This window comes from Massilia niastensis DSM 21313, assembly GCF_000382345.1.
Taxonomy (GTDB): Bacteria; Pseudomonadota; Gammaproteobacteria; order Burkholderiales; family Burkholderiaceae_D; genus Telluria; species Telluria niastensis.
Window position 1 is genome coordinate 1 of sequence record NZ_KB908081.1, and the last position, 113538, is coordinate 113538.

The 113538-nt window shown below is 66.9% G+C and carries 97 protein-coding genes, 3 tRNA genes and 1 pseudogene (1 of these 101 only partly in view); 60 read left to right on the forward strand and 41 right to left on the reverse strand.

All coding sequences use genetic code 11. From position 1 onward, the window contains the following. Window positions 1-292: transposase (locus H162_RS0104875; RefSeq protein WP_020652331.1), on the forward strand; the 292-nt coding region annotated here is incomplete at its 5' end. A gap of 4 nt (window positions 293-296) precedes the next feature. Here the strand turns inward: H162_RS0104875 and cphA are convergent. The 4 genes from cphA to H162_RS0104895 form a co-directional block, all read right to left on the reverse strand. Beyond that, window positions 297-2891, reverse strand: a complete 2595-nt coding sequence (gene cphA, locus H162_RS0104880; RefSeq protein ID WP_020652332.1) for a cyanophycin synthetase — start codon at window positions 2889-2891, stop codon at window positions 297-299. Continuing rightward, complete coding sequence (locus H162_RS0104885) at window positions 2888-3769, reverse strand: cyanophycinase (protein ID WP_020652333.1); 882 nt, start codon at window positions 3767-3769, stop codon at window positions 2888-2890. Before H162_RS0104885 ends, cphA begins: the two co-directional genes overlap by 4 nt. Further along, the gene (locus H162_RS0104890) at window positions 3766-4677 is read right to left on the reverse strand and encodes an isoaspartyl peptidase/L-asparaginase (RefSeq protein ID WP_040786485.1); all 912 of its coding nucleotides are present in this window, start codon (window positions 4675-4677) and stop codon (window positions 3766-3768) included. The genes H162_RS0104885 and H162_RS0104890 overlap by 4 nt, the downstream gene beginning before the upstream one ends. Window positions 4678-4839: 162 nt before the next feature. Beyond that, the gene (locus H162_RS0104895; protein ID WP_020652335.1) at window positions 4840-5385 is read right to left on the reverse strand and encodes a DUF2244 domain-containing protein; all 546 of its coding nucleotides are present in this window, start codon (window positions 5383-5385) and stop codon (window positions 4840-4842) included. 129 nt (window positions 5386-5514) lie between these two features. On the opposite strand from H162_RS0104895, the gene H162_RS0104900 reads away from it, so the two are divergent. Next, a complete protein-coding gene (locus tag H162_RS0104900; RefSeq protein WP_020652336.1) occupies window positions 5515-6780 on the forward strand; it encodes an Hsp70 family protein in 1266 nt (421 codons plus the stop codon). A gap of 9 nt (window positions 6781-6789) precedes the next feature. Further along, the gene (locus H162_RS0104905) at window positions 6790-7449 is read left to right on the forward strand and encodes a 3'-5' exonuclease (RefSeq protein ID WP_020652337.1); all 660 of its coding nucleotides are present in this window, start codon (window positions 6790-6792) and stop codon (window positions 7447-7449) included. Here H162_RS0104905 and H162_RS0104910 read toward each other — a convergent pair. After that, a complete protein-coding gene (locus tag H162_RS0104910; RefSeq protein ID WP_020652338.1) occupies window positions 7439-8416 on the reverse strand; it encodes a bestrophin family protein in 978 nt (325 codons plus the stop codon). The two genes, H162_RS0104905 and H162_RS0104910, sit on opposite strands and share 11 nt — an antisense overlap. A 224-nt stretch (window positions 8417-8640) precedes the next feature. Between H162_RS0104910 and H162_RS32535 the strand changes: the two genes are divergently transcribed. The 7 genes from H162_RS32535 to H162_RS0104945 all read left to right on the forward strand — a co-directional run bounded on the left by H162_RS32535 (window position 8641) and on the right by H162_RS0104945 (window position 17074). Then, window positions 8641-8988 (forward strand): hypothetical protein, encoded by a 348-nt coding sequence (locus H162_RS32535; protein WP_020652339.1) that lies wholly within the window; start codon window positions 8641-8643, stop codon window positions 8986-8988. A gap of 67 nt (window positions 8989-9055) precedes the next feature. Next, window positions 9056-10459 (forward strand): putative porin, encoded by a 1404-nt coding sequence (locus tag H162_RS0104920; RefSeq protein ID WP_020652340.1) that lies wholly within the window; start codon window positions 9056-9058, stop codon window positions 10457-10459. Window positions 10460-10469: 10 nt separating this feature from the next. Beyond that, window positions 10470-11390, forward strand: a complete 921-nt coding sequence (locus H162_RS0104925) for a metal ABC transporter substrate-binding protein (protein WP_020652341.1) — start codon at window positions 10470-10472, stop codon at window positions 11388-11390. Further along, window positions 11391-12161 carry a metal ABC transporter permease gene (locus H162_RS0104930; RefSeq protein WP_020652342.1) on the forward strand — a complete coding sequence of 257 codons (771 nt, stop codon included), beginning with the start codon at window positions 11391-11393 and terminating at the stop codon, window positions 12159-12161. Window positions 12162-12301: 140 nt separating this feature from the next. Further along, window positions 12302-13687, forward strand: a complete 1386-nt coding sequence (locus H162_RS0104935) for a tetratricopeptide repeat protein (RefSeq protein WP_020652343.1) — start codon at window positions 12302-12304, stop codon at window positions 13685-13687. Window positions 13688-13778: 91 nt separating this feature from the next. Beyond that, window positions 13779-15950 (forward strand): prolyl oligopeptidase family serine peptidase, encoded by a 2172-nt coding sequence (locus H162_RS0104940; protein WP_020652344.1) that lies wholly within the window; start codon window positions 13779-13781, stop codon window positions 15948-15950. Between the two features lie 164 nt (window positions 15951-16114). Continuing rightward, window positions 16115-17074, forward strand: a complete 960-nt coding sequence (locus H162_RS0104945) for a GlxA family transcriptional regulator (protein WP_020652345.1) — start codon at window positions 16115-16117, stop codon at window positions 17072-17074. A gap of 12 nt (window positions 17075-17086) precedes the next feature. Here the strand turns inward: H162_RS0104945 and H162_RS0104950 are convergent, their stop codons facing one another. After that, window positions 17087-17662 (reverse strand): helix-turn-helix domain-containing protein, encoded by a 576-nt coding sequence (locus H162_RS0104950; RefSeq protein ID WP_026354238.1) that lies wholly within the window; start codon window positions 17660-17662, stop codon window positions 17087-17089. 159 nt (window positions 17663-17821) lie between these two features. On the opposite strand from H162_RS0104950, the gene H162_RS0104955 reads away from it, so the two are divergent. The 6 genes from H162_RS0104955 (at window position 17822) to moaD (ending at window position 24673) form a co-directional block, all read left to right on the forward strand. Continuing rightward, window positions 17822-19027 carry a glycine C-acetyltransferase gene (locus H162_RS0104955; protein ID WP_020652347.1) on the forward strand — a complete coding sequence of 402 codons (1206 nt, stop codon included), beginning with the start codon at window positions 17822-17824 and terminating at the stop codon, window positions 19025-19027. Window positions 19028-19061: 34 nt separating this feature from the next. Continuing rightward, a complete protein-coding gene (locus tag H162_RS0104960) occupies window positions 19062-20024 on the forward strand; it encodes an NAD-dependent epimerase/dehydratase family protein (protein WP_020652348.1) in 963 nt (320 codons plus the stop codon). A 74-nt stretch (window positions 20025-20098) separates the two neighbouring features. Next, complete coding sequence (locus H162_RS0104965; protein ID WP_026354239.1) at window positions 20099-21484, forward strand: L-serine ammonia-lyase; 1386 nt, start codon at window positions 20099-20101, stop codon at window positions 21482-21484. Window positions 21485-21673: 189 nt separating this feature from the next. Further along, window positions 21674-23149, forward strand: a complete 1476-nt coding sequence (gene thrC / locus H162_RS0104970; RefSeq protein WP_020652350.1) for a threonine synthase — start codon at window positions 21674-21676, stop codon at window positions 23147-23149. 26 nt (window positions 23150-23175) lie between these two features. Beyond that, window positions 23176-24408 (forward strand): molybdopterin molybdotransferase MoeA, encoded by a 1233-nt coding sequence (locus H162_RS0104975; RefSeq protein WP_020652351.1) that lies wholly within the window; start codon window positions 23176-23178, stop codon window positions 24406-24408. 7 nt (window positions 24409-24415) lie between these two features. After that, window positions 24416-24673, forward strand: coding sequence for a molybdopterin converting factor subunit 1 (moaD, locus tag H162_RS0104980; RefSeq protein WP_020652352.1), 258 nt, complete (start codon window positions 24416-24418; stop codon window positions 24671-24673). Between the two features lie 42 nt (window positions 24674-24715). Here moaD and dctP read toward each other — a convergent pair whose 3' ends face one another. The 3 genes from dctP to H162_RS0104995 all read right to left on the reverse strand — a co-directional run bounded on the left by dctP (window position 24716) and on the right by H162_RS0104995 (window position 27156). Continuing rightward, window positions 24716-25717, reverse strand: coding sequence for a TRAP transporter substrate-binding protein DctP (gene dctP / locus H162_RS0104985; RefSeq protein WP_026354241.1), 1002 nt, complete (start codon window positions 25715-25717; stop codon window positions 24716-24718). Between the two features lie 258 nt (window positions 25718-25975). Further along, window positions 25976-26200, reverse strand: a complete 225-nt coding sequence (locus H162_RS0104990; protein ID WP_020652354.1) for a hypothetical protein — start codon at window positions 26198-26200, stop codon at window positions 25976-25978. A gap of 11 nt (window positions 26201-26211) precedes the next feature. After that, entirely contained in the window at window positions 26212-27156 is a 945-nt protein-coding gene (locus tag H162_RS0104995) for an alpha/beta fold hydrolase (protein WP_020652355.1), read from the reverse strand. A gap of 140 nt (window positions 27157-27296) precedes the next feature. Here H162_RS0104995 and H162_RS0105000 point away from each other — a divergent pair, with 140 nt between their 5' ends. Continuing rightward, on the forward strand, window positions 27297-28553 hold the full coding sequence (locus H162_RS0105000; protein ID WP_026354242.1) for a TIGR03862 family flavoprotein: 1257 nt from the start codon (window positions 27297-27299) through the stop codon (window positions 28551-28553). On the opposite strand, the gene H162_RS33085 is transcribed toward H162_RS0105000, so the two are convergent. Then, window positions 28466-29200, reverse strand: a complete 735-nt coding sequence (locus H162_RS33085) for a YiiX/YebB-like N1pC/P60 family cysteine hydrolase (RefSeq protein WP_084676936.1) — start codon at window positions 29198-29200, stop codon at window positions 28466-28468. The two genes, H162_RS0105000 and H162_RS33085, sit on opposite strands and share 88 nt — an antisense overlap. Further along, the gene (locus tag H162_RS0105010) at window positions 29169-29549 is read right to left on the reverse strand and encodes a DUF4878 domain-containing protein (RefSeq protein WP_020652358.1); all 381 of its coding nucleotides are present in this window, start codon (window positions 29547-29549) and stop codon (window positions 29169-29171) included. The genes H162_RS33085 and H162_RS0105010 overlap by 32 nt, the downstream gene beginning before the upstream one ends. Window positions 29550-29676: 127 nt before the next feature. Between H162_RS0105010 and H162_RS0105015 the strand changes: the two genes are divergently transcribed. Then, on the forward strand, window positions 29677-30570 hold the full coding sequence (locus H162_RS0105015; protein WP_084676937.1) for a DMT family transporter: 894 nt from the start codon (window positions 29677-29679) through the stop codon (window positions 30568-30570). 68 nt (window positions 30571-30638) lie between these two features. Here the strand turns inward: H162_RS0105015 and H162_RS0105020 are convergent, their stop codons facing one another. The 6 genes from H162_RS0105020 to hpnC all read right to left on the reverse strand — a co-directional run bounded on the left by H162_RS0105020 (window position 30639) and on the right by hpnC (window position 35583). Then, window positions 30639-31445 (reverse strand): head GIN domain-containing protein, encoded by an 807-nt coding sequence (locus tag H162_RS0105020; RefSeq protein ID WP_020652360.1) that lies wholly within the window; start codon window positions 31443-31445, stop codon window positions 30639-30641. Window positions 31446-31452: 7 nt separating this feature from the next. Further along, window positions 31453-32244 (reverse strand): DUF1700 domain-containing protein, encoded by a 792-nt coding sequence (locus H162_RS0105025; protein WP_020652361.1) that lies wholly within the window; start codon window positions 32242-32244, stop codon window positions 31453-31455. 20 nt (window positions 32245-32264) lie between these two features. Next, entirely contained in the window at window positions 32265-32414 is a 150-nt protein-coding gene (locus H162_RS34700) for a hypothetical protein (protein ID WP_169444444.1), read from the reverse strand. A gap of 31 nt (window positions 32415-32445) precedes the next feature. Further along, window positions 32446-33876: a hydroxysqualene dehydroxylase HpnE gene (gene hpnE, locus H162_RS0105035; RefSeq protein ID WP_020652363.1), complete on the reverse strand. Its 1431-nt coding sequence runs from the start codon at window positions 33874-33876 to the stop codon at window positions 32446-32448. Further along, entirely contained in the window at window positions 33863-34696 is an 834-nt protein-coding gene (gene hpnD, locus H162_RS0105040) for a presqualene diphosphate synthase HpnD (protein ID WP_020652364.1), read from the reverse strand. The genes hpnE and hpnD overlap by 14 nt, the downstream gene beginning before the upstream one ends. A 77-nt stretch (window positions 34697-34773) precedes the next feature. Next, window positions 34774-35583, reverse strand: a complete 810-nt coding sequence (hpnC, locus tag H162_RS0105045; protein WP_020652365.1) for a squalene synthase HpnC — start codon at window positions 35581-35583, stop codon at window positions 34774-34776. Window positions 35584-35714: 131 nt separating this feature from the next. Here hpnC and H162_RS0105050 point away from each other — a divergent pair, with 131 nt between their 5' ends. The 11 genes from H162_RS0105050 to H162_RS0105100 all read left to right on the forward strand — a co-directional run bounded on the left by H162_RS0105050 (window position 35715) and on the right by H162_RS0105100 (window position 49436). Continuing rightward, window positions 35715-36851, forward strand: a complete 1137-nt coding sequence (locus H162_RS0105050) for an efflux RND transporter periplasmic adaptor subunit (protein WP_026354243.1) — start codon at window positions 35715-35717, stop codon at window positions 36849-36851. After that, window positions 36848-39934, forward strand: coding sequence for an efflux RND transporter permease subunit (locus H162_RS0105055; RefSeq protein ID WP_020652367.1), 3087 nt, complete (start codon window positions 36848-36850; stop codon window positions 39932-39934). The genes H162_RS0105050 and H162_RS0105055 overlap by 4 nt, the downstream gene beginning before the upstream one ends. A gap of 203 nt (window positions 39935-40137) precedes the next feature. Continuing rightward, window positions 40138-40224, forward strand: a tRNA-Leu gene (locus tag H162_RS0105060). A gap of 31 nt (window positions 40225-40255) precedes the next feature. Next, complete coding sequence (gene tig / locus H162_RS0105065) at window positions 40256-41596, forward strand: trigger factor (RefSeq protein WP_026354244.1); 1341 nt, start codon at window positions 40256-40258, stop codon at window positions 41594-41596. Window positions 41597-41695: 99 nt separating this feature from the next. After that, window positions 41696-42313 carry an ATP-dependent Clp endopeptidase proteolytic subunit ClpP gene (gene clpP, locus H162_RS0105070; protein ID WP_026354245.1) on the forward strand — a complete coding sequence of 206 codons (618 nt, stop codon included), beginning with the start codon at window positions 41696-41698 and terminating at the stop codon, window positions 42311-42313. A gap of 198 nt (window positions 42314-42511) precedes the next feature. Then, the gene (gene clpX, locus H162_RS0105075; protein WP_020652370.1) at window positions 42512-43780 is read left to right on the forward strand and encodes an ATP-dependent Clp protease ATP-binding subunit ClpX; all 1269 of its coding nucleotides are present in this window, start codon (window positions 42512-42514) and stop codon (window positions 43778-43780) included. A gap of 261 nt (window positions 43781-44041) precedes the next feature. Continuing rightward, window positions 44042-46447 (forward strand): endopeptidase La, encoded by a 2406-nt coding sequence (gene lon / locus H162_RS0105080; protein ID WP_026354246.1) that lies wholly within the window; start codon window positions 44042-44044, stop codon window positions 46445-46447. 348 nt (window positions 46448-46795) lie between these two features. Further along, window positions 46796-47068: a non-specific DNA-binding protein Hbs gene (hbs, locus tag H162_RS0105085; RefSeq protein WP_005671138.1), complete on the forward strand. Its 273-nt coding sequence runs from the start codon at window positions 46796-46798 to the stop codon at window positions 47066-47068. A 154-nt stretch (window positions 47069-47222) separates the two neighbouring features. Continuing rightward, a tRNA-Asp gene (locus tag H162_RS0105090) sits at window positions 47223-47299 on the forward strand. A gap of 22 nt (window positions 47300-47321) precedes the next feature. Then, a tRNA-Asp gene (locus tag H162_RS0105095) sits at window positions 47322-47398 on the forward strand. A gap of 118 nt (window positions 47399-47516) precedes the next feature. Further along, window positions 47517-49436 carry a SurA N-terminal domain-containing protein gene (locus H162_RS0105100; protein ID WP_084676938.1) on the forward strand — a complete coding sequence of 640 codons (1920 nt, stop codon included), beginning with the start codon at window positions 47517-47519 and terminating at the stop codon, window positions 49434-49436. Between the two features lie 489 nt (window positions 49437-49925). Here H162_RS0105100 and mnmH read toward each other — a convergent pair whose 3' ends face one another. Both mnmH and H162_RS0105115 read right to left on the reverse strand, forming a co-directional pair. Then, a complete protein-coding gene (gene mnmH, locus H162_RS0105110) occupies window positions 49926-50981 on the reverse strand; it encodes a tRNA 2-selenouridine(34) synthase MnmH (protein WP_020652374.1) in 1056 nt (351 codons plus the stop codon). Then, entirely contained in the window at window positions 50978-51607 is a 630-nt protein-coding gene (locus H162_RS0105115; protein WP_026354248.1) for an arylesterase, read from the reverse strand. The genes mnmH and H162_RS0105115 overlap by 4 nt, the downstream gene beginning before the upstream one ends. On the opposite strand from H162_RS0105115, the gene H162_RS0105120 reads away from it, so the two are divergent. Further along, complete coding sequence (locus tag H162_RS0105120; RefSeq protein WP_020652376.1) at window positions 51606-52325, forward strand: ABC transporter ATP-binding protein; 720 nt, start codon at window positions 51606-51608, stop codon at window positions 52323-52325. The two genes, H162_RS0105115 and H162_RS0105120, sit on opposite strands and share 2 nt — an antisense overlap. 4 nt (window positions 52326-52329) lie before the next feature. On the opposite strand, the gene H162_RS0105125 is transcribed toward H162_RS0105120, so the two are convergent. Further along, window positions 52330-53829 (reverse strand): NAD(P)H-hydrate dehydratase, encoded by a 1500-nt coding sequence (locus H162_RS0105125; RefSeq protein ID WP_020652377.1) that lies wholly within the window; start codon window positions 53827-53829, stop codon window positions 52330-52332. Window positions 53830-53936: 107 nt separating this feature from the next. Between H162_RS0105125 and H162_RS0105130 the strand changes: the two genes are divergently transcribed. The 5 genes from H162_RS0105130 (at window position 53937) to H162_RS0105145 (ending at window position 61280) form a co-directional block, all read left to right on the forward strand. Beyond that, window positions 53937-57542, forward strand: a complete 3606-nt coding sequence (locus H162_RS0105130; protein ID WP_020652378.1) for a hydantoinase B/oxoprolinase family protein — start codon at window positions 53937-53939, stop codon at window positions 57540-57542. 192 nt (window positions 57543-57734) lie between these two features. Further along, window positions 57735-58151 carry a GtrA family protein gene (locus tag H162_RS30150; protein ID WP_084676939.1) on the forward strand — a complete coding sequence of 139 codons (417 nt, stop codon included), beginning with the start codon at window positions 57735-57737 and terminating at the stop codon, window positions 58149-58151. After that, window positions 58100-59122, forward strand: a complete 1023-nt coding sequence (locus H162_RS0105135) for a glycosyltransferase family 2 protein (protein WP_211223681.1) — start codon at window positions 58100-58102, stop codon at window positions 59120-59122. Before H162_RS30150 ends, H162_RS0105135 begins: the two co-directional genes overlap by 52 nt. After that, on the forward strand, window positions 59119-59331 hold the full coding sequence (locus H162_RS0105140) for a hypothetical protein (RefSeq protein WP_020652381.1): 213 nt from the start codon (window positions 59119-59121) through the stop codon (window positions 59329-59331). Before H162_RS0105135 ends, H162_RS0105140 begins: the two co-directional genes overlap by 4 nt. Then, window positions 59328-61280 (forward strand): hypothetical protein, encoded by a 1953-nt coding sequence (locus H162_RS0105145; protein ID WP_020652382.1) that lies wholly within the window; start codon window positions 59328-59330, stop codon window positions 61278-61280. Before H162_RS0105140 ends, H162_RS0105145 begins: the two co-directional genes overlap by 4 nt. A 38-nt stretch (window positions 61281-61318) precedes the next feature. Here H162_RS0105145 and H162_RS0105150 read toward each other — a convergent pair whose 3' ends face one another. From H162_RS0105150 to H162_RS0105165, 4 genes are all read right to left on the reverse strand, one after another. Further along, the gene (locus H162_RS0105150; protein WP_020652383.1) at window positions 61319-62197 is read right to left on the reverse strand and encodes an extracellular catalytic domain type 1 short-chain-length polyhydroxyalkanoate depolymerase; all 879 of its coding nucleotides are present in this window, start codon (window positions 62195-62197) and stop codon (window positions 61319-61321) included. An 87-nt stretch (window positions 62198-62284) separates the two neighbouring features. Next, a complete protein-coding gene (locus H162_RS0105155; protein WP_020652384.1) occupies window positions 62285-63505 on the reverse strand; it encodes a sensor histidine kinase in 1221 nt (406 codons plus the stop codon). After that, window positions 63498-64199: a response regulator transcription factor gene (locus tag H162_RS0105160; protein ID WP_020652385.1), complete on the reverse strand. Its 702-nt coding sequence runs from the start codon at window positions 64197-64199 to the stop codon at window positions 63498-63500. Before H162_RS0105160 ends, H162_RS0105155 begins: the two co-directional genes overlap by 8 nt. Before the next feature lie 10 nt (window positions 64200-64209). Further along, the gene (locus H162_RS0105165) at window positions 64210-65838 is read right to left on the reverse strand and encodes a tetratricopeptide repeat-containing response regulator (protein ID WP_020652386.1); all 1629 of its coding nucleotides are present in this window, start codon (window positions 65836-65838) and stop codon (window positions 64210-64212) included. 216 nt (window positions 65839-66054) lie between these two features. Between H162_RS0105165 and purL the strand changes: the two genes are divergently transcribed. Then, window positions 66055-70080 (forward strand): phosphoribosylformylglycinamidine synthase, encoded by a 4026-nt coding sequence (purL, locus tag H162_RS0105170; protein WP_026354250.1) that lies wholly within the window; start codon window positions 66055-66057, stop codon window positions 70078-70080. A gap of 73 nt (window positions 70081-70153) precedes the next feature. Here purL and H162_RS0105175 read toward each other — a convergent pair whose 3' ends face one another. The 8 genes from H162_RS0105175 to H162_RS0105210 form a co-directional block, all read right to left on the reverse strand. Beyond that, window positions 70154-70798, reverse strand: coding sequence for a hypothetical protein (locus H162_RS0105175; RefSeq protein ID WP_020652388.1), 645 nt, complete (start codon window positions 70796-70798; stop codon window positions 70154-70156). A gap of 80 nt (window positions 70799-70878) precedes the next feature. Beyond that, entirely contained in the window at window positions 70879-71742 is an 864-nt protein-coding gene (locus H162_RS0105180) for a hypothetical protein (protein ID WP_026354251.1), read from the reverse strand. A 459-nt stretch (window positions 71743-72201) separates the two neighbouring features. Next, window positions 72202-72978: a foldase protein PrsA gene (locus tag H162_RS0105185; protein ID WP_026354252.1), complete on the reverse strand. Its 777-nt coding sequence runs from the start codon at window positions 72976-72978 to the stop codon at window positions 72202-72204. A gap of 82 nt (window positions 72979-73060) precedes the next feature. After that, a complete protein-coding gene (locus H162_RS0105190; RefSeq protein WP_020652391.1) occupies window positions 73061-73840 on the reverse strand; it encodes a peptidylprolyl isomerase in 780 nt (259 codons plus the stop codon). A gap of 110 nt (window positions 73841-73950) precedes the next feature. Further along, window positions 73951-74232: a BolA family protein gene (locus tag H162_RS0105195; RefSeq protein WP_020652392.1), complete on the reverse strand. Its 282-nt coding sequence runs from the start codon at window positions 74230-74232 to the stop codon at window positions 73951-73953. After that, complete coding sequence (locus H162_RS0105200) at window positions 74229-74858, reverse strand: septation protein A (protein WP_020652393.1); 630 nt, start codon at window positions 74856-74858, stop codon at window positions 74229-74231. Before H162_RS0105200 ends, H162_RS0105195 begins: the two co-directional genes overlap by 4 nt. Before the next feature lie 13 nt (window positions 74859-74871). Next, complete coding sequence (msrB, locus tag H162_RS0105205; protein ID WP_020652394.1) at window positions 74872-75267, reverse strand: peptide-methionine (R)-S-oxide reductase MsrB; 396 nt, start codon at window positions 75265-75267, stop codon at window positions 74872-74874. Window positions 75268-75285: 18 nt separating this feature from the next. Further along, window positions 75286-76773 (reverse strand): protein adenylyltransferase SelO, encoded by a 1488-nt coding sequence (locus H162_RS0105210; protein ID WP_156885477.1) that lies wholly within the window; start codon window positions 76771-76773, stop codon window positions 75286-75288. 184 nt (window positions 76774-76957) lie between these two features. Between H162_RS0105210 and H162_RS0105215 the strand changes: the two genes are divergently transcribed. Further along, window positions 76958-78610 carry a 3-(methylthio)propionyl-CoA ligase gene (locus tag H162_RS0105215; RefSeq protein ID WP_020652396.1) on the forward strand — a complete coding sequence of 551 codons (1653 nt, stop codon included), beginning with the start codon at window positions 76958-76960 and terminating at the stop codon, window positions 78608-78610. A gap of 85 nt (window positions 78611-78695) precedes the next feature. Beyond that, a complete protein-coding gene (locus H162_RS0105220) occupies window positions 78696-79838 on the forward strand; it encodes a DUF3616 domain-containing protein (protein WP_020652397.1) in 1143 nt (380 codons plus the stop codon). A gap of 15 nt (window positions 79839-79853) precedes the next feature. Here the strand turns inward: H162_RS0105220 and H162_RS30155 are convergent, their stop codons facing one another. After that, window positions 79854-83210, reverse strand: coding sequence for a CheR family methyltransferase (locus tag H162_RS30155; RefSeq protein WP_020652398.1), 3357 nt, complete (start codon window positions 83208-83210; stop codon window positions 79854-79856). Between the two features lie 185 nt (window positions 83211-83395). On the opposite strand from H162_RS30155, the gene H162_RS0105230 reads away from it, so the two are divergent. Beyond that, window positions 83396-85486 (forward strand): 3-hydroxyacyl-CoA dehydrogenase NAD-binding domain-containing protein, encoded by a 2091-nt coding sequence (locus H162_RS0105230; protein WP_020652399.1) that lies wholly within the window; start codon window positions 83396-83398, stop codon window positions 85484-85486. Between the two features lie 51 nt (window positions 85487-85537). Here the strand turns inward: H162_RS0105230 and H162_RS30160 are convergent, their stop codons facing one another. From H162_RS30160 to H162_RS0105245, 3 genes and pseudogenes are all read right to left on the reverse strand, one after another. Then, window positions 85538-86035, reverse strand: a complete 498-nt coding sequence (locus H162_RS30160) for a hypothetical protein (protein WP_020652400.1) — start codon at window positions 86033-86035, stop codon at window positions 85538-85540. A gap of 110 nt (window positions 86036-86145) precedes the next feature. After that, window positions 86146-87107: pseudogene (locus H162_RS30165) on the reverse strand (IS1595 family transposase). Between the two features lie 136 nt (window positions 87108-87243). Then, window positions 87244-88944, reverse strand: a complete 1701-nt coding sequence (locus H162_RS0105245) for an MFS transporter (RefSeq protein ID WP_026354254.1) — start codon at window positions 88942-88944, stop codon at window positions 87244-87246. Window positions 88945-89242: 298 nt separating this feature from the next. Between H162_RS0105245 and H162_RS0105250 the strand changes: the two genes are divergently transcribed. From H162_RS0105250 to H162_RS0105260, 3 genes are read left to right on the forward strand one after another with little or no spacing between them, the layout of a single operon-like run. Beyond that, on the forward strand, window positions 89243-89545 hold the full coding sequence (locus H162_RS0105250) for a Dabb family protein (RefSeq protein ID WP_020652402.1): 303 nt from the start codon (window positions 89243-89245) through the stop codon (window positions 89543-89545). Window positions 89546-89574: 29 nt separating this feature from the next. Then, window positions 89575-90357, forward strand: a complete 783-nt coding sequence (locus H162_RS0105255; RefSeq protein ID WP_020652403.1) for an SDR family oxidoreductase — start codon at window positions 89575-89577, stop codon at window positions 90355-90357. Between the two features lie 28 nt (window positions 90358-90385). Continuing rightward, window positions 90386-91294, forward strand: coding sequence for an SDR family oxidoreductase (locus H162_RS0105260; RefSeq protein WP_020652404.1), 909 nt, complete (start codon window positions 90386-90388; stop codon window positions 91292-91294). A 36-nt stretch (window positions 91295-91330) separates the two neighbouring features. On the opposite strand, the gene H162_RS0105265 is transcribed toward H162_RS0105260, so the two are convergent. From H162_RS0105265 to ygfZ, 3 genes are read right to left on the reverse strand one after another with little or no spacing between them, the layout of a single operon-like run. Further along, on the reverse strand, window positions 91331-92092 hold the full coding sequence (locus H162_RS0105265; RefSeq protein WP_020652405.1) for an NRDE family protein: 762 nt from the start codon (window positions 92090-92092) through the stop codon (window positions 91331-91333). After that, entirely contained in the window at window positions 92083-92367 is a 285-nt protein-coding gene (locus tag H162_RS0105270; protein WP_020652406.1) for a DUF4936 family protein, read from the reverse strand. Before H162_RS0105270 ends, H162_RS0105265 begins: the two co-directional genes overlap by 10 nt. Before the next feature lie 3 nt (window positions 92368-92370). Beyond that, window positions 92371-93429: a CAF17-like 4Fe-4S cluster assembly/insertion protein YgfZ gene (gene ygfZ, locus H162_RS0105275; protein ID WP_020652407.1), complete on the reverse strand. Its 1059-nt coding sequence runs from the start codon at window positions 93427-93429 to the stop codon at window positions 92371-92373. A gap of 120 nt (window positions 93430-93549) precedes the next feature. On the opposite strand from ygfZ, the gene mltG reads away from it, so the two are divergent. The 14 genes from mltG to H162_RS0105345 all read left to right on the forward strand — a co-directional run bounded on the left by mltG (window position 93550) and on the right by H162_RS0105345 (window position 104355). Beyond that, entirely contained in the window at window positions 93550-94548 is a 999-nt protein-coding gene (gene mltG, locus H162_RS0105280; protein WP_026354255.1) for an endolytic transglycosylase MltG, read from the forward strand. After that, complete coding sequence (gene tmk, locus H162_RS0105285) at window positions 94545-95159, forward strand: dTMP kinase (RefSeq protein WP_020652409.1); 615 nt, start codon at window positions 94545-94547, stop codon at window positions 95157-95159. Before mltG ends, tmk begins: the two co-directional genes overlap by 4 nt. Window positions 95160-95161: 2 nt before the next feature. Then, window positions 95162-96175 carry a DNA polymerase III subunit delta' gene (locus H162_RS0105290; RefSeq protein ID WP_040786505.1) on the forward strand — a complete coding sequence of 338 codons (1014 nt, stop codon included), beginning with the start codon at window positions 95162-95164 and terminating at the stop codon, window positions 96173-96175. 10 nt (window positions 96176-96185) lie between these two features. Continuing rightward, window positions 96186-96563: a PilZ domain-containing protein gene (locus H162_RS0105295; RefSeq protein WP_020652411.1), complete on the forward strand. Its 378-nt coding sequence runs from the start codon at window positions 96186-96188 to the stop codon at window positions 96561-96563. Window positions 96564-96581: 18 nt separating this feature from the next. Continuing rightward, entirely contained in the window at window positions 96582-97100 is a 519-nt protein-coding gene (locus H162_RS0105300) for a GNAT family N-acetyltransferase (RefSeq protein WP_020652412.1), read from the forward strand. A 47-nt stretch (window positions 97101-97147) separates the two neighbouring features. After that, window positions 97148-97930 carry a TatD family hydrolase gene (locus H162_RS0105305; protein WP_020652413.1) on the forward strand — a complete coding sequence of 261 codons (783 nt, stop codon included), beginning with the start codon at window positions 97148-97150 and terminating at the stop codon, window positions 97928-97930. Window positions 97931-97933: 3 nt separating this feature from the next. After that, window positions 97934-98608, forward strand: a complete 675-nt coding sequence (locus H162_RS0105310) for an ankyrin repeat domain-containing protein (RefSeq protein WP_020652414.1) — start codon at window positions 97934-97936, stop codon at window positions 98606-98608. 115 nt (window positions 98609-98723) lie between these two features. Next, window positions 98724-99632 (forward strand): class I SAM-dependent methyltransferase, encoded by a 909-nt coding sequence (locus H162_RS0105315; RefSeq protein ID WP_020652415.1) that lies wholly within the window; start codon window positions 98724-98726, stop codon window positions 99630-99632. Window positions 99633-99838: 206 nt separating this feature from the next. Next, the gene (locus H162_RS0105320) at window positions 99839-100039 is read left to right on the forward strand and encodes a hypothetical protein (RefSeq protein WP_026354256.1); all 201 of its coding nucleotides are present in this window, start codon (window positions 99839-99841) and stop codon (window positions 100037-100039) included. A gap of 110 nt (window positions 100040-100149) precedes the next feature. Beyond that, on the forward strand, window positions 100150-100377 hold the full coding sequence (locus H162_RS0105325) for a DUF6139 family protein (RefSeq protein WP_020652417.1): 228 nt from the start codon (window positions 100150-100152) through the stop codon (window positions 100375-100377). Window positions 100378-100550: 173 nt separating this feature from the next. Beyond that, window positions 100551-101450, forward strand: a complete 900-nt coding sequence (lpxO, locus tag H162_RS0105330) for a lipid A hydroxylase LpxO (protein WP_020652418.1) — start codon at window positions 100551-100553, stop codon at window positions 101448-101450. A gap of 458 nt (window positions 101451-101908) precedes the next feature. Next, on the forward strand, window positions 101909-102748 hold the full coding sequence (locus H162_RS0105335; RefSeq protein ID WP_020652419.1) for a PEP-CTERM sorting domain-containing protein: 840 nt from the start codon (window positions 101909-101911) through the stop codon (window positions 102746-102748). Window positions 102749-102908: 160 nt separating this feature from the next. After that, complete coding sequence (gene wrbA, locus H162_RS0105340; protein ID WP_026354258.1) at window positions 102909-103508, forward strand: NAD(P)H:quinone oxidoreductase; 600 nt, start codon at window positions 102909-102911, stop codon at window positions 103506-103508. A gap of 148 nt (window positions 103509-103656) precedes the next feature. Then, window positions 103657-104355, forward strand: coding sequence for a glutathione S-transferase N-terminal domain-containing protein (locus tag H162_RS0105345; RefSeq protein ID WP_020652421.1), 699 nt, complete (start codon window positions 103657-103659; stop codon window positions 104353-104355). Between the two features lie 43 nt (window positions 104356-104398). Here H162_RS0105345 and H162_RS0105350 read toward each other — a convergent pair whose 3' ends face one another. Further along, complete coding sequence (locus tag H162_RS0105350; protein WP_020652422.1) at window positions 104399-106369, reverse strand: peptidase U32 family protein; 1971 nt, start codon at window positions 106367-106369, stop codon at window positions 104399-104401. A gap of 95 nt (window positions 106370-106464) precedes the next feature. Further along, window positions 106465-109245 carry an ATP-binding protein gene (locus tag H162_RS0105355; protein ID WP_020652423.1) on the reverse strand — a complete coding sequence of 927 codons (2781 nt, stop codon included), beginning with the start codon at window positions 109243-109245 and terminating at the stop codon, window positions 106465-106467. A 335-nt stretch (window positions 109246-109580) separates the two neighbouring features. On the opposite strand from H162_RS0105355, the gene H162_RS0105360 reads away from it, so the two are divergent. The 4 genes from H162_RS0105360 to H162_RS0105375 all read left to right on the forward strand — a co-directional run. Beyond that, window positions 109581-110693: a LacI family DNA-binding transcriptional regulator gene (locus H162_RS0105360; protein ID WP_020652424.1), complete on the forward strand. Its 1113-nt coding sequence runs from the start codon at window positions 109581-109583 to the stop codon at window positions 110691-110693. 318 nt (window positions 110694-111011) lie between these two features. After that, window positions 111012-112211, forward strand: a complete 1200-nt coding sequence (locus H162_RS0105365) for a fumarylacetoacetate hydrolase family protein (protein WP_020652425.1) — start codon at window positions 111012-111014, stop codon at window positions 112209-112211. Between the two features lie 31 nt (window positions 112212-112242). Next, window positions 112243-113046, forward strand: coding sequence for a D-xylose 1-dehydrogenase (xylB, locus tag H162_RS0105370; protein ID WP_020652426.1), 804 nt, complete (start codon window positions 112243-112245; stop codon window positions 113044-113046). Continuing rightward, on the forward strand, window positions 113043-113538 hold the 5' portion of the coding sequence (locus tag H162_RS0105375; RefSeq protein WP_020652427.1) for an SMP-30/gluconolactonase/LRE family protein. It continues 380 nt past the right edge of the window; only the first 496 of its 876 coding nucleotides appear in the window; its start codon is at window positions 113043-113045; its stop codon lies off the right edge, out of view. Before xylB ends, H162_RS0105375 begins: the two co-directional genes overlap by 4 nt.

Below are 113538 nucleotides of genomic sequence, written 5' to 3' on the forward strand. Positions count from 1 at the left end.
CGATCAGATCGCAGATCAGCCACATGCGGTGCCACGCATTGTCTTGCTCGACAACGCGGCAATCCACAAAGGTGAGGCGATGGAAAAGAGGCGGTGGCACTGGGCGCGCCAAGGCCTCCACCTCTATTATTTGCCGCCGTATAGCCCGGAACTCAATCGCATTGAGATCCTCTGGAAACACGCCAAGTACTTCTGGCGTCGTTTCGTCGCTATGAATGGCACGGCGCTGCTCGACGAAATCCGGTCCCTGATGCAAGGTTTCGGGACAGAATTCACAGTAAATTTCTCGTAACTACTTAGACGGCCGCGGCTGCCGCGGCGATGCGCCGCGCGATGTCCGGCCGGGTCGGGCGCAGGGCTTCGGTCAGTTCCGAGATCGACGTACCGCAGCCGAACACCAGCACGTCGCCCGGCCGGCAGCGCGCCAGGCCGAGGCGGATCGCGCCGTGCACGTCGGGCTCGACCTGCAGCTGGTCGCCGGCGATCCTGGCCAGGCGCGCGCCGCGCACCAGCAGGGCGGCCGTCTCGCCGTCGGGACGGCCGCGGTTCTCGCTCTCGTACACCACCAGCTCGTCGAAGCCGGCGGCGCAGGTGCGGCCGATGTCGACCAGGTCGGCGTCGCGCCGGTCGCCCGGGGCCGCGACCACGCCCACCAGCCGGCCCGGCGCCATCGAGCGCGCCATCTCGGCCAGCGCGGCATAGGCGGCGCAGTTGTGCGCGAAGTCGACGATCACCATCACGCCGTCGACGTCGAACACGTTGGAGCGCAGCGGATTATGCCTGCTGTCGGAGACGAAGCTGCGCAGGCCGTCCGCGATCTCGGCGTTGCCGAAGCCGCAGGCGGTGAGGGCGGCCGCCGCCGCCATGGCGTTGGCGATGTTGTAGCGCGCGCAGCCGCCCAGTGAAGCCGGCATGTCGTTCGCGTCCAGCAGCGCTTCGTGGCGCATGCCGTTGGCCAGCACCACGGTCGAATCCTGCAGGTAGACCGCGCGCCCGCCATGCTCGACGTGGCGCAGCAGCACCGGATCTTCGGCGTCCAGCGAGAAATAGATGACTTCGACCCCGTCGGCCAGGTCGGCGGCCATCGCCACGCAGTAGCTGTCCTCGGCGTTGAGCACCACGGCGCGCGAGGCGTGCCGGGCCACCACCGCCTTGACCCGGGCCAGGTCCGCGATGGTGTCGATGCCGTCCAGGCCCAGGTGGTCGGCCGAGACGTTCAGCACCACCGCCACGTCGCAGCGGTCGAAGCCCAGGCCGCGCTTGAGGATGCCGCCGCGCGCCGTCTCCAGCACCGCGAAGTCGACCTCGGGCGAGGCGAGCACGCTGCGCGCCGAATGGTAGCCGCTGCAGTCGCCCTGCACGACCGGCTGGCCGTCGATATGGACGCCGCTGGTGCTGCTCGAGCCGGGGCGCAGGCCCGCCATCCTCACCGCGTGGCCGATCATCAGGGTGGTGGTGGTCTTGCCGTTGGTGCCGGTGACCGCGACCACCGGGATGCGGCCGTCGCACTGCCCGAACATCGCCTCGACGATGGCGTCGCCGGCGTCGCGCGCCGTGCCGCGGCTCGGATACTGGTGCATGCGGATGCCGGGCGCGGCGTTGACTTCGATGATGCCGCCCCGTTGCCCGCGCAGCGGCAGGGCGATGTCCTCGCAGACGATGTCGATGCCGGCGATATCCAGTCCGATGGTGCGCGCGGCGCGCAGGCAGATCTCGCGCGTCTCCTCGGGCAGCAGGTCGGTCACGTCCTCGGCTGTGCCGCCGGTGGACAGGTTGGCGTTGCCGCGCAGTTCGGCCTGTACGCCCGCGTGCAGCACCGTGTCGAAGTCGTAGCCCTGTTTCGCCAGGGTCTGCGCCGCGAGGGCGTCGAGCGGGATCCTGGTCAGGATGTTGGCATGGCCCTCGCCGCGCGCCGGATTGCGGTTCTCGGTCTCGACCAGCTCGCGGATGCTGGCATGGCCGTCGCCGGTCACGCAGGGCGGACGGCGCCACGAGGCGGCGGCGATCCTGCCGCCGGTGACCAGCACGCGGTAGTCGCGGCCGCGCAGGTATTCCTCGACGATCACATGGCGGCTGTAGCGCCGCGCGTGCTCGAAGGCGCGCTCCACCGCGTCGGGCGTGGCGCAGTCGACAGTCACGCCCTTGCCCTGGTTGGCGTCGAGCGGCTTGACCGTGACCGGGCAGTCCAGGCGGCGCGCCTCGCGCAGCGCCTCGGGCAGGCTGGTGACGGTCGCGCCGGCCGGCACCGGCACGCCGGCCTGGTCGAGCAGGGCCTTGGTCAGCTGCTTGTCGCCGGCGATGCCGACCGCGATCGAACTGGTGGCGCCGGTGATGGTGGCCTGCAGGCGCTTCTGGCGGCTGCCCCAGCCGAGCTGGAACAGGTTGGCGTCGTCGGTCAGGCGCAGGACGGGAATGCCGCGCCGCCGGGCGGCGTCGACGACGGCGCCGGTGCTGGTGCCGATCGCGTGGTGCGCGGCCGTGTCGCGCAAGGCCGCGACGGCGGCCGCGAGATCGTACTCGCGCCCGGACGCCAGCGCGTCCAGCAGGTCGATGCCGGTGTGCAGCGCCTGTTCCGCGACCTGTTCGATGGCGTAGCCGCACACCACGCGGCGGCGCTGCGGGTGCGCCGGAAGCTGCACGGTGGTGCTGGTCGCGCCGGGCGCGCCGGCCAGGCGCTGCAACTCCATCACCACCGCTTCGAGCGCATCGACCGGCAGGACGTCGTCGGCCAGGCGCACCGCGGATGCGGGCGACAGGGCCGGCAGGAGCCCGAGCAGGCGCGCGGTCAATCCCGGGGCCTTCGCGCCGCCATGGTCGACCACCGCCATCAGGCAGGGGCTGGCGGCGTACAGGTTGGGACCGCGCAGCACGCGTTTTTCCTTGATCTTCATGACATCGGATTCCGTTTGGTGACGTTTTCCAGGAAGTCCAGCAGCGGGGCCGGGAGGCGCTTGCCGCCCTCCGGTCCGGCGCCGGGCAACCGGTAGCTGCTGCCCGCGGGCAGCAGGTGGAGTCGGACGTCGATCAGCTCCAGGGTATCCCGGTCCCTGACGTCGGCGACGTTGGTGATCATGGTGCGTCCGTCGACGACGGTGACGGCGCCTTCGCCCACCACCTCGATGCCGACCCCGCGCTCGATCACCAGCGCGGTGTCCTCGTCGATGCCGATGCCCTGCAAATAGGGGTTCTGCGCCACCACCGTCAGCAGCCGCGACAGGCGCTGGCGCTCCGAGAAGTGCTGGTCGATCACCACCCGCTGCAGCAGGCCCAGGCCCGCGGCCAGGCTGACCGCGCCTTTCTCCGGGTGCAGGTCGGTCCTGCCCTGGGCCAGCATGTGGCCGGACATGGCCGAGGCGCCGGCGCTGGTGCCGCCGATGACGGCGCCGCGCAGCTTGAGCGCGGCGTGCATCTCGGCGTCCAGCGCGGTGCCGCCGATCAGGGCCAGCAGGCGTTTCTGGTCGCCGCCCGTCATGAAGATGCCGTCGGCCTGCGCCACCTGGCGGACGTAGTCCTCGCTGTTGGCGTCCTGGCGGCTCTGCAGCTCCAGGTGGCTGTGCCTGGTCACGCCCAGCGCGCCGAAGGCGTCGTCATACATGCGCCACATCTCGTCGGCGACCTGGCTGGCCGCCGTGATCACCACGATCTTCGCAGCGGCGCCGCCGCACAGTTCGACGAAGCGCGACAGGATGGCCATGTCTTCCTTGCGGTCCTCGTGCCCGCCGATGATGACGAGGTGCCCGTTGCCTCCCGGTTGGCGTGGCTGCGTCATCGCTGCATCATCCGCGCCTGCGGCATGTCGCGGTTGCTGCAGGAAGCGGCCTCGCTGCGGCTGACCGCGATCAGGCCGACGTCGATGTCGGGCCCGAACAGGTCGACGCCGCGCTGCAGCGCCTGGGCCAGCGGCATGCCGTCCGCGATCCAGCCGTAGACCGTGCGCGCCAGCAGGTGGCGCACGATGTGTTCGCCGATGCCGGTGGCCGCCACCGCGCCGTCGGGGCCGGCGTAGAAGCCGCAGCCGACGATCGGGCTGTCGCCCACGCGGCCGAGCAGGGAAGGGGCCGAGCCGCCGGTCGAGCAGGCCACGGCGAAATGGCCGTCCGCGCCGCGCACCACGGCGCCCACCGTGTCGCAGGCGCTGCCCTGCGGCAGCTCGAGCGGCGTCTTGTAGTTCCAGGTGCGCGCGAACAGGCTGTTGTCGATCCCCGGCATGACCGGCACCGAACCCGCCATCCGGCCCAGCAGCTTGCGGTGGTTGGCGCGCTGGCGTTCCGACAGCGGCGGGCTGGCGGGCAGGCCGATGGCGCGCGCGAAGCGCTGCGCGCCTTCGCCGGCCAGCATCCAGTGCGGGGTGTCGGCAATGGCGCGCGCCAGCAGCACCGGGTTCTTCACGTCCTGCAGGCAGGCGACCGCCCCGAGGCGGCCGCGGGTGTCCATGATCGAAGCGTCCATCTCGACGGTGGCGCCGTCCAGGCACAGCACCGAGCCGCTGCCGGCATTGAAGCGGCCGTCGTCTTCCAGCGCCGTCACCGCGGCAATCGCCGCGTCGAGCGCATCGCCGTTCGCTTCCAGCTGGGCCAGGGCGCGGCGCGCGGCCAGCACGCAGCCGTCCTCGTGCTCGCGCGATGCGCCGGCGCCGCCGTGCACCACGACGGCGCCGGCTTGTTGTCTTGTACTCATGGGGTCGGTATTTCCTCTCGTCTTTTTTCTAATGCGGCGCGCCACACGGAGTTGGCACGCCGATAATGAAATTATGCAAAAGTAGCGGTGCGCGCCATATCGGTTGCGCCGCCGTGCTCCTGTAAGAAATTGCTTACAGGAGACTGTTTGCCCGGCCGGACGTCAGCCGAGCAGGGAGCCGGGACGCAGCGCGCGGCGCAGCTGGCGCGCCACTTCATGGCGCGCGTGCGGGGTGAGGAAGCGTCCGACCTCGATGCGCTGGCCGCGCGCTTCGAGCTGGATCAGGGTGCGCATGCCGAGGTCGGCCAGGGTGACGCGGGTGTAATGGGGATCGAGGCTGACATCGACGCGGCGCGCGCCGTCGGTCCATTCGACCCGCAGCCAGCCGTCGCCGAGCAGGATGCGCTCCTGGTCGAGCGCGTGGCGGGCGTAGTACAGCATGGCGACGCCGATCGCACCGGACTCGACGAGCGCGAAGGCCATGACCATCCAGGCGCCGCGCAGGGTGAACACGAGCGCGATGCCGAGCGTGGCGACGGACAGCAGCAGGTAGACCAGCATGGCCTGGCGCGGCGTCAGCGAGCAGTTGCGCCGCATCACCCATTCGTGGCGCACGGGGCGGACCGGCACGGCCGCGTCGACCAGGGACGCGTGCGCCGCGCTGCCGCCGGCGGCAGCGGATGGGACGGGGTGGCGCGCAGCGCTCATGCTCGCTCCTGTGGTCGAAGTGACAGGTTTAATGATACCGCCACTTCCGGATTGTGGCGCTCGCCAGACAGGGGATACAAGCCGCGGGGAATCTGTTACCATACCGCCCCTCCAAAGACAAAGGTTCATATGGCGCACGCTTGCGGCGTTGACTTCGGTACGTCCAACTCGACCGTCGGCTGGCTGCGGCCAGGCAAGACGCACTCCGCTTCCAGTTCCCTGCTGGCCCTCGAGGACGGCAAGCCTACCTTGCCGTCCGTGGTGTTCTTCAACGCCGACGACGAGCGGGTGGTGTACGGCCGCGCGGCCGTGGCCGACTACCTGGAGGGGTACGAGGGACGGCTGATGCGTTCGCTCAAGAGCCTGCTCGGCACCAGCCTGATCGACGGCCAGACCGAAGTCGGCGGCCGCGCCTTGCCGTTCCGCAGCCTGCTGTCGCAGTTCATCGGCGAGGTCAAGCGGCGCGCCGAGAGCGAGGCCGGAAGGCCGTTCGACAGCGTCGTGCTGGGCCGCCCCGTGTTCTTCATCGACGACGATCCGCAGGCCGACCAGCTGGCCCAGGACACCCTGGCCGAGGTGGCGCGCGCGGTCGGCTTTCGCGAGATCGGCTTCCAGTACGAGCCGATCGCGGCGGCCTTCGACTACGAATCCCAGATCGACCGCGAGGAGCTGGTCCTGATCGCCGACATCGGCGGCGGCACCTCGGACTTCTCGCTGGTGCGCCTGGGACCGCAGCGCGCCACGCGCCTGGAGCGGCGCGACGACATCCTGGCCACCGGCGGCGTGCACATCGGCGGCACCGATTTCGACAAGTACCTGAGCCTGGCCGCGGTGATGCCGCTGCTCGGCTACGGCAGCAGCCTGCGCTCGGGCGCCGCCATCCCGTCCAGCTACTACTTCAACCTGGCCACCTGGCACACCATCAACCAGGCCTACACCCGCAAGAGCGTGGCCCAGCTGGCCGACCTGGCGCGCGACGCCGCCGACCCGGCGAAGATCGCGCGCCTGCAGAACCTGATCGAGGACCGCGCCGGCCACTGGCTGGCGATCCAGGTCGAGGACGCGAAGATCGGCCTGTCCGGCGCCGCATCGGTCGCGCTCGAGCTCGACCGCCTGTCGCCGCCCGAGTCGCTGGCGGTGACGCGCGCGCAGTTCGAAGCGGCGATCGCCCAGCTGGTCGATTCGGTCGGCGCCACGGTGCGCAAGCTGTTCGCCGAGGCCGGCGTGGCGCCGGAGGCGGTCGATACGGTATTCTTCACGGGTGGTTCGAGCGGCGTCGGCCTGCTGCGCGAGCGCATCGGCGCCCTGGTGCCGGGCGCGCGCCGGGTCGAGGGCGACCTGTTCGGCAGCATCGGCGCCGGCCTGGCGCTCGACGCGCAGCGAAAATTTGGCTAAGGAACAGCAATGAGTGTCTATGAACGTCCGATCGTGATGCTGGACTTCGAAACCACCGGGCTCTCGCCCGAGATGGGCGACCGCATCACCGAGGTGGCGGCCCTGCGCATCGTCGGCGGCGAGATCGTCGAGCGCTATGTCTCGCTGGTGAACTGCGGCGTGCGCATTCCATCCTTCATCACCCAGCTGACCGGGATCACCCAGGCGATGGTCGACGGCGCGCCCCCGGCCAGCCGCGTGGTGCCGGAACTGCTCGACTTCATCGGCGGTGACGTGCTGTCGGCCCACAACGCCAGTTTCGACGAGAAGTTCCTGCGGGTCGAAGGCGGCCGCCTGGGCCGCAGCTGCGGCCACGCCGGCCTGGTGTGCTCGCTGAAGCTGGCGCGCCGCCTGTACCCGGGACTGCCGAGCTACAAGCTGGGCAACCTGTCCGGCCAGCTGGGCATCGTGTTCCGCGGCACCGCCCACCGGGCCGAGGCCGACGCCGAAGTGGCCGCCGAAGTGCTGCTGCATGCGGCGCGCCATCTGGGCCGCACCTGCGGCCTGGAGCAGGTCGCGCCCGACCTGCTGGTGTCGATCAACAAGGTCGCCGCCGCCAAGATTCCCGTCTTCCTCGACAAGTACGCCAGCACGATGCGCGAGCGCCGTGCGGCCGCCGTCACAGGATGATATGGTTGCGCGGCTCGGGCGGCGGCGGCAGGTCGCGCTCGCCGAGCAGTTCGCGCAGCTCGGTCTCGATGATGTGGCTCATGTAGCTGATCGGCACGTCGTTGAGGCCGCCCTCGAAGGGATTCTCGGTGCTTTCGCCCACCTGGTCGAGCGACACGTACATCCATGAAATCAGGACGCTGAACGGCACCGCCAGCCAGGCCGTCTGTCCGGCCATCAGTCCGCCCAGGTTCAGCTGGGCGAACTCCTTGACGAGCCCGTAGGGCAGCAGCAGCGCGAAGGCCCATACGAACACGGTGTCGATGATCGCGTACTGGCGCGGATAGGGGAAATTCTTCAGGCGCTCGGCGCGGCCCTGCTGGTCGACCAGGTCCTTCAGCGTCTTCTGCATTTCGGCGTGGTGCAGCACCGGGATCGTGCCGGCGGCGAACAGCGCCTTGATCTCGCGGCTCTGTTCGGCCAGCAGCATCAGCGCCAGGTTCGAGCAGCGCGCCTGGCGCAGCGGGTCGCCCTCGGGCAGGAAGCGCGACAGTTCCTGCTCCAGCGTCGTGCGCTGCTCGGGCAGCTGGTAGCCGCTGCCCAGGTATTCGAAACCGGGGCGGCGCGTCGCCCCTTCCCAGACGCGCTCGCGGCGCAGGTCGTAGCGCAGCGCGGTCAGCCAGGCCAGGTGTCGGTGCACGAGTTCGCGCGCCTTGTCGAGGTCGCCTGTGAAGTCGCGGCAGATCAGGCCCCAGTAGCGGCTGGCGCCGCCGATCGATCCCCATACCTGCAGGGCTTCCACGGTCCGGTTGTAGGTCTGGACATTCTTGAAGCCGACGATGAAGGACGCGGCGGTGCCGAGCATGGCGATCACCGGCCAGGGGATCGCGATCCAGTGCCAGTCGAGCAGCTGGTAGGCGAGCACCGGGATCGAGGCCAGCGCCAGCATCAGGTAGGCCTTGCGCCGGGTCCAGAACAGCAGATTCACCAGACTGTAGGACTTTCCAATGTGCATAGCGCACACCTCCATGAAAGCTTGAGCATGCCAGCAGAGCATACGCCTGATTGGTGCATCGGGGGCGGCAATCCCTCGACCATCCTGGCACTGGCGCCATCTTGTCCGCTTGCTTGGGTTCACGCCCGTGCCGTATTGCAGTAAAGACAGCAAAAACTTGGACGAGGATGACACAAGCGCATTACAATGCGGGCACCATGAGCCACCGTCCCGTGTTTCGCATCCTGCTGTCGCTGGTGCTGCTGCTGTCGCAGCACATGGCGATGGCGCATGCGCTGAGCCACTGGAACGGACAGCTGGCCCCCGCGGCCCAGCGCCAGGCGGACGACAGCGAACTGTCGAGCGCCTTCGCGCACGACCGCAGCTGCGCGCAATGCCTGGGCTTCGCCCAGCTCGGGGCGCCGCTGGCCTCCCCAGCGCGCCAGTGCCCGCCGCATGGCGCGGGCGCGGCGCTGGTTCGCGCCGCCGGCGATCTCCCGTGCCGCGCGCAGCGCCTGCGCGCCTTCGATTCGCGCGGGCCGCCTTCCTTCGAACAGACCCTCTAGCGCCGTACCCAGGGCTTCCCGCTTGCGGGCGGCCTCCCTTGCTATCTTCCGTTCGAACGGGATTCACATGAACAAGACCATCCTGATGGCGGCCATGGCCGCCGCCTTCGCCGCTCCGCATCCGGCCTTCGCAGCCGACGACAGGGAACTGGCCGCGATCCGCGCCGAGCTGCGCGAGATGAAGCAGAGCTACGAGGCGCGCCTGCAGGCCCTCGAGCAGCGCCTGCAGGAGGCGCAGGCCGCCGCGGCCCAGGCGCAGAACGCGGCCGCCCAGGCCCAGGCCGCGCCGGCGCCGGTTCCGGCGGCGCCGCAGCCGGCGGCGCCGGCCAGCCCGGCCGCCGCCGTCGCCAGCGGCTCGAACGCCTTCAATCCGGCCATGTCGCTGGTCCTCGGCGGCACCCTCAGCAACATCCAGCAGGATCCCGGCCAGTACCGCTTCCAGGGCTTCGTGCCGCCGGACGGCGAGATCGGCCCGGGCGCGCGCAGCTTCAACCTGGGCGAGTCGGAACTGACCCTGTCGGCCAACATCGATCCACGCTTCGCCGGCCAGGCCACCTTCGCCATCACGGGCGAGAACGAGGTCGAGGTCGAGGAAGCCTATATCCGCACCCGGGGCCTGGGCAATGGCCTGAACCTGAAGGCCGGCCGCTTCATGTCCGGCATCGGCTACCTGAACAGCCAGCACGCGCACGCCTGGGACTTCGTCGACACGCCGCTGGCCTACCAGGCCTTCTTCGGCGGCCAGTACAAGCCGGACGGCATCCAGGCGCGCTGGCTGGCGCCGACCGAGATCTTCCTGGAACTGGGCGCGGAACTGGCCAGCGGCCGCAACTTCCCCGGCAATGACCGCAACAGCAACGGCGCCGGCGCGCGCAGCGTGTTCGCCCGCGCCGGCGGCGACATCGGCGCATCGATGAGCTGGCAGGCCGGGCTGTCCTACCTGCGCACCCGCGCCCTTGATCGCGGCTACGAGGACCAAGGCGTGGCCACCGCCTTCAGCGGCCGCTCGAAGGTATGGGTCGCCGACGCCGTCTATAAATGGGCGCCGGACGGCAATCCGACCCAGCGCAACGTCAAGCTGCAGGGCGAATGGATGCAGCGCCGCGAAAGCGGCAGCCTGGCCGCGCTCGACGCCTCCGGCGACTACCGCAGCCGCCAGTCCGGCTGGTACCTGCAGGGCGTCTACCAGTTCATGCCGAACTGGCGCGCCGGCCTGCGCCACGACCGCCTGTCGTCGGGGACCACCCGCATCGGCCTGGTCGACACCGGCGTGCTGGAGGCGGCGCTGTTCCCGGCGCTGGCGGCCTACGACCCGCGCCGCAGCAGCGTCATGCTGGACTACAGCCCGTCCGAATTCTCGCGCCTGCGCCTGCAGTTCGCACGCGACAAGTCGCGGCCCGGCGCGAGCGACAGCCAGATCTACCTGCAATACATCATGAGCCTGGGCGCGCACGCCGCCCACTCGTTCTGAGGAGCACGCCATGCAAGCCTTATCCCCCAAGAAGATCGCCGCAGCCGCGCTGGCGCTGGCGGGCCTGTGCGCCGCGACGGCCGCGCAGGCGGCATTGAATGTACTGGCCTGCGAGCCCGAGTGGCAGGCGCTGACCCAGGAACTGGGCGGCGACAAGGTCAGCGTGTCCAGCGCCACCACCGCGCTGCAGGACCCGCACCGGGTCGAGGCCCGGCCGGGCCTGATCGCGCGCACGCGGCGCGCCGACCTGCTGGTGTGCACCGGCCTCGACCTGGAGGCGGGCTGGCTGCCGCTGCTGGTCCAGCAGTCGGGCAACGACAGGATCGAGCGCGGCCGCCCGGGCTACTTCGAGGCCGGCAGCTTCGTCCCGCGCCTCGACGTGCCGGCGCGCCTCGACCGCGCCGAGGGCGACGTGCATGCCTACGGCAATCCGCACGTGCACCTGAATCCGCACAACGTGGCCCTGGTCGGCGCGGCGCTCGCCAGGCGCCTGGCCGAGATCGATCCGGCCAACGCCGCCTTCTACCAGGCGCGCCAGGCCGACTTCTCGGCGCGCTGGGGCGCGGCGATGCGCAAGTGGGAGCAGCAGGGCGCTCCTCTGCGCGGCGTGGCCGTGGTCGAGCACCACAAGAACATGGCCTACCTGCTGAACTGGCTGGGCATGAAGTCGCTCGGCACGCTCGAGGCCAAGCCGGGCGTGGAGCCGAGCGGCGCCCACCTGGCGGGCCTGCTGTCCCAACTCAAGCAGCAGCCGGCGAAGATGGTGCTGCGCGCCGCCTACCAGGACGCGCGCGCGTCGCAGTGGCTGGCCGAGCGCGCGCGCATCCCGGCGGTGGTGATTCCGTACACGGTGGGCGCGGACGAGCAGTCGCGCGACCTGTTCGCGCTGTTCGACACCACCATCGCGCGCCTGGCCGGAGCGGCAAGATAGATGGACGGCTTCGACTTCCTGATCGTCATGCCGGCCTTCCTGGCCGGGCTGCTGGTGCTGGCCACGCATATCCCTCTCGGCGCCCAGGTGCTGAAGCGGGGGATCGTGTTCATCGACCTTGCGATCGCCCAGATCGCGGCGCTGGGCGTGATCGTGGCCGGAGCAATCGGGCTCGACCCGGCCGGCTGGACGGTGCAGGTGGCCGCCGGCGCGGCGGCCGTGCTGGGCGCCTTGCTGCTGACCTGGACCGAGCGCAGCTGGCCCGACGTCCAGGAAGCCCAGATCGGCGTGCTGTTCGTGCTGGCCGCCACCGCCGGCCTGCTGCTGGTGGCCCACAATCCCCATGGCGGCGAGCACATGCAGGACCTGCTGGCCGGGCAGATCCTGTGGGTGAACTACGCCCAGCTGGCCATGCCGGCCGTCGGCGCCGTGCTCATCGTCGCGCTGCTGGCCACCCTGGGCGAACGCATGGGGCGGCTCGGCTTCTACCTGCTGTTCGCGCTGGCCGTGACCGCCTCGGTGCAGCTGGTCGGCGTCTACCTGGTGTTCGCCAGCCTGATCGTGCCCAGCCTGGCGGTGCGCCACTACGCGACGCGGCTGCGGCTGCCGATCGCCTACCTGACCGGGGTCGGCGGCTACGGCGCCGGCCTGGTGCTGTCGGTGCTGTTCGACCTGCCGTCGGGGGCGCTGATCGTCTGGTGCCTGGCCGTGCTCGCCATCTGCGTGCATGCGGCGGGGCCGCGAGCCGCTGTCCGCGACACTGTCGCCTGAGCGCCCGCCCGGTCGGCACGATTGTGCCGACTCAAGGTCCCCGCGCCGCGCCCTACTTACAATTTTAGCAATGAGACGGCCTCGCTCCGGCGCGACCGTTCTCTTGCCCGCGCCCGTGGGGCGCCGCGAAGGGGACATGGATGCGCCGTGAAAATGCCGCCCGCGAGGGCTACGACATCTACCGCTGGTTTCGCCGCGCCGCCCAGCGCGGCGATCCCTACGCCCAGTTCAACCTGGCCCTGCTGTACCTGCGCGGCGAGGTGGTCGAGCGCGACGACGGGCACGGCGCCGCCTGGATGGGGCGGGCGGCCGAACAGGGGCTGGCCTTCGCCCAGAGCCACCTCGGCGCGCTGTACTACAACGGGCGCGGCGTCGACCGCTGCCACGTGCGGGCGGCGCGCTGGTTCCGTCGCGCGGCCGAGCAGGGCGACCGCTCGTCCCAGTACAACCTTGGGCTGTTGTACCGGCGCGGACGCGGGGTGCGCCAGTCGCACGAGCGCGCCCTCGAATGGTTCTACCGGGCGGCGGAGCAGGGCATGTCGCGCGCCCAGAGCCAGCTCGCCGAGTGCTACCTGCACGGGCGCGGGGCGGCGGTCAGCTATCCGCTCGCCATGGCCTGGTTCCGCAAGGCGGCGCTGCAGGACCAGGTGCACGCCCAGCTGCACCTGGCCCTGATGTACGCGCTCGGCCATGGCGTCGCGCCCAGCCCCGCCCAGGCGCTGTACTGGTTCCGCCACGCCGCCTCGGCCGGCAATCCGGTGGCGCAGCGCCATCTCGGCCTGGCCTATGCCCAGGGCAGCGGGGTGCGCGCCGATCCGCTGTGCGCCCAGCGCTGGCTGGAGCGGGCCGCGCAGCAGGGCGACCTCGAGGCCCAGTATGCGCTCGGCGACCTGCTCGCGGCCGGCGGCGGCCCGGTGCGCGACAGCGCCCGCGCGCTCGGCTGGTTCCGGCGCGCCGCCGACGGCGGCCATGCGCAGGCGCAGTACCGGGCCGGGCGCATGGTTGCGGGCGGCTGCGGGGTGCGGCGCGACCCGTCGCGCGCGCTGGTGTTCTACCTGCAGGCCGCCGAGCAGGGAGCGGCCAACGCCCAGTTCGCGCTGGGCCTGATGTACGCCAAGGGGCAGGGCGTGGCGCGCGACCTGTCGCGCGCCGCCGACTGGTACCGGCGCGCGGCCCAGCAGGGCGACGCCAGCGCCCAGAACAACCTGGGCGCCCTGTACGCCGCCGGCAACGGCGTCGCGCGCGACGATGCGCTGGCGGCCATCTGGTACGGGCATGCCGCGGAGCAGGGGCATGCGCTGGCCCAGTACAACCTGGCGGGGCTGTACGCGGCCGGGCGCGGCGTGGAGCGCGACCTGGTGCGGGCCTGCATGTGGCTGTGGCTGGCCGCGCGCGGCGGCGCCCCGGCCGGCGAACTGGGCGAGGTGCTGGCGGCCGCGCTCGACCCGGCGCAGCGCCTTCATGCGCGCGCGCTGGCCGGGCGCTGGCAGGCCAGGCGCGAGGCGGGCCGTGGCGACGGCGCCTAGCGGCGGGCGGGGCCGTAGGCATGCCCGGTATTTCGCGCTATGATGCCTGCGGCGCAAGCCTCCCTGATGACTTTCCTCGACCGAGAACAACATGCACATGAGACAAGCTACCCTCGTCGCCCTGCTGGCCGCGGCATTCGGCGCCCAGGCGGCGCCGGCACAAAGCTGCACCGCCAATGGTTCCTCCTTGACCTACCCGGTTTCCAAGAAGACGGACCAGACCGACACCTACCACGGCACCGCGGTGGCCGATCCCTATCGCTGGCTGGAAGACGCCAACAGCGCCGAGACCAAGTCCTGGGTCGAAGCCCAGAACAAGGTGACCCAGGCCTACCTGGCGCAGATCCCGCAGCGCGAGGCGATCCGCCAGCGCCTGACCCAGCTGTGGAACTACGAGCGCTACAGCGTCCCGTCGAAGGAAGGCGGCCGCTATTTCTATACGCGCAACGACGGCCTGCAGAACCAGGCGGTCCTGTACACGATGAAGAAGCTGGGCGACCAGCCGCGCGTGCTGCTCGACCCGAACACCCTGGCCGCCGACGGCACCGTGGCTCTGGCGGGCGCCGAAGTCAGCCCGGACGGCAAGCTGCTGGCCTACAGCACCGCCGCCTCGGGGTCGGACTGGAACGAGATCCGGGTGCGCGACATCGAGACCGGCAAGGACCTGGTCGACCACGTCAAGTGGGTCAAGTTCTCGCGCACCGCGTGGACCAAGGACGGCAAGGGCTTCTTCTACAGCCGCTACGACGAGCCGAAGGAAGCCACCAAGCTGGCCGACGTCAACTACTTCCAGAAGCTGTACTACCACCGCGTCGGCACCCCGCAAAGCGCCGACACCCTGGTCTACGACCGTCCGGACGAGAAGGAATGGGGCTTCGGCGCCGAGACCACGCACGACGGCCGCTACCTCCTGATCACCGCGACCAAGGGCACGGCGCACAAGTACCGCGTGTTCTACAAGGACCTGAGCAAGGCCGACGCGCCGGTGCTGCCGCTGATCGACAACTTCGAGGCGGCCTATGACTTCATCGACAACGTCGGCTCGGTGTTCTACTTCAGCACCGACAAGGACGCGCCGCGCAAGCGCATCGTCGCGATCGACGTCGCGAAGCCGCAGGCAGCCGACTGGAAGGTGATCGTGCCTGAATCGAGCGACACCCTGGTGGCCGCCCACATGATCAACAACCAGCTCGTGAGCGCCTACCTGAAGGATGCGCGCAGCGTGGTCAAGGTCGTCGACCTGAAGGGCAAGGCGGTGCGCCAGATCGCGCTGCCGGGCATCGGCTCGGTGGCCGGCTTCAACGGCAGGCGCGGCGACAGCGAGACCTTCTTCTCGTTCACCGGCTTCACCAACCCGACCACGATCTACCGCCTCGACCTGAAGACCGGCGCGAGCACCGTGTTCCGCCAGCCGAAGGTCGGCTTCAACCCGGCCGACTACGAGACCCGCCAGCAGTTCTACACCAGCCGCGACGGCACCAGGGTGCCGATGTTCATCGTGTCGAAGAAGGGCCTCAAGATGGACGGCTCGAACCCGACCTACCTGTACGGCTACGGCGGCTTCAACATCTCGCTGACCCCGAGCTTCTCGCCGGCCAACCTGGCCTGGATGGAGATGGGCGGCGTCTACGTGGTGGCCAACCTGCGCGGCGGCGGCGAATACGGCGAAGCCTGGCACGAGGCCGGCACCAGGCTGAAGAAGCAGAACGTGTTCGACGACTTCATCGGCGCGGCCGAATGGCTGGTCGCCAACAAGGTGACCTCGCCGCAGAAACTGGCGATCGGCGGCGGCAGCAACGGCGGCCTGCTGGTGGGCGCGGCCATGACCCAGCGTCCGGAACTGTTCGGCGCGGCGATCCCGGCCGTGGGCGTGATGGACATGCTGCGCTTCCACAAGTTCACGATCGGCTGGGCCTGGACCTCGGACTACGGTTCGTCGGAAAACCCGGACGAATTCAAGGCCCTGGTCAAGTACTCGCCGCTGCACAACCTGAAGCCGGGCTCCTGCTATCCGGCCACCATGGTCACCACCGCGGACCACGATGACCGCGTGGTGCCGGCGCACAGCTTCAAGTACGCCGCGGCGGCGCAGGCGGCGCAGGGCGGCGCGGCGCCGATCCTGATCCGCATCGATACCAAGGCGGGCCACGGCGCGGGCAAGCCGACCGGCAAGCAGATCGAGGAAGTGGCCGACCGCTGGGGCTTCCTGTCGCGCGAACTGAAGATGGTCGAAGCGGACAAGGCGACCGGCGGCGCGCAGTAAATTTCCGCCCCCGGCCCGGGCCGGGTTGGGGCGCATGACGGCTGCCGGAGCGATCCGGCAGCCGTGTTCATTGGTGCCGGCGGATGGCCGGAAACGAGGGATATCCGTCCGACTGGCCGTGGGCGGCCATGCGAACATGCCGCGTTGGACACTCACGACGCGCCATGACACGCCACCTTGTCTTCCTTGCATTCCCCGGCTTCCAGATCGTCGACCTCGGCGCCCTGGCGGTCTTCGAACTGGCCAACCTGCAGCCGGGCGGACCGTTCTACGAGATCCGCGTGCTGTCGGAGCAGGGCGGCCTGGTTCCCAGTTCGGTCGGCGTGCCGGTCCAGACCGAGGCGATCGCGTCGCGCCGGAGCCGCGCCATCGATACCCTGGTGGTGTTCGGCGGCACCGACGACCTGCCACCCGCGCCCGGCCTGGTGCGCTACCTGGAGGAGGCATCGTTGCACGCGCGCCGCACCGCCAGCATCTGCACCGGCGCGGTGCTGCTGGCCGCCGCCGGACTGCTGGATGGGCGGCGCGCGACGACCCACTGGCACCTGGCGGCCGAACTGCAGCGGCGCTATCCCGCGCTGCGCGTGGAGCAGGACCGGATCTACATCAACGACGGAAAATACTGGACCTCGGCCGGCATGACGGCCTGCATCGACCTGGCCCTGGCGCTGGTGGAGCAGGACCTCGGCGCGGACGCGGCGCGCACGGTGGCGCGCAAGATGGTGGTGTATCACCGGCGCAGCGGCGGCCAGTCGCAGTTCTCGGCCATGCTGGACCTCGATCCGACATCCGACCGCATCCGCAAGGCGCTCGATTACGCGCGCCGCAATTTGCGCAAGCCATTGAGCGTGGACGAGCTGGCCGACGTGGCGAACCTGAGCCGGCGCCAGTTCAGCCGCAGCTTCCGGCTGGAGACCGGGCAGACGCCGGCCAAGGCGGTGGAAACCCTGCGGGTCGAGGCGGCGCGCGCGATGCTGGAGAGCGCCGGCCATCCGGTCGAGGTGGTGGCGCGCGAGAGCGGCTTCGAGGATGCGGAGCGCATGCGCCGCGCCTTCATCCGCGCCTTCGGGCATCCGCCGCAGGCGCTCAGGCGGCAATCGCGCGAAAGGCGCGCGGCTGCCTGAATCGTCCTGGGGCTAGCGCTGCACCACGACCAGCAGCGCCTTGGCCTCGGTCTTGCCCGCATTGCGGATCGCATGGCTCTGGTCGGCCGGATAGCGCGCCGTGCCGCCATGGCGGATCTTCTTCTTTTCCTCGCCCACTTCCAGTTCGATGGTCCCGCTCAGGACCGTCAGGTGCTCGCTGGTGCCCGGATCGTGCGGCTGCGACACCAGTTCGCCGTTCGGGGCCAGGATCAGTTCGTACCATTCGTACTTGCCCGCCAGGTCCATCGGACCGAGGATGCGCAGCGAATAGCCGGCATGCGCGCCGGGCAGGGTGGGGATCTCGTGGGCGTCGACCAACCGGATCAGGTCGGCCGTGCGCACTTCGGACGATAGCAGTTCGCCAATCTGCACACCGAGGGCATTCGCCAGGCGCCAGGTGATGGCGATGGTCGGATTGGCCTTCTCGCGCTCGATCTGGGACAGCATCGACTTCGACACCCCCGCGATGCGCGACAGGTCCTCGAGCGTCAGGCCGCGCGCGAGACGCATGCGCTGTAGTGTGGCGCCAACTTCCGGCGGGGCGTTATTTGCTAGACTTTTGTTCATTGCTTATAGCTTGCCAAGTTCATTGGCCGGGGGTAAGATTCAATATATTGAATTTTTGTTCGACATATGAAACCAAGTTTTGTACATCGAACTAGTCCAACGGTACAACATCAGACAACCACCGGTCAAGCCGGACCTTCAAGGATAAGGAGCACTTACATGAGCGACCAAGCCTTTTACAGCACCCTCCAGCAGAAACTCGATACGCTCAGGACCGAGGGCCTGTTCAAGCCGGAGCGCGTGCTCGCCTCGCGCCAGGGCGCGGAGGTGATCGCGCAGGACGGCCGTACGCTCATCAATATGTGCGCCAACAACTACCTTGGCCTGTCCGGCGACCCGGAAACCCAGAAGGCGGCCGCCGCCGCGCTGGAAAAATATGGCTACGGCCTGTCGTCGGTGCGCTTCATCTGCGGCACCCAGACCGTGCACAAGGAACTCGAGCAGAAGCTGTCGGAATTCCTCGGCACCGAAGACACGATCCTGTACGCGGCCGCGTTCGACGCCAACGGCGGCGTGTTCGAGCCGCTGTTCGACGAGAACGACGCGATCATCTCGGACGCCCTGAACCACGCTTCGATCATCGACGGCGTCCGCCTGTGCAAGGCCGCGCGTTATCGCTATGCCAACAACGACATGGCCGACCTGGAACAGCAGCTGCAGGCCGCCACGGAAGCCGGCAAGCGCCACAAGATCATCGTCACCGACGGCGTGTTCTCGATGGACGGCACCATCGCCCAGCTCGACAGGATCGTCGAACTGGCCGAGCAATACGGCGCCCTGACCATGATCGACGAGTCGCACGCCTCGGGCTTCATGGGCAAGACCGGCCGCGGCACCCACGAGCACTGCGGCGTGATCGGCAAGATCGACATCATCACCGGCACCCTGGGCAAGGCCCTGGGCGGCGCGATGGGCGGCTTCACCTCGGGCCGCAAGGAAGTCATCGAGACCCTGCGCCAGAAGTCGCGTCCCTACCTGTTCTCGAACACCCTGGCGCCGATGATCGCCGGCGCCTCGCTGGCCGTGCTGGACCGCATCTCGAAGTCGACCGAGCTGCGCGACCGCCTGCACGAGAACACCGCCTACTTCCGCAAGGAGATCGAGCGCATCGGCTTCACGATCAAGCCGGGCACCCACCCGGTGGTGCCGGTGATGCTGTTCGACGCCCCGGTGGCGCAGAAATTCGCGGCCCGCATGTTCGAACTGGGCGTGCTGCTGTCGGGCTTCTTCTACCCGGTGGTCCCGATGGGCCAGGCGCGCGTGCGCGTCCAGCTGTCGGCGGCGCACACCCGCGAGCAGCTCGACAAGGTGCTGGCCGCCTTCGAGCAGGCCGGCCGCGAGCTGGGCATCATCAAGAACAACTAAGTACGGCAAGAACAACCAAGCAAGGAACGAAGTAATGGAACGCATCCTCATCATCGGCGCCAACGGCCAGATCGGCAGTGAACTCGTCAGCGCGCTGGCCGCGCAGCACGGCGCGAACAACGTGATCGCCTCGGACATCGGCGCCAGGAACGTGTACGGCGCCGCGCGCTACACCCAGCTCGACGTGCTGGACAAGGACAGTGTCGCGCAGCTGGTCGCCGACGAAGGCATCACCCAGGTGTACCAGCTGGCCGCGCTGCTGTCGGCCACCGGCGAGAAGGCGCCGCTCAAGGCCTGGAGCCTGAACATGGACGGCCTGCTCAACATCCTCGAGATCGCGCGCGAGCGCGGCGAGGCGGGCAAGCCGCTGAAGCTGTTCTGGCCCTCGTCGATCGCCGCCTTCGGCCCCAACACGCCGGGCGAGAACACGCCGCAGTACACCATCATGGACCCGACCACGATCTACGGCATCAGCAAGCTGGCCGGCGAGCGCCTGTGCGAGTACTACCAGAGCAAGTACGGCGTGGACGTGCGCAGCATCCGCTATCCGGGCATCATCAGCTACAAGTCGCCTCCGGGCGGCGGCACCACCGACTACGCGATCGCGATCTTCCATGCGGCGCTGCGCGGCGAGACCTACGAGTGCTTCCTGGGCCCGGAGACCACGCTGCCGATGATCTACATGCCGGACGCGATCCGCGCCACCATCGAGCTGATGGACGCGCCGGCCGACAAGGTCGTGATCCGCTCCTCGTACAACGTGGCCGGCGTGTCCTTCAACCCGCGCGAACTGGCCGCCGCGATCACCCGCGCGCGCCCGAACTTCAGGATCGAGTACCGGCCCGACAGCCGCCAGGCGATCGCCGATTCCTGGCCGAAGAGCCTGGACGACAGCCGCGCCCGCGACGACTGGGGCTGGCAGGCGCGCGTCGGCCTGGAAGAGATGGTCGCCGACATGCTGAAGAATATCGACGTCAGCCTGAGCGCAGCCGCCTGATTCCTTGCGGCCCGGGCAGCCGCACCCCATATATAAAACAAATAATCCCACCAACGGGAATAGTGAGACAACAGATGGACATGAGTGTTTTTGATTTGTTCAAGATCGGCATCGGGCCGTCGAGCTCCCACACGGTGGGGCCGATGGTCGCCGCGCGCCGCTTCCTGCTCGAATGCGGTCCGCTCGACGAGGCGGTCGGCGTCGAGGCGCACCTGTACGGCTCGCTCGCGCTGACCGGGGTCGGCCATGCGACCGACAAGGCGGTGATCCTGGGCCTGATGGGCGAGACCCCGCAGGGCGTGGATCCGGTGGCGGTCCCGGACAAGCTGGACGAGGCCGAACTGGAAGGCGCCCTCAAGCTGCTGGGCACGAAGATGGTGCCGTTCAGCGCCAGGACCGGCCTGGTCTGGCACAAGACCTCGACCCTGCCGGAACACCCGAACGGGATGCGCTTCGTGCTGCGGCTGGCGGACGGCAGCATCATCGAGCGCATCTACTACTCGGTCGGCGGCGGCTTCATCACCGCGGCCGGCGAATCCCAGGCGCACGCGGCGCCAGCCGGGACCCCGGTGCCATTCCCCTTCGATACGATGGTCCAGCTGCTGGAGCAGGGCAAGCGTCATGGCCTGAGCATTCCCCACATGTTGCGGGCGAACGAGTGCGCGCGCATGACGAACCAACAACTCGACGCGGGCCTGGACAAGATCTGGGCCGTGATGCGCGAATGTATCGGCCACGGCCTGGTGACCGAAGGCCAGCTCCCGGGCGGGCTGAACGTGCGCCGCCGCGCCGCCGGCCTGTGGAAGCAGGCCCAGCAATCCCAGCAGCAGCCGCGCAACGAGCTGCCGCATGATGCGGTGCAGCAGGTGAGCCTGTACGCGATGGCCGTGAACGAGGAAAATGCGGCCGGCGGGCGTGTCGTCACGGCGCCGACCAATGGCGCGGCGGGCATCATCCCGGCCGTGCTGCGCTACTACGCCGAGGACTGCCGCCCCAGCGATCCGGTGCGCGGGGTGCGCGATTTCCTGCTCACCTCGGCGGCCATCGGCATGCTGTGCAAGAAGAACGCATCGATCTCGGGCGCCGAGATCGGCTGCCAGGGCGAGGTCGGCGTGGCCTGCGCGATGGCGGCGGCCGGGCTGGTGGCGGCCCTCGGCGGCAGCAACGAGCAGATCGAGAACGCGGCCGAGATCGGCATCGAGCACCACCTGGGCATGACCTGCGACCCGATCGGCGGGCTGGTGCAGATTCCCTGCATCGAGCGCAACGGGATGGGGGCGATCAAGGCGATCACCGCGGCCTCGCTGGCGCTGAAGGGCGACGGTACCCACTTCGTCAGCCTGGACAACGTGATCGAAACGATGCGCCAGACCGGGGCCGACATGCAGGTGAAGTACAAGGAAACCTCGCTCGGCGGCCTGGCGGTGCACGTGGTGACGGTCAATCACGCGGCTTGCTAGAACGCTAACGCTTGGTCACGCGATCCTGGATCCCCATGCGGGATCCAGGTCCGCAGCGCACCACAAACGCATCCTTCCACCCCCAAATTTCATTCACCCAACTCCATTTTTTGCAGCACAGCATACTTTTTGATCCGCTCACACTATAATAAAGTTTCAACGTGAGCCCCCAACTGGATCTTCTACCGTATGCATTATGTGTCCACCCGCGCGACGAGCGCGTCCGCAGCACGCAATCCCCAACTGTTTTCCGACATCCTGCTGGGCGGCCTGGCCCCCGATGGCGGGCTGTATCTGCCGAGCGAGTACCCCCAGGTCACCGGCGCCGAGCTCGATGCATGGCGCAAGCTGCCGTATGCCGAACTGGCCTTTGAAATCCTGCGCAAGTTCGCCACCGACATTCCGGAAGCCGACCTGCGCGCCCTGACCGCGCGTACCTACACCCCCGAGGTCTACCGCAACGCCCGCGCCGACGAGTCGAGCGCCGACATCACGCCGCTGCGCGTGCTGGAAGACGGGGCGAACGGCAAGCTGGTCCTGCAGGCGCTGTCGAACGGCCCGACCCTGGCCTTCAAGGACATGGCGATGCAACTGCTCGGCAACCTGTTCGAGTATGCACTGGCCCGGAACAACGAGGAACTGAACATCTTCGGCGCCACTTCGGGCGACACCGGCAGCGCCGCCGAATACGCGATGCGCGGCAAGCGCGGCGTGCGCGTGTTCATGCTGTCCCCGCACCGCAAGATGAGCGCCTTCCAGACCGCCCAGATGTTCAGCCTGCAGGATCCGAACATCTTCAACATCGCCGTCGAAGGCGTGTTCGACGACTGCCAGGACCTGGTCAAGGCCGTCTCGAACGACCTGTCGTTCAAGGCGCGCCACAAGATCGGCACCGTCAACTCGATCAACTGGGCGCGCGTCGTGGCCCAGGTCGTGTACTACTTCCGCGGCTATCTTGCCGCCACCACCAGCAACGACCAGAAGGTCTCGTTCACGGTACCGTCTGGGAACTTCGGCAACATCTGCGCCGGCCATATCGCCCGCATGATGGGCCTGCCGATCGACAAGCTGGTCGCCGCCACCAACGAGAACGACGTGCTGGACGAGTTCTTCCGCACCGGCGTCTACCGCGTGCGCAAGTCGTCCGAGACCTTCCACACCAGCAGCCCGTCGATGGACATCTCGAAAGCCTCGAACTTCGAGCGTTTCGTCTACGAACTGGTGGGCCGCGACGCCGAACGCACCCACGCGCTGTTCCGCAAGGTCGACACCCACGGCGGCTTCGACCTGTCGGGCGCGCCGGGCAGCGATGGGGACGAGTTCAAGCTGGTGGCGAACTACGGCTTCCAGTCGGGCCGCTCGACCCATGCGGACCGCGTGGCGACCATCCGCGACGTGGCGGACGACTACGGCATCACGATCGACACCCACACCGCCGACGGCATCAAGGTCGCACGCGAGCGCATGCAGCCGGGCGTGCCGATGATCGTGCTCGAGACGGCGCTGGCCGCCAAGTTCAACGAGACGATCCTGGAGGCGCTCGGCGCCGATGCGGAGCGCCCGGCCGGCTTCGAGGACATCGAAACGCTGCCGCAGCGCTTCGTCGTCATGCCGGCCGACGTCGACCGCATGAAGGCCTACATCGCCGAGCACACGGGGCTGTGATGGGCGCGCCCGCACCGAAAGCACCGATGTTGTCGGTCCGCGAAGCGATCGACTACCTGCTCGACGCGGCGCGGCCGGTCGAGGATGTCGAGACCGTGGCGACCCTGGAAGCCAACGGGCGGGTGCTGGCCGACGACGTGGCCTCCACGATCGACGTGCCTTCGGCCGACAACACCCAGATGGACGGCTATGCGGTGCGGGCCGCGGACTGCGCCAGTGGCAGCGCCACCCTGCGGGTGGCCCAGCGCGTCCCGGCCGGCAGCGTCGGCCAGCCCCTGGAGCCCGGCACCGCGGCGCGCATCTTCACCGGCGCCCTGATTCCGCCGGGCGCGGACGCCGTCGTGATGCAGGAGCAGTGCGAAACGGCGGGCGACAGCGTCACCGTGCGCCACACGCCGCGCGAGGGCGAATGGATCCGCCGCAAGGGCGAGGACATCGTCGCCGGCTCCGTGATCCTGGCGGCGGGCGCCCGCCTGCGCAGCCAGGAACTGGGCCTGGCCGCCTCGGTCGGCCTGGCCAGCCTGCCGGTGCGCCGCCGCCTGCGGGTGGCGGTGTTCTTCACCGGCGACGAACTGACCATGCCGGGCGAAGCCCCCGCCGGCCATCTCGCGCCGGGCGCGATCTACAACTCGAACCGTTTCACCTTGCGCGGGCTGCTGGAGAACTTCGGCTGCGAGATCACCGACTACGGGATCGTGCCGGACTCCCTGGGAACCACCCGCGACACGCTGCGCGAAGCGGCGCGCGAGCATGACCTGATCATCACCTCGGGCGGCGTCTCGGTCGGCGAAGAGGACCACATCAAGCCGGCGGTGGAAGCGGAAGGGCGCCTGGACATGTGGCAGATCGCCGTCAAGCCGGGCAAGCCGCTGGCCTTCGGCGAAGTACGGCGCGAAGGCGGACCGGAAGGCGGCGCCGCCTTCTTCCTGGGACTGCCGGGCAATCCGGTGTCGAGCTTCGTCACCTTCCTGCTGTTCGTCCGTCCTTTCCTGCTGCGCCTGCAGGGCGTGAGCGGTCCGGTCGAGCCGTGCGGCTACATCGTGCGCTCCGACTTCAACTGGCCGAAGGCGGACCGGCGCAACGAATTCCTGCGCGTGCGCATGAATTCGGCGGGCGGCCTGGACCTGTTCCCGAACCAGGGTTCCGGGGTGCTGACCTCGACGGTCTGGGGCGATGGGCTGGTGGATAACCCGCCGGGAAATTCGATCGCCGAGGGCGACCTGGTGCGCTTCATCCCGTTCGCGGAACTACAGCATTGAGGCAGACATGAAGATCACCCTGCGTTATTTCGCCTCGGTGCGCGAGGCGGTCGGCCTCGGGGCCGAGCCTTTCGAAGTGCCGGCGGGCGTGACGACGGTCGGCGCGGTGCGCGAACGGCTCGCCGCGCGCGGCGGCGCCTGGGCCGAAGCCCTGACTCCCCAGCGCGCGGTGCGCATGGCCTGCAACCAGGTGATGTGCGGACCCGAGACCCTCATCGCCGAGGGTTCGGAAGTGGCATTCTTCCCGCCGGTGACGGGCGGCTGACGTATCAACCCGTGGGCGGGTCTCCCGCCCACGCGTCAACGATCAGATTGTGGCGATCGACTGCTCCGCCAGTTGCAGCAGACGCGCGCAGTTGTCGCTGCGCCCGGCGAACTCCTTCCACGCGGTGTTGCGCGCCACGTCCTGCCACTTGCGCAGCGATTCCGGGTTCATGTCGATCACCCTGGCGCCGACGCGCTGGTAGACCGCGGCCACCGCCGCGTCGTCGGCGCGCGCCGCCTGCAGCGCGAATCTTTCCAGGTCGGCGCCGACCGCCATCACCGCGGCCTGCTGCTCCTTGCTCAGGCGGTCGTACACGGTGCGCGACATCAGGAGCGGCTCGAACATGAACCAGTAGGAGCCGCCGCGCGCCGTGGTGAGCGAGCGCGCCGATTCCTGCAGCCGGAACGAGATCAGCGAGGTCGACGAGGTCAGGGCCGCGTCCAGCGCGCCGCTGCGCAGCGCCGCCTGGATCTCGTTGGACGGCAGGTTGACCACGGTCGCGCCGGCGTCCTGCAGCAGCAGGTCCATCTCGCGCGAGCCACCGCGCACCTTCAGGCCGCGCGCATCCTCCGGATCGACGATCGGCGCGCCGCGCGAAGCGACGCCGCCGGCCTGCCAGATCCAGCTCACGATCACCAGCCCCTGTTCGCCCAGGATGCGCGACAGCTCGCGCCCGACCGGCGCATTCTTCCAGCCATAACCCTGTTCGTACGAGGTGACCAGGGCCGGCATCAGGCCGATGTTGGCTTCCGGAGATTCGCCTCCCGCATACGACAGCGGCACCAGCGCCATGTCCAGCTTGCTGCTGCGCAGGGCGGAGAACTGGGTGTTCGCCGGCATCAGGGTCGAGTCCGGATAAATCGAGAACTTTATTCCCCCGCGGGTGCGCTTCTCGACTTCGGCCGCGAACATGCGGCACAGCCGGTCACGGAAGTCCCCTTCGGCGATGCTGCCGCGCGGGAACTGGTGGGAGATCTTGAGATTGGCCGGCTGCGCCCAGGCGGACTGCATCCAGAGTGGGCTGGACGCGATTGCGCCCAGCATTGTCCTGCGGGTCAATGCTGACCTTGTCATTACCGACATACACATCCTCCAAGATGTTTTAACGGACCGCCAGTCGGATCGTGGAATACCTCGTGCGAGCGGGTTCCCATCGTCCTTCCTGACGAGTACAAGAATATTCCTGCTACATCTATTGTCAAGCGGAATCTTATAGATATTGCAAAAGCATAGGCCGGGCGGGTCCGCGGCATGTCCCGGACCGGCGCGCGCCGTCTTGACGCAGCCGGGAGGATGGTCGGGTCAGCGGCGCGGCTTGAGCTTGTCGGGCGGCGGGCTGCAGTGGGCGCAGGACCGGCGGTAGCGCGAGAAGACGAAGATGCCGGCGGCCAGCGCCGACCAGCCCAGCGTGGCCGGCCAGGTCGCCGCCAGGCTGTCGCCGCGCAGCAGGTCGACGACGATCAGCAGGAGGAACATGGTGCCGGCGGCCAGCAGGTATTGGCCTATCCAGTAGGTCGGGTTGCGCATGGCGGGTCCTTTCAGCGGCGGTTGAGGAAACGGCGGAGGGTGTCGGCCAGCACCTGGGGCTGGTCGAACATCAGGAAGTGGCGGGCCGGGACCACGGGCACGGCCTCGAGCTGCCTGATGCCGGGCAGCAGGCTGCGGTAGTGCTCGACCTTGGCGTCGACGCCGAGGCCCTGCTGCATGGCGTCGGGCTCGAAGTAGGGCACCAGCACCAGCACCGGCGCCGCGATCCTGCCCAGTTCCGGGCGCAGGTCGAGCGCCAGCAGGTCGGCCATGTAGGCGCCGACCGCCGCGCGGTCGCTGCGCAGCAGCAGGGGCGTCAGGTCGTCGGCCTTGCCGATGTCGAGCACGCCCTGGCCGCGCAGGTACTGGCGCTGCTGCTCGGCCCAGGCTTCGGGACGCCCCGCCATCAGGCGCGCCTGCACGCCGGCGGCCATCTGCGGCCGCTGGGCCGGGGGCATGTCCTCGGTGCCGGGGAAGACCGGCAGGCCGTCGACCGAGACGATGCCGCCGATCCTGTCGCCCAGGTCCGCGCCCAGCGCCAGGGCCAGGGCGCCGCCCATGCTGTGGCCGACCAGCACCGGCCGCTCGAGGCGGCGCGAGCTGACGAGTTCCTTCAGCGCGGCGCGCGCGGCCTCGAACGGGTGGGCGCCCGGCGCCGGCGCCGGGCGGCCGTCGAAGCCGGGCAGGGTGACCACATACAGCGTGTGCTCGCCGGCGAACTGGCGAATCACCTCCTGCCAGACCCAGGGACCGCTGGCCAGGCCGGGAACCAGCACCAGCGGGCGGCCGCGCTGGCCATGCCGTTCGACCAGCATGCCCTCCACCTCGAAGCGCTCGGCGGGGGCGATCGTCGCGGCGTAGCGGTTGCCGGCCGGCGCGGGCGCCGCGTTCCGGGCATGGCTGTGGGCGGGAAGGGCGGCGGCGAGGGCCAGGGCGAGCAGGATGGACGCTTTCATGCAGTCTCCGGTGTCAGGTGTTGGCGAAGCGTAGGGTGGCGTTGCCCGGCTGTCAAGCCGGCCCCGGGAGCGGCCCCGGACGGTCGCCCGGCCGTGCAAACTCGACTACAATGCGGCTCCCGCATTCTTCGTCCTCCGTCATGAGCCAGCCGTCCCCTTCCGTTTTCCGTGTCGCCGTGATCGGCGGCGGGCCCGCCGGCCTGATGGCGGCCGAAGTGCTGGCGGCGGGCGGCGTGCAGGTCGACGTCTACGATGCGATGGCCAGCGTCGGCCGCAAGTTCCTGTTGGCCGGAAAGGGCGGCATGAACATCACCCACTCCGAGCCCCATGCCGATTTCGTCCGGCGCTACGGCGCGCGCCAGGAAGAAGTCGGGCGCTGGCTCGCCGGCTTCGATCCGGATGCGGTACGCGCCTGGATCCATGCGCTCGGCATCGACACCTTCGTCGGCAGCTCCGGCCGGGTGTTCCCGACCGATATGAAAGCCGCGCCCCTGCTGCGCGCCTGGCTGCACCGCCTGCGCGACTCCGGCGTGCGCTTCCACATGCGCCACCGCTGGACCGGCTGGGAAGAGGACGCACTGCGCATGGCCACGCTTGAGGGCGAGGTGCTGGTCGCGGCCGACGCCGTCGTGCTCGCGCTCGGCGGCGGCAGCTGGGCCAGGCTGGGTTCGGACGGCGCCTGGGTCCCCCTGCTGGCCGCGCGCGGCGTCGAGCTGGCGCCGCTGGCGCCGTCCAACTGCGGCTTCGATGCCGACTGGAGCGAGCATTTCAGCAGCCGCCATGCGGGCGCGCCCCTGACCACGGTGGCGATCGCCTACCGCGACGCCGAGGGGAAGCTGGTGCGCCGCAAGGGCCAGTTCGTGGTGACCGCGACCGGCATCGAGGGCAGCCTGGTGTATGCGGTGTCGGCGCCCCTGCGCGAGCAGATCGCGCGCGACGGCGTGGCCACGGCCTGGCTCGACCTGGCGCCCGACCACAGCGCGGAACGGGTGCTGGCCGAGGTGACGCACCCGCGCGGTTCGCGCTCGATGTCCAGCCACCTGCAGAGCCGTCTCGGCATCAAGGGCGTGAAGGCGGGACTGCTGCACGAGTGCCTGTCGAAACAGGCGTTCGCCGATCCGGCGCGGCTGGCGGCGGCGATCAAGGCGCTGCCGCTGCGGCTCGTGCGCGCGCGCCCGATCGACGAGGCGATCAGCAGCGCCGGCGGGGTGCGCTTCGGCGCGCTGGACGGCGGCACGGCGATGCTGCGCGCGCTGCCCGGGGTGTTCGTGGCGGGGGAGATGGTGGACTGGGAGGCGCCGACCGGCGGCTACCTGTTGACCGCCTGCTTTGCTAGCGGGCGCGCGGCTGGGCGCGACGCGCTGGACTGGTTGGAAACGCGTCGCCAGGGGACATAAGGTGAAGACGACGCGATCAGGGTGAGCGGCAAGGCGGGATAACGACGCAGGTGATCGGGTGGAACGACGGGCTCGGGAAGAAACGGAACCTCGATCCATGCGCGGGCATCGGCCAGCGCGAGTCCCGCGGCGGCGTAGGCACGCAATACGAGTCCGGTGCAATAGACCTTTTCCGTATTGCTTAGCTCGAAGCGCTCGTCGAAGGGGAGTCCACGTTGGGTGAGTGCCGCCTGTTTGACTGCAGCGCGCTGCGTGTCGGTGAGACCGGTGCTGCGGTAAATGGCGACCTCGGCGGCATCGGATGGCGACATGAATGCCGCGAGGGGTTCCAGGATCACCCCGCCTCGTCGATCGCCCTCCTGGGGCATGGCGTGCAGCACCTGAGGCACGCCCTGCTGGACGACGATCAATCCCACATGAGAGAAGCGCGCAGCATCGCCTTGTGTCAGCACCAGCCGGCTCATCATGTCCAGGCCGCGACGCAGGACGATGTCCCCGTCGCGTAGTGGCGGCGCGTAGACGTCGAGCCTGGGGAGGGACGGGTTGCCGCGCGCCGGAGGAATGCCGTTGAGCGGGAGGCATGCGCTCGCGGCGATCAGCGCAAGCAGGGCCGCTTTACTTATTCCCCGTAATCTTCCAGCTGCCATCTTCCTTGACGAGTTTGGTTTTCTCGACCTTGGTCTTGCAATCGCCCTTGTACTCGACCGTGGTCTTGCCAACCGCAGTCTCGCCCCTGGTTTCAAGTTCGGGCGTGATCGATTTGATGCCGCCACACTTGCCGATGCGATCCGTCTCCTCGGCCAGGGCGGCGGTGAGTTTTTGTTCGCCGAGGAAGTTGTACAGTTGCGGAGACAGGGATTTTTTCGCCTCGGTGATTTCACCTTTTTCGAGATTGGCGTAAAAATCTTTTACCGTCGAGTTAGGCGAGGTTCCGCAACCGGATAAGCTGGCGGCGATGGCGATGGTGCAAAATGCGCGGAAAATAATTCTGCTCATGTGCTGCGTTGTCCCTGCGTGAGTGCTGCAAATTATCAACAAATGTTTCTATCGGGAAATTATAATGTACATATGAGATGTTGTCGAGAAAATATGATCAGCAGCGACATGCCGCTCAGTCGAGACCATGAATAATGCGAATGCCGGCCACGGCGCCGGAGGAAAACCCGGTGCACGCGGGAGCGCGACCCCGATTGTCTTGCTGACCTGCCTCGCCATGCTGGCGTTTGCCTCCAATTCCCTGCTGACGCGCCTGGCATTTCAAACGACGGCGATCGACGCGGCCACATTCACCTGCATCCGGGTGGTGGCCGGCGCGCTCACGCTCATGATCATCCTGCGCATCCAGGGCAACAGGCTGGTGCACTCCAGGTCCTCGTCTTTGTCGGCCTTCCTGCTCTTTGCCTATGCCGCGGCTTTCTCTTTCGCCTACCGCAATATCAGCGTCGGGGCCGGCGCGCTCGTGCTGTTCGCTTCCGCCCAACTGCTGATGATTTCCTACGGTTTATATAAGGGCGAGCGGGCGAGTGCCTTGGGCGTGTTGACGGCAATTGGCGGCATGGCCGCTTTCCTCATGCCCTCTGCCTCTGCGCCTCCCCTGGGCGCGGCGGCCTTGATGGCCATCGCCGGCTTTGCATGGGGCGGTTTCTCCCTGCTGGGGCGTTCCACCGGCTCGCCGGTCGTGAACACGGCCGGGAGTTTCCTTCTGGCGGTTCCGTTCACGCTGATCCTGGCGTGGTTCCAGCGCGAACATCTGGTCCTGGACTGGGTGGGCGCAGCCCATGCCCTGCTGTCGGGTAGCCTTGCGTCGGCGATCGGTTATGTCATCTGGTACTGGGTGCGCAGCCGCATGAGCGCCATCAGCGCCGGTGCGGTGCAACTGTCCGTGCCGGTCCTGAGCGCACTCCTCGGTGTCCTGTTGCTCGGCGAGACGGTTTCTCCCAAGAGCGTCATCGCCGGATTGGTGACGCTGGGAGGCGTCGCCTGGGTCACCTGGTCGGCAAGGCCGGCCGGGCGTTAGCCGTCCTGCCGGGTTGTCGATTCCTCTGCCGGGCGCTGTCCGCACCGTCCGGCAGGCCGGGAACGCGCCTATTCGGAAAAACTGACGCTGCCGCTGCCCGTGCGGCTGACGCTGCGCTCATCGGGATTGCCATGCACCTCGATGTCGCCGCTGCCGCTGACCGCGGCGGCCACCGAGCTGCGCGCCTGCACCGTGCTGCTGCCGGAACCGGTCTGGGTCACCGACACGCGCTGGGCGCGCAGGTGGCGGGCATCGAGCTCGCCCGACCCGCTGGCCTCGGCATCGAGCTCGCGGGTGGTGCCGACCACGGTCATGCGGCCCGATCCCATCAGCTCGGCCTCGACCTCGTCCACGGCCGCGCCGGCGTTCACATCGAGGTCGCCGCTGCCGTTGAGCGAAGCCTTGAGCTTGCGGAAGCGCCCGTTGAACTTCAGGCTGCCGGAGCCGTCCAGGCGCACGTCGATGCGCTCGCCCGAGAAGCCGTTGACCTTGCTGTCGCCGCTGCCGTCGACCGTGATCCCGGTCAGCGCCGGCAGCACCAGCTCGACTTCGAGCGGCTTGCGGTGGCGCAGCACGATGCCGCGGATGCCGACATGCAGCACGCTGCCGTCCGCGCCGACCTCGACATTGCCGAGCAGGCGCTGCTCGCCGCGCACCCGCAGCGACGGCGTGGCGCCATAGCGCACGTTCAGGTCGATCGGGCCGTTGAGCTCGACCGCGTTGACGCCGGGCGGCAGTTCGCGCGTTTCGCTCGCCACCTGGCGGCCTTCGGCGGCCGCGCTGACGCCATTCGCGCGCAGCATGCTGTAGCTCAGCGCGATCAGCACGATGGCCAGCACCAGCAGGCTGAATCCGGTCTTGAGTAATCCTCGCATGGCTCCCTCAGCTTCCCTTGAGCAGCGACAGGTTCATCTTGACGTAGCGGCGCACGCCCACCATCGTGTACCTGGTGACCACGATCGAGAGCAGGAACAGCGCGATTCCGCCCAGCACCAGGCCGGAACCGAACAGGGTCTGGGTGGTGCGCGACTCGGGATCGAGGTCGGTGGTGATCTGGATCTTGCGCTCGGCCACGGCTTCGGCGCCGCGCATCACGCGCGAGGCGGCCGGTTCGCCGTCCTGGCCGTCCATGCTTTCGTCGTCGATGGGGTCGACCGACTTTTCCTCGTACACATGGATGCCGTTCTCGCCGATCGAGACCCGGGTCTGCACCTGCTTGCGCTCGCCGCGCTCGTCGCTGATCTCGATGCGGTGCAGCGGCCCGTTCAGGACCAGTTCGTTGGCGCCGGCCAGGCCGCTGGCCGTGATGGCGATGCCCGACACGTACAAGCCCAGTGCGCAGGCGTACAGCGAGATCAGCAGGGCGGCATACACGGCGGCCGGGATCGCCATGAAAATATTAAAGACCAGCAAGCCCGCACCGGAGGCGATCACCCGCAGCACATTGGTCGGGCTCTTCTTTTCCTTGAGCGCTTCCATGTGGGCGCTGGCGCGCAGGGTGACCGCGACCTTGCGCGGATCGCCCAGTTCTTCGGCCACTTCCTGCTCGCGCCGGCCGGCGGCGCTGCCGTCGACGAAGCGCTGCTCGTACCAGGCCAGGGTCTTGGCCTGGGTTTCGGGCGGCAGGCCCAGCATGGCCCGCTTCAGCGCGTCGAGGTATTCCAGTTTACCCATGTGCAGCGTTACTCCGTGATTCAATGGTGGCTGACGACCGGGATCGTGCTGAGCGTCAGGGCGGTGACAGGGGCCGAGCCGCCGATCAGCTCAGGATGGACCAGCACGGCGGTACTGGCCGCCACGAGCGCCAGCAATGCCAGGGTACGCAAGCCAAGTTGGATGTTCATTTCCATTCCCATAAGACCCGTTCCGATGGTACTACCTTACGGAAGTCGGGCCCTGGGTGCCATGGCTGTGCGACAGGCTGCGTTTTTCGCGGGGTAGGGCGCCGTAGGCGCGGATGGCCGTCGCAGCCGCCAGGCCGCTGCGCACCGCCGTCTCCAGGGTGGCCGGGTAATCGCTGGCCGTGTAGTCGCCCGCCAGCACCAGGCCGGGCAGGGGCGTGGTATTCCCCGGGCGTTCCAGCGACGGGGAGCAGGTGAAGGTGGCGCGCTTCTCGGTGATGACCTGGGTCCAGGCCGGCGCGCCGAGTTCGGGGCGGCGGAAGTCCTGCGCCAGCTGGGCGGCGATCGCGGCCGCCAGCGCGTCCTGGGGCAATGCGGCGGCGTCCAGGGCGGCGCTCACGACCACGGCCAGCAAGCCATCCTGGGCGGGGTCGAGCTGGGCCCGGTCGAAGGCGAACTGGCCCCAGCGGCCGCTGGCGGGATCGTCTTCCAGGGCGTAGAAGGGCAGGTCGAGCCGGGTGCCGGGCGCGTATTGCAGGTAGCAGGTGGCGATCGGCTCGTGGGTGAAAGCGGACAGCTGTTGCGCCAGTTCCCCGGCCTCGGGGTGCGGCGCCAGCAGCGCGGCCGTGACCGGCGCCGGCGTGGCCAGCACCACCGCATCGAAGGTCTCGACGGCTTCGCCGCCGGCCGCCTGGCCGTTCAGCGCCAGGCGCCAGCCATCCGGCCCCGCGGATGCGAGCGCGGCCACCTTGACGCCGCTGCGCACGGCGGCGCCGCGGCGCGCCAGGTGGGCGGCGGCGGCTTCCGGGAACAGGGCGCCCATCGGCAGGCGCGGCACCAGCATGTCGGAGGCGGCGCGCTTCTTCGCGCCCAGGCTGTCGCGCAGCACGGCCAGGAAGACCTGGGCCGAGGCGCGTTCGGGCGGCGTGTTCAGGGCCGCGATGCACAGCGGGCGCCACAGCAGGCGGCGGAGGCGTTCGGTCTGGTCGAAGCGCAGCAGCAGCTCCTCGACCGTGCAGTCCTTGTACAGCTGCCAGCCCATCCAGCGGGCGGCGGTGCTGAAGCGGCCCAGGGCCAGCTTGTCCTCGCGCGCCAGGCCCCGGGCGCGCAGCAGGGCGACGATCAGGTGCAGCGGCGCGGGCAGGCGCGGCGCGGCGAAGTCCATGCCGTCGCCGCCCGCGGGATAGCGCATCTGGACCGGCAGGCGCAGGAAGGCGCGCTCCGGGTCGACCCCGACCGCGCGCATCAGGCGCAGGGTGTCGCGGTAGGCGCCCAGCAGGATGTGCTGGCCGTTGTCGAGCATCGCGCCGCGCACCGCGACGCCGCGCGCCCGTCCACCCAGGCTGCGGGCGGCTTCGAACAGGGTCACCCGGGCGCCGCGGCGGTCCAGTTCCACCGCCGCCGCGCAGCCGGCCCAGCCGCCGCCGACGACGGCGACCCGCAGTCCGTTCTCAGGCACGGACATAGGTCTTCCAGGCCAGCCACAGCTTGCGCAGCGGCGTCAGCGACGTGCGCTGGGACAGCACCTGGAAGCCGTCGCGCTCGATCTCGTCGAGCAGGGTGCGGTAGATCGAGGACATCATCAGGCCGGGACGCTGGGCGCGCCGGTCTTCCTTCGGCAGCAGGGCCAGGGCCTCGTCGTAGATGCGCTGGGCGCGCTCGGTCTGGAAGCGCATCAGGGCTTCGAACTTGTCGCTGTGACGGGCGTTGAGGAGGTCGGCGGCCGTGACGCCGAACTGCTGCAGCTCATTCACCGGGATGTAGATCCGGCCCTTGCGCGCATCTTCGCCGACGTCGCGGATGATGTTGGTCAGCTGGAACGCCAGCCCCAGCTTTTCGGCATAGGCCAGGGTCTGCACATTGGTATAGCCGAAGATGCTGGCCGACAGGATGCCGACCACGCCGGCCACGTGCCAGCAGTAGCGCTGCAGGCCCGCATAGTCGAGGTAGCGGCTCTGGTCGAGGTCCATTTCCATGCCGTCGACGATGGCCAGCAGGTGCTGTTCCTGGAGCTGGTAGGGCGCGACGTGGGGTTGCAGCGCCTGGGTGACCGGATGGGTGGGGCTGCCCTTGTACATCGCCGAGACCTCGGTGCGCCACCACGCCAGCTTGATGCGCGCGACCGACTGGTCGGTCGCATCGTCGACAGTGTCGTCCACTTCGCGGCAGAATGCATACAGGGCCGTGATGGCGCGCCGCCGTTCCGGAGGCAGGAACAGGAAGCTGTAGTAGAAGCTGGAGCCGCTTTGTACGGTCTTTTGCTGGCAGTATTCGTCAGGTGACATGTAATTATTGCAATGGGGTGGCGATGCGAATCCGCTATCTTAGCCGATGCGGCGCTGGGCGGGAACGCGGCGGGTCTTCACATGCGCAGCGCGCGCCAGCCGATGACCAGCCAGTCGGGGCCGCCAAGCACGGGGCGCCGGCGGAAAACGTCGTAGCCGGCGCGCTCGATGGCTTCCAGGATCCGCAGTCCGCCCTGGACCACCATGCGCAGTTCCCAGCCGATCCGGCCCGGCAGCCGCTGCGCCAGCGGGGCGCCGGACAGCATCAGCGCGCGGGTGCGTTCGACCTCGAAACGCATCAGCGCGCGCCAGGCGCCGTCGACGGCGCCCGCCTGCAGGGCGGCCTCGGAGACGCCATGGCGTTCCAGGTCTTCCAGCGGCAGGTAGATCCTCCCTTTGGCCAGGTCGATGGCCACGTCCTGCCAGAAGTTGATTAGTTGCAAGGCGGTGCAGATGGCGTCCGAGTCGCGCAGGTTGCGCTCGTCGTCGGCCCCGTACAGCGCCAGCATCAGGCGGCCGACCGGGTCCGCCGAGCGCCGGCAGTAGTCGAGCAGGCCCGGATAATCGGCGTAGCGGTGGGTGACCACGTCCTGGCGGAAGGCCGACAGCAGGGCGCGCAGCGGGGCCAGCGGCAGGCGATACTCCCGGATGACGCCGGCCAGGCGGACGAACATCGGGTCGGCCGATGCCTGCCCGGCCTCGATCAGGTCCAGCTCGCGCTCATAGCGGCCGAGGGCCGCGAGCCGGTCGGCGGGCGCCGCGTCGCCCTCGTCGGCCAGGTCGTCGGCGCTGCGCGCGAAGGCATAGATGGCTTCGACGGCAGGCACCAGGCGGCGCGGCAGCAGGAAGGAAGCAACAGGGAAATTCTCGTAGTGATCGACAGCCATGGGTTTTCGATGAATGACTCTAAAGCCATATTCTTTTTCGGCAACTTGCACAATTATAATTGCTGAACTACAAAGTAGCCCTATTCCTGTCGGGCTGCGGATGGACGATCGATCAATCAAAAGGATGCAACGTGTTCGCCCGACTTCCCTTCCGCCCGTTGCGCGCCGCCGTCGCGGCCGCGCTGGCCGCGGCCGTGCTGGCCGCCTGTTCCAAGCCCGCCCCCAGGACCGAAGACATCCGCCCGGTGCGCGTCGTCACGCTCAGCCTCGATGCGGTCGGCGAGCGCGCCGAGTTCTCGGGCGAGGTCCGGCCGCGCTACGAGTCGCGCCTGGGCTTCCGGGTCGGCGGCAAGATCGTCGAGCGCAAGGTGGACGTCGGCGCCGCCGTGCGGCGTGGCCAGGTCCTGATGCGGCTCGACCCGCAGGACCTGCGCCTGGCCGAGAACCAGGCGCGCGCGAGCCTGCGCGCGGCCGAGACCGAGCGTGACCTGGCGCGGGCCGACTACCAGCGCCACGTCGACCTGCGCGCCCGGAATTTCGTCAGCCAGGCCGTGCTCGAGGCCCGGGAAAGCGCGCTGAAGGCGGCCGAGGCCAACGTCGACGCCGCGCGCGCGGCGTTCCGCGGCCAGGCCAACCAGGCCGGCTACGCGAGCCTGGTGGCGGACCTCGATGGCGTCGTCACCGCCATCGACGCCGAGGCCGGCCAGGTCGTCGCGGCCGGCGCGCCGGTGGTGCGGGTGGCGCGCACCGACGAGAAGGAAGTCGTGATCGGGATCCCCGAGGACAGGGTCGAGGCGCTGCGCCAGGCCGGCGATGTCAGCGTGCGCCTGTGGGCCGACCGCGGCCGGGCGATTCCCGGCAAGATCCGCGAGGTCTCGCCGATGGCCGATCCGGCCAGCCGCACCTACACGGTCAAGGTGTCGATCCCGGCGCGGCCCGAGATCCGCCTGGGCATGACCGCGACCGTGCAGATCGCCAGCGGCAATGGCGCAAGCAGCCTGCGCGTGCCGCTGTCCGCCCTGGTCCAGAACCAGGGGGCGACCCACGTCTGGGTGGTCGAGAACGGCGCGGTGCGCCTGGCGAAGGTGGCGGTCGCGGGCCAGGTCGATAACGACGTGCTGCTGGGCGGCGGCGTGCAGGCCGGCCAGAGCGTGGTCACCGCCGGCGTGCACCTGCTGAAGAACGGACAGAAGGTCCGCATCCTGACCGCCGACGTCGCGCGCCGCGCCGACACCGAGGCCGCGGTCTCGGGCGGGGGCGACCGATGAAGGGATTCAACCTGTCGCGCTGGGCGCTGGAACACATCCCGCTCACGCGCTACCTGATCGCGGCGCTCCTGATCTTCGGCGTGCTGAGCTACCAGCAGCTGGGCCAGGACGAGGACCCGCCGTTCACCTTCCGCGCCATGGTGGTCCGCGCCGTGTGGCCGGGCGCCACCGCCCTCCAGATGGCCGAGCAGGTCACCGATCCGCTCGAGCGCAAGCTGCAGGAAACGCCCTATATCGACAAGATCCGCAGCTTTTCCAAGCCGGGCGAGACCACCATCATCCTCGAGCTGCGCGAAGCGACCCCGCCGAAGGAAACCGGGCCGGCCTGGTACCAGGTGCGCAAGAAGATCGGCGACATGGCCGCCACCCTGCCGCAGGGGGTGGTCGGGCCCTTCTTCAACGACGAATTCGGCGACACCTACGGCTCGATCTTCGCGCTGTCGGCGGACGGCTTCACCTATGCCGAGATGCGCGACTACGCCGACTTCGTGCGCCAGCAGCTGCTGCGCGTGCCGCTGGTCGCGAAAGTGGAGCAGTTCGGGGTCCAGAACGAGAAGGTCTACATCGAGTTCTCGAGCAAGAAGTTCGCCCAGCTGGGCCTGCCCTTCGAGCAGATCGTCAACCAGATCGCGACCCAGAACGAGGTCGAGGCCAGCGGCGTGCTGGTCACGCCGAGCGACAACCTGCAGGTGCGCGTCACCGGGGCCCTGCGCCAGCTGGGAGAGATCGAGGACCTGCAGCTGCGCGCCGGCGGCGCCACCTTCCGCCTGGGCGACTTCGCCACCGTCAGGCGCGGCTACCAGGATCCGCCCACGGACAAGATGCGCTTCAACGGCAAGGAAGTGATCGGCCTGGGCGTGTCGATGGAGAAGGGCGGCAACATCATCCAGATGGGCAAGGGCCTGGACGAGACGGTGGCGCGCATCCGCTCCCAGCTGCCGGTCGGGATCGAGCTGGAACGGGTGGCCGACCAGCCGCGCGCGGTCACGGAATCGGTCAGCGAATTCGTCAAGGTGCTGGTCGAGGCGGTGGTCATCGTGCTGGTGGTGTCCTTCCTGTCGCTCGGCCTGCATACCAGGCCGAAGCTGCGGGTCGACATCTGGCCCGGCCTGGTGGTGGCGCTCACGATTCCGCTGGTGCTGGCGATCACCTTCCTGTGCATGCACATCCTCGACATATCGCTGCACAAGATCTCGCTCGGCGCCCTGATCATCGCGCTCGGCCTGCTGGTCGACGATGCGATCATCGCGGTCGAGATGATGGTGCGCAAGATGGAGGAGGGGCTGTCGCGCTTCGAGGCGGCCACCTTCGCCTACACCTCGACCGCCATGCCGATGCTGACCGGGACCCTGATCACGGCGGCCGGCTTCCTGCCGATCGGCCTGGCCAGGTCGGCGGCCGGCGAATACACGTTCACGATGTTCTCGGTGAATGCGATCGCGCTCATGATCTCCTGGGTGGTGGCGGTGCTGTTCACGCCCTACATCGGCTTCGTCCTGCTGAAGGTCAAGCCGCACGGCCACGGCGAGAGCGAGCACGACGTGTTCGACACGCCGATGTACCGGCGCTTCCGCGGCCTGGTGAACCGCTGCGTCGAGTGGCGCAAGACGACCATCGCCCTCAGCCTGGGCGTGTTCGCGCTGGGCGTGTTCGGCTTCAACTTCATCGAGAAGCAGTTCTTCCCCGATTCCAGCCGCCCCGAGCTGATGGTCGAGATGTGGTCGCCCGAGGGCACCAGCTTTGCCGCCAGCGAGGCGACTGTAAAGCGCTTCGAAGCCTTCCTCGCCAGGCAGGAGGGCGTGAAGAGCGTGACCAGCTATGTCGGCACCGGCAGCCCGCGTTTCTACCTGCCGCTGGACCAGATCTTCCCGCAGTCGAACGTGTCGCAGCTGGTCGTGCTGCCGGTCGACGCCAGGGCGCGCGCGGCGCTGCTCGACAAGATCACCGCGGCCTTCCGCGACGATTTCCCGGAAGTGCGCGGACGGGTCAAGCTGCTGCCGAACGGGCCGCCGGTGCCGTATCCGGTGCAGTTCCAGGTGCTCGGTCCCGACATCGGCGTGGTGCGCCGGGTGGCCGACCAGGTCAAGGACGTGATGCGCGCCAACCCGAACACGCTGGGCGTGAACGACAACTGGAACGAGTCGGTCAAGGTGCTGCGCCTGGATCTCGACCAGGACAAGCTGCGCGCCCTTGGCGTGACCTCGCAATCGGTGCGGCGGGTGGTCAACACCACGCTGACCGGCACCCGGATCGGCCAGTTCCGCGAGACCAACCGCCTGATCGACATCGTGGTGCGCCAGCCGCTGGAGGAGCGCTCGACCATCACCCGCCTGTCGGAAGCGCTGGTGCCGACCGCGGAAGGGCGCGCCGTGCCCCTCAGCCAGGTGGCGCGCGTGCGCTTCGTGTGGGAGCCGGGCGTGGTCTGGCGCCAGGGGCGCGAGTGGGCGATCATGGTGCAGTCCGACGTGGTCGAAGGGATCCAGGGGCCGACCGTCACCGGCCAGGTGGACGCGAAGCTGGCCGATATCCGCGCCAGGCTGCCGGCCGGCTACCGCGTCACCGTCGAAGGCGCCGCGGCCGACAGCTCGGACGCCGAAGCCTCGATCATGGCCAACGTGCCGCTGGTGCTGTTCATCGTGTTCACCCTGCTGATGCTGCAGCTGCACAGCTTCTCGCGCGCGCTGCTGGTGTTCCTGACCGGGCCGCTGGGGGTGGCGGGGGCGGCGATGGCGCTGCTGCTGCTGGGGCGGCCGTTCGGCTTCGTCGCCAACCTGGGCGTGATCGCGCTGTTCGGGATGATCATCCGGAATTCGGTGATCCTGGTCGACCAGATCGAGCAGGACATCGCCAACGGCGCCGAGGCCTGGGATGCGATCGTCGATTCGGCGGTGCGGCGCTGCCGGCCGATCGTGCTGACGGCCGCCGCCGCGGCGCTGGCCATGATTCCGCTGTCGCGCTCGGTGTTCTGGGGACCGATGGCGGTGGCGATCATGGGCGGCCTGCTGGTGGCCACGGCCCTGACCCTGCTGTTCCTGCCGGCGCTGTATGCGGCCTGGTTCAGGGTGAAGAAGCCGGTGCGCTGATGCGTGCTACCGGCATCCGAAATGGCAATTCATACTTGTCTCGACGGCCATACTCGACGGTGGAATTCAAAAAACGCCCAGTAGTGTCAGAAAATCCAGTAAAATAATTGATTGAAGTTGTAGCCCCTAAACAGAGGAGTGCAGGGCGGCCGGTTTCTTTCTCGGGCGCCCTTTGTTTTTGTTGGCAATATATGCAATCCTGCGCGAGGATGGCGAAATTGGTAGACGCACCAGGTTTAGGTCCTGACGCCAGCAATGGTGTGCGGGTTCGAGTCCCGCTCCTCGCACCACGAACAATTATTTTTTTGGACGATTTTTACAATGGCAACTGCAGTCGAAACCCTGGGTAAACTCGAACGTCGCTTGACGATCTCTTTTCCGGTCGCTGACGTCCGTACGGAAGTAGAAAAGCGCCTCAAGAAGCAGGCCAAGACGGCCAAGGCGCCTGGTTTCCGTCCGGGCAAAGTGCCCCTGAAGATGGTCGCAGCCCAGTACGGCTACCAGATCGAGACCGACGTCCTGAACGACAAGGTCGGCCGTGCATTCAACGATGCCGCCAACGAAAACGAACTGCGCGTTGCCGGTTTCCCGAAAATCGAACCGAAAGAGGAAGCGCCGGAAGGCATGCTGGCCTTCGACGCGACCTTTGAAGTCTACCCGGAAGTGGTCCTGAGCGACCTGGCCGGCGTCGAGATCGACACCGTGGCCACCGAAGTGACCGACGCCGAGATCGACAAGACCATCGACATCCTGCGCAAGCAGCGCGTGCACTACCACACCAAGGGTGAGGCGGGCGAGCACGGCACCGGCGGCGAAGCCGTCGCCGCCAACGGCGACCGCGTGACCGTCGACTTCGTCGGCACCCTGGATGGCGTCGAGTTCGCCGGCGGCAAGGCCGAGGACTACGCCTTCGTGCTGGGCGAAGGCCGCATGCTGCCGGAATTCGAAGCCGCGACCGTCGGCCTGAAAGTCGGCGAAAGCAAGACCTTCCCGCTGGCCTTCCCGGAAGACTACCATGGCAAGGACGTGGCCGGTAAAACCGCCGAGTTCACCATCACGCTGAAGAAGCTGGAATGGGCGCACCTGCCGGAAGTCGACACCGAATTCGCCCAGTCGCTGGGTATCGAAGACGGTTCGATCGAGAAAATGCGCGAAGACATCAAGGTCAACCTGGAGCGTGAAGTCAAGGCCCGCGTCAAGGCCCGCAACAAGGAAGCCGTGATGGACGCCCTGGTCAAGTCGACCGAGCTGGACGTGCCGAAGGTCATGATCGACCAGGACTCCGAGCGCCTGGCCGAAATGACCCGCCAGGACATGGCCCAGCGCGGCATGGACGTCAAGAACCTGCCGTTCCCTTCGGAAATGTTCAAGGACAAGGCAGAGCGCCGCGTGCGCCTGGGCCTGATCCTGTCGCAACTGGTTAGCGACAACAACCTGCAAGCAACCCAAGAGCAGGTGAAGGCGCAGATCGAAGACTTCTCGCAGAGCTACGAAGATCCGAAGGAAGTCCTGAAGTACTACTACAGCGACCGTCGCCGCCTGGGCGAAGTGGAAGCTCTTGTATTGGAAGAAAACGTCGTCAACTATGTGCTTGGCAAGGCGAAGGTCTCCTCCAAGACCGTCGCTTTCGATGAACTGATGGGCAGCAACCCACAGGCTTAAGTTGGACTTGCCGGCCCTTGTGGCCGGCTTTTTCCTCAAGGAGACCTTGGCGAATGTCGAGGTTCCCCCAAGCCCTTTCTTACAAGGAACGAGACAGGTATGATTCGAAATCCGGCATTGGATACACAGGCACTCGGCATGGTGCCGATGGTGATCGAACAGAGTGGCCGCGGCGAACGCGCCTACGACATCTACTCGCGCCTCCTCAAGGAGCGCGTGATCTTCCTGGTCGGCCCTGTCAACGACCAGATGGCCAACCTCATCGTGGCCCAGCTGCTGTTCCTGGAGAGCGAGAATCCGGACAAGGATATCTCCCTCTACATCAATTCCCCGGGCGGTTCCGTTTCGGCGGGCCTGGCGATCTTCGACACGATGAATTTCATCAAGCCGGACGTCTCCACGCTGTGCACGGGCCTGGCCGCGTCGATGGGCGCGTTCCTGCTCGCCGCCGGCGCCAAGGGCAAGCGTTTCTCGCTGCCGAACTCGCGCATCATGATCCACCAGCCGTCCGGTGGTTCGCAGGGCCAGGCGTCGGACATCGAGATCCAGGCCAAGGAAATCCTGTACCTGCGCGAGCGCCTGAACCGCATCCTGGCCGAGCGTACCGGCCAGACGATGGAACAGATCCACAAGGACACCGACCGCGACCGCTTCATGTCCGGCGAAGAAGCTGTGGAGTACGGTCTGATCGACAGGGTGCTGACCAGCCGCGGATAACGCACCCAACGGGAACCTCAGGCAAGCTTCGCAGTGTTGCCAAAAAACGCCCGGGCGCAAACACGTTCGGGCGTTTCGTTTTTATTTCGGGTAGCATGTCCGTGTGCGAAGCTCTTGCGTGTCCTCTGTGCGGTATCGCACTTGTTGCGCACTCGTATTAGCGTTATATTAATAGCAATTCAATAGAAACCCTGCCCCATGTCAGACAAAAAATCCTCCAGCGGCGAGAAACTCCTGTACTGCTCCTTCTGCGGAAAGAGCCAGCACGAGGTCAAGAAGCTGATCGCGGGACCGTCGGTGTTCATCTGTGACGAGTGCATCGACCTGTGCAACGACATCATCCGTGATGAGACTTCGAACGTCGAATCGGTGGCGGGCGCCAAGTCCGACCTGCCGACGCCGCACGAAATCACCGAACTGCTCGACCAGTACGTGATTGGCCAGCAAACGGCCAAGCGCATCCTGTCGGTGGCGGTCTACAACCATTACAAGCGCCTCAAGCACCTGGGCAAGAAGGACGACGTCGAACTGGCCAAGAGCAACATCCTGCTGGTCGGCCCGACGGGCTCCGGCAAGACCCTGCTGGCCCAGACCCTGGCGCGCATGCTCAACGTTCCGTTCGTGATCGCCGACGCGACCACCCTGACGGAAGCCGGCTATGTCGGCGAAGACGTCGAGAACATCATCCAGAAGCTCCTGCAGAGCTGCAACTACGAAGTCGAGAAGGCTCAGCGCGGCATCGTCTACATCGACGAGATCGACAAGATCTCGCGCAAGTCCGACAACCCGTCGATCACGCGCGACGTGTCGGGCGAGGGCGTGCAGCAGGCCCTGCTCAAGCTCATCGAAGGCACCATGGCGTCGGTACCGCCGCAGGGCGGGCGCAAGCATCCGAACCAGGACTTCGTCCAGATCGACACGACCAACATCATGTTCATCTGCGGCGGCGCCTTCGACGGCCTGGCCAAGATCATCCAGAACCGTTCCGAAAAGAGCGGTATCGGTTTCGCGGCCACGGTCAAGAGCCAGAGCGAGCGCTCGAACAGCGACATCCTGATGGAAGCGGAACCGGAAGACCTGATCAAGTTCGGCCTCATCCCCGAACTCGTCGGTCGCCTGCCGGTGGTCGCCACCCTGAGTGAACTGACGGAAGAGGCGCTGATCCAGATTTTGATAGAGCCGAAGAACGCCCTGATCAAGCAATACTCGAAGCTGCTTGAAATGGAAGGCGCCGAACTCGAAATTCGTCCTGCGGCCCTGCACGCGATCGCCCGCAAGGCGCTGGCGCGCAAGACCGGCGCCCGTGGCCTGCGCTCGATTCTCGAGCACGCGCTGCTGGATGTCATGTACGAGCTGCCAAGCCAGCAAAATGTCGTGAAGGTCGTCATCGATGAAAATACGATCACGAATGCGGCAAAACCTTTGCTGATTTACAGCGAATCGCCCAAAGCGTCTGGGGAAAACTGAAAAAAGCCTGTGCGCACGCAATAAAACGCTTGCCGCACGGACTCATATCGGTAAAATCGATCTCATAAAAGACGCCGGCTTCATCCGTAAAGCCACTCGCGGTACGCCGCGTGGTGGCTTTTTCATTTTAAATGGCGGCTTTTATTGGAATGGCCATTTTTCACCAGTGATTTTTTTACTTGTAGAAAATATTTTCGCGGCGGTCTTGAGTTTTTGCCGCGAGTGCCCAAGTTCAGCAACACGCTTTCTATAAGGTATGCCATGACAACTTCCAAATTAACCGAGCAAACGACGCTGCCCCTCCTGCCGTTGCGCGACGTGGTCGTGTTCCCGCATATGGTGATACCTCTGTTCGTCGGTCGCCCGAAATCGATCAAGGCCCTCGAAGCCGCGATGGAGCAGGGCAAGAGCATCATGCTGGCTGCCCAGAAGGCGGCCGCCAAGGACGAACCTTCCGCCGCAGACATCTACGAGATCGGCTGCGTGGCCAACATCCTGCAAATGCTGAAGCTGCCGGACGGCACCGTGAAGGTGCTGGTCGAAGGCGCCCAGCGTGCGCGCATCGACCAGATCACCGATGCGCCAACCCACTTCGTGGCCGAACTGACCCCGGTGCAATCGGAAATCGGCGACGATTCCGAAGTCGAGGCCATGCGCCGCGCCATCGTCCAGCAGTTCGACCAGTACGTCAAACTGAACAAGAAGATCCCACCGGAGATCCTGGCGTCGCTGGCCGGCATCGACGACGCCGGCCGCCTGGCCGATACCGTGGCCGCCCACCTGCCGCTCAAGCTCGAGCAGAAGCAGGTCATCCTGGAGATCTTCAACGTCGCCAAGCGCCTGGAGCACCTGCTCGGCCAGCTTGAAGGCGAACTCGACATCCTGCAGGTCGAAAAACGCATCCGTGGCCGCGTCAAGCGCCAGATGGAAAAATCGCAGCGCGAGTACTACCTGAACGAACAGGTCAAGGCGATCCAGAAAGAGCTGGGTGAAGGCGAAGAAGGCGCCGACATCGAAGAGCTCGAGAAGAAAGTCATCGCCGCCAAGATGCCGAAAGAGGCAATGGAAAAGGCCCAGGCCGAGATCCGCAAGCTCAAGCTGATGTCGCCGATGTCGGCCGAAGCGACCGTGGTGCGCAACTACATCGACACCCTGGTCGGCCTGCCGTGGAAAAAGAAATCGAAGGTCACCTCCGACCTCGAGAACGCCCAGAACGTGCTCGAAGCCGACCACTATGGCCTCGACAAGATCAAGGAACGCATCCTCGAGTACCTCGCGGTGCAGCAGCGCGTCGACAAGCTGAAGGCCCCGATCCTGTGCTTCGTCGGTCCTCCGGGCGTCGGCAAGACCTCGCTCGGCCAGTCGATCGCCCGCGCCACGAACCGCAAGTTCGTGCGCATGGCCCTCGGCGGCGTGCGTGACGAGGCCGAGATCCGCGGCCACCGCCGTACCTACATCGGTTCGATGCCGGGCAAGGTGCTGCAATCGCTGGCGAAGGTCGGCGTGCGCAACCCGCTGTTCCTGCTCGACGAGATCGACAAGATGGGCGCGGACTTCCGCGGCGACCCGTCGTCGGCCCTGCTCGAGGTGCTGGACCCGGAACAGAACCACACGTTCTCGGACCACTACCTGGAAGTGGACTTCGACCTGTCGGACGTGATGTTCGTGGCGACCTCGAACTCGTTCAACATCCCGCCGGCGCTGCTCGACCGGATGGAAGTGATCCGCCTCTCGGGTTACACCGAGGACGAGAAGACCAGCATCGCGCAGCGCTACCTGCTGCCGAAGCAGGTCAAGAACAACGGCCTGAAGGAAGAGGAGATCAAGGTCGAAGAGTCCGCGATCCGCGACATCATCCGTTACTACACCCGCGAAGCCGGCGTGCGTTCGCTCGAGCGCGAAGTGTCGAAGATCTGCCGCAAGGTGGTCAAGATGCTGCTGCTGAAGAAGACCGAGAAGCGCGTCATCGTCAACGGCAAGAACCTGGACAAGTTCCTGGGCGTGCGCCGCTACGACTTCGGCGTGGCCGAGAAGGAAAACCAGATCGGCCAGGTGGTGGGTCTGGCATGGACCGAGGTGGGCGGCGACCTGCTGACCATCGAGGCGGTGAACGTGCCGGGCAAGGGCGCCATCATCCGCACCGGTACGCTGGGCGACGTGATGAAGGAATCGATCGAAGCCGCCCGCACCGTGGTGCGCAGCCGCGCGCAGCGCCTGGGCATCAAGGGCGACGTGTTCGAGAAGACCGACATCCACATCCACGTGCCGGAAGGCGCGACGCCGAAGGACGGTCCGTCCGCGGGTATCGCGATGACCACCGCGCTGGTGTCGGTGTTCACCGGCATCCCGGTCCGCGCCGACGTGGCGATGACCGGCGAGATCACGCTGCGCGGCGAAGTGCTGCCGATCGGCGGCCTGAAAGAGAAGCTGCTGGCGGCGCATCGCGGCGGCATCAAGACGGTGCTGATCCCCGAGCAGAACGTGAAGGACCTGGCCGAGATCCCGGACAACGTCAAGAACAAGCTCGAGATCGTGCCGGTGCGCTGGATCGAGAAGGTGCTCGAGGTCGCGCTGGAACGCCAGCCTGAAGCGCTGGTCGAGGTCCCGAGCGTCGCCGTCGCGCCGACGCCTGCCGGCGAAGGGCAGGGCGAGGTCGTCAAGCACTGATCGGTTTCATCGACCGCTAGAGCAGGCGCCTTCGGGCGCCTGTTTTTATTCGTGTGCTTCCCGCTGCGCACAGTCCAGCGACGCTTCCTGCCTGTGTCTGTAGGAGCGCAGCGCACCGGGGTTCCCGCCTTCGCGGGAATGACGGTGCGGCGGCAGCTGGCAGATAATGAGTGACACAGGGCGCACATTCAGTCGAGCTATCGCCGGCGCCAGCCATCGATGCATCAGCACAACCGAGGAAGCCCTCAATCCTTGTGCTTGACATACGAATGTTGCCCTTGTTTAATACGCGCTGCACTTTTGCAGGACGGCGCCCCGGGCGTCAAGAATGGATAAACGAGGAAACGAGTGAACAAGACAGAACTGATCGAAGAAATCGCGAAGTCCGCGGACATTACGAAGGCCTCGGCGACGCGCGCACTCGACGCCATGATCGAAGCCGTTACCGAAAGCCTGAAGAAGAACGACAGCGTCACGCTGGTCGGCTTCGGCACCTTCACGGTGGGCGAGCGTGCCGCACGCACCGGCCGCGATCCGCGTACCAAGGAACCGATCAAGATCAAGGCCGCCAAGGTTCCGAAATTTAAGGCTGGTAAAGCTCTAAAAGATGCTGTAAACTAATGCCTTCTTCGCGGTGACTCGCGAAGGGCAGTAGCAAGATGGTGCCTGGTGATGTCATGAGCGTTCCCTGTTTCGGGAAAGCTTGAAATAACCAGGCGCGAAGCTGGGTCTCTCGGCTTCAACCGTCCTGATGCGCATTGAAGTGTTTTTTGCTGGAGCGGTAGTTCAGTTGGTTAGAATACCGGCCTGTCACGCCGGGGGTCGCGGGTTCGAGCCCCGTCCGCTCCGCCAACAAAAAACATGACAAGAATCTGGAGCGGTAGTTCAGTTGGTTAGAATACCGGCCTGTCACGCCGGGGGTCGCGGGTTCGAGCCCCGTCCGCTCCGCCAGAATTCAGTAGTACTGGAGTTAGCCCTTCGGGTGGGCTCCAGGCAGAAGGGGCGAACGAAAGTTCGCCTTTTTTTTTAACTGTGCTGTTAAAGCATTTTCAACCTTGAATGGCTGACCATGTTTGAATTTGTTCGTGAAAACAAGCGGGTGATGCAGGGCTTGCTGCTGGTGCTGATCGTGCCGTCGTTCGTCTTCGTCGGTATCGAGAGCTACCAGGACCGCGGCGACGCGGCCAATGGCGTGGCGACCGTCGCCGGCCAGAAGGTCACCCAGCAGGAATGGGACGAAGCCCAGCGCCGCCAGATCGACCAGGCCCGCCAGGCCATGGGTCCGCAGTTCGACCAGAAGATGTTCGAGACGCCGGAAGCCAAGCAGTCGATCCTGAACAGCCTGGTGGCCGAACGCGCCATCGGCGCCGAGATCGCCCGTGCCCACATGAACGTGAGCGACGCGACGCTGCAGAAGACCATCATGGACATCCAGGCCTTCCGCAAGCCGGACGGCAGCTTCGACATGGAGCAGTACAAGGCCGCGCTGGCGGCCCAGGGCATGACCCCGGCGATGTTCGACGCGCGCCTGCGCCGCGACCTGACCATCCAGCAGCTGTCCGGTTCGATCCAGGCCACCGCGTTCGCGCCGCGCTCGGTCGCCGCACGCCTGTCGGACATCAACGACCAGGAACGCGAAGTCCAGGAAGTCCTGTTCCCGGTCGCGACCTACCTGCCGCAGGTGAAGGTCACCGACGAGATGGTCAAGGCCTACTACGAGAAGAACGCGCAGCTGTTCCAGATCCCGGAACAGGTGAAGGCGGAATACGTGGTGTTCGATCCGGCCGTGGTGGAAAGCCAGGTCCAGGTGACCGACGCCGAGCTGACCGAGTACTACAACAAGAACCTGAAGAGCTTCACGACGCCTGAGCAGCGCAGCGCGAGCCACATCCTGATCAACGCGCCGCGCGACGCCAAGCCGGCCGACCAGGCTGCGGCCAAGGCCAAGGCGGAAGCCGTGCTGGCCGAAGTGCGCAAGAACCCGGCGAACTTCGCCGCGATCGCCAAGGCGCAGTCGCAGGACACTGGCTCGGCCCAGGCGGGCGGCGACCTCGGCGTGGTCGAGAAGGGCCTGTTCGTCAAGCCGGTCGAAGACGTGATCTACGCGCTGAAGGAAGGCGAGATCAGCGGCGTGGTGCAGTCCGAGTTCGGCTACCACGTGATCAAGGTCACGGCGGTGAAGCCGGCGGCCCAGAAGGCGCTGGAGGCGGCGAAGGACGAGATCGCGGCCGAGCTGAAGAAGCAGAAGATGTCGAAGAAGTATTCGGAACTGGCCGAGGTGTTCAGCAACACCGTGTATGAGCAGGCCGACAGCCTGAAGCCGGTGGCCGACAAGCTGGGCCTGAAGATCCAGACCGTCGACAACCTGACCCGCAAGCCGAATCCGGCCCTGGGCCAGGCGCCGTTCAACAACGAGAAGTTCCTGGCCGCGCTGTTCGGCACGGACGCGGTGAAGAACAAGCGCAACACCGAAGCGGTGGAAGTGGCGCCGAGCGTGCTGGTCGCCGGCCGCGTGACCGAGTTCCGCCCGGCCTCGAAGCGTCCGCTGGCTGAAGTCGATGCCGCGATCCGCCAGCGCGTGAGCCTGGAAGAAGCTGCGCGCCTGGCGCGCGTGGCCGGCGAAGCGAAGCTGAACGCCGCCAAGGCGGCGGGCGATGCGGCCGGTTTCGGCGAAGCGAAACTCGTCTCGCGCACCAAGGAGCCGGGCATCAATCCGACCGCGGCGCTGGCCGTGCTGAAGGCCGATGTCAGCAAGCTGCCGGCCTACGTGGGCGTCGAGCTGCCGGGCCAGGGCTATGGCGTGTACCGCATCGGCAAGGTGGCGCAAACCGCCCAGCCTGACCAGGCGCGCCGCAAGCAGGAAGCGGAACAGATCGGCACCATCGTGGGCCAGCAGGAGATGTTCAACTACATCGAAGCGCTGAAGGTGAAGGCCAAGGCCAAGGTCAATGTGAAGGCTGCGGACCTCGGCAACCAGGCCAGCCAGTAAGCGGTTCGCCTGAAGGCAAAAAGCCCGGCTGCGTGAGCAGGCCGGGCTTTTTTATTTGCGTGCCTGTTCAGGCCGCGCGCAAGGCCTCCACCGCCGCCACGAAATCGCTCTCCGCGATATCGTCCGGAGATCCGGCATTCAGGGTCAGATCTGTCATTCGGACAGCGACGCATAATCCTTGCGAAATGTCAGAACGATTTTAAATATGCTGCGACTTATTTTTCCTCTTCCCGACATTGTCGGCGGTGCGTGGGTTGCGGTGAAGAATGCGAGCCGAGTAATGATGAGTTTGGGATAAACAAACCAGCATTTTGAGATTGAGCAAAGGTGCTCGATCGGTGTCCGAATGACAGACCTGACCCTGAATGCCGCAAGCTTGAATTGAAGGCTGCGGGTCGCGGTAACCAGGAGAAGCAGTCAGCGGTTCGCCTGATGGAAAAAAGCCCGGCTGCGCGGGCAGGCCGGGCTTTCTTTTTATTTGTGCGCGGTTCAGGCCGCGTGCAAGGCCTTCGCCGCCGCCACGAAATCGCTCTCCGCGATATCGCTCAGCTCCAGCACTTCCGCCTTGGCATACTGCACGAAATTCCGATCGATCGAGCGCAGGTAGGCGGGGTCGTAGTGTTCCACCAGAAGCTGGTCGACCAGCTCCGCCATCGCCCCGCCGGTAGCCATCTGCTGCCAGGCCTCGATCCTGGCCCGTCCATGCAACTGCACCAGGTGCGCCAGCTGCCCGTTGAGCGCCGCGGGATCCGCACAGAAGTGCTGGTAATCCTCCATCAGCAGGCGCACCCGGTTCGGACGCGACAGGTTCACGGCGATGCAGGGCGAAGCCCGCATGCGCTCCATCACCGCGTCCGGTACCCGCAGGTTGCCGACCTTCTTGCTCTCGGATTCGACGAATACCGGCCTGGCCGGATCGAAGCGGCGCAGCTTGTCCCACATCCGGCTCTCGAACATCTTCTGGGACGGCTGCGGCTCGTTCGGCAGATGGCCCAGCACCGAGCCGCGGTGGGCGGCCAGGCGTTCCAGGTCCAGCACCTGGGCGCCGATGCGGTCCAGCGTCTCCAGCAGCCGGCTCTTGCCGCTGCCCGTGGTGCCGCACACCACCCGGAACTGCAGCGCGGGCGGGCTCTCCAGCGCCGCGCTCACGTGCGCGCGGTAGGCCTTGTAGCCGCCGTCGAGCTGCACCACCGGCCAGCCGACGCGCGCCAGGATGTGCGCCATCGAGCCGCTGCGGTTGCCGCCGCGCCAGCAGTAGACCAGCGGCTTCCACTCGCGCGGCTTGTCGGCGAACAGGGTGTCGATGTAGCGCGCGATGTTGTGCGCCACGATCGGCGCGCCGAGCTTCTTCGCTTCGAACGCGCCGACCTGCTTGTACATGGTGCCGACCCGGATGCGCTCCTCGTCGTTCAGTACCGGGCAGTTGATCGCGCCCGGGATGTGGTCGAGCGCGTATTCCGACTCGCTGCGGGCGTCGATGATGGTGTCGAACTGGTCGAGCTCGGGAAGGATGTCGGCGAAGCCCAGGATGGCGGGATATTTCATTGTTTCTTGAGTAGTGGCGCGAATTGCGGCCAGATGTTGGAGAGGATGATGGGGTGGGCGTCGGCGGTCGGATGCAGGCGGTCCTGCTGGAACAGCGTGGGCTTGTCGGCCACGCCTTCGAGCATGAAGGGCACCAGCGGCGACCTGGTCTCGCTCGACACGGTCTTGAACATGCCGAAGAAGCGCTCGGTGTAGGCGCGCCCGTAGTTGGGCGGCATGCGCATGCCGACCAGCAGCACCCGGGCTTCCTTCTGCTGCGCCATCGAGATCATGGAGCGCAGGTTGGCTTCCGCCGAGGCCACCGGCAGGCCGCGCAGGCCGTCGTTGGCGCCGAGTTCGATGACCACGATGTCGGGACGATGCTGGCCGAGCAGGGCGGGCAGGCGCGCGCGGCCCCCGCTGGTGGTCTCGCCGCTGATGCTGGCGTTGACCACCCTGGCGTCGATCTTCTCGGCTTTCAGCTTCTGTTCGAGCAGGGAGACCCAGCCGCTTCCGCGCGCGATGCCGTATTCGGCCGACAGGCTGTCTCCCACCACGAGCACCGTTTTTGGTGCAGAATAGGCGCTCGCCGACGCAGCCAGCGTCAAGAGTGCGCCGACAGACAACTTTTTAAGTAAAACAAGCATGCGTGATAATCCCGAGGCTTCGAAAAATGATGGCAGCACCGATGCACAGCGACCGCCCGCCATCGCGGTAAGCGGCCTGTCGAAGAAGGTGGCGGACGCCAGCGGCGAACTCACCATCCTGCAAGACATCGATTTTACCGTGCAACCGGCCGAAACGCTCGCGCTCGTCGGCGCCTCCGGCTCCGGCAAGTCGACCCTGCTCGGCCTCCTGGCCGGCCTCGATACGCCCTCGTCCGGCAAGGTCGTGCTCGACGGCACCGATATCTTCGCCCTCGACGAGGATGGCCGCGCCGCCTTCCGCAAGGCCAAGCTGGGATTCGTGTTCCAGTCTTTCCAGTTGCTGGCCCACCTGAATGCGCTCGAAAACGTGATGCTGCCGCTCGAACTGCGCGGCGACGACGCGGCGCGCGAGAAGGCCGCCGAAATGCTCGGCCGCGTCGGCCTGTCGAGCCGCCTGAAGCACTATCCGAAATACCTGTCGGGCGGCGAACAGCAGCGCGTCGCGCTGGCCCGTGCCTTCGTCACCGAACCGCCGCTGCTGTTCGCCGACGAACCGACCGGCAGCCTCGATGCGGCCACCGGCGAATCCATCATCCAGCTGATGTTCGAACTCAATCGCGAGCGCGGCTCGACCCTGGTCCTGGTCACCCACGACCCGGCCATGGCGGCGCGCTGCGGCCGCACCCTCACCATCGCCGCCGGCCGCCTGGCCGTGTGACGCCCTAAGGGCCGGCGCGGTCCCGCACCAGCTGGTTCAGCACCTGCCGGGCGGCGGCCGGCAGTTCGCCGGCCGTCATCCCGATCGGCCCCACGCCGTCGTCCACCAGCAGATCGGCGGCCGCGCCATGGATCCAGGCCGCGCCGGCAGCCGCTTCCCAGCCCGGCCAGCCCTGGGCCAGCAGCGCGCCGCAGATGCCCGCCAGGACATCGCCGCTGCCGCCGGTCGCCAGGCCCGGATTGCCGGTCGGATTGACCAGCACCTGGCCATCCGGCCGCGCGATGATGGAGCCGGACCCCTTCAGGATCACGGTCGCGTCGCTGCGCAGCGCCATCTCGCGCGCCGCTTCCAGCCGGTCGGCCTGCACCACCGCGGCCGTCATGCCCAGCAGGCGCGCGCCTTCGAGCGGGTGGGGCGTGAGCACCGCCGGCGCCGCGCGCCGCGCGAGGCGCGACTGCAGGTCGGGGCTGGCCCCGATCAGGTTCAGGGCGTCGGCATCGATCACCAGCGGGCTGTCGCTGTCGAGCGCCTTGGCCAGCAGCCGCATCGCGCCCGCCGAGCCGCCCATGCCGGGCCCGATCACCAGGGTGCGCCCGCCGAAGTCGAAGTCCTCCGCGTGGCGGAACATGATCTCGGGCTGGCTGCTGTCGTAGCCGGGCGCGCTGTCGAGCGCCGCGACAAAGATCCGGCCCGCGCCCGCATACAAGGCGCCGCGCGCCGCCAGCACCGCCGCTCCTGCCATGCCGTGGGCGCCGCCGACCACCGCCACGTCGCCGAAGCTGCCCTTGTGGCTGTTGTGCCGGCGCGCCGCGAGGCGCCCGCCGAACACGTCGACGTCGCCCAGCCGGGCGCCGGCAGGCGGGAAGTGCCCGGGCCCGAGGCCGAGCAGGTCGACCCGCACCCGGCCCGCGTAGTCACGCCCGTCGCCCGTATACAGGCCGGCCTTGGCGCCGAGGAAGCTGATGGTGTGGGTGGCGCGCACCGCGATGCCGTCCGGACCGACCACGGCGCCGGTGTCGGCATCGAGGCCGCTGGGTAGGTCCAGGGCGAGGATCGGGCAGCGGATCGCATCGAGACCTTCGACGAGTTCGCGGTAAGGCCCTTCGAGAGGACGCGACAGGCCGATGCCGAACAGGCCGTCGACCACCAGCCCCCACTGCGCATCGGGCGGCAGCATGTCGATCCAGCCCACCGTGCCGGAGCGCGCGCGGTCGTAGGCGGCCGCGGTTTCGCTGGAGGCGTCGCTGCTGCCCGGCAGGTGCAGGACCGTGGCGTCGATGCCGGCGTCGGCCAGGTTGGCGGCCATCTCGAGCGCGTCGCCGCCATTGTTGCCGGGACCGGCCAGCAGCAGCACCGGCAGGTCGCGGCGCGCGCCGAGCAGCTCCAGCGCGTAGCCGGCGGCGGCCTGGCCGGCGCGCCGCATCAGGGCGCCGGGAGGAAGGACGGCATAGGCCGAGGCTTCGATGTCGCGCACCTGGGCGACGCTGTAGAGAGGGTGTTCCATGCGGGCTCGTAGGATGGTGTCGACAGGCATTGTCATGCATTTTCGCCAAAACCGGCGCGCCGTGCGACTACAATAGGCATTCTTTCAGCTTGTACGGAGAGTAACAAATGGATTGGCAGTTCTGGATCGACCGTGGCGGCACCTTCACCGACATCGTGGCAAGGCGCCCGGACGGCCAGCTTGTGACGCACAAGCTGCTGTCGGAGAATCCCGAGCAGTACCGTGACGCGGCGGTTGCCGGCATCCGCCACCTGCTGGGCGTGGGGCAGGGCGAGGCGGTGCCCGTCGAACGGGTCGAGGCGGTCAAGATGGGCACCACGGTCGCCACCAATGCGCTGCTCGAACGCAAGGGCGAACCGACGCTGCTGGCGATCACGCGCGGTTTCCGCGACGCCCTCCGCATTGCCTACCAGAACCGTCCGCGCCTGTTCGACCGGAATATCATCCTGCCCGAGCTGCTCTACGGCGAGGTGGTCGAGATCGACGAGCGGATCGGGGCGCACGGCGAGGTGGTGCGTCCGCTGGACGAGGAAGCGGCGCGCGCGGCGCTCCAGGGAGCCTTCGACCAGGGCCTGCGCTCGCTCGCCATCGTCTTCATGCACGGCTACCGCCACAGCGGGCACGAAGCCGCCGTGGCGCGCATCGCGCGCGCGATCGGCTACACCCAGGTATCGGTGTCGCACGAGGTCAGCCCCCTGATGAAACTGGTGGCGCGCGGCGACACCACCGTGGTCGACGCCTACCTGTCGCCGATCCTGCGCCGCTATGTCGACCAGGTCGCGGCCGAGCTGCCCGGCGTGAACCTGCAGTTCATGCAGTCCAGCGGCGGCCTGACCGACGCGCGCGCCTTCCAGGGCAAGGACAGCATCCTGTCCGGCCCCGCCGGCGGCATCGTCGGCATGGTGCGCGCCAGCCAGCTGGCCGGCTTCGAGCGCGTGATCGGCTTCGACATGGGCGGCACCTCGACCGACGTGTCGCACTTCTCGGGCGAGTTCGAGCGCGTGTTCGAGACCCAGGTGGCGGGCGTGCGCATGCGCGCGCCGATGATGAGCATCCACACGGTGGCGGCGGGCGGCGGCTCGATCCTGCACTTCGACGGCAGCCGCTACCGGGTCGGCCCGGACAGCGCCGGCGCCAATCCGGGGCCGGCCAGCTACCGCCGCGGCGGTCCGCTGGCGGTCACCGACTGCAACGTCATGCTCGGCAAGATCCAGCCTGCCTATTTCCCGCACCTGTTCGGTACCAAAGGCGACCAGCCGCTCGACGCCGAGGCGGTGCGCGCGCGCTTCGCCGCCATGGCGGACCGGATCGCCGAGGCGACCGGCGAGCGTCCGGCGCCGGAAACGGTGGCCGAAGGCTTCATCCAGATCGCGGTCGGCAACATGGCGAATGCGATCAAGCAGATCTCGGTGCAGCGCGGCCATGACGTCACCGAGTATACGCTGACCAGCTTCGGCGGCGCCGGCGGCCAGCATGCCTGCCTGGTGGCCGATGCGCTGGGCATGAAGACGGTGTTCATCCATTCCCTGGCCGGCGTGCTGTCGGCCTACGGCATGGGCCTGGCCGACCAGACCGCGATGCGCGAGCAGGCGGTCGAGGAACGACTGTCGGAACAGGGCGCCGACCGCCTGGCGCTGCGGCTCGCGGCGCTGGCGGCCCAGGCCAGGAGCCAGCTGCTGGCCCAGGGCGTGGCGCCGGAGCGCATCAACGTGATCGAGCGCGTCCACCTGCGCTACGAAGGCACCGACTCCGCCATCGTGGTCCTGTATGCCGACGCCGCGGCGATGCAGGCGCAGTTCGAGCAGGCCTACCGGCGCCGCTATTCCTTCCTGATGCCTTCGCGCGCGCTGGTCGTGGAGGCGGTGTCGGTCGAAGCCATCGGGCGCTCGGACGCCCCGGCCGAACAGCCGGTCGCGAACGGCGTCGACGCCGGCGCGCCGCAGGCCGAGGAATCGGTGCGCATGTACAGCGGCGGCAGCTGGCGCGACACCGCGGTGCATGCGCGCCGCGGGCTGCGCACCGGCCATACCGTGCGCGGCCCGGCCATCATCGCCGAGGACAACGCCACCACCGTCATCGAGCCGGGCTGGCAGGCCTGGGTCACGCAGTACAACCACCTGGTCCTGAGCCGGGTCGAGGCGCTGCCGGAGCGGCGCGCCATCGGCACCACGGCCGATCCGGTGATGCTGGAGATCTTCAACAACCTGTTCATGTCGATCGCCGAGCAGATGGGCCTGCGCCTGCAGAACACCGCCTATTCGGTCAACATCAAGGAGCGGCTGGACTTCAGCTGCGCCATCTTCGACCAGGACGGCAACCTGGTCGCCAACGCGCCGCACATGCCGGTGCACCTGGGCTCGATGGGCGAGAGCATCAAGACCGTCATGCGCGAGAACGCGGGACGCATGCGCGCGGGCGACGTATACATGCTGAACGACCCGTACAACGGCGGCACCCACCTGCCCGACGTCACGGTGATCTCGCCGGTGTTCGACGAAGAGGGCGGGGAGATCCTGTTCTACGTCGGCTCGCGGGGCCACCACGCCGACATCGGCGGCACCACGCCGGGCTCGATGCCGCCCGACTCGAACCACATCGAGCAGGAGGGCGTCCTGATCAACAACTTCAAGCTGGTCGACGGCGCCGACGGCGTGCTGCGCGAGGACGAGACCCGCGCCTTGCTGGCCCAGGCGCGCTACCCGGCGCGCAATCCGGACCAGAACATGGCCGACCTGCGCGCCCAGGTGGCCGCCAACCAGAAGGGCGTCGAGGAACTGCGCCGCATGGTCGCCCACTTCGGGCTGGATGTGGTGCGCGCCTACATGGGCCACGTGCAGGACAACGCGGAAGAAGCGGTGCGGCGCGTGATCTCGGCCCTGAAGGACGGCCACTTCGTGAATGAACTCGACAACGGGGCGCGCATCGAGGTCGCGATCCGGGTCGACCAGGCCGGCCGCAGCGCGGAGATCGATTTCACCGGGACCTCGGACCAGCTGCCGAACAACTTCAACGCACCCTCGGCGGTGTGCATGGCGGCGGTGCTGTACGTGTTCCGCACCCTGGTGGACGACGAGATTCCGCTGAACGCCGGCTGCCTGAAGCCCCTGAAGGTGATCATCCCGCCCGGCTCGATGCTGAACCCGCATTACCCGGCCTCGGTCGTCTCGGGCAATGTCGAGACCTCGACCTGCATCACCAACGCCCTGTACGGGGCGCTGGGGGTGATGGCGGCGGCGCAGGGGACGATGAACAACTTCACCTTCGGGAATGCGCGCTACCAGTACTACGAGACCATCTCGGGCGGCTCGGGCGCGGGCGAGGGCTTCGACGGCACCGACGTGGTCCAGACCAACATGACCAATTCGCGCCTGACCGATCCCGAGATCCTGGAGTTCCGTTTCCCGGTGCGGCTGGAGAGCTACGAGATCCGCCACGGATCGGGTGGGGCGGGGCGCTGGCGCGGCGGCAATGGCGGCGTGCGCAAGCTGCGCTTCCTGGAACCGATGACGGCGGCGATCCTGTCGAACAACCGGATCTTCGCGCCCTTCGGCATGGCCGGCGGCGAACCGGGCAAGCGTGGGCGCAATACCGTGCTGCGGGCGGATGGCAGGGTCGAGACCCTGGGGCATATCGGCAAGACCGATATGGCGGCGGGCGACGTGTTCGTGATCGAGACCCCTGGCGGCGGCGGCTACGGACGGCCCGAGGCTTGACGGGAGGGCAAGGGTTCGAGGGTCCAGGATGAATCGGGATAGCGGCTGGCCGGGCATGCACTTGCGCGGGCATGGGCCGTCGCGGCCTGTTGTAATTATCCAAAAACGCCACGAAATTGTGTAAAAAACAAACTATGCTGGTAGGATAAGTTACCGAGAGTAGTTAGCCATGTTTCGATTAGGACGTGGACAATGTCTGTTGCCGACACGTCTCTAAAATTGAAAAATTTTTCCAGAAGAAGTTTCTTCAGGTTTTTGGTCGTTGGCGTCGTTTCTACCACTACGCATTATTCGATCATGGCGTTCCTGTACGTCATGCTCGACCTGTCAGCTGCATTGTCTTCGACGACAGGATTCCTTTTTAGCGCCATATCCAACTATTTGCTGAATCGAAGTTTTACTTTCGGTAGCACGCAAACGCACAAGACCGGGGCCCCGCGTTTCATTGTTACGGCCCTGTGTGGATTAGCACTGAACTATTTGATCCTGTCCGTGCTCATGGCATTTGATGTTGGAGTCCTTCCAGCACAAATCTTCTCGACTATCGGAGTCATCACATGGAACTATTGCATCCACGGCATCTGGACATTCAACATGGCCAGAACATGAGGGCACGCCCGATAGTGAGCCTCGTTCTGCCATGCTATAACGAGCAAGAGGTTCTCCCGGAAACGACAAAGCGCCTCGTGGCGCTGCTGGACGACATGGAAGCACAGGGGCAATGCGCTCCCGGGAGTGCGATCTATTATGTCGACGATGGAAGTCATGATGCGACATGGAAGATGATCCAGGAGTATTCCGTCGCTGAATTGCGTGTATGCGGTGTGAAACTCAGTCGTAACCGGGGCCATCAGAATGCCTTGCTATGCGGCCTGATGACCGTACCCGGGGAGATTCTTGTCAGCCTGGACGCGGACCTGCAAGACGATCTCGGCGTGATTCCAAAAATGCTGGCCTCCTATGGAGAAGGTTGTGAAATCGTTTACGCTGCGCGTAGCAAGCGAAGTGCTGATTCCTTCTTTAAACGGTTTACCGCCGAGAGTTATTACAAGGTCCTCGAATTCCTCGGGGTTCAGGTTGTCTACAATCACGCGGATTTCCGCCTGATGAGTCGACGCGCGATAGAAGCGCTGCGGGAATACGAAGAAACCCATCTTTTCCTGCGCGGCATGATTCCGCAGTTGGGCTATCGCACTGCCACCGTCGAATTCGAACGGGCGCCGCGCCTTGCCGGCGAGTCCAAGTATCCGCTTTCCAAGATGCTGTCGCTTGCATGGCAGGGCGTCACTTCCTTCACGGCCTATCCACTCCGTCTCATCACCGGGCTTGGCGCCCTGGTATCAGTGGGCAGCCTGGCCCTGGCCTTATGGGCCCTGGCCGTGCGCCTGTTCGGGGACACGGCCCTGCCAGGTTGGGCTTCGATTGTGATTCCGACGTATTTTTTAGGCGGCATCCAGCTCCTTAGCCTGGGAATCATCGGCGAGTATCTCGCCAAAGTATATGAGGCAATAAAAAAACGCCCACGCTTCCACGTGGAAGCCGTCTGCGGAAGAGAATTCTGCCATGCGCCGATCCTATGAAAAATTCGTCGGAAGAGAACGTCGCCAGCGTGGCGGACATCCTTGCGGCCGATAAGGATGGGGCCGCGGCGCCACCACTGCTGGCTAAAATGCCAACCTGCCTGTTCATCGCTTCCGCCATGTCTTATTTCCTGTTGAGCGAAGGAATAGGGAATTATCTCTCGTTCCTCCGGCATACCGTTGTCCAGGTTATCGGGCAGGTCAAATGAGCGCGCTGGCCGGCGTCCTGTATCTGCTTTCATGCGCTTTCGTCGCGATGCGCTTGCTCGCGGCGATTGTCAGCCCTCGCGAAACAAGGACGGGCGTGAAGATCCAGATCTTCACCACCTTGTTTTTCATATTCTTCTATACGAACTTCCTTTTGCTGGGCTATATCTCCTTGTTTACCGGGCAGGGCGTTGTTGCAGTTGAATATGCGCTGTTGATCGCGATGCCGGTTGCGATCGCCGTGGCGATCTACCTTCCGGTATCGCAAAGAGCGCTGCTGCACGAAGTGTCGGTCGGTGCAGGCGCGCTGGCTTCATCAAGGATCGTCGCCGGAACCGCGGTCATATTTGCGTCGGCCGGCGTCCTGTCGATGTTCGGCTACCCGCGGGGTTTCGAGGTTTCCGCCTACCATCTGCCCGGAGCGGTGGAGATTCTACGTACCGCGACACTGAAACCATGGGATGGAAATTTCCCACACACATTCCCTGCGAATGCGAGCCTCTACACTGCATTCTTGTTCAGTTTTTTGCCGGAGAAAATCGTCTCGTCGGCCAATCTGGTATTTTTGTTTCCGCTGGTCGTAGGCACGTATACGCTTGGCCGGCTTGCCGGGGCCGACCGGAACGCATCGCTACTGGCGTCATGCGGACTGCTGTCGGTACCGATGATCGCATTTTCATCCGTCGAGCTCAGCGCCGATATCGGCGGCATCGCATTCATCGTACTCGCCATGTCGTTCGCGCTGATGCAGGGTATGGATCGCCGGATTGCACTTGCCCTGGCAGGCGCCTGCGCCGGCCTGGCACTCGGCTTCAAGAGCATGCACCTCATCAGCATCGGCTTCATTGGCCTGCTCATCCTCTGTGCATATCCCGCACCGGAGCGCGCAAGCACGCCCGGATGGCGGGAAAAAATCCTGGGCGCGTGCATATTCGCCGGCGTGACGATATTCACATGTGGTTTTTGGCTGGTGCGGAATTATCTCGCATTCGACAATCCTTTTTATCCGGTCAACCTGCCTCTGGCCGGCGATCTGTTGGGCTGGGCAAGGGCGGCGGACATCGATTTTTCACAACGTCACGCGACGCAGTTCGAATGGGTACGCACTCCTGCCGAGTGGCTTGCCTACCCATGGATCGAATGGCACATGCTGGGCCAGAACTTCAAGCACAGTTCCGGCCTGGGAGCCTTTTTCGCGACGACCGTCCCGGTGTCGCTTGCCGTCGTAACGGCAAGCCTGTTCATGCGCGGAAGACCGAGGAATGCAGTACGCGGCATTCTGCTGCTGACGATCGCATTCGTTATCGGCACATGGTGGCTACTCGATGATCATCAACCGCGCTATGCTCTGGCGGCGATTGCCTACTGCATGCCACTGGTTGCCTGGGTAATTAGCCAGGCGCATCCGCGCTGGCGGCCGGTGCTCGACGCTTTCCTGACCGTTTGCATAGCGGTGATGCTGTCCATTTTCTTTTCGAAAGAGCTCATTTCATTCGCGGACAGGATCTTGTTATCCGGGCATACGACACGTTCGCTTTACTACGAATATCCTGAAAAGATCGATCACCTGCCTGATGGCGCAAGGATCTTGAACCTTGCCGGCCGCTCCTGGCATTATCCGCTGGCTGGTGCCGGCTTCAGGAATCAGGTCATCAGCATGCCCGAAGGACGACGCATCCTGGGTCTGCCTCCCAGCCTCGAGCCACCGGGTTCCGTGACGCTGGATTCCAGGGTATTGAGAGAACAGCGGATTTCACATGTTTTCCTGGCTGGCGCAAAGTTCACTGTCGATGCCTGCATCACCCTCGAAGAAAAAGGCAGATGGGATAGGAACCCGAAGAACGGCGTCATGCTCACATCTCCGCGCATCGTCTATGCGCTCATCTACGAAACAGCGAATGGTTGTCTCAGCGCGGACAAGGACAGGGACGTGCAGGCTGCTATCCACTAGCAGGGATCGGGAACAAGGCGCCAGTGTTCGGGGGAATCCTAACGGCGGTGCTTGCCGAAGAACTGCCAGATCACCTCGTTCGCATCGATGTCGCGGGTGGTCTTCCCGATCGGCAGCCCGACATTGAACGGGTCGGCGCCGGGCCAGGTATGACCGCCGTCCCTGATCGTCACCAGCGCCACGCTCTGCTGGCCGTTCCCCTGCTCGACCAGGGCCACGTCCGTGCCGTCGCCGGCGTCGCCGTCGATGACGCGCCGGCTTTTCCCATCGAGGCCGATACCGTTCTGCTTCAGCCAGTAGCCGTAGGTGTCTTCGGCGGACAGATAGCCGCCTGGCTTGCCGCCATAGGCCACCACCTGGTCCGCCGTGCCGTGCATCAGGAGCACGCCGACCCTGGAGGCCTTCGCATGGTGCCGTACCACGGGCTCGGGCATCGGTCCGCCGACCGAGGCCACGGCCGCGAACAGGTGCGGCAATTCGGCCGCGATGCGCAGCGCGAAGAAGCCGCCGCGCGACAGGCCGGTGGCATACACGCGCTGGCCGTCGACCCGGTAATCCTGCCTGAGCTTGGCAAGAAGCGCTTCGGTGAAGCCAATGTCGTCGCTGCCTTCGAGGTAGGACATGCCGAAGCCGACGTTCCAGTCCTGCTTGATCCCCAGGGGGTAGACGACGATGAACTGGTGGCGCTCAGCGGCGCGGTTCATTTGCGTGTAGAGCATCTGTTCGGCCATGCTCATGCCGCTGCCATGGAAGTTCAGCACGAGCGGATAGGCCTTCTGCGGCTGGCTGGCATAGGAGGCCGGGGTGTAGACGAGGTAGCGGCGCTTTTCCTCCTTGTGGAGGAGGGAGGTGACCTGCGCCAGCGCCGGCAAGGAGGCGCAGGCGAGGAGGAGGAGGAGGCTGATCAGGATTTTCATTGTGCGTACCCGGAAAAAGTGGATGAGTACGCAGGATAGGAAGACGGTGGTGAAACCGCGGTGAAATCCGGCGGATTTCGGCGCGGCTCAGGGGAGGCGCAGTGGGACGATGTCGACCCGGTAGGCCGTTGCGCCGGCGTGGAAGCTCAGTTCCCAGCGCATGGCGCCGGCGATGCGCCGGAGCAGATTCTGGCCGTGCAGGAAGCCCTGCATCGTGCCTGCCCGGCCAGGCGCGACCGTGTTTTCAAGGCTGAGCACCCCATTCGCAAACGACAGCCGCAGCCGGGAATCCGGCCCTCCATGGAACAGGGCATTGCCCAGGCAATTATTGATGAGCAGCCTGGACAAATGGCGGTTGCCCAGGACCTCCAGCCGGTCGGGCAGATCGAGCGCCAGGCGTTCGTCGTCCCAGTCGCCGCTGTCCAGCAGGCGCAGCAGGCCTTCCTCGATACAGCCGCGCAGGTCGAGCGGTTCGTGCGCGATGTGCTCGGCGCGCGCCAGGGCGAACAGCACGTCGATGGTATTCCCGATTTCATCGATGCCCGCCCGGAGCTGCGCCACTTCCTGCCTGCCCAGTGGGCGCGATGCCGCCTGGACGACGCTGTTCTTCATGACCGTGAGCGGTGTCCGCAGTTCATGGCTGACATCGCGCGTGAAGGCGTGCTCGCGCGCCAGCGCCGCGTGCAGTTCCGCAATCGTGGCGCCCAGCTTCTCCGCCAGGTAGCCGATCTCGTCGCGCCGCCGCCGCGCGCTGAGCGCGACGGCGCCGTCCGGGGTCAGGCTGCGCACCTCGTGCGCCAGTACCTGGAGCGGCAGCACCAGGCGCCTGGAGATCAGGTAGGCCAGCAACAGCGCGAGACCGGTCAGTCCCAGCGCGACGAAGATCAGCACCCCGCCGACGTCCTGGATGAGTTTCGACACCACCAGCAGCGGGGCGACGTCGGCCAGCAGGTAGAGGCGCGGCTGCGGACCGGCGGGGAGGTCGAGCGTGCGCAGGTGATAGTGCTGGCCCGAGTCGGTGAATATCTCGGCAGTCCGGCGGCCCGCGACGACCTGTTCGCGCACGAGGGCCGGCAGCGCTTCCAGGCTGGCGTAGGCGCGGATCAGGTCGTTGGCCGGCGGCCCGACCTCGCCATGCAGGCGGAAATGCGCCGTCATGGCAGCCGCCTCGCGCTCCAGGAGCCGCTCGACCACCATGTCCTCGGTCACGTAGGAAATCACCAGCGCGAGCGCGGTATAGCAGATGCAGATCAGGACCGTGAAGCCGGCCAGCGCTGCGAACAGGCCATGGCGGATCGAGCTAAACATGGTCCGCCGCGCCCAGCGCCAGCCGGTAGCCGAGGTGGGGAATGGTCGCGATCATCTTCTGCCCGCTGGCCAGTTCCAGTTGCTTGCGCAGGGCATAGATATGCGATTTGAGGGCGTCGCTGTCCGGCGGATTGGCGCCCCACAGCGCGTGCACCAGCGCGGAGCGCGCCACGGCATGCGGGCAGGCGTCGCACAGCATGAACAGGATCCGGAAACCCGCCTGCGTCAGCGGCACCGGGACGCCGTCGTACAGGGCGCGCTTTTCCCGGGGCAGGAGGGTGAGGGGGCCGATGCGCAGCTCCTGGCTGACGTGCAGCTGTCCGCGCCGCGCCAGCGCCTCGCAACGCAGGGCGACTTCGCGCAGGTCGAACGGCTTGGTCAGGTAATCGTCCGCGCCGCCCCTGAAGCCGCGCGCCTTGTCCTCGAAGGCGTCGCGGGCGGTCAGCATCAGCACCGGCACGTTGCGCGGCGCCCGCGCCTTGATCGCCTGGCACACCTCCAGCCCGTCCAGGTCGGGAAGATTCAGGTCGAGCAGGACCACATCGTAGGCTTCGCGCGTCGCGAGCTCGATGGCGAGCCCGCCGGTGGCGGCATGGTCGGTCTGCCACTTCAGGCCGTCCAGGAACTCGACGATCTGGCGCGCGATCGTCGGGTGATCTTCCACCACCAGGATGCTCAGGGAGCCGCGCTGCATGAACGGCGGCTCAGGTCGAGATGCCGTACTTGCGCTTGGCCGCCGCGAACTCCTCGGCCAGCGCTCCCAGGCGCGGGTGCCGGGGATCGTAGGCGTGGATCTTGTGCAGCTGCTCGGCGAAGACTTCGCCGAGCTGGTGGTCCCATCCCAGCTCGTTCACCTGGCGCAGGATGCCTCCCGCCACCGCCACGATCACCTGCAGGTTGTTCGGCGCCATGTGCAGCGCTTCGAGCAGGGTCTGGACCGCGCCGCGCACATCGCCCATGTTGCGCTTCTCGTCCGCCACGCCCAGCAGGATCTGGGCCTGGGCCTTGAGCTGCTGGCCCATGCCGTCGGCCAGGTCCGGACGGCCGGCCTTGACGAACACGCCGATCGCCTGGTCCACCGACACGCCGCTGCCGACATCGTTCATCACGGTCAGCATCACGTCGGACGCCTGTTCGTCGAGCCGGTGCGCAAGGCAGGCGCGCGCCAGGCCGAGCTTCAGGTTCGAGGACAGCCCGCTGCTGCCGCGCACCGCGCCGACCGCCGCCATCAGGTCGCCGACGGCCGCCGCGGGATTCCCGGCCTTGTCGTTGAGCAGGGCGCTCGAATACGCCTTGCAGGCATCGGCATTCGGATTGCCGCGCAGCGCACGCTCGAGGTCGCGGATCACATTCCCCGCCTGCAGCACGTCGCCGCGATGCACCAGGGCCTTGACCAGGTTGACGTGGTCTTCGGGGTTGCGGAATTCGGAATAGCGCGCCTTGGTGACGACCTGGCGGAAGTTCTTTTCCGCCGCATCGAGGTCGCCCGCCTCGAGCGCGACCTCGCCCAGCTTGCGCAGGCGGCGCACCACGTAGGGCGAGACCGCGACCGCGCCCTCCAGCACCTTCTGGGCTGCGGCCAGCTCGCCGCCGGCCTCGAAGCAGCGCGCCAGCAGGTCGTAGGCCGCCATCAGGCGCGGATTGCCCTCGATCAGCTGTTCGAGCGTGGCGCGCGCCTCGTCCATCCGGCCCTGCGCGACCATGGTGCGCGCCAGGCCCAGGCCGGCCCAGCCGAGCGGACGCTCGGACAGCACTTCGCGGTAGACCGAGGCGGCTTCGCCATGTTCGTTGAGCGCGGTATGCAGGTCGGCGCGCAGGCGGGCGAAGTCGAGGGCGAGGCGCGGATGGGATTTCTCGCCCTGCCCGCAGCTGCGGATGGCGTCGCGCAGCCGCCCCTGGGCCGCCTGCTGCCAGGCCGGGAGCAGGGCGACGCGGCGCTCCAGCGCACGCTTGATGCGGCCGCCGAGCATGTCGGCGGTGAAGGGCTTCAGGATGTAGTCGGTCGGGGCCAGCTCGGCGGCGCTGACCACCTTGCCGTACACGCCCTCCGAGGTGAGCATGATGAAGATCGTCGAGGCCGAGATCAGCTTGTGGTGGCGCAGGTCTTCCAGCAGTTCCTGGCCGTCCTGGCCTTCGCCCGATCCGCTGGCCAGGTCGTATTCGCACAGGATGATGTCGTAGGCGCGGCGGCCCAGCTGCCGGATCGCCGTGTTGGCATTGATCGCGTACTCGACCTTCGGGATTCCGGCCTGGTTGAGCATGTTCTGCAGGCTGGTGCGCATGCCCGGATTGGGATCGACCACCAGGACCGCCAGGTTCGCATTGTCTTGCATCTTCACCTTCCACCCGTGCGCGCGACAGGCGCGCTTCTCGTTATTGTCTGACGTAAAGATACCGGTAAGCATCGCCCGGATCAAGGAATCTGCATTGTCCATGGGGCCTGGGCGCCGGCCTCGGCTGATCGAGGGCCCGGCCCATAGGGCAAGGCTGTATAATAGCGGGCTATCTTCCACCCTAGCAGCCACGCTGCATCAACCGACTGTCCAGCCATGTTGATTCTGCCGGGTTCCAACGCCCTTTCCGCCTTCCGTAACCAACGCCTCCTGAGCCAGTTGCAAGCTGTCGCTTCGTCGATTGCCGCAGTGCAGGCACGGTTCTATCATTTCATCGACGCCAGCGCGCCGCTGACGACCGACGACACAGCCCGGCTGTCGGCCATGCTCACCTATGGCGAGCCGGTCGCAGAGACGCTGTACGAAGGCGTGACCGAGGAGTTCTTCGTCATTCCGCGCCTGGGCACGATCTCGCCCTGGGCCTCGAAGGCGACCGATATCGCGCACAACTGCGGCATGTCGCATGTGCACCGCGTCGAGCGCGGCGTCGGCTATACCGTCGTCCTCAAGAGCGGCATCCTCGGCAGCAGCATCGGCGCGCCGAAGAAGCTGTCCGAGCAGGAGCTCGCGGCGGTGTCCGCACTGCTGCACGACCGCATGACCGAGACCGTGCTGCGCAAGGCCGATGAAGCCCAGCAACTGTTCAGCGAGCTGGAAGGCAAGCCGCTGGAAGCCATCGACGTGCTGGGCCTGGGCCGCGACGCCCTGGTGCGCGCCAACACCGAGCTCGGCCTGGCGATGTCGGAAGACGAGGTCGACTACCTGCACGAGGCCTTCACCCGCGCGCAGCGCAACCCGACCGACGTCGAGCTGATGATGTTCGCCCAGGCGAACAGCGAGCACTGCCGCCACAAGATCTTCAATGCGGACTGGATCATCGACGGCGTCAAGCAGGACAAGTCGCTGTTCCAGATGATCAAGAACACGCACCAGCTGAACCCGCGCGGCACCGTGGTCGCCTACAGCGACAACTCGTCGATCATCGAAGGCGCGAGCGTGACCCGCTTCTACCCGCGCGAAGGGCAGGAATACGCCCCGACGACCGAGCTGGTGCACACCCTGATGAAGGTCGAGACCCACAACCACCCGACCGCGATCTCCCCGTTCCCGGGCGCCTCGACCGGCGCCGGCGGCGAGATCCGCGACGAGGGCGCGACCGGCCGCGGCGCCAAGCCGAAGGCCGGCCTGACCGGCTTCACCGTCTCCAACCTGGCGCTGCCGGACGCCCAGCGTCCGTGGGAAAACGCGAGCGACGTCACCAAGGGCGCAGCCGGCCGCGATGAGGCGGTGTACGGCAAGCCGGAGCGCATCGCTTCGCCGCTGCAGATCATGATCGACGGCCCGATCGGCGGCGCCGCGTTCAGCAACGAATTCGGCCGTCCGGTGCTGGGCGGCTACTTCCGCACCTATGAGCAGAACGTCGGCGCTGCCAATGCGGTCTACGGCTACCACAAGCCGATCATGATCGCGGGCGGCATCGGCAACATCTCGGCCGCGCACACCCACAAGGACGAGATTCCGGTCGGCAGCCTGCTGATCCAGCTGGGCGGCCCGGGCATGCGCATCGGCATGGGCGGCAGCGCCGCCTCCTCGATGGCGACCGGCACCAACACCGCCGACCTGGACTTCGATTCGGTCCAGCGCGGCAACCCGGAGATGGAACGCCGCGCCCAGGAAGTCATCAACGGCTGCTGGCAGCTGGGCGCGAAGAACCCGATCATCTCGATCCACGACGTGGGCGCGGGCGGCCTCTCGAATGCCTTCCCGGAGATCGTCAACGACGCCAAGCGCGGCGCAATTTTTGACTTGCGCAGGGTGCCGCTGGAAGAGAGCGGCCTGGCCCCGAAGGAGATCTGGTCGAACGAATCGCAGGAGCGCTATGTGCTGGCGATCGCCCCTGGCGACCTGCCGCTCTTCGCTGCGCTGTGCGGGCGCGAGCGCTGCCCGTACGCCGTGGTCGGCACCGCGACCGAGGAGCGCCAGCTGCGCCTGATCGACGAGGAGAGCGGCAATGCGCCGGTCGACATGCCGATGGACGTCCTGCTCGGCAAACCGCCGAAGATGACACGTGACGTCGAGCACGCGACGCACAGCTTCCCGCCGGTCGACCTGACCGGCATCGAGCTGGAAGAGGCGGGCCGCCGCGTGCTGCTGCTGCCGACCGTGGCCGACAAATCCTTCCTGATCACCATCGGCGACCGTACCGTGGGCGGCATGACCGTGCGCGACCAGATGGTCGGCCCATGGCAGGTGCCGGTGGCCGACTGCGCCGTGACCGCCATGTCCTACGAGGGCTTCGTGGGCGAAGCGATGGCGATGGGCGAGCGCACTCCGCTGGCCGTGATCGACGCCGCCGCCTCGGGCCGCATGGCCGTGGGCGAGGCGATCACCAACATCGCCGCCGCCGCGATCGAGGACATCTCCGACATCAAGCTGTCGGCCAACTGGATGGCGGCCTGCGGCCAGCCGGGCCAGGACGCCGCGCTGTTCGACACGGTCAAGGCCGTGGGCATGGAACTGTGCCCGGCGCTGGGCGTGTCCATCCCGGTCGGCAAGGATTCGCTGTCGATGCGCACCACCTGGAACGACGAGGGCCGCAGCAAGGCGGTGATCTCGCCGGTGTCCCTGATCGTGTCGGCGTTCGCGCCGGTGTCGGATGTACGTCGCTCGCTGACCCCACAGCTGCGCACTGACCTGGGCGACACCTCGCTGATCCTGGTCGACCTGGGCCGCGGCAAGAACCGCATGGGCGCCTCGGCGCTGGCGCAGGTGACCCAGCAGCTGGGCGACAGCGCGCCGGACGTCGATTCGCCGGACGACCTGAAAGCCTTCTTCAAGGGCATCCAGCAGCTGAACAAGGAAGGCAAGCTGCTGGCCTACCACGACCGTTCGGACGGCGGCCTGTACGCGACCCTGTGCGAGATGGCCTTCGCCGGCCGCGCCGGCGTGACCGTCAACCTCGACATCCTGACGATGGAAGCCGAGCACGCCGCCGACTGGGGCGACGCCAAGAACTGGACCGGCCAGGTGGCCGAGCGCCGCAACGAACTGACCCTGCGCGCGCTGTTCAACGAGGAACTGGGCGCCGTGGTGCAGGTGCGCACCGAGGACAGGTCGGCCGTGATGAATGTCCTGCGCGAGCTGGGCCTGGGCGCCTGCAGCCACATCATCGGCAAGCTGAACGACCGTGGCGCGATCGAGTTCACCCGTGACGCCAAGATCATCTACAACCAGTCGCGCAGCAGCCTGCACCGCCTGTGGAGCGACACCAGCTGGCGCATCGCGCGCCTGCGCGACAATCCGGCCTGCGCCGACGCCGAGTACGAGCGCCTGCTGGACGAAGCCGATCCGGGCATGACGCCGAAGCTGACCTTCGACCTGGCCGACGACGTCGCCGCGCCGTTCATCGCGACTGGCGTGCGTCCGCGCGTGGCGATCCTGCGCGAGCAGGGCGTGAACTCGCACATCGAGACGGCCTGGGTGGTGCACCAGGCCGGCTTCACCGCCATCGACGTGCACATGAGCGACCTGATCGCGGGCCGCGCCAAGCTGGATGACTTCCACGGCATCATCGCCGTCGGCGGCTTCTCCTACGGCGACGTGCTGGGCGCGGGCGAGGGCTGGGCCAAGACCATCCTGTTCAACCCGCAGCTGTCGGAGCAGTTCGCGCGCTTCTTCCAGCGCCAGGACACCTTCGGCCTGGGCGTGTGCAACGGCTGCCAGATGCTGAGCAACCTGAAGCCGCTGATCCCGGGCGCGCATGCCTGGCCGAAGTTCACCCGCAACAAGTCGGAGCAGTTCGAAGCGCGCTTCGGCATGGTGGAAGTGCTGGATTCGCCGTCGATCTTCTTCCAGGGCATGGCCGGCACCCAGGCGCCGATCGCGATCGCGCACGGCGAAGGCTTTGCCGACTTCTCGCTGACCGGCGACATCCATGAAACCGTGAAGGCGCTGCGCTACGTCGACAACCGTGGCCAGGCGACCGAGACCTATCCGTTCAACCCGAACGGCTCGCCGGGCGGCCTGACCGCCGTCACGACCCTGGACGGCCGCTTCACCGCGATGATGCCGCACGCCGAGCGCGTGTTCCGCACCGTGGTCCACTCGTGGGCGCCGGATTCGTGGGGTGACGAGTCGCCGTGGATGCGCATGTTCCGCAATGCGCGGAAATGGGTTGGCTGATCGGTTGACGTCAACACGGAAGCGCCTCTGCGGAGGCGCTTTTTTTATGTCCTGTTTCGACGGTCCATGCCCGTCATGGCGTGCGGGCGCTGCCGGCGTCCTGCAGCAGCATGCCGGCATGCGTTGCCAGCCAGTCCAGGTCGCGCTCCCTGCCGAGCAGGATCATCCGTGTGTGCAAGTCGTCACGGATGCGGGCGTCGATCTCGCTGCCCAGGCAGCGCAAGGACTTGTCGCGCAGTTCGACATACAGGAGCTGGTAGCGCCGGGCCAGGGAATGCCAGAGAGCGTGGGCGCCGCGCGACTGGCGCGCTCCGCTGATCAGGCAGGCGCCGGTATCGAGCCACCAGCGGTAGACGGCAGTCGCGATGCCGCGACCCTGATACGGCACGGCGTACTTCGAGTGCGGCGCGCGCAGGTGGCGGTCGGCGCGGCGGCTGACTTCCACCAGCCGGTTCAGGACGGTGTAGCCCGCCAGGCAGCGGCGCGCGGCGTCCACCGCGTAGACATAGTGTTCGCCATCGGCTTCCCGATAGCGGAACACCAGTCCCGGAAAATCGATGCCGATGACCGCAAGCCCATGCAGCGCATCGCCGCGCCGGTGCATGCGCGCGCAAAGCTCGTCGAGCTCACGCTGCAGCTCGTCCGGTCGCTGGCTGACCTCGATGCGCAGCTCGGCCGGCCGGCCGAACCACGGCATGCCCGCGAACGGGGCGAACAAAGTATGCAAGGGAAGGTCCTTTCTGCGGGATCACGCGTTGAGCTGTCCTGTCGCCGCGATCGCATGCGCGCTGGGCCGGGTCAGCTGCCACTCCACCATCCGCTCAGCAGACGGGCCGGCTTCGAGCTGGCGCGCACCGATGCGCTGGCTTCCCACGCATCGACGTGGACCATCAGGCCGGCATACACGCCATAGCCGGCGCCGGCCTGGATCTCGTCCTCCGCCTGCAGGCTTTCGCCCGCCCTGATCGCGCCGTGGGCGACGATCGCCCGGCCGGCCTTGATGCCCCAGCCCGCCTCGAGATGCCGATGGCAGAGTATGGAGGCCCCTGACTCGATCCCGTGGCCGGCGCGGATGGATTCCAGGCCGGTGATCGATCCGCCGGCGCGCAGGCTCTTGCCGCAGTCGACGGCGCCGCCGGCGCCGATATCCTGGCCGGAGAAGCAGTTCCCGCCCGCCGCCAGGGCGCCGCCGCAGACAAGCTCCCATTCGGCGCGCACGTCGCCTGCGGCACGCAGCTTGCCCCGTGTTTCGATGCCCCAGCGTGCCCCGATGCTGCCGCCGGCATCGAGCGTGCCGCCGGAATGGATGCTGCCACCCGCCTTGATGTCCTCGCCGCTGGCGATCGACTGGCCGGCCCGGATGCCGCCGCCGGCCCGGATCGCGCGTCCGGCGCGCAGCACCGTTCCGACCGCGACGTTGCCGCGCACTTCCAGGGTCCCGGCGAACACCAGCGCATCGGCCTCGATGGCGTCCACGGCGAGGACCGCGTCGGTTGGCCCGAACTGCGCCAGCAGCCAGCAGGCGTCATCCACCCGCCCGCCGGCCACCAGCGCATCGAGCAAGGGCTGGTAGTCGCACCCGTTCCGGTGATGCTGCAGGAACCAGCGAAAGCCGTCCATGCAGGGACGCTTCGCCTTGACAAAGTTTTTAGTAAGATCCATTTTTTCTCTGAACGCCAACAGCGCGACTGCGCCACCCAACGGTCGGGGAGTATCCGCAATTGCGGACGGTTTGACCATTCGGGTCCGCCCCTAAGGGCTTCCCGTACAGGCGGCCGGAGACGGGTCATGGAAAAATCGAATCAGGGTCAGGTCTGTCATTCGGACACCGATCGAGCACCTTTGATATATCTCAAAATGCTGATTTGTTTATTCCGAACCCGTCAATGCTCGCCTCGCATTTGTCATCGACATCCGCGCATGACGGACCATGCCGGAAAGAGGAAAAATGTTTCAGCTTATCTAAAAGGCGCTTTGGGATTTCGCAAGAATTGTGCGTCCACGTCCGAATGACAGACCTGACCCTGAATGCCAGATCGCTTTTCGCTTTTCGCTTGTCCGTGAAAAGCCCATAAAAAAAGCGCCTGCGAAGAGGCGCTTTTTTGAGGAGCAATCCAGTAATTACTGGATCTTGGCCTTCTTGACCAGGCTCTCGCGGTAGGTGGCCAGCTGGCGCTGCTGCAGCTGCTCTGCGACCTGCTGCTTGACTTCTTCCAGTGCCGGGATCTTGGCTGCACGGGTGTCTTCCAGCTTGATCACGTGGAAGCCGTACTGGGTCTTCACCGGGGTCTCGGTGATGGCGCCTTTTTGCAGCGAGGTCATGGCCTTCGAGAACTCAGGCACGTAGGCTGCCGGGCTTGCCCAGTCCAGGTCGCCGCCGTTGGCAGCCGAGCCGTCCTTCGACTGCTTGGCCAGCTCTTCGAACTTGGCGCCGCCCTTCAGCTTGGTGATGATGGCCTTGGCTTCGTCTTCGGTACCCACCAGGATGTGGCGAGCGTGGTATTCCTTGTCGCCCACCGTGGACTTGTACTTGTCGTACTCGGCCTTGATGTCGGCATCCTTGACCGGGTTCTTCTTGACGTAGTCCGCCAGCATCGCGTTGATGATGATGCTCTGGCGGGCGTTGTCGATGGCTGCCTTCACGTCGGCGCGGGCGCCGATGTTCTGCTTGTCGGCTTCCTGGATCAACACTTCGCGGCCGATCAGGTCACGCTTGATGGCATCACGCAGTTGCGGCGTGTCGGTGGCGCGGCCCTGGGCGACGACTTGCTTGACCAGCTGGTCTACCTTGGCCGCCGGGATCGGCTTGCCATTGACGGTCGCAACGTTTTGCGCGAGTGCTGGCAAGGCAACCATTGCGGTCATGGCTAACAACAGGCGGGCTGGCTTCAAAATCATTGTTGACATCCTATATAAACTCGAAAAGTATCGCCGCGGGCGACGAAATCCGGCACCGGTTCAGCGCCGGCGACGGCACATATTACTGCACCTTTGCCTTTTTGACCATTTGCTCCTGGTAGGCCTGCAATTTCTGCTGGGCCAGGGCATCCTGGATCTGCGGCTTGACTTCCTCCATCGACGGCAGCTTGGCGGCGCGGGTGTCGTCGAGCTTGATCACGTGGAAACCGTTAGCGGTCTTGACCGGGGTCTCGGTGACGCCGCCTTTTTGCAGCTTGGTGAAGCCAGCAGCGAACTCAGGCGGGAACGAGGCCGGGGTGGCCCAGTCCAGGTCGCCGCCATTGTTGGCGGTGCCCGTGTCCTTCGACTGCTTGGCCAGTTCCTCGAACTTGGCGCCGCCCTTCAGCTTGGCGATGATCGCCTTGGCGTCGGCTTCGCTGTCGACCAGGATGTGGCGCAGATGGTATTCCTTGTCCCCGGTCTGGGCCTTGAACTTGTCGTACTCGGCCTTGATCTCCGCGTCGGTCACCGGGTTCTTGGTGATGTAGTCACGGGCCAGCTGGTTGACGACGATGGCCTGGCGCGCCTGGTCGAGCGCCTGCCTGACTTCCGGCTTCTTGTCGTAACCCTGCTTGATGGCTTCCTGCATCAGCACTTCACGGGCGATCAGGTCTTTCTTGATCACTTCGCGCAGTTGCGGCGAATCCTGGCCCTGGCCTTGTGCCACGACCTGCTTGACGACCGCGTCGGCGCGCGACGAGGGGATCGGCTTGCCGTTCACCACAGCGAGGTTCTGCGCGAAGGCGGGGGCCGCGGCAACGGCGATCAGGGCTAACAGCAGGCGTGCTGGCTTAAAAGTCATGTGTGTTCCTGTGACGGGAGAGTTGCTTGGACGAGATTAGATTAGTTCTTGTAACTAGCAGTTCGATCAATTGTCGGAGAGTTTACTTAAATCAGCCTGAAGCCGACCCCTCAGGACTGCTCGGAAGGTGCGAGCGCCGTGATGGCGAGCGCATGGATTTCCGACTTGTTAATCATTTCGTGCACGGCATCATACACAAGACGATGGCGCATGACTAGATTGAGCCCCTGGAAGCGCTCCGAGACGATTTTCAGGCTGTAATGGCTGCCGCCCGAGGCCGCCCCCGCATGCCCCGCATGCAGGTGCGAGTCGTCGGTAATTTCCAGTACGGAAGGGGCCAGTGCGGCCTGCAGCTGGGCGCGGACGCGCTCGGTGCGATTTTCGGTGTTCATGCATCCTCCTGAATATATTTTGAAAGCATCAAAGTCTGGATCACGACAAAGGCGAAGAAGATACCGGTAAAGCCGAACAGCTTGAAGCTGACCCAGGCGCTGGTATCGGTACGGAACACCACGAAGGCCATCAGCAGGTTCAGCAGGCCCATGGCGATAAAGAACAGCATCCAGGCATAGCCGACCCGGGCCCAGACCGGATCGGGCAGCTTGACGGTGGCTTCCATGACGGTGCGCATCAGGTTCTTGCGGTAGAACACCTGGGCCACCAGCAGGGCCGCGGCGAAGGCCCAGTACAGGATGGTCGGCTTCCACTTGATAAAGGTTTCGTCATGGAAGTAGATGGTGGCGCCGCCGGCGACCACGATCACGCCCAGCGACAGCCACAGCATGCCGTCCACCTTGCGTCCGCGCACCAGCAGGTAGCCGATCTGGAAGATGGTCGCGACGATCGCGACGGCGGTGGCCAGCAGGATCGCCGACTGCTCGGCCGGCACCGCGCCCCCGGCGATCAGGGAACCGAGGTACTGGGTGGCCAGCCCGTGGGCCCAGTCCTGGTTGTTTTCGCCGTATTTGTATACGCCGAAGAAGAGAAGGACCGGGAACAGGTCGAACAGGAATTTCATCGTAAACAGTTCCTCAGATCGGTTCGAAACGCAGCGAGGCGGAATTGATGCAGTAGCGCAGGCCGGTCGGCGGCGGGCCATCCGGGAACACGTGGCCCAGGTGGGCGTCGCAGACCGCGCAGATGATCTCGGTGCGCACCATGCCGTGGCTGCGGTCGTCCTTTTCGATCACGTTGGCGGGGTCGAGGGCGCGGAAATAGCTGGGCCAGCCGCAGCCCGAATCGAACTTGGCGTCCGACTCGAACAGCGGCGTATTGCAGCAGACACAGTGGTAGATGCCATGCTCATGGTGGTCCCAGTACTTGCCGGTGAAGGCGCGCTCGGTCGCCGCATGGCGCGTCACCTGGTATTCGATCGGGTCCAGCTGCGAACGCCATTCGACGTCGGTCTTGCTTACTTTGTCGGTCATGATCTTCTTTCTCTTCGGTCAGGAGGAGCAGCTCACTTCGAGGTGGGCTGCCCAGTCGGGCGGTAGCGCCGCATAGGATTCGTTCTCGGGCTGCTCGTCGAATGGCCGCTCGAGCACGGCGAGCAGCCGGTGGACGGCCGAATAATCGCCATTCTGCGCCTTTTCGATGGCGACCTGTGCCAGGTAGTTACGCAGCACATACTTCGGATTGGCGGCGTGCATCGCGCTGCGGCGGCGCGCATCGACGCTGTGTTCGGCGCGCAGGCGTTCGCGGTAGCGCACGGCCCAGGCGTCGAAGGCCTCGCGGTCGATGAACAGGTCGCGCAGCGGCGCGTCCAGCCCGGGTTCGTCGACGCGCAGCTCGCCCAGGCGGCGGAAGAACAGCGTGAAGTCGGCATGGTTCGCCTGCAGCAGCTGGAACATGTCGTCGAACAGGGCGCCATCCTCGTCGCGCGCCTCGACCAGGCCCAGCTTGGCGTGCAGCAGCTCGTCGAGCTTGCGCCCGAACTCCGGCCGGTACAGGTCGAGCGCCGCCTCGGCCTCTTCGGGCGTGCCGATCAGGGGCAGCAGGGCGTTCGCCAGCGCATAGCAGTTCCAGTGGCCCACCGGCACCTGGTTGGCATAGGAATAGCGGCCGCCCTGGTCCGTATGGTTGCAGATGTGGTTGGCGTCGAAGGCTTCCATGAAGCCGAACGGGCCGTAGTCCAGGGTCAGGCCCAGGATCGACATGTTGTCGGTGTTCATGACGCCGTGCATGAAGCCCACCGCCTGCCAGTGCGCGATCATGCGCGCGGTGCGGCGCGTGACTTCGGCCAGCAATTCCTGGTAGGGATTGGCGGCGCCGGCGAACTCGGGATAGAAGGTGTGGATGACGTAGTCGGCCAGGGTGCGCAGTTCGTCCTGCTTGCCGCGCGAGCGCCAGTGCTCGAAGGAGCCGAAGCGCACGAAGGAGGGCGCCATGCGGGTGACGACCGCGGCGGTCTCGACGGTCTCGCGCACGACCGACTGGGGCGAGCCGGTCACCATCAGGGCGCGGGTGGTCGGGATGCCGAGCGCGGCCATCGCCTCGGAGCACAGGAATTCGCGGAGCGAGGAGCGCAGCACGGCGCGGCCGTCGCCCATGCGGGAATACGGCGTCAGCCCGGCGCCCTTGAGCTGCAGCTCCATCGGGCCATGCGGCGTGGCGATGTCGCCCAGCACGATGGCGCGGCCGTCGCCCAGCTGCCCGGCCCAGACGCCGAACTGGTGGCCCGAATAGACCGCGGACAGCGGCTGCGAGCGCACGGCGACCTTGTTGCCGGTGAAGACGGCAACGAAGTCTTCGTTCTCGAGCGCGCGCGCGTCCAGCCCGATGAGGGCGGCCGCCGGGCCGCTGGCCGCGATGAAATAGGGCGCGGGCAGCGGCGTCGGCATCAGGCGCGTGTAGAACGATGGCGGCAACTCGGCGAACGAATTGTTCAGTGGAAGTTCGTCAGCAGTAATGGCGGCTCCAGTACAGGTGGTCAAAGAGATAGCGGAATTCTACCGTACCGTGCGGATTCTATCGGCGCACGGGTGCGCCTGCGCATCGTGCTTACATCCGGTTACCCGACTGCATGAAGTGGTGCGCTGCATCATGGAAAGGCGTTGACGCGCCGGCGGCGCGCGGATCACACTCCCTTATGTTGCCAAACCGTCCACGGGAGAGCCAATGACCGAGTATCCGATGAGTCCGCTGATGGGCCAGATGATGGACCAGCCACTGCTCATTTCCAGCATTTTCGCGTTCGCCGCGCGCCACTATGGCGATACCGAAATCGTCTCGCGCCGCGTCGAAGGGGATATCCACCGCTATACCTACCGCGATTGCGAGCGGCGCGCGCGCAAGCTGGCGCATGCGCTGGCCGGGCTCGGCGTGAAGACGGGCGAGCGGGTGGCGACCCTGGCCTGGAACGGCTACCGCCACATGGAACTGTACTATGGCGTGTCCGGCTCGGGCGCGGTGCTGCACACGATCAATCCGCGCCTGCATCCGGAGCAGATCGCCTATATCGTCGACCATGCCGAAGACCAGTTCCTGTTCTTCGACCTGACTTTCCTGCCGGCCATCGAGCTCATGGCCCGCCAGTGCAAGACGGTGAAGGGCTATGTCGCGCTGTGCGGGCGCGAGCACATGCCGGCCAACACCGGGATCCCGATGCTGATGTGCTACGAGGAACTGGTCGACGCCGCTCCCCCCGACTTCGCCTGGCCGCAGTTCGACGAGCGCTCGGCCGCTTCGCTGTGCTACACCTCCGGCACCACCGGCAATCCGAAGGGCGCCCTGTACTCGCACCGCTCGACGGTGCTGCATGCCTACGCCTCGGCGATGCCGAACGCGCTGAACGTCTCGTCGTCCGACGTGGTGCTGCCGGTGGTGCCGATGTTCCATGTGAACGCCTGGGGCCTGCCGTACTCGGTGCCGCTGTCCGGCGCCAAGATGGTCTATCCGGGCGCGGCGCTGGACGGCAAGTCGCTGTACGAGCTGTTCGAGGCCGAGGGCGTGAGCTTCTCGGCCGGCGTGCCGACGGTCTGGCTGGGCCTGGTCAACCACGTGCTGCAGAACGACCTGCGCTTCTCGACCTTCCGCCGCACCGTGATCGGCGGCTCGGCCTGTCCGCCGGCCTTGATGGATACCCTGATCGACCGGCTGCGGGTCCAGGTCGTGCATGCATGGGGCATGACCGAGATGTCCCCGCTGGGCACGGCCTGCACCCTGGGCTACCGGCACGCCGCGCTGCCCGCCGAGGAACAGCGCGCGGTGCTGCGCAAGCAGGGCCATGCGATCTACGGGGTCGACATGAAGATCGTCGACGACGACGGCGGCGAACTGCCCTGGGACGGGACGACCTATGGCCACCTGCTGGTCAAGGGACCGTGGGTGGTGTCGGGCTATTACCGCAGCGACGAGGGCGATGTGCTGCAGGACGGCTGGTTCCCGACCGGCGACGTGGCGACCATCGACGGCGACGGCTACCTGCATATCACCGACCGCAGCAAGGACGTGATCAAGTCCGGCGGCGAGTGGATCGGCTCGATCGACCTGGAGAATATCGCGATGGCCCATCCGGCCGTGCTGCAGGCGGCCTGCATCGGCGTACCGCACCCCAGATGGAGCGAACGGCCGCTGCTGGTGGTGGTGCGGCGCCCGGGCATGGAACTGGCGCGCGAGGACTTGCTGGCCTTCTACGAGGGCAAGGTGGCCAAGTGGTGGGTGCCGGACGATGTCGTGTTCGCCGACAGCCTGCCGGTGGGCGGTACCGGCAAGATCCAGAAGAACCGGCTGCGCGATCTCTACCACGAGCACCGCCTGCCGACGGCGTGAAAAGGGCTGCCGCGTGACCGGTGTAGCGCCGCGGGGCCGCCAATCGCGGTATGCTCTGCGATAACCGGTCACGAGAGGATAGTGCATGCACCCGTCGAATATCGTCTTGCTGGAATTCCACCCCGAACGCGACAATCTCACCAAGGACAAGGAATTGCGCGACGGCCTGTCGGTGGCCCTGCGCATGGGCAATACCTTATGGCTGGCCAACGACGAGTCGCTGAGCGTCGAGCGCCTCACCCTGGCGGCCGAGGACAGCACCGGCAAGAGCAGCTTCACGCGCGACCACAGGCAGTTCGCGCTGCATGACTTCTTGCCGCTTCCGCTGCCGCCCAGCGGCGAGAGCGCCGAAGAGATCAACGAGGCCGACATCGAAGGCCTGGCCTGCGACAACAAATACATGTGGCTGACCGGCTCGCACAGCCTGCGCCGCAAGCAGCCCAGGGCGGACGACGGCGCGAAGAAGGCGCAGAAGCGGCTGGCCTCGGTGAGTTCGGACGGCAACCGCTACCTGCTGGCGCGCATTCCGATCGTCGAGGAAGAGGGCGGCTACACCCTGGTCAAGGAGACCGGACAGAAAGGCAAGCAGCGCACCGCCGCCATGCTGCGCGGCGACCAGCACGGCAACGAACTGACGGCGCTGCTCAAGGAAGACGAGCATTTCGGCCCCTTCCTGGCCATCCCCGGCAAGGACAATGGCTTCGACATCGAGGGACTGGCGATCGCCGGCAGGCACCTGCTGCTGGGGCTGCGCGGGCCGGTGCTGCGCGGCTGGGCCGCGATCGTCGAGGTGGCCCTCGTGGACGAGGGGCCCGGCCTGCTGCGCCTGGCGCCGCTCGATGGCGACGAGCGGATGTACCGCAAGCATTTCCTCGACCTCGGCGGGCTCGGCATTCGCGACCTGTGCGTGCAGGGCAAGGACCTCCTGATCCTGGCCGGGCCCACCATGGACCTGGACGGGCCGGTGCATGTCTACCGCTGGCCCGGCGGCGCCCAGCCCGACAAGGAAACCGTGGTGCCGGCGGACAAGCTGGAACGGGTGCTGGCCTTGCCCTACGGCGAGGGCGTCGACCATCCGGAAGGCATGACCCTGTTTGAATCGCGCGGCGGCGCCGAGGAGGCGCTGATGGTGGTCCATGACGCGGCCTCGGCCAGCCGCCAGATCGGCGAAAGCATCCTGGTGGCCGATGTGTTCCCGCTGCCCAGGCGCAAGAAGGGAAAGGGCTGACGGGCGCCCGCGGCGCTACCTGCGCTGCTCGACATCGACGTTCATGCCTACCCACTTGCGGATGCTGCCGTCGGCGTTGAACAGGGGCGCCGCACGGACCCAGGTCCGGCGCCAGCCGCCTTGCGGGCCTTGCAGCCGGAATTCGGCGTTCACCGGACGGCGCGCCGCCAGGGCGTCGCGCCACTGCTGCAGGACGTAGCCGCGGTCGTCCGGATGGATCGCATCGGTCCAGCCGTCGCCCAGCCATTGCTGCGGGGTCTGCCCGGTATAGGCGCGCCAGCTGGGCGAATCGGACACGATCCTGCCCTCGGCGTCGGCTTCCCACACGGCCTGCGCCAGCCCCTCGAGCAGGCCGCGCAGGCGGGCGTCGTTGTCGAGCACGGCCGCGTCGGCGCGCTTCAGCGCGTCGATGTCGGTAACGACCACGACCGCCTGGCCGGTGAGGCGTCCCTGGTGGTCGCGGACCGGGGCGGCCGCCACCTGGGTCCAGATTTCCCGGCCGTCATCGCGGGCGTACAGCATGTCGATGCCCGGCACCACCAGCTCGCCGCGCAGCGCCCGTGCGTCGGGAAAGTCCCGGCCCCTGACCATGCTGCCGTCGGGATGGTGGGAGCGCCAGCGCCAGAGGCGGTCGTCGTCGCGGGAAGGGATGATCCCGGTCGGCAGGTAGCGGCGCATCTGCTGGTTCGACAGCAGCAGCACGCCGTCGGCCTCCGACACCCCGACCCCGACCGGCAGGCTGTCGAACACCGCCGAGAGCCGCGACTCGCTCTCGCGCAGGGCTTCCTCGGCCGCACGGCGGCTGCTGATGTCGAACAGGGTCATGACCGCGCCCTCGATCCGGTCCGCCGTGGTCCGGTAGGGGTGCACGCGCACGATGTAGTCGTGCCCATCGCCGGTGTGCACCTCGCGCTCCATCGATTGCAGGGTCTCGAACACCTCGGCCGCCTCGGCCGCCAGCTGCGGATAATCGAGCTTGTTGGTGATGTCCGGCAGCGGGCGTCCGATATCCGACGGGATCACGTTGAAGAAGTCGGCGATCCGCGGGGTATAGCGCAGGATCCGCATGTCCCGGTCGAGGAAGATCGTCGCCACGCCGGACGACGCGATCAGGTTGCCCAGGTCGTCATGGGCCTTGGTGGCCTCCTCGGCTTTCAGCCGAAGCTGGCGGTTGTCGGCCATCAGTTCCTGGAGGCTCGAACGCAGCTCGCGGTTGCTGCGCTCCATCTCATCGGCCTTGGCGCGCAGCTCGTCGATCGAGGTCTGCATTTCCTCGGCATAGACCCGCATCTCGCTGCCGTGGCTCTCCGCCTGCTCGATGGTCTCCTGCAGCTTCCTGCGGGTGAGCCGCAATTCTTCGTCGAGCTGGTGTGCCAGGCCGCTCTCCTGCGGCGAAGGCGCCGCAAGCGGCTGCGCCGGCGCCTCCGGCGCGTCCAGGAACTCGACCAGCATCAGCGCGCCGTCGGCATGCTCGTCCTGGAAGGGCAGGACCCGCATGTCGACCACGCGGGCCTCGCCATGCCGCTCGTAGCGCACCGGCCCCGAGCTGGCCGGGCTTGCGCCCTTCTGCGCCTGGAACAGGGCCACCCGCAAGGCCAGCCGCAATTCCGGCAGCACCAGGGCCACGAGTTCGCGCGTGGGCTGGCCGCCGGGCTGGTGCAGGAAGCGCGCGGCGTGCTCCGACACATGGACGATGTCGCCGGCCGTATCGAGCAGGATGCTGGGCGGGGCCAGCGCGGCCACCTTGTGCAGATGGATCTCCCCAAACGAAAACAGCCGTCCGCGCCGCCTGCCCGGGAGCATGGAAGCAGGTTTCGGGGCGCCCGCCGGGCGGGCCACGCCGGCGGGCATTGCAGGCAGGCCGGGCGGGTCGCGCGACACCGGCCTGGCCTGGTAGATCCGGTTGGCGGCATCCACCGGCGCGAACAGGTCCGCCGCCGCGTCGACCGACTCCGCGCTGCCCAGCATCAGGTAGCCGCCGGGATTGAGCGCGAAGTGGAACTGCTGCAGGAGCTGGCGGTGCATCTCGCGGTTCAGGTAGATCAGGAAGTTGCGGCAGCTGATCAGGTCGAGGCGCGAGAAGGCGGGGTCCTGCAGCAGGTTGTGGCGGGCGAACAGGACCTGGTCGCGCAGCGCCTTGCGTACCTTGTACTGGTTGGCTTCGAGGGTGAAATAGCGTTCCAGCTGCCCGGGAGGCACATGTTCGGCGATCGACGCCGGATACAGGCCGAGGCGTGCGGCATGGATCGCCTGCTCGTCGATGTCGGAAGCAAACACCTGGAACGGGCGCTGGACGTCCTTGCCCGTGTTCCGGTCGGCCAGCATCATCGCCAGGGTGTAGGCTTCCTCGCCGGTGGAACAGGCCGCCACCCAGGCCCGCACCGTCTGGTCGGGATGGACGGAGCGGTAGATCTCGGGAAGCACGATGCGTTGCAGCGCGTCGAAGGCCTCGCGGTCGCGGTAGAAGCCGGTGACCCCGATCAGGAGGTCTTTCAGCAAGGCGCGCGCTTCGCTGGAATCCTTCTGCAGGACCGCGTGGTAGGCCACCAGGTCGGGCGCTCCCCGCACCTGCAGCCGCCGCTCCAGCCGGCGCAGCAGGGTCTGGCGCTTGTAGTGCGTGAAATCGTGCCCGGTGCGGGCGTGCAGCAGGGCGAGCACGTCGCGCAGGGCCGCCTCGGGCTGGGGGCCCATGTCGAACGGCGCCGGCTCGTCGAGCCCGGGCCGGTGGCCCTCCCGGACCTTCTGCCGGATGGCGTTCGAGATGTCGCGCAATTCCACCAGCTTGCGCGGGATCTCGGCTGCGCCCAGGACGAAATCGGCCATCCCGGAGTCGATGGCCGAGCGCGGCATGCTGCCTTGTTCCGCGTCGGTCGGCAACTGGGCGATGGTCACGCCGCCCATTTCCTTGATAGCGGCGAGCCCGGCCGTGCCGTCCGAGCCCATCCCGGACAGCACGATGCCGATGGCATGCTGGGCGTGGACCTCGGCCAGGCTGCGCAGGAAGATGTCGATCGTCACGGGGCGCGGCGAACTGCGGTCCAGCTCTTCGAGCAGCAGCCAGCCGTCGCGCATCTTGAGGGCGCGTCCCGGCGGGATCACATACACCTGTTCGGGCAGGATGGGCATGGCATGGTTGACCTGCACCACGGGCATGCCGGTCGCGCCCTGCAGCACCTTGTCCGCCGCGCTCGGCTGGTCCGTCGCCAGGTGCAGGATCACCACCAGCGACATGCCCGGAGCGGGCGGCATGTTTTCCAGCAGCGTGGTCAGCGCCTGCAGGCCGCCGGCGGAGGCGCCGATGCCCACGATCGGGAAGGGAAGCGGCGGCGGCGGGGTGGATGGCGGGGCCTGATCTGGCTGGTGGATTTCCATGACGGGGCCGCCCTGTTCGATACGGGATCACGAAAAATTATAGTGCAAGAAAGGGGGCGCCCGCCGTTCGACAGTGGGCAAGCCTTGTTCCCGGGCCGAGGGGCGGCGGAAAATAAGACGGCCGTTCTTTTAATTCGGGTATAGTTGTCGGATAGTCAGTTCAACCCAACAAGGAGAAAAGAGACATGAGCGCCGACTACCAGGTCCACGGCGATGTGGCCGTCATCACGCTGAACAACCCGCCGGTGAACGGCCTCGGGCTCGCGACCCGCAGCGCCGCCGTCGACGGTGTGCACAGGGCCGAAGCCGACCACGCCGTCAGGGCCATCGTGATCACCGGCGCGGGCAAGGCGTTTTCCGGCGGAGCGGACATCCGCGAATTCAATTCGCCGAAGGCGCTGACCGAACCGACCCTGCATTCCCTGATCCGGGTGGTCGAAAACGCGTCGAAGCCGGTGGTCGCCGCGATCCACAGCGTCGCCATGGGCGGCGGGCTGGAGCTGGCGCTGGGCTGCCACTACCGGGTGGCGCTGCCGGGCGCGCAGATCGCGCTCCCCGAAGTCAAGCTGGGCCTGCTGCCGGGCGCCGGCGGCACCCAGCGCCTGCCGCGCCTGCTGGGACTGGACACGACGCTGGACATGGTCGTCTCGGGCGCGCCGGTGCTGTCCGACAAGCTGGCGGGAACGGCGCTGTTCGACGAGATGTTCGCCGCCGGCGCCGACCTGGTCGGCGCGGCGGTCGGGTTCGCGCGGAAAGTCGCCGATGTGCGGCCCCTGCCGAAGGTACGCGACCGCAAGGTCGAGCATCCCGATCCGGCGGCCTTCCTGCAGTCCTCGCGCGCGACCGTGAAGGCGATGGCCGGCCCGTTCCCGGCGCCGCTGGCATGCGTCGAGGCGGTGGCCGCGTCGGTGACGATGGAGGATTTCGAGGAAGGCCTGAAGTTCGAGCGCGAGCGTTTCCTGCACCTGATGCAGACCCCGGAATCGAAGGCGCTGCGCCACGCGTTCATGGCCGAACGCGCCGCCGGCAAGGTCCCGGACGTGCCCTCGGAGACGCCGGTGCGCAGCATCGCGAGCGCGGCCGTGGTCGGCGCCGGCACCATGGGCGGCGGCATCGCGATGAACTTCGCGAATGCCGGCATCCCGGTCACGATCCTGGAAACGCAGCAGGAAGCGCTCGACAAGGGCCTGGCCACGATCCGCAAGAACTACGAGAACACCGTCCGGAAGGGCAAGCTGGCGCCGGAAAAGCTGGAACAGCGCCTGGGCCTGATCCGCGGCACCCTGTCGTATGCGGAGATCGCCGCAGCCGACATCGTGATCGAGGCCGTGTTCGAGGACATGGGCGTGAAGGAAGCCGTGTTCCGGGAGCTGGACCGGGTCATGAAGCCGGGCGCCATCCTGGCCTCGAACACCTCGACCCTGGACCTGGACCGGATCGCCGGCTTCACCGGCCGTCCACAGGACGTGATCGGCCTGCATTTCTTCAGCCCGGCCAATGTGATGAAGCTGCTGGAAATCGTGCGCGGCCGGCGGACCGGCAAGGACGTGCTGGCCACCGCGCTGGCGCTGTCGAAGAAGATCAGGAAGACCGGCGTGGTCGCGGGCGTATGCGACGGCTTCATCGGCAACCGCATGCTGGAACAATACCTGCGCCAGGCCTACTTCCTGCTGGATGAAGGGGCGCTGCCGCAGCAGGTGGACCACGCGATCGAGCGCTTCGGCTTCGCGATGGGGCCGTTCCGCATGAGCGACCTGGCCGGCAACGACATCGGCTGGTATATCCGCAAGCGCCGCGCAATCGAGTCGCCGGCGATTGCCTATTCGAAGACCGCGGACCTGCTGTGCGAACAGGGGCGCTTCGGGCAGAAGACCGGCGCCGGCTGGTACGACTACCAGGCGGGCGAGCGCAAGGCCCGGCCCTCGCCGGTGGTCGACGACATGATCGTCCAGCACTCGGCCGACATCGGCCTGGCGCGGCGCGAGATCTCCGACCAGGAGATCGTCGAGCGGCTGGTGTTCGCCCTGGTGAACGAGGGCGCGAAGATCCTGGAGGAAGGCATCGCGCTGCGGGCGTCGGATATCGACATGGTCTACCTGACCGGCTACGGCTTCCCGCTGCACCGGGGCGGACCGATGTTTTATGCCGATACCGTGGGACTGCCCAAGGTCCTGGCCGCGATGGAACAGTATGCGCGCGGGCGCCATGGCGAGGCGTGGAAGCCGGCGCCGCTGCTGGCGCGCCTGGCGGCCGAGGGCAAGGGCTTCAACGGCTGATCTGGTGATCCTCATCCGTCGCCCGCATCCCGTGGCGGCGGATGGCGCCGGCTATCGCTTCAGGCGCAGCACGCGCGCGCCGAGCAGCCGGATGCCGTGGAACAGCACGTAGGCTCCCAGCGCGAAGATCGCGGCGGCGACGATCGGCAGCACGGGCCCGAAGGTATGGGTCATCCCGAGCACGAAGCCCAGCACGCATTCGGCGCGGTAGACCGGGTACAGCAGGGCGATCAGGGGCAGGCCCTGGACCAGGTACTCGCACATGTCGCCCCGGCCCATGGCGAAGAAGAAGGCGAGCAGGGCGCCGAACAGCAGGGCGCAGGTGAATCCTCCCGCAGGCGACGGATCGGCGTCCTCTTGCCGGCGTTCGATCCGGCCCAGCGCCAGCCACGCCAGTAGCGGCAAGCTGACCAGTCCCCACCAGTTCGATATCGATGGCAAGTCCGCGCGGGCAAGCAGGTGGTGCGCCGGGACGCCGCCATTGAAATGTTGCCACGCCAGCAATAGCGCGTAGGCAACGGCGATGGTGACGGTGAGCTTGGTGCGCATACATCCTCCTGGATAACATATAGTCAACAACGGACTGTCGATTTTCGCATGTCGACGTAAATACTCAATTTACCCTGCATAGATTGAACTGCGCCAAAAAAAATGCGCTGTCACCGTTGCATATGGAAGAGTCCGATCGCGGCCCGGAGAAATTGCTCTGCTGAACTGATGCGCCCGCCGTCCAGCACCCATTGCCAGCCGAGATAGTTGGGCAGGTAGCGCGACGCGACCCCGTGGAAGCGCGCCAGCCATTCGCGAAAGCGCCGTGGTAGGCGTTGACGTTCTGCACGTGGATGGCGCCACGCAGCCGCTCGCCGGCGCGCAGGTTGACGGCGTGATGCGCGATGCCGGCTTCCCGGGCAAAGGCGCGGTAGGCGGCGTGCGGGTCGGTCACGAGCAGGACCTCGGGATCGAGCACCGGCCGCAAATGCTGGTGCAGCTGGCGGGTGGTGACCGGTCCGCGTCCCGTGACATAGTCGACGGTCTGCCCCGTGCGATCGCGTGCCACCAGGATGCAGTCGAGTTCCCGCGAGATGCCGCGCCGCCTGGCCACGCCGCCCCGCTTGCGCGCAGGACGATCGAGCGTGCGCGATCCCTTTTGCGATTCGAGCAGGAACATTTCGTCGGCCTCGGCAATGCCTTTTAAACTGCTTGGCCGGTCGAGTTTGGCCAGGTGCAGGACGCGGTGGCGCCAGCGAAAACTGGTGTTCCGATGCACATTCACCGCCTTGGCCGCCGCCCGGACCGACTTCGAGTCGAGCATCGTGTCGAGGTAGTCGGGCCATTTCGCACGGTGCCGCAGCCGCGCCAGCGGCGTGCCGGTGAGATCGTTGAAGGTGCGCCCGCACTGGCGGCAGCGGTAGCGCTGCAAGCCATCGGCATGGCCGTGCCGGTGGCAACGCTTGCTTGCGCAGGCGGGGCAGCAGCGCCGGGCCGCCCTGGCCTGCGCGATCGCTTCGACGACCCGGTCCAGGCCGACGGCCGGACGCAGGGCTTGCAGCACCTGTGCCCGCTGGGGCCGGGTCAGCCCGGGCAACCGTTTCAGCCACCTCTTGAAACTCGCCGCCTTCATCCTGCCTCCGCCCTCGATGCGATAGGCGTTGGACCAGGCAAAAGCTCAACAGTTCATGGCGGACCAACAGGCAATGGTGACAGCGCCAAAAAAAATGCCGCTGTTCCCAGCGGCATTTTTCGTTGCAGGGACGGCTTTAGTCCTGCGCGTAGATATTGTTGTCCTTGGTCTCCCGCACGAACAGCGCACCGATCACGAAGGTGATCAGGGCGACGACGATCGGATACCACAGGCCATAGTAGATGTCGCCCTTGAAGGCCACCAGCGCGAAGGCCGTGGTCGGCAGCAGGCCGCCGAACCAGCCGTTACCGATGTGGTAAGGCAGGGACATCGAGCTGTAGCGGATGCGGGTCGGGAACATCTCGACCAGCATGGCCGCGATCGGGCCGTACACCATGGTCACGTAGATCACCAGGATGAATAGCAGCAGCACCAGCATCGGCTTGTTGATGGCTGCCGGATCGGCTTTTTCCGGATAGCCGGCGGTCTTCAGCGCCCCGCTCACTTCCTTCTTGAGCGCGGCTTCGCGGGCCTTGCTGGCGGCGTCGAAGTTCAGGTTATCCGGCGTCATGACGGCGTTGAAGGATGTAAATTCCTTGTCGCCGACCTTGATGGCGGCCACGGTGCCCGCCGGGGCGTCGATGCGGTTGTAGCTCACCGAGGCGGCGGTCAGCATGCGGGTGGCGATGTCGCAGGAGGACGGGAACTTCTTGGTGCCGGTGGCGTCAACCTGGAAGCTGCAGGTGTTCGGATCGGCCACGACCACCACCGGCGAGGTCTGGATCGCGGTTTCGAGGGCCGGGTTGCCGTAGTGGGTGATGGCCTTGAAGATCGGGAAGTAGGTCGCCGCGGCGATCAGGCAGCCGCCCAGGATGATCCACTTGCGGCCGATCCTGTCCGACAGCGAGCCGAAGAAGATGAAGAACGGGGTCGCCAGCAGCAGCGAGATCGCGATCAGGATGTTGGCGGTGGCGCCGTCGATCTTCAGGGTCTGGGTCAGGAAGAACAGCGCGTAGAACTGGCCGGTGTACCAGACCACCGCCTGGCCCATGGTCAGGCCGACCAGCGCCAGGATCACGATCTTGGCATTCTTCGGCTTCAGGAAGGCTTCGGTCAGCGGCGCCTTCGAGGTCTTGCCTTCGGCTTTCATCTTGGCGAAGGCCGGCGACTCGTTCATCGACAGGCGGATCCACACCGAGATACCCAGCAGGATCACCGACACCAGGAAGGGGATACGCCAGCCCCAGGCCTGGAACTCCTCTTCGCCGATCGCGGTACGCACGCCCAGGATCACCAGCAGCGACAGGAACAGGCCCATGGTCGCGGTGGTCTGGATCCAGGCGGTGAAGAAGCCGCGCTTGCCCTCCGGCGCATGTTCGGCCACATAGGTTGCCGCGCCGCCATATTCACCGCCCAGCGCCAGGCCCTGCAGGATGCGCAGGCTGACCAGGATGATCGGCGCCGCGATGCCGATCTGCGCATGGCTCGGCAGCAGGCCGACCAGGAAGGTCGACGCGCCCATGATCAGGATGGTGATCAGGAAGGTGTACTTGCGGCCGATCATGTCGCCCAGCCGGCCGAACACCAGCGCGCCGAACGGACGCACGATGAAACCGGCCGCGAAGGCCATCAGGGCGAAGATGAAGGTGGTGGTGGGGTCGCCGATGAAGAATTGCTTGGCGATAATGGCAGCGAGAGAACCGTAGAGGTAGAAGTCGTACCATTCGAATACGGTGCCGAGGGAAGAAGCGAAGATGACCTTTTTTTCTTCCTTGGTCAGTCCGGCGGAGGATGGTGCAGCTTTTCCTCCGGCGGTCATGCCGGGTGTGATAGCCATGTTGTGTCTCCGTATAGTATTTGTGTTACCGGATGGAAGTTGCCAAAATGCTGATTTAGGGTCAGCTGCGAGCGAGTGTGTTCCTCGAACCTTACGCGATTCTTGCTCCAAACTTACATGAAGCTGACAAGAGGCCTCTCGTCCACCCTGCTGCTGTGTCGGACAATGCCTCTTTCACTCGGAAGGAAGCTCCTATAAGGTGTAATATGCCTTTTGATTAATTTTTCGAACGACCGTACTTAACCGTGCTATTCTCGATCGGCCCTGGTGGCCATGACAAGATTTTTAAGGAAGAAGAATGATCAAACATATCGTGATGTGGAAACTCAAGGAACAGGCCGAGGGCGCGGACCGCGCCGCCAATGCGCGCGAGATGAAGCGCCGCCTCGACGAATGCGCCCACATCGTGCCCGGCATCCTCAAGTTCGAGGTGGTGCTGGCCCAGCCGGGCCTGGAAGCGACCTACGATGTCGTGCTGTATTCCGAGTTCGCCGACAAGGCCGCGCTCGAAGCCTACGCGAAGCACCCGACCCACCAGGCCCTGGTGCCCTTCATCGGCGCCATCCGCGAAGGGCGCCAGTGCATGGATTACGAGATCTGAACCGTCATACCAATCACCATGGAGACAGCATGCGCACTACCCAGGAACTGTTTTCCCTGAAAGGCAAGACCGCCATCGTGACCGGCGGCTCGCGCGGGCTCGGCCTGCAGATGGCCGAGGCGCTCGGCGAGCAGGGCGCCCGGATCGTGATCTCGTCGCGCAAGCAGGAAGAGCTGGACCAGGCCGTGGCCCACCTGGCGCAGCGCGGCATCGAGGCCGTGGCGATCGCGGCCGACCTGTCGGATGAAGCGCAGGTGAACGCCTTCGTCGACGAGGCGCTGCGCCGGCTCGGCCATGTCGACATCCTGGTCAACAATGCGGGCGCCACCTGGGGCGCGCCGGCCGAGGACTATCCCCTGGAAGCCTGGGACAAGGTGATGAACCTGAATGTGCGCGCGATCTTCCTCGTGACGCAGCGGGTCGGCAAGCTGTCGATGATCCCGCGCCACCATGGCCGCGTCATCACCATCTCGTCGATCGCCGGCCTGGCCGGCAACCCGCCGGGCATGATGCAGACCCTCGCGTACAACACTTCCAAGGGCGCGGTGGTAAATTTCACCAGGACCCTCGCGGGCGAATGGGGACGCCACGGCATCACGGTCAATTCGATCGCGCCGGGCTTCTTCCCGTCGAAGATGACCAAGGGCGTGCTGGCCGCCTTCGGCCAGGACAAGCTGGCCAGCGAAGCGCCGCTGGGCCGGCTGGGCGACGACGAGGACCTGAAGGGCGCGGTGGTGCTGTTCGCCTCCGACGCCGGCAAGCACATTACCGGACAGATCCTGGCTGTCGATGGAGGCGTATCCGCGGTCTGAACGAATCCGTTCCACTTGGGGAGATGCGATGAAGGAGTTTCGCGGCAAGGTCGCGGTCATCACGGGTGCGGCTAGCGGCCTCGGCCGCGAGTTCGCCAACGAGGCCGCCGGGCTGGGCATGAAGCTGGTGCTGGCCGACGTCCAGGCGAAGGCGCTGGAGCATGCGGCCGACGAGCTGCTGCACCGGGGCGTCGAGGTGCTGGCCATGGTGTGCGACGTGCGCAAGGGCGCGCATGTACAGGAACTGGCCGATTCGGCGATCGCGCGCTTCGGCGCCGTGCACCTGGTGTTCAACAATGCGGGCGTCGGGGTGGGCGGGCTGGTCTGGGAAAATTCGGAGCAGGACTGGGAATGGGTGCTGGGCGTGAACCTGTGGGGCGTGATCCATGGGGTGCGCGTGTTCACCCGCGTGATGCTCGAGTGCGCCGCGGCCGATCGGGGTTACCAGGGGCATATCGTGAATACGGCCTCGATGGCCGGGCTGCTGAACGCGCCGGCGCTGGGGGTCTACAACGTGTCCAAGCATGCGGTGGTGGCGCTGAGCGAGACCCTGCACCACGATTTGCAGCTGGTCGACGCGCCGATCGGGGCGTCGGTGCTGTGTCCGTATTTCGTGCCGACCGGGATCGCCCACTCGCACCGGCACCGGCCCGAGGAACTGCTGAGCGAGGAAAGCATCACCGCCAGCCAGCAGGCGGCGCAGGCGCTGACCGAGAAGGCGGTCGGATCGGGCAAGCTGTCGGCGGAGGATGTGGCGCGGCTGACCTTCGACGCGATCCGGCAGGGGCAGTTCTATATCTATTCCCATCCGCACGCGCTGGGGGCGGTGGAAGAGCGCTTCGACGCCATCGTGCATGCGCGGTCGCCGGCGGATCCGTACGCGGCGACGCCGCAGATCAGGGAGTTGCTCAAGGCCGGGATCAAGAGGCGGCGATAGCGAGTCGCTTCGCCGCCGCCCGCTTCGGCGCCTCGCTCAGGCCACCGCTTCCGCCTGCGGCTGCACGATACGCTCATGCAGCTCGGGTTCCGCATCCCGGTACAGCTTGACGACCGTCGAGGTGCGGGTCCCATACCCCGGCGACTCGATGCACACCGGCGACAGCATGCGCTCGACCTCGATCGGCACCCCGGTCTCCGGCAGGCGCAGGTCGGGCGCACGCGTGGTATCGGCCAGCATCTCGAAATAGGCGTCTTCCGGCGCCCCCTGGCACAGCAGGCTCGCGAACTGGGCCTTGGTGCGCAGGACCTTGGGCCAGGACGCATCCAGCAAGCCGTTCGAGATCCCGTAGATGCGCCCGGGTTCCAGCGGCCGGCCGTTGCGCGGATCGCCGCCGCCGCGGTTCGAGTACCAGTACAGGGTGTCGCGGTCGCCCAGCACCAGGTTGTAGCCGTTGTACAGGTCGGGCTCGGCCGCCAGCTTCGCCACGTACGCGGCGGCGTCGAGGTCGGCCTTGAGGAAATCGGCCACCAGCGCGCCGCGCGACGGGGCGTCGAGGCGCCGCTCGCCCGGGGCGCGGATATTGGTCAGCGCGGCGAAGCGCGGGCCGTTGGCGCCGGTGAGCGACACGCCCATCCAGCTGCCGCCGCCCTGCAGGTCGCGGCCGGCGATGACATGCGGATGGTCGGGCCAGCTGGCTGCCGGCGCAGCCGGCCGGTCGTAGAATTCGTCGCGGTTGGCCACGGCGATCACGGGAACGCCGGGAACCACCTGCCATGCAAAGACGATCAGGCACATGGGATCAGATCCGTAAAGACTTCGGCCCGGCGCGGGCCTTCGATGTAGGGGAGCAGGCCGGCGGCGGCCTGTTCCAGGATAGGCGCGAAGCCGTCGCCGACCGCCGGATAGACTTCCATCCAGGTCTGCAGGCCGTCCTTCGCCCCGGGCCGGCGCTTGAGCTCCGCCCGCACGCCTTCGCCATCGGCGAGGCGCTGCTGCATCTCCCGCACCAGCGGGGCGAGGCGCGCGGCGTCGCCGTCACGCACCTTGTAGTAAACGTAGAGATCGACCATCGCCTAGATGTCGAGCGGATCGAGATCGTAGGGCATGGGCTGGAAGCGCAGCAGCGGTCCGGTGGCCGAGCCGAGATGCACTTCCTCGTCGAGCGCGGCCAGCTTCATCTCGACCAGCGCGTCGGCGCCGCCGGCGCCGTTCGGCGCGGCGTTGACGACCATGCCGCAGGGCTGGCTCGGATCGGCCGCCGAGTATACTTCGTCGCCCGGACGGGCCGCCGCATCGTCCACGCTGGCCAGGGCGGTACGGCGCTTGAGCTTGCCAAGATACTGGCTGCGTGCGACGATCTCCTGGCCCGGGTAGCAACCCTTCTTGAAGTTCACGCCACCCAGCAGTTCGAGATTGACCATCTGCGGCACGAACTGCTCCTGGGTCGCCAGGGTCACCTGCGGCACGCCGGCATGGATCGACGAGAGCCGCCAGGCCTGGTTGCCGCCGAGCGCGAGTTCGGCGCCCAGCGCGGGCAGGGCGGCGCCCGCCGTGTCGACCGAGGTCAGCCACATGTAGCGGGGCGCGCCGAAGGCGTCGGCCAGGCGCAGCACGGTGCCGAAGGTGCCGTCGGTCTTGCCGTAGGGTGCGTCGGGCAGGGTGTCGACATGGCGGCGCAGCAGCGCTTCGGCCCTGGCGCCGCCCAGGCCGAGCACGGCCTGGAAGGGCGCTTCGCCGGTGGCGTCGCGCAGCTTGGCCCTGGAGCGCAGCACGAACATCGAGAGACGCTTCTGCAGCGGCGCCTGGATGGCGCGCGGCAGCTGGAGGTACACTGCATCGGCATCGCGCCACATCAGGAAGCTTGCCTGCAGGCGGCCTTTCGGGGTGCAATAGCCGGCCAGGCGGGCTTCCGCCAGCCCGAGGTGCTCGACATCGTTGGTCAGCTGGTTATGCAGGAAACCGGCGGCATCGTCGCCGGCGACGGCAATGAGGCCGAGGTCGGTGACCGGGGCGACGAAGCCGGCGGCGAGATCGCCGGGTGTCAGCACGCGGCCGAAATCCTCGACCTGGGTGGCTTCATCGACATGGAAACGGGCGCCAAGGGCGGAAAGGTGGTCTGTCCAGTTGCTCATAAGTCCAAAATGGCTTCTATAAACGGCTTCTATTTTTGCAATTAGGCTTTATTATTACGGCCTCATTATAGAGTTGTCAGGAAAAACGCGCCGGACACGGCGCATTCCACGCAAAACCACATGGCACTAATTAAAAAACTCGTTGTCGCCGGCGTCGTTGTCTCGATCGTCGCGGTCGGCAGTTTCTCGTGGTGGGCCAAGCATCCCTTGACCACCGCCGAACCCGCGATCGAATTCACCGTCAACCCGGGCAGCGGGGCGGGCGCCGCCGCGCAGCAGATGGCCAGCGCCGGGGTGCCGGTCAACCGCTACCTGTTCGCGCTGCTGGCGCGCCTCACCGGCCAGGCTTCGCGCATCAAGGCCGGCAGCTACGAGCTCAAGCCGAACACGAGCCCGCGCCAGCTGCTGACCCAGCTGGTGCGCGGCGAGTTCGCCCAGGAAGCGATCACGATCATCGAAGGCTGGACCTTCCGCCAGATGCGCCAGGCGGTGGCGGCGCACCTGCGCCTCAAGCACGACACCATCAAGCTCAGCGACAAGGAACTGATGGAGAAGATCTCGGCCGACTACAAGGACCCGGAAGGCCTGTTCTTCCCGGACACCTACCTGTTCGCCAAAGGCACGTCCGAGCTCGATATCTACCGCAAGGCCCACCAGGCCATGCTGGACCACCTGAAGCGGGCCTGGGAGGCGCGCGACACGTCCCTGCCGTACAAGAATCCCTACGAGGCCCTGATCATGGCCTCGATCGTGGAGAAGGAAACCGGCCAGAAGAGCGAGCGCAACATGATCGCCGGCGTGTTCGTGAACCGCCTGCGCACCGGCATGCTGCTGCAGACCGACCCGACCGTGATCTACGGCATGGGCGAGCGCTTCGACGGCCAGATCCGCAAGAAGGACCTGGAAACCGACACCCCGTACAACACCTATACGCGCGGCGGCCTGCCGCCCACGCCGATCTCGCTGCCGGGCCTGCAGTCGCTGCGCGCGGCCCTGGAGCCGGCTAAGACCCCGGCGCTGTACTTCGTCGCGCGCGGCGACGGCACCAGCCAGTTCTCGGACAACCTGAACGACCACAACCGGGCCGTCAACCAGTACCAGCGGCGGATGACCCAATGACCGTGCGCGGCAAATTCATCACCCTCGAAGGCATCGACGGCGCCGGCAAGTCGACCCACATCGGCTTCGTCACCGACTTCCTGGCGGCGCGCGGCAAGACCGTGGTGTCGTCGCGCGAACCCGGCGGCACCCCGCTCGGCGAAAAGCTGCGCGAGCTGCTGCTGCACGAGAAGATGCACCTGGAAACCGAGGCGCTCCTGATGTTCGCGGCCCGGCGCGAGCACATCGCCCAGCTGATCGCGCCGCAGATGGCGCTCGGTAACTGGGTGCTGTCGGACCGCTTCACCGACGCCAGCTTCGCCTACCAGAGCGGCGGGCGCGGCCTGGCGCGCGCTAAAATGGAAGCGCTGGAGCAGTGGGTCCATCCGGGCCTGCAGCCCGACCTGACCCTGCTGTTCGACGTGCCGCTCGAGGTGGCGCGCGAGCGCCTGGACGCCACCCGCACCCTCGACAAGTTCGAGCGCGAGCAGGCCGACTTCTTCGAACGCTGCCGCAACGAATACCTGCGCCGCGCGGCCGAGGATCCGGACCGCATGGCCGTCATCGATTCGACCCGGTCGATCGAGGCCACCCGCGCCCGACTCGCCGAAGTACTGGAGAAATTGTTGTGACGATGTATCCGTGGCAGCAGGCCGCGTGGACCCAACTGCAGCAGATGCGCGAACGCCTGCCGCACGCCATCCTGTTCCATGGCCCGGCCGGGACCGGCAAGGCCGATTTCCTCGAAACCTTTGCGCAGTCCCTGTTGTGCGAGAACGTGCGCCCCGATGGCCATGCCTGCGGGGAATGCGCTTCCTGCGGCTGGTTCGTCCAGCACAACCATCCCGACTACCGCCGGGTGCGCCCGGAAGCGCTCGAGGACGAGCCAGCGCCGGATGGCGAGGAGGGCGGCGAGGGCAAGGCCAGGTCGACCAAGGCGCCGTCGAAGGACATCAAGATCGAGCAGATCCGCGCGCTGGCCGACTTCATGAACATCTCGACCCACCGCCAGGGCTTGCGCGTGGTGGTGCTGTACCCGGCCGAGGCGCTCAACATGCCGGCCTCGAACGCGCTGCTCAAGACCCTCGAGGAGCCGCCGCCCGGCACCGTGTTCCTGCTGGCCTCCAACAGCCTGGACCGGCTGCTGCCGACGATCCTGTCGCGCTGCCGCAAGTTCGCGCTGCCCATGCCCGCGCATGGCGAGGCCCTGGCCTGGCTCAAGGAGCAGGGCGTGGCGGACGCCGACAGCTGGCTGCGCGAGCAGGGCGGCGCCCCGCTGGCGGCGCTGGCCGAAGCGGAGGGCGGCAGCCGCGAAGAGATGGAAGCGCTGCTGCATTTCCTGGCCCGCCCGAGCACGGATGGGGCGCTGCGCACCGCCGAAAAGCTCGCCAAGGCCGAGCTGCCGGCCCTGGTCGCGTGGACCCAGCGCTGGCTCTACGATGTGTTTTCGTACAAGTTGTCGGGGAATATCCGCTATTTCCCGCGCTACCAGAAGGAGCTGGCGGCCCTGGCCGGCAGGGTGCACACCGCCAGCCTGATGCGGGCCATCAAGGGAACGAGCGAGCGGCGCGCGGTGGCCGACCATCCGCTCTCGGCAAAATTATTTGTCGAAGACATGTTGCTTGAGTACACTTCTTGCTGCACATGAAAGGATGCCGATGAGCGCCAATACACTAGACCCGAACGCACCGCAGGCTCCGCGGCCGTCCGTCCTGTCGCTGGCGATCAAGGAAAAGGCCGCGCTGTATGCGGCCTACATGCCCTTCCTGAAGAATGGCGGCATGTTCGTGCCGACCAACAAGCCGTACAAGATCGGCGACGAGATCTACCTGATCCTGTCGCTGATGGAAGACACGAACAAGTACCCGATCGCCGGCAAGGTCGCCTGGATCACCCCGGCCGGCGCGAACAACAACAAGGCGCAGGGCATCGGCGTGCATTTCCCGGCGGACGAAGCCGGGCAGCGCGCCAGGCTGCGCATCGAAGAGATCCTCGGCGCGGCGCTGCGTTCGTCGCGCGCCACCCATACCCTGTAATTACCCCTTATCTGCTTTATGCCGTCCTACGTCCACCGCCTGGCCCGACGCGACGACCTGCCGGTCATCGTCGACATCTACAACTCCACCATCGCCTCGCGCGAAGTCACCGCCGACACCGAACCCATCACCGTGCAGTCGCGCGAAGCCTGGTTCGCCGAGCATACGCCCGAGCGCCGTCCGCTGTGGGTGATCCACGACGCCGGCGACAGCAGCGGGCATCCGGAAGTGCTGGGCTGGCTGTCCTACTCGAACTTCTATGGCCGCCCCGCGTATTCGGGCACGGCCGAGGTGTCGATCTATATCGCCGAGAAGGCGCGCGGCAAGGGCCTGGGGCGCTACTGCCTGGAGCTGGCGATCGCCTTCGCGCCGCAGGTCGAGGTGCATACGCTGCTGGGCTTCATCTTCGGCCACAATGCGCCCAGCCTGGCGCTGTTCGGCAAGTACGGCTTCGACACCTGGGCCCACTTGCCGCGCGTGGCCAATCTCGACGGCATCGAGCGCGACCTGATCATCCTGGGCAAGCGCGTGGCCTGACGCGCCGCCGGGCGGCGGGCGCCTCCCGCCTCCGGTACAATGCCGGGATGTTCATCGATTCCCATTGCCATATCAATTTCCCGGAACTGGCGACCCGGATGCCCGAGATCCTGGCCAAGATGGCCGAGAACAAGGTGACGCACGCCCTGTGCGTCTCGGTCGACCTGCCGGACTTTCCCCAGGTGCTCGCGCTGGCCGAGCAATACCCGCACATCTTCGCGTCGGTCGGGGTCCATCCCGACTACGAGGACACGCCGGAGCCGACCGTGCAGCAGCTGGTCGACCTGGCCGACCATCCGAAGATCGTCGCGATCGGCGAGACCGGCCTCGATTACTACCGCCTGGAGGGCGACCTCGAGTGGCAGCGCGAACGCTTCCGCACCCATATCCGCGCCTCGCGCGAGACCCGCAAGCCGCTGATCATCCACACCCGCGCCGCCAGCGCCGACACCATCCGCATCATGCGGGAAGAGGGCGCAGGCACGGACGCGGGCGGGGTGGCGGGCGTGATGCACTGCTTCACCGAGTCGCTCGAGGTGGCCCAGGCCGCGATGGCCCAGGGCTTCTATATCTCGTTCTCGGGGATCGTCACCTTCAAGAGCGCCAGGGAGCTGCAGGCGGTCGCGCTGGCGGTGCCCCTGGAGCGCATGCTGATCGAGACCGATTCGCCCTACCTGGCGCCGGTGCCCTTCCGCGGCAGGATGAACGAGCCGGGCTATGTCGCCCATGTGGCCGAATTCATCGCCACCCTCAAGGGCGTCTCGCTGCGCGACGTGGCGCAGCAGACCAGCGATAACTTCTTCAACCTGTTCCAGGCCGCCAGGAGCTGAGCCATGTCCACGCCTTTTTCCGTTCGCCGCCGTCTGCTCGCCGCCGGGCTGCTGGCGGGCTGCGCCGCCTTCGCCCACGCGGAGGCGCCGACCGAGTCCGAAGTGGCCTCCTTCTTCCGCGCCGTGCAGATCGACGACGCGAAGAGGGTGCAGGCCATGGTCGGAACCGAGGTCAACGCCAACGAGATCAATCCGGTGGGCGGCGAGCCGGCCCTGGTGCTGGCCGTGCGCGAAGGGTCGATGCGGGTGCTGGACGTCCTGCTCAGGCATCCGGGCACGGACGTGGACGCGAAGGCGGTGAACGGCAATACGGCGCTGATGATGGCCGCCTTCAAGCGCAACATGCCGGCGGTCCAGGCCTTGCTGGCGAAGGGCGCCGCCGTCAACCGCGCCGGCTGGACGCCGCTGCACTACGCCGCCGCCGGCGGCGACGCCGAGATCGCGAAGCTCCTGCTGGCGCGCGGCGCGAAGCTGGAAGCGGTGTCGCCGCCGGCCAGCGGCGCCTATACGCCCCTGATGATGGCGGCGCGCGAAGGCCAGGAATCGACCGCGCTGCTGCTGCTGGCGCGCGGCGCGCAGCCGGGGCTGAAGAACAGCGAGGGCTTGACCGCGGTCCAGATCGCGGAAAGGGCCGGCCAGGAAGCGGTCGCGAAGGCGATCTCGGGCTTCAAGCGCTGATTGCCGCGGCACCGCCGGGAACTGGACGGCAAACACCCGCCAGCTCCACGCTTCGACCCGATGCAAGCTTGTCCATAATGCTCGTACGCTACAAACACGTACGACAAGGACAAACATGCTGAACGAACGCGAAATCGAAAGCTGCTACCTGGGGCAGTTCATTCCCGTGCACTACCATCACAACATGCTGATGGACCAGAACCGGATGCACAGCTTCAAGTCCGCCATCCATTATGCGGTCCGCCCGGGCGCCCGGGTGCTGGAGCTGGGTGGCGGCACCGGGGTGCTGTCGTTCTTCGCGGCGCAGCAGGCCTCCAGGGTGTACTGCGTCGAATACAACCCGGACATGGTGCGCGAGGCGCGCCGCTTCCTGGCGATCAATCCGAACGGCCACCGGGTCGAGGTGATCCACGCCGACGCCTTCGACTACCTGCCGCCGGAGCCGGTGGACGTGGTGATCTGCGAGATGATCCACGTCGGCATGCTGCGCGAGAAGCAGGTCGAGGTGATGGAATCCTTCAAGCGCCGCTACCTGGCGCGTTTCGGCGGCCCGCTGCCGGTGTTCCTGCCCGAGGCGGCGATCATGGCGGCCCAGCCCCTGGAGCAGGAGTACGACTTCGAAGGCTTCCACGCGCCGATCGTGCAGTTCCAGGAGACCGGGGTCGTGTATCCGGGCACCGTCGAACTGGCCCAGCCGGCGGTGTACAGCATCATGGACTTCAGCCAGCCGGTCGACATGCAGATCGCCTGGGAAGGCTCGATGCTGATCGAGAAGGCGGGCACCCTGAACGCCATGCGCTTCATCACCAAGAACGTGCTGGCCGTGGTGCAGGAGCAGTCGGCCACGATCGACTGGCTGAACCACTACATGACGCTGCCGCTGGCCAATCCGGTGCGGGTGCAGGCGGGCGACCTGCTGCGGGTGGCCTTCCACTACCGGGCGGGCGGTTCGATTCCGTCGCTGCAGGCGTCGATCCGGGCGGAACTGGTGAACCAGCATCAGCAGATGGCGGCGTTTGCCTGATCGCCGCCGCCTGGCGGCCCTGCCTGCGGCGCCGTCCGCAGGGCGCCGCCCCGGCGCGGCGGCACGGCCCCGCCGGCGTCCCCGCCCAGGCGCGGTTTTCAACCACTCACCCCGCCTTTTCCGCCATCCATCGCAAGCGGTTTGAGCCCAGCAGCCAGCGCGCCTACATTACTCCTGCCGACGTTTTTTTCGACATGGAGCCTACGATGCTGAGTTTTTTGGTATGGTTGCTATTGCTGTTCCTGTGCTGGCCCATCGCGCTGCTGGCCCTGGTGCTGTACCCGCTCGTCTGGCTGATCCTGTTGCCGCTGCGCCTGCTGGGCATCGGCGTCGAAGCCGTGTTCGAACTGCTGCGCGCCATCGTCCTGCTGCCGGCCCGGGTGCTGGGCTATTCGCCCGGGCGCTAGGCTGCGCTCGGTTGAGTGTGGGCCAATTAACAGACGGCAGCACCTTGATCTTCTACCGTAGACCTGCCTCTTCCCATCCTGGGAAAAGGTTTTGACTAGAGGAAAAGACTATGCGACTGGACATTTACCGCAGAGCAGAAAGCGATGGCAAGTTTTCGTACCTGGCAGTGCCCGAAGCCAGGAACATTCCTGAAGAGGCCACGAATACGGATTGGGAAATCGAGGCGCGCGCCTTCGAGGTCGAGGACGACGCCAGCCATCTGCCGGACTTCGACATCAACAACCTGAATGGCCAGATCGCCGAAAAAGGGTATGCAATGACCTCCGTGATGCACTGAGCGTCTCTTCCGCCTGGCGTCCTGCCGGGCTGCAAGGCGCCGGAAGAGTCGTTTTCGGCGCCAATGCCGTCTTGTCAAACCGACCCCAGCCTCCACGGCCAGGTGGCCGTTGTGGTATTCTGCGTCCTTGATCAAGCATACGAGCCGGTATTCCGGCTGTGACGGAGGACGTGATGAAGTGGGCAGTCGTGGGTTTCTATCTTCTCTCCATCCTGCACATCCATTTCCGCGGACGGGTCCGCCTTCCGTTCCGTCGCCAGCTGTTCGACCACTCGTCGTTCATGGCGCCGATCAATATTTTCATGCATAAGTTCTCGAAGGTTCCGAGCACGCCCTATATTCCCCTGAGCGAATTCCCGGACCTGGCCCGCCTGCAGGACAACTGGGAAGTGATCCGCGCCGAAGGCCTGGGCATGCTGGAACTGAAGAAGATCAAGGCGGCCGAGCAGAACGACGACGCCGGCTTCAATTCCTTCTTCAAGAGCGGCTGGAAGCGCTTCTACCTGAAGTGGTATGACGCCAGCCATCCCTCGGCCGAGCGCCTGTGCCCGCAGACCTATGCGCTGCTGCAATCGATCCCGTCGGTGAAGGCCGCCATGTTCGCCGAACTGCCGCCGGGCGCCAAGCTGAACCCGCACCGCGATCCGTTCGCCGGGTCGATGCGCTACCACCTGGGCCTGGCGACGCCGAACGACGACCGCTGCTTCATCGAGGTCGACGGCGAGCGCTACAGCTGGCGCGACGGGCAGGGCGTCGTCTTCGACGAAACCTATATCCACTGGGCCATCAACGGCAGCGACAGCGATCGCCTGATCCTGTTCTGCGACGTCGAGCGTCCGATGCGCTACCGCTGGATGCAGGCGGTCAACCGCTGGCTCGGCCGCACCATGATGACCGCCGCCGCCTCGCCGAACGAAACCGGCGACCAGGTCGGCACGGTCAGCAAGATGTTCCGCATCTCCTTCTACATGGGCCAGTACCGCCGCCGCTACAAGGCCTGGAACAAGACCGCCTACAACGCGACCAGGGTGGCCCTGATCGTCGGCCTGGGTGCGCTGATCTACTGGATCTGACACGAGACGGCGCGCCCCTCCTGCGCGCCTGGGGACCGCCTGGACCTCCTTGTCCGGCGGCGCTCCGCGATCACTTCACGCGGCCCGGCTCCGGGCGCCTTCCACGCTCCTGCCGCGCCATCCTCGATCCACGGTGACTGCTGCCTGCGGTCGATGTCGGCTTTTCTTACACCAATAAAATTGCCCGGTTCCCAAGCTTTCTGTCTTGTCGAACAGTAATTTGTTGTATAGCCACCTGCTTCTACCCGTCAACAATATGTTTGGTCCCCGACCATGGCAGATTTCGTGTCGGAAATCTTTACATTAGTCAATTTCACATACGTATTTACTCGCCGACGGTTCTACGCAATAGACAAAAACATGCATGAATTCAATGACTTGGCGCGAGCGCAGGGTTTGCTGGCACGCCGATTGCTATAGGTAAGGCACAACAACACTTTCCTAGACTGGGAGAAATCATGAAGAAGGTCCTCGCCCTCGCATTCGGCGCCGCCATGAGTACCGGCGCGCTTGCCGTCCCTGCCTCGCTCCTGCCGCCAGGCCCGGTGTACCTGAAGTATTCCGGCCAGGAGCAGATCGCCATCAACGGCGCCACCACCTACGCCGGTTCGAAGGAGATCAACTGGGGTGTGTTCGTCATGTCGACGATGGAAAAGGGCAGCGTCGCCAAGCCGAACGACAGCATCGATCCGAACGGCGACTTCTTCTACGGAAACGGTTTCAGCGGCGGCCAGGTGACCGGCATGTTCTACGGCATCGAGCGCGGCGAAGCGTCGGCGACCAATCCGTTCCCTGCCACCAAGGGCTTCATGGATCTCTACTGGCGCGACACCGACATCTACAAGAAGTCCACGATCAACATCAAGGACGATGGGGTGCGCTGCGGCTGGAACTGCGCCAAAGGCTTCACCGAAGGCACCTTCCTGGCCCGCCTGTACTTCGACACCGGCATGGATCTCGGCAGCAAGACCAACACCATCGTCGGCACCACCGTTCCGGTGAGCGGCAACTTCAGCGGCTTCGCCGATTCGTATGCCTCGATCGACAAGAGCGCCGGCGGCCTGTGGGCCAACCAGCTGGATTCGAACTACTTCCACACCCTGCTGGGCAACCGCGACCTGCGCTTCAAGAACAGCTACCACTACAACCAGAACTGGAACGGCGGCACCAACATCGTTGGCGCACGTGTCGACGATCCGGGCCAGGCCTATGTCCTGCCGGAACCGGGCGCCCTGTCCCTGATGGGCCTGGCAATGTTCGGCATGGGCGTCACCCTGCGCCGCCGCCGGAAGAACTGATACTCCCTGCCAGCCTGGTCCTGGCGCGACGACACCCTGCAAGCCCGTGCCTGCAGGGTGTTGTCTTTTGGGGGAGGCGGCACGGGTGGACGCATTGTCGGGATTGGCTCTATGCTGTCGGTGCAACAACTGTGATCACCCACCGAATGGAGGCAGGACAATGGCAAAGGTATTGGTGCTGTATTACTCGACCTATGGACACGTTGAAACGATGGCCAATGCGGTCGCCGAGGGCGCGCGCTCGACCGGGGCGACGGTCGACCTGAAGCGGGTGCCGGAGACGGTCCCCGAAGAAATCGCGAGGAAGAACCACTTCAAGTATGACCAGGACGCGCCGGTCGCGACGCCGAACGAACTGGCCGACTACGACGCGATCATCATCGGCACCCCGACGCGCTACGGCCGGATCGCGGGGCCGATGGCATCCTTCCTGGACCAGACCGGCGGCCTGTGGGCGCGCGGCGCGCTGAACGGCAAGGTCGGCGGCGCCTTCACGTCCACCGCCACCCAGCACGGCGGACAGGAAACGACGCTGTTCTCGATCATCACCAACCTCCTGCACTTCGGCATGACCGTGGTGGGCCTGCCCTACAGTTACCAGCCGCAGATGACGCTGGACGAGATCGTGGGCGGCAGCCCCTACGGCTCGTCCACCATCGCCGGCGGCCAGGGCCAGCGCCAGCCGACCGAGCTCGAACTGGGCGGCGCGCGCCACCAGGGCAAACTGATCGCGCGCACGGCCAACAAGCTGTTCGGCTGAGCGCGGCTGCGGCGGGTGGGTAACAGCGGGGCGGTGCGGCAAATCTTGCCGGACTTTGTTATTGTTGCAGGCACCCCGGCCGCGGGCCGGGCCGCCCCTGTTCCGCGCGACAGGGCGCAACTTCCCCGCCAACTTTCCAGCCACGACCATGACCGACCTGTCCGCGTTTCCCATCACCAAGAAATGGCCCGCCCGGCATCCCGACCGGCTCCAGCTGTATTCGCTGCCGACGCCTAATGGCGTCAAGGTAGCGATCATGCTCGAGGAAACGGGGCTCCCCTATGAGGCGCACAAGGTCGACTTCGCGACCCACGACCAGACCTCGCCGGCCTTCCTGTCGCTGAATCCGAACAACAAGATCCCGGCCATCATCGATCCCGATGGGCCCGGCGGCAAGCCGCTCCCCCTGTTCGAGTCCGGCGCGATCCTGGTCTACCTGGCCGAGAAGACCGGCCAGTTCCTGCCCGCGGACCCGGCCGCCCGCTACCAGGCGATCCAGTGGCTGATGTTCCAGATGGGCGGCGTCGGACCGATGTTCGGCCAGGTCGGCTTCTTCCACAAGTTCGCGGGCAGGGAATACGAGGACAAGCGGCCGCGCGACCGTTATGCCCACGAGTCGCGCCGCCTGCTGGGCGTGCTCGAGCAGCAGCTGGCCCGGCAGCGCTGGATCGCCGGCGACGACTACACGATCGCCGACATCGCGACCTTCCCATGGGTGAACAACCTGGTCGGCTTCTACGATGCCGGCGAGCTGGTCGGCATCCAGGATTTCAGCCACGTCCAGGCGGCGCTGGAGCGCTTCCGCGAGCGTCCGGCGGTCGCCAGGGGCCTGAAGATTCCGGCCTGAGCGCCCTGAAGGCCAGGGCGCCGTTGGCCTGCGCGGAGGGTCCTCAGGCGCGCGGGCGCTGGCGGTGGAAGACCAGCGGGCTGTAGGGCACGGCCGAGGGCGGCGGCGAGTTGAGGATGCCCGGCTTCATCGCGCCGACCACGTGCATCTCGCACGGCTTGCAGTCGAAGCGCAGGGTGTAGCGCTCGTCGCCGCTGACCAGGGTCATGGGTTCGGCGCGGACCTGGCCCTGCACGCCCTGGACGCCCTTGGCCTGCTTCGGGCACAGGTTGAACGAGAAGCGCAGGCAGTGCTTGGTGATCATCAGCGACACCTCGCCCGGCTCCTCGTGCGACTCGTAGGCGGCATCGATCAGCTGCACGCCATGCTTCCGGTAGAAGGCGCGCGCCTTCTCGTTGTAGACGTTGGCGAGATAACTGAGCTGGGTTTCCGGATAGCTGGCGCGCGGCTCCGCCGGCGCCTTGCGCGGCGGGCGCTCCCAGGCCGCCAGGCGCGCCGCCTCGTGGGCCGCGATGGCGTCGCGGCGCAGGGCGTTGATGCTTGCCGCCGGCACGAACCACGGCTGGTCGAGCGCGAGCTCGACCCGGCCGGCCTCGAACATCGTGTTGCCGAGCTTGGCCAGGCTGGCGCGCAGCGCGGCCTCGGCCTGGGCGGCCTGCTGGGCCGGCTGGAGGGCGATGTCGGCGCTGGTGTCGCTGGCGATGCCGTCTTCGTCGACGATCGACAGGCGCAGGCCGGTCGGATGCCCGGCCAGCAGCAGGTCGAGGCGCACCTTGCGCTCCGAGGACTTCTTGTTCAGGGCCGCTTCCCACTGGTGGTCGCGGTTGCGGTGGATGACCGTGCCGGCCTTGAATCCCGGCAGGGTGGCCAGCGCCTCGTTCGGGAACACGCGCCAGCGCTGGCCTTCCTCGTCCTCGCCCAGCTTCTCGGCGCGGTTGGCCTGGATGCCGACCGTGGCGCGCTTGTGCATGTAGTTCAGGCCATCGCCGTTGGCCATCGGGGCGGTGGTCAGCAGGTCGAAGTGGTCGCCGCCCAGCCTGGTGACCGTGCCCAGCTCCACGCCCACGTACTTGGGCGTATCGAAGGCGCCGATGTCCTGCTGGCGGCCCTGGGCGAAGTAGTCGGTGTGGCCGCGGTGGAAGTTCTTGTCGACGTCGGGGGTGAACTGCACGCGGGTCTCGCCGCTCGAGGCGCGCGTGAACCCGGGGCGGCGTTCGAGCAGCTCGTCCAGCAGCAGGCGGTAGTGGGCGGTGATGTTCTTCACGTAGCCCATGTCCTTGTAGCGGCCCTCGATCTTGAAGGAACGGATGCCGGCGTCGACCAGCGCTTCCAGGTTGCTGCTCTGGTCGTTGTCCTTCATCGACAGCAGATGCTTCTCGTAGGCCACCACGCGGCCCTGGCCGTCGCTGAGCGTGTAGGGCAGGCGGCAGGCCTGCGAGCAGTCGCCGCGGTTGGCGCTGCGGCCGGTGTCGGCGTGCGAGATGTAGCATTGGCCAGAGAAGGCCACGCACAGCGCGCCGTGGATGAAGTATTCGAGCGGGGTGTCGACCTCGGCGCGGATCTTGCGGATCTGCTCGACGGTCAGTTCGCGCGCCAGCACCAGCTGCGAGAAGCCGACGGCGCCCAGGAATTTCGCCTTCTCGACGGTGCGGATGTCGCACTGGGTCGAGGCATGCAGCTGGATCGGCGGCAGGTCCATCTCGAGCAGGCCCATGTCCTGGACGATGAGGGCGTCCACGCCGGCGTCGTACAGCTGCCGGATCTGGCGGCGCGCGAGCTCGAGCTCGGAGTCGTGCATGATCGTGTTCATGGTGACGAAGATGCGCGCGCGGTAGCGGTGCGCGAACTCGACCAGGCTGGCGATGTCCTCGAGCGGATTGCTGGCGTTGTGGCGGGCGCCGAAGGCCGGGCCGCCGATGTAGATCGCGTCGGCGCCATGGAGGATGGCTTCGCGGGCGATCTCGGCGGTCTTGGCGGGCGCGAGCAGTTCGAGCTGGTGGTCGAGAAGGGACATGGGAGCATTCCTTTGGATCGAAGCCCGGAATTATAGCCAGAACAAGCCTGCAAGTCAGCCCGCGCGCCGCCTGCCGTGGCGTTCCCGCCGCTGCTTCAGCGCGCCCCGGCCGCCGGCGCCGCGTCCGGGATGTGTTCCAGCAAGGACACCGCCTCGCGCTGGTCGAGGCTGGGGCGTCCCGCCGGGAAGCGCTTGAGGACGGCGGCAAGCTGGTCCATGCTTTCGGCAGCCCTCGGCGTGGCGTACCACCAGTGGGCGCGCGTGATCGCGGTGCGCAACAGCCAGGCCAGCGCTCCTTGCGCCTCGGCAATTGCCGCGGCCTCGTCGAGCACCTCTTCCGCTTGCCGCAGCGACTTGCCGTTGGCCAGCATCCAGATCGCCTTCTGGCGGGTCAGCTCGGCGGCGCACCAGCCGGACACCCCACGGCCGACACGGGCGAAGTCAAGCGGCCCCGCCACCTGCGGCGCCAGCGTGAAGAAGGTCTCCGCCTGCGGGCCGGGCGAGAGCGACGCCATTTCGCCGGCGCGCATGCCGCCCTGCAGGGCCTTGTACAGCCGGGCCCAGGACTGCCACTGCTTCAGGCCGTTCCTGTGCGAGCGCTCGTACAGCAGGTCGGCGTAGAGCGCGGCGGCGGGCTGCTCGCCATTCCAGAACGCGACCGGGCAGGCGCAGATCGACAGGGCCAGGCACAGGGAGATCGGGTGGTCGATCTCGAGTGCGCGGTCGACGCTTTCCGCCCCGAACGCCGCCGCTTCCTCGCTGTAGCCGGACAGCCAGCGGATGCGCGACTGCAGGGCGGCCGCGGCCACCTGCTGGTCGTACTGCACGCCGCTGTAGCGGGTGTTCTGGTGCGGTGCGCGCGGCTGGCGGTACAGGCGCTCGGCATGGAAGCGCGCACGCTGCTGTTCGCCGTGGAAGTGCAGGGTCAGCGCCATGGTGCGGTCATACAGGATGTCGGCGACGCGCGAGCGGTTTCGGGTGCGGTAGGGCGCGTACACGTGGCTGAGCGCCAGCGCCTGCGCATAGTTGCCCTGCATGACGTAACTCACGCAGATGCCGCTATAGGTGCGCGCCTGTTCGATCCCGTTGCCGAGCGCGCGCGCCAGTTCATAGGCGCGCGCGAAGGCGGCGACGACGTCCTCGTAGGGACAGTTCAGGTGGAACAGGGCATTGCCCAGGCTCGACTGCAGCGCCATCTCGGTGGCCGCGTCGGCGGCGAAGGGCAGGGCGCGCTGCACCAGCACGCGCTGCTCCTCGAGCAGGGACAGCTCGCTCCACAACAGCGCGGAGGCGCTGGCCAGGCGCACGCCGAGCTCGTGATCGCCGTCCTCGCCGAAACTCCAGTTCAGCGCCAGCCGCACATCCGCCACCCGCTTGGCGTAGCGCGCCTGCCAGCGCTTGGCGTCGAGCAGCTCCCAGTCGGCGTGCGCCTCGGCCGCCAGGTCGAGGCTGCGCAGCGCATGGGCGTGGCGGACGCAGGCGACTTCGCCGGCCTGCGCCAGGCGCTCGGCGGCATAGCTGCGGGTGGTCTCGAGCATCCGGTAATCGACGTCGCGGCCATCGCTTTCGCAGACCAGCAGGGACTTGGCGGCAAGGTTGAACAGCAGCGCGGGATCGAAATCGGCGGCGCCGGCCGGGTTGGCGCCGCTGACGGCGCGCGCGCAGTCCACGGTGAAGCTGCCGGCATACACCGACAGGTAGCGCAGCATGCGCTGCTCGGCGGGTTCGAGCAGCGCGTAGCTCCAGTCGAGCACCGCGCGCAGCGTCTGGTGGCGCGGGTCGCCGAAGCGGCGGCTGCCCGACAGCAGGGCCAGGCAATCGTCCAGGCCGGAAGCGACGCCTTGCAGGCCCAGCACCTGGACGCGCGCGGCCGCCAGTTCGATCGCGAGCGGGAGGCCGTCCAGCCGGCGGCAGATGTTCGCCATCAGGAGCACCTCGTCCGAGCGCACCAGTCCGGCGCCGAGCGCGCCGGCGGCGCATTCGGCGAACAGGCCGAGCGCACTGAACTCCGACAGCGCCCAGGCGCCGAGCGGCGTGTCCGGCTCCGGCACGGTGAGCGGCGCCAGGCGATGCACCCGCTCCCCCGGCAGGCCGAGGGCTTCGCGGCTGGTCGCGAACACCTTGAGGCCGCGCGTCACGCACAGCAGGTCGGCCAGCAGGTGGGCCACCGGCGCGGCCAGGTGCTCGCAGCTGTCGACGATCAGCAGCAGGCGGCGCGAACGCAGGTGTGCGCAGATGCTGGCCAGCGGATCGTCCGACAGCACCTTCAGTTGCAGCGCCGAGGCCAGGGTGCTGGTGATCAGGGCCGGATCGGTGACGGCCCCCAGGTCGAGCAGGCAGACGCCATCGGGGAAGCTGGCGGCGGCCTGCCGGGCCGCCAGCAGCGCCACCGTGGTCTTGCCGATCCCGCCGGGGCCGACGATCGTCACCAGCCGGCTGTCGCCGAGTTCGCCAGCCAGCGCGGCCAGCGCGCCCGCGCGGCCGATGACGCGCGGCGCCAGGCGTCGGTCGGAGGGGAATAGCGGGGCCGGCGCGGGCCGGAAGGCGGCGGCGTCGCCGTGGGTCACCGGCGCCACGAAGCTGTAGCCGCGGCCGGCGATGTTCTCGATGTGGCGGCCGCCGGCATCGTCGTCCAGCGCCTTGCGCAGCGCGCTGACGTGCACCCGCAGGTTCGATTCCTCGACACAGCTGCGCGGCCAGGCGCGCGCGATCAGCTCGTCCTTGCCGACCACTTCCCCGGCGCGTTCGAGCAGGATGGTCAGGATGTCGAAGGCGCGGCTTCCGAGCGGAACCGGATGGCCGTCCTTGAGCAGTACCCGCCGCACGGGAAGCAGCTCGAAGGGGCCGAACGTGAAAGTCGAAATATCGTGATCCATGCAATAAGCGCCAAAGCGGGTGCGACCGGGAGGCGCATTGATGGCCTGGGCGCTCCGGTTGCCTTTGTAAACAGCAATAGTTTAGCGTAAGTACACGCTTCATCGGGGGAAGTTCACAACGTTTAACAGCCGCGTACCCAAACTGCATGGATGGCCGGGGTGCTATCGATGTCATCGGGCCGCGGGGAACGGCGTGTTAGCGCAAACGCCTGTCCCGGGAAATCGATTTCGCCCGCATTTCCGGAGAGCGCCAGGCGCGGCCGGCGTGCTGCTTTCATTCCTGTAACTGTGCTAACATAGTTCAAACAATCAGCGTCGACAGGAAAGCGCGAAACATGACGAAACCCAAATACGAGGCCATCCGCGAGGAAGCAGAGCGCGGCAAGCCGACCATGGTCGACGTCGCCAAGCTGGCCGGGGTCTCCGCGATGACGGTGTCGCGTGTCATGAACGGCAAGGGGCTGGTGCGCGAGAGCACCCGGCGCAAGGTCGCCGAGGCGGTCGCGGCCCTGAACTACACCCCCAACCAGGAGGCGCGCAATCTTGCCGGCTCCAAGCCGATCCGCGTCGGTTTCCTGTACAGCAACCCGAGCGCCGCCTACCTGAGCGAATTCCTGGTCGGCCTGCTGACCCAGTCCGGTCTCAACAATGTCCAGCTGTTCGTCGAAAAATGCGAGGCCGGCGAACAGGAAGCCGAACAGGCGCTGCGCCTGATCGAGAACGGCCTGGACGGCATCATCCTGCCGCCGCCGCTGTGCGACAGCGAGGCGGTGCTCAGCTGCATCAACGAGGCCGAGATCCCGGCCGTGGTGGTGGCCTGCGGCCTGCCCGACGCGCGCGTGGGTGCGGTCAGCATCGACGACTACGACGCCGCCTACCGCATGACGCGGCACCTGATCGCCCTGGGCCACCAGCGCATCGGCTTCGTGGTCGGCCATCCGAACCAGACCGCCAGCGCGCGCCGCCTGGCGGGCTATCGCGCCGCCATTGCGGAGAAGGGCGCCGACGCGTCCGAGGAACTGGTGGTGCAGGGCATGTTCACCTACCGTTCCGGCCTCGACGCCGCCGAACTCCTGCTGTCGCTCGGCGAGCGTCCGACCGCGATCTTCTGCAGCAACGACGACATGGCCGCCGCCACGGTGGCGGTCGCGCACCGGCTGGGCCTGGACGTGCCCGGCGACCTGACCGTCACCGGCTTCGACGACACGGCCCTGGCCACCACCATCTGGCCCGAGCTGACCACGGTGCGCCAGCCGATCGCCGGCATGGCGCGCGAAGCGGTGCAATCGCTGGTGCGGCGCGTGCGCGCCATGCGCGAAGGCGAAGCGGCCGAGCCGGAACAGATCCGCATGGATTCCGAACTGGTGCGGCGCCAGTCCGACGCCGCGCCGCGCAACCGGCCGCCCGCACGGCTGCCGGCCACGCCCGCCAGGCGCTCCCACGCCTGACCGGCCGCGCGGCCCGCGCCCGCCGTCTTCTTTCCTCCTGCGCTGTGACGTCCGCAACACACTTGCGGCCGTGCCTGCCGTCTTTGTTTCCCCATCTGCCGCAGCGCCCAATATTCCATTGACAATGCTCGGTGGCCCCGTTTAGACTGAAATGGTTGCGATAACATTTCTGTTATCAGAATGTTTGGGGGGGCGGACAGGGCAAGGATGCCGGCGTCCGGCCCGCGCCACGATGTGGCGCGTCGACGCTGGCATATTCACAACGTTTTGCAGGCCAGGGGCCCCGATCCGGGCGATGGCGATACCGAGAGAGACAACATGACCGCATTCCAAGCCGAGATGCTGCCCGAGGACCTCGGGCAGGCACTGATGGTGGGCCGCGTCTGGCGCGCCGCGCCGGTCGATGGCCCGGCCGTGGTCGCCGTACGCGGCGGCCGCCTGGTGGACATCACCCGCCACGCCGCCACCGTGGCCGACCTGTTCGAACACGAGCGCGACCAGCTGCTGGCGATCGTGCGCGAGGCCGAGGGCGAGGACCTGGGTCCGGCCGCCGCCCTGGTCGAAGCGGCCGCCGCCGGCCAGGCGGGCGCCTTGCGCCTGCTCGCGCCCTGCGACCTGCAGGCGATCAAGGCCTGCGGCGTGACCTTCGCCGTCAGCCTGCTGGAGCGCGTGATCGAGGAGCAGGCCAAGGGCGATCCGGCGCGCGCCAGCGCGCTGCGCCAGCAGCTGCAGGCCTCGATCGGCGGCAACCTGTCCGAGATCGCGCCGGGTTCGGAGGCCGCGCTGCGCCTCAAGGCCGAGCTGCAGGAACGCGGCCTGTGGTCGCAGTACATGGAAGTGGGCATCGGCCCGGACGCCGAGGTGTTCACCAAGTCGCAGCCGATGTCGGCCGTCGGCCATGGCGCTGATGTCGGCCTGCATCCATCCTCGCACTGGAACAATCCGGAGCCGGAGATCGTCCTGGCCGTGAACAGCCGCGCCGAAGTCGTGGGCGCCACCCTGGGCAACGACGTCAACCTGCGCGACATCGAGGGCCGCAGCGCGCTCCTGCTGGGCAAGGCCAAGGACAACAACGGTTCCTGCGCGATCGGCCCCTTCATCCGCCTGTTCGACGCCGGATTCGGCATCGACACGCTGCGCCAGCTCGAACTGCGCATGCTGATCGAAGGCGCGGACGACGGCTTCGCGCTCGAAGGCAGCAGCCGCATGCGCGAGATCAGCCGCGATCCGCTCGACCTGGTGGCCCAGACCTGCGGCGCCCACCACCAGTATCCGGACGGCTTCATGCTCTTCCTCGGCACCATGTTCTCGCCGATCAAGGACCGCGACGCGGCGGGCGGCGGCTTCACCCATCACGCGGGCGACCGCGTCAGTATTTCCACCCCTTCGCTGGGCACCCTGGTCAACCGCGTCCAGCGCAGCGACCGGATCGCGCCGTGGACCTTCGGGGTGCGCGCCCTGTACCGCAACCTGGCCCGGCGCGGCCTGGCGGCGGCCGCGGACGTTCGCAGCGCGTGAACCGCACACCATCAAACCACCTGAGAATCCCATGTCCGACACTTCCCAACAAGACCTGATCTACGCGGTCTATCCCGACCTCGCCGGCAAGCGCGTCGTCGTCACCGGCGGCGGCAGCGGCATCGGCGCCGAGCTGGTCGCCGCCTTCGCCGGGCAGGGCGCCCGCGTCTGGTTCCTCGACATCGCCGAGGAGGCCGGGCGCGCCCTGGCCGCCTCCCTGGCTGAATCGGTCGACGGTCCGCGCCACGCCCCGCGCTTCATCAAGTGCGACCTGACCGACCTGGCGGCGCTCAAGGCGGCCTTCGAGGACATCGAGGGGGAAGCCGGCGGCGTCGACATCCTGCTGAACAATGCGGCCAACGACGACCGCCACGACATCGAGGAGGTGACCCCGGCCTATTGGGAAAACCGGATGAACGTCAACCTGCGCCACCAGTTCTTCTGCTCCCAGGCCGTGATCCCGGGCATGAAGAAGCAGGGCGATGGCGTGATCCTGAACTTCGGCTCGATCTCCTGGCACCTGCCGCACACCGAGCTGTCGCTGTACATGACCGCCAAGGCCGCAATCGAAGGCATGACGCGCGGGATGGCGCGCGACCTCGGCAAGTACGGCATCCGCGCCAGCACCGTGGTCCCGGGCGCCGTGCGCACCCCGCGCCAGCAGGCCCTGTGGCACACGCCGGAAGAGGAAGCGCGCATCCTGGCGGGCCAGTGCCTCCCGGCGCGGGTCGAGATGCAGGACGTGGCCGCGCTGTCGCTGTTCCTGGCCTCGAGCAATGGACGCCGCTGCAGCGGCCGCGAATACTTCGTCGACGCGGGCTGGTACGGCGCATGAACACGACTGCACCGGACTGCCTGTGGGAAATCAAGGCGACGCTGGGCGAGGGCGTGCTGTGGCATGCCGCCACGCGCCAGGTCTGGTTCGTCGACATCAAGGAGCGGCGCATCCACTGCTGCGAGGCCGATGGCCGCAACCGCCGCAGCTGGCATGCGCCGGGACAGGTGAGTTTCATCGTGCCCGCGGCCGACGGCGGCTTCGTCTGCGCACTGGAAGATGGCCTGTACCGCTTCATCGAGACGCGTGGCGAATTCGTCCCGCTGGCGAAGATCGAGGCCGAGGAGCACGGCAACCGCTTCAATGACGGCCATGTCGACGCCGCGGGCCGCCTGTGGTTCGGCTCGATGGACGACAGCGAAGAACAGGCGCGCGGCGCCCTGTACCGCTTCGACGGCCGCCTCGTGCGCCGCATGGACGAGGATTATGTGATCACCAACGGTCCCGCCGTCAGCCCGGACGGCCGCACCCTTTATCATACCGACACGCTGG

What these genes read in the sequence shown, in the direction of transcription:
- cphA (WP_020652332.1), bottom strand. Translation starts at nt 2,891, where the DNA reads ATGAAGATCAAGGAAAAACGCGTGCTGCGCGGTCCCAACCTGTACGCC.
- H162_RS0104885 (WP_020652333.1), bottom strand. Translation starts at nt 3,769, where the DNA reads ATGACGCAGCCACGCCAACCGGGAGGCAACGGGCACCTCGTCATCATC.
- H162_RS0104890 (WP_040786485.1), bottom strand. Translation starts at nt 4,677, where the DNA reads ATGAGTACAAGACAACAAGCCGGCGCCGTCGTGGTGCACGGCGGCGCC.
- H162_RS0104895 (WP_020652335.1), bottom strand. Translation starts at nt 5,385, where the DNA reads ATGAGCGCTGCGCGCCACCCCGTCCCATCCGCTGCCGCCGGCGGCAGC.
- H162_RS0104900 (WP_020652336.1), top strand. Translation starts at nt 5,515, where the DNA reads ATGGCGCACGCTTGCGGCGTTGACTTCGGTACGTCCAACTCGACCGTC.
- H162_RS0104905 (WP_020652337.1), top strand. Translation starts at nt 6,790, where the DNA reads ATGAGTGTCTATGAACGTCCGATCGTGATGCTGGACTTCGAAACCACC.
- H162_RS32535 (WP_020652339.1), top strand. Translation starts at nt 8,641, where the DNA reads ATGAGCCACCGTCCCGTGTTTCGCATCCTGCTGTCGCTGGTGCTGCTG.
- H162_RS0104920 (WP_020652340.1), top strand. Translation starts at nt 9,056, where the DNA reads ATGAACAAGACCATCCTGATGGCGGCCATGGCCGCCGCCTTCGCCGCT.
- H162_RS0104925 (WP_020652341.1), top strand. Translation starts at nt 10,470, where the DNA reads ATGCAAGCCTTATCCCCCAAGAAGATCGCCGCAGCCGCGCTGGCGCTG.
- H162_RS0104930 (WP_020652342.1), top strand. Translation starts at nt 11,391, where the DNA reads ATGGACGGCTTCGACTTCCTGATCGTCATGCCGGCCTTCCTGGCCGGG.
- H162_RS0104935 (WP_020652343.1), top strand. Translation starts at nt 12,302, where the DNA reads ATGCGCCGTGAAAATGCCGCCCGCGAGGGCTACGACATCTACCGCTGG.
- H162_RS0104940 (WP_020652344.1), top strand. Translation starts at nt 13,779, where the DNA reads ATGCACATGAGACAAGCTACCCTCGTCGCCCTGCTGGCCGCGGCATTC.
- H162_RS0104945 (WP_020652345.1), top strand. Translation starts at nt 16,115, where the DNA reads ATGACACGCCACCTTGTCTTCCTTGCATTCCCCGGCTTCCAGATCGTC.
- H162_RS0104950 (WP_026354238.1), bottom strand. Translation starts at nt 17,662, where the DNA reads ATGAACAAAAGTCTAGCAAATAACGCCCCGCCGGAAGTTGGCGCCACA.
- H162_RS0104955 (WP_020652347.1), top strand. Translation starts at nt 17,822, where the DNA reads ATGAGCGACCAAGCCTTTTACAGCACCCTCCAGCAGAAACTCGATACG.
- H162_RS0104960 (WP_020652348.1), top strand. Translation starts at nt 19,062, where the DNA reads ATGGAACGCATCCTCATCATCGGCGCCAACGGCCAGATCGGCAGTGAA.
- H162_RS0104965 (WP_026354239.1), top strand. Translation starts at nt 20,099, where the DNA reads ATGGACATGAGTGTTTTTGATTTGTTCAAGATCGGCATCGGGCCGTCG.
- thrC (WP_020652350.1), top strand. Translation starts at nt 21,674, where the DNA reads ATGCATTATGTGTCCACCCGCGCGACGAGCGCGTCCGCAGCACGCAAT.
- H162_RS0104975 (WP_020652351.1), top strand. Translation starts at nt 23,176, where the DNA reads ATGTTGTCGGTCCGCGAAGCGATCGACTACCTGCTCGACGCGGCGCGG.
- moaD (WP_020652352.1), top strand. Translation starts at nt 24,416, where the DNA reads ATGAAGATCACCCTGCGTTATTTCGCCTCGGTGCGCGAGGCGGTCGGC.
- dctP (WP_026354241.1), bottom strand. Translation starts at nt 25,717, where the DNA reads ATGCTGGGCGCAATCGCGTCCAGCCCACTCTGGATGCAGTCCGCCTGG.
- H162_RS0104990 (WP_020652354.1), bottom strand. Translation starts at nt 26,200, where the DNA reads ATGCGCAACCCGACCTACTGGATAGGCCAATACCTGCTGGCCGCCGGC.
- H162_RS0104995 (WP_020652355.1), bottom strand. Translation starts at nt 27,156, where the DNA reads ATGAAAGCGTCCATCCTGCTCGCCCTGGCCCTCGCCGCCGCCCTTCCC.
- H162_RS0105000 (WP_026354242.1), top strand. Translation starts at nt 27,297, where the DNA reads ATGAGCCAGCCGTCCCCTTCCGTTTTCCGTGTCGCCGTGATCGGCGGC.
- H162_RS33085 (WP_084676936.1), bottom strand. Translation starts at nt 29,200, where the DNA reads ATGGCAGCTGGAAGATTACGGGGAATAAGTAAAGCGGCCCTGCTTGCG.
- H162_RS0105010 (WP_020652358.1), bottom strand. Translation starts at nt 29,549, where the DNA reads ATGAGCAGAATTATTTTCCGCGCATTTTGCACCATCGCCATCGCCGCC.
- H162_RS0105015 (WP_084676937.1), top strand. Translation starts at nt 29,677, where the DNA reads ATGAATAATGCGAATGCCGGCCACGGCGCCGGAGGAAAACCCGGTGCA.
- H162_RS0105020 (WP_020652360.1), bottom strand. Translation starts at nt 31,445, where the DNA reads ATGCGAGGATTACTCAAGACCGGATTCAGCCTGCTGGTGCTGGCCATC.
- H162_RS0105025 (WP_020652361.1), bottom strand. Translation starts at nt 32,244, where the DNA reads ATGGGTAAACTGGAATACCTCGACGCGCTGAAGCGGGCCATGCTGGGC.
- H162_RS34700 (WP_169444444.1), bottom strand. Translation starts at nt 32,414, where the DNA reads ATGAACATCCAACTTGGCTTGCGTACCCTGGCATTGCTGGCGCTCGTG.
- hpnE (WP_020652363.1), bottom strand. Translation starts at nt 33,876, where the DNA reads ATGTCCGTGCCTGAGAACGGACTGCGGGTCGCCGTCGTCGGCGGCGGC.
- hpnD (WP_020652364.1), bottom strand. Translation starts at nt 34,696, where the DNA reads ATGTCACCTGACGAATACTGCCAGCAAAAGACCGTACAAAGCGGCTCC.
- hpnC (WP_020652365.1), bottom strand. Translation starts at nt 35,583, where the DNA reads ATGGCTGTCGATCACTACGAGAATTTCCCTGTTGCTTCCTTCCTGCTG.
- H162_RS0105055 (WP_020652367.1), top strand. Translation starts at nt 36,848, where the DNA reads ATGAAGGGATTCAACCTGTCGCGCTGGGCGCTGGAACACATCCCGCTC.
- tig (WP_026354244.1), top strand. Translation starts at nt 40,256, where the DNA reads ATGGCAACTGCAGTCGAAACCCTGGGTAAACTCGAACGTCGCTTGACG.
- clpP (WP_026354245.1), top strand. Translation starts at nt 41,696, where the DNA reads ATGATTCGAAATCCGGCATTGGATACACAGGCACTCGGCATGGTGCCG.
- clpX (WP_020652370.1), top strand. Translation starts at nt 42,512, where the DNA reads ATGTCAGACAAAAAATCCTCCAGCGGCGAGAAACTCCTGTACTGCTCC.
- lon (WP_026354246.1), top strand. Translation starts at nt 44,042, where the DNA reads ATGACAACTTCCAAATTAACCGAGCAAACGACGCTGCCCCTCCTGCCG.
- H162_RS0105100 (WP_084676938.1), top strand. Translation starts at nt 47,517, where the DNA reads ATGTTTGAATTTGTTCGTGAAAACAAGCGGGTGATGCAGGGCTTGCTG.
- mnmH (WP_020652374.1), bottom strand. Translation starts at nt 50,981, where the DNA reads ATGAAATATCCCGCCATCCTGGGCTTCGCCGACATCCTTCCCGAGCTC.
- H162_RS0105120 (WP_020652376.1), top strand. Translation starts at nt 51,606, where the DNA reads ATGCGTGATAATCCCGAGGCTTCGAAAAATGATGGCAGCACCGATGCA.
- H162_RS0105115 (WP_026354248.1), bottom strand. Translation starts at nt 51,607, where the DNA reads ATGCTTGTTTTACTTAAAAAGTTGTCTGTCGGCGCACTCTTGACGCTG.
- H162_RS0105125 (WP_020652377.1), bottom strand. Translation starts at nt 53,829, where the DNA reads ATGGAACACCCTCTCTACAGCGTCGCCCAGGTGCGCGACATCGAAGCC.
- H162_RS0105130 (WP_020652378.1), top strand. Translation starts at nt 53,937, where the DNA reads ATGGATTGGCAGTTCTGGATCGACCGTGGCGGCACCTTCACCGACATC.
- H162_RS30150 (WP_084676939.1), top strand. Translation starts at nt 57,735, where the DNA reads ATGTCTGTTGCCGACACGTCTCTAAAATTGAAAAATTTTTCCAGAAGA.
- H162_RS0105135 (WP_211223681.1), top strand. Translation starts at nt 58,100, where the DNA reads ATGGAACTATTGCATCCACGGCATCTGGACATTCAACATGGCCAGAAC.
- H162_RS0105140 (WP_020652381.1), top strand. Translation starts at nt 59,119, where the DNA reads ATGAAAAATTCGTCGGAAGAGAACGTCGCCAGCGTGGCGGACATCCTT.
- H162_RS0105145 (WP_020652382.1), top strand. Translation starts at nt 59,328, where the DNA reads ATGAGCGCGCTGGCCGGCGTCCTGTATCTGCTTTCATGCGCTTTCGTC.
- H162_RS0105150 (WP_020652383.1), bottom strand. Translation starts at nt 62,197, where the DNA reads ATGAAAATCCTGATCAGCCTCCTCCTCCTCCTCGCCTGCGCCTCCTTG.
- H162_RS0105155 (WP_020652384.1), bottom strand. Translation starts at nt 63,505, where the DNA reads ATGTTTAGCTCGATCCGCCATGGCCTGTTCGCAGCGCTGGCCGGCTTC.
- H162_RS0105160 (WP_020652385.1), bottom strand. Translation starts at nt 64,199, where the DNA reads ATGCAGCGCGGCTCCCTGAGCATCCTGGTGGTGGAAGATCACCCGACG.
- H162_RS0105165 (WP_020652386.1), bottom strand. Translation starts at nt 65,838, where the DNA reads ATGCAAGACAATGCGAACCTGGCGGTCCTGGTGGTCGATCCCAATCCG.
- purL (WP_026354250.1), top strand. Translation starts at nt 66,055, where the DNA reads ATGTTGATTCTGCCGGGTTCCAACGCCCTTTCCGCCTTCCGTAACCAA.
- H162_RS0105180 (WP_026354251.1), bottom strand. Translation starts at nt 71,742, where the DNA reads ATGGATCTTACTAAAAACTTTGTCAAGGCGAAGCGTCCCTGCATGGAC.
- H162_RS0105185 (WP_026354252.1), bottom strand. Translation starts at nt 72,978, where the DNA reads ATGATTTTGAAGCCAGCCCGCCTGTTGTTAGCCATGACCGCAATGGTT.
- H162_RS0105190 (WP_020652391.1), bottom strand. Translation starts at nt 73,840, where the DNA reads ATGACTTTTAAGCCAGCACGCCTGCTGTTAGCCCTGATCGCCGTTGCC.
- H162_RS0105195 (WP_020652392.1), bottom strand. Translation starts at nt 74,232, where the DNA reads ATGAACACCGAAAATCGCACCGAGCGCGTCCGCGCCCAGCTGCAGGCC.
- H162_RS0105200 (WP_020652393.1), bottom strand. Translation starts at nt 74,858, where the DNA reads ATGAAATTCCTGTTCGACCTGTTCCCGGTCCTTCTCTTCTTCGGCGTA.
- msrB (WP_020652394.1), bottom strand. Translation starts at nt 75,267, where the DNA reads ATGACCGACAAAGTAAGCAAGACCGACGTCGAATGGCGTTCGCAGCTG.
- H162_RS0105215 (WP_020652396.1), top strand. Translation starts at nt 76,958, where the DNA reads ATGACCGAGTATCCGATGAGTCCGCTGATGGGCCAGATGATGGACCAG.
- H162_RS0105220 (WP_020652397.1), top strand. Translation starts at nt 78,696, where the DNA reads ATGCACCCGTCGAATATCGTCTTGCTGGAATTCCACCCCGAACGCGAC.
- H162_RS30155 (WP_020652398.1), bottom strand. Translation starts at nt 83,210, where the DNA reads ATGGAAATCCACCAGCCAGATCAGGCCCCGCCATCCACCCCGCCGCCG.
- H162_RS0105230 (WP_020652399.1), top strand. Translation starts at nt 83,396, where the DNA reads ATGAGCGCCGACTACCAGGTCCACGGCGATGTGGCCGTCATCACGCTG.
- H162_RS30160 (WP_020652400.1), bottom strand. Translation starts at nt 86,035, where the DNA reads ATGCGCACCAAGCTCACCGTCACCATCGCCGTTGCCTACGCGCTATTG.
- H162_RS0105245 (WP_026354254.1), bottom strand. Translation starts at nt 88,944, where the DNA reads ATGGCTATCACACCCGGCATGACCGCCGGAGGAAAAGCTGCACCATCC.
- H162_RS0105250 (WP_020652402.1), top strand. Translation starts at nt 89,243, where the DNA reads ATGATCAAACATATCGTGATGTGGAAACTCAAGGAACAGGCCGAGGGC.
- H162_RS0105255 (WP_020652403.1), top strand. Translation starts at nt 89,575, where the DNA reads ATGCGCACTACCCAGGAACTGTTTTCCCTGAAAGGCAAGACCGCCATC.
- H162_RS0105260 (WP_020652404.1), top strand. Translation starts at nt 90,386, where the DNA reads ATGAAGGAGTTTCGCGGCAAGGTCGCGGTCATCACGGGTGCGGCTAGC.
- H162_RS0105265 (WP_020652405.1), bottom strand. Translation starts at nt 92,092, where the DNA reads ATGTGCCTGATCGTCTTTGCATGGCAGGTGGTTCCCGGCGTTCCCGTG.
- H162_RS0105270 (WP_020652406.1), bottom strand. Translation starts at nt 92,367, where the DNA reads ATGGTCGATCTCTACGTTTACTACAAGGTGCGTGACGGCGACGCCGCG.
- ygfZ (WP_020652407.1), bottom strand. Translation starts at nt 93,429, where the DNA reads ATGAGCAACTGGACAGACCACCTTTCCGCCCTTGGCGCCCGTTTCCAT.
- mltG (WP_026354255.1), top strand. Translation starts at nt 93,550, where the DNA reads ATGGCACTAATTAAAAAACTCGTTGTCGCCGGCGTCGTTGTCTCGATC.
- tmk (WP_020652409.1), top strand. Translation starts at nt 94,545, where the DNA reads ATGACCGTGCGCGGCAAATTCATCACCCTCGAAGGCATCGACGGCGCC.
- H162_RS0105290 (WP_040786505.1), top strand. Translation starts at nt 95,162, where the DNA reads ATGTATCCGTGGCAGCAGGCCGCGTGGACCCAACTGCAGCAGATGCGC.
- H162_RS0105295 (WP_020652411.1), top strand. Translation starts at nt 96,186, where the DNA reads ATGAGCGCCAATACACTAGACCCGAACGCACCGCAGGCTCCGCGGCCG.
- H162_RS0105300 (WP_020652412.1), top strand. Translation starts at nt 96,582, where the DNA reads ATGCCGTCCTACGTCCACCGCCTGGCCCGACGCGACGACCTGCCGGTC.
- H162_RS0105305 (WP_020652413.1), top strand. Translation starts at nt 97,148, where the DNA reads ATGTTCATCGATTCCCATTGCCATATCAATTTCCCGGAACTGGCGACC.
- H162_RS0105310 (WP_020652414.1), top strand. Translation starts at nt 97,934, where the DNA reads ATGTCCACGCCTTTTTCCGTTCGCCGCCGTCTGCTCGCCGCCGGGCTG.
- H162_RS0105315 (WP_020652415.1), top strand. Translation starts at nt 98,724, where the DNA reads ATGCTGAACGAACGCGAAATCGAAAGCTGCTACCTGGGGCAGTTCATT.
- H162_RS0105320 (WP_026354256.1), top strand. Translation starts at nt 99,839, where the DNA reads ATGCTGAGTTTTTTGGTATGGTTGCTATTGCTGTTCCTGTGCTGGCCC.
- H162_RS0105325 (WP_020652417.1), top strand. Translation starts at nt 100,150, where the DNA reads ATGCGACTGGACATTTACCGCAGAGCAGAAAGCGATGGCAAGTTTTCG.
- lpxO (WP_020652418.1), top strand. Translation starts at nt 100,551, where the DNA reads ATGAAGTGGGCAGTCGTGGGTTTCTATCTTCTCTCCATCCTGCACATC.
- H162_RS0105335 (WP_020652419.1), top strand. Translation starts at nt 101,909, where the DNA reads ATGAAGAAGGTCCTCGCCCTCGCATTCGGCGCCGCCATGAGTACCGGC.
- wrbA (WP_026354258.1), top strand. Translation starts at nt 102,909, where the DNA reads ATGGCAAAGGTATTGGTGCTGTATTACTCGACCTATGGACACGTTGAA.
- H162_RS0105345 (WP_020652421.1), top strand. Translation starts at nt 103,657, where the DNA reads ATGACCGACCTGTCCGCGTTTCCCATCACCAAGAAATGGCCCGCCCGG.
- H162_RS0105350 (WP_020652422.1), bottom strand. Translation starts at nt 106,369, where the DNA reads ATGTCCCTTCTCGACCACCAGCTCGAACTGCTCGCGCCCGCCAAGACC.
- H162_RS0105355 (WP_020652423.1), bottom strand. Translation starts at nt 109,245, where the DNA reads ATGGATCACGATATTTCGACTTTCACGTTCGGCCCCTTCGAGCTGCTT.
- H162_RS0105360 (WP_020652424.1), top strand. Translation starts at nt 109,581, where the DNA reads ATGACGAAACCCAAATACGAGGCCATCCGCGAGGAAGCAGAGCGCGGC.
- H162_RS0105365 (WP_020652425.1), top strand. Translation starts at nt 111,012, where the DNA reads ATGACCGCATTCCAAGCCGAGATGCTGCCCGAGGACCTCGGGCAGGCA.
- xylB (WP_020652426.1), top strand. Translation starts at nt 112,243, where the DNA reads ATGTCCGACACTTCCCAACAAGACCTGATCTACGCGGTCTATCCCGAC.